Annotated in this window: 101 protein-coding genes (1 of these 101 running past the window's edge); 29 read left to right on the forward strand and 72 right to left on the reverse strand. The window is 68.4% G+C overall.

All coding sequences use genetic code 11. From position 1 onward, the window contains the following. Window positions 1-788, reverse strand: the start of a protein-coding gene (locus tag ACX9GQ_RS19445; RefSeq protein ID WP_459631243.1) for a type I secretion system permease/ATPase. The gene continues 1012 nt to the left of window position 1, outside the view; 788 of the gene's 1800 nt are visible here — the first part of the coding sequence; its start codon is at window positions 786-788; its stop codon lies beyond the left edge, outside the window. Between the two features lie 195 nt (window positions 789-983). Further along, window positions 984-2318: a hypothetical protein gene (locus tag ACX9GQ_RS19450; protein ID WP_459631244.1), complete on the reverse strand. Its 1335-nt coding sequence runs from the start codon at window positions 2316-2318 to the stop codon at window positions 984-986. Window positions 2319-2622: 304 nt separating this feature from the next. Between ACX9GQ_RS19450 and ACX9GQ_RS19455 the strand changes: the two genes are divergently transcribed. Both ACX9GQ_RS19455 and ACX9GQ_RS19460 read left to right on the forward strand, forming a co-directional pair. Further along, complete coding sequence (locus ACX9GQ_RS19455) at window positions 2623-3327, forward strand: hypothetical protein (protein ID WP_459631245.1); 705 nt, start codon at window positions 2623-2625, stop codon at window positions 3325-3327. A 76-nt stretch (window positions 3328-3403) separates the two neighbouring features. After that, a complete protein-coding gene (locus ACX9GQ_RS19460; RefSeq protein WP_459631246.1) occupies window positions 3404-4027 on the forward strand; it encodes a FecR family protein in 624 nt (207 codons plus the stop codon). Here ACX9GQ_RS19460 and ACX9GQ_RS19465 read toward each other — a convergent pair. Continuing rightward, a complete protein-coding gene (locus tag ACX9GQ_RS19465; RefSeq protein WP_459631247.1) occupies window positions 4017-4886 on the reverse strand; it encodes a sterol desaturase family protein in 870 nt (289 codons plus the stop codon). The two genes, ACX9GQ_RS19460 and ACX9GQ_RS19465, sit on opposite strands and share 11 nt — an antisense overlap. 9 nt (window positions 4887-4895) lie before the next feature. Beyond that, window positions 4896-5516 (reverse strand): methyltransferase family protein, encoded by a 621-nt coding sequence (locus tag ACX9GQ_RS19470; RefSeq protein ID WP_459631248.1) that lies wholly within the window; start codon window positions 5514-5516, stop codon window positions 4896-4898. 222 nt (window positions 5517-5738) lie between these two features. Between ACX9GQ_RS19470 and ACX9GQ_RS19475 the strand changes: the two genes are divergently transcribed. Further along, the gene (locus tag ACX9GQ_RS19475) at window positions 5739-7148 is read left to right on the forward strand and encodes a hypothetical protein (RefSeq protein ID WP_459631249.1); all 1410 of its coding nucleotides are present in this window, start codon (window positions 5739-5741) and stop codon (window positions 7146-7148) included. Window positions 7149-7186: 38 nt separating this feature from the next. On the opposite strand, the gene ACX9GQ_RS19480 is transcribed toward ACX9GQ_RS19475, so the two are convergent. Beyond that, on the reverse strand, window positions 7187-7849 hold the full coding sequence (locus tag ACX9GQ_RS19480; protein ID WP_459631250.1) for a hypothetical protein: 663 nt from the start codon (window positions 7847-7849) through the stop codon (window positions 7187-7189). Window positions 7850-8027: 178 nt separating this feature from the next. Here ACX9GQ_RS19480 and ACX9GQ_RS19485 point away from each other — a divergent pair, with 178 nt between their 5' ends. Beyond that, window positions 8028-8639 carry a retropepsin-like aspartic protease family protein gene (locus ACX9GQ_RS19485; RefSeq protein ID WP_459631251.1) on the forward strand — a complete coding sequence of 204 codons (612 nt, stop codon included), beginning with the start codon at window positions 8028-8030 and terminating at the stop codon, window positions 8637-8639. A 3-nt stretch (window positions 8640-8642) separates the two neighbouring features. Here ACX9GQ_RS19485 and ACX9GQ_RS19490 read toward each other — a convergent pair whose 3' ends face one another. From ACX9GQ_RS19490 to ACX9GQ_RS19535, 10 genes are all read right to left on the reverse strand, one after another. Continuing rightward, a complete protein-coding gene (locus tag ACX9GQ_RS19490; protein WP_459631252.1) occupies window positions 8643-9143 on the reverse strand; it encodes a tetratricopeptide repeat protein in 501 nt (166 codons plus the stop codon). 14 nt (window positions 9144-9157) lie between these two features. Further along, window positions 9158-10072, reverse strand: a complete 915-nt coding sequence (locus ACX9GQ_RS19495; RefSeq protein WP_459631253.1) for a type II secretion system F family protein — start codon at window positions 10070-10072, stop codon at window positions 9158-9160. Window position 10073: 1 nt separating this feature from the next. Beyond that, entirely contained in the window at window positions 10074-11012 is a 939-nt protein-coding gene (locus ACX9GQ_RS19500; RefSeq protein ID WP_459631254.1) for a type II secretion system F family protein, read from the reverse strand. Beyond that, on the reverse strand, window positions 11012-12409 hold the full coding sequence (locus tag ACX9GQ_RS19505) for a CpaF family protein (protein ID WP_459631255.1): 1398 nt from the start codon (window positions 12407-12409) through the stop codon (window positions 11012-11014). Before ACX9GQ_RS19505 ends, ACX9GQ_RS19500 begins: the two co-directional genes overlap by 1 nt. A gap of 10 nt (window positions 12410-12419) precedes the next feature. Beyond that, window positions 12420-13592 (reverse strand): AAA family ATPase, encoded by a 1173-nt coding sequence (locus ACX9GQ_RS19510; RefSeq protein WP_459631256.1) that lies wholly within the window; start codon window positions 13590-13592, stop codon window positions 12420-12422. Window positions 13593-13618: 26 nt separating this feature from the next. Further along, window positions 13619-13972: a hypothetical protein gene (locus tag ACX9GQ_RS19515; protein WP_459631257.1), complete on the reverse strand. Its 354-nt coding sequence runs from the start codon at window positions 13970-13972 to the stop codon at window positions 13619-13621. Continuing rightward, window positions 13972-15450, reverse strand: a complete 1479-nt coding sequence (locus ACX9GQ_RS19520; RefSeq protein ID WP_459631258.1) for a type II and III secretion system protein family protein — start codon at window positions 15448-15450, stop codon at window positions 13972-13974. Before ACX9GQ_RS19520 ends, ACX9GQ_RS19515 begins: the two co-directional genes overlap by 1 nt. Window positions 15451-15540: 90 nt before the next feature. Further along, window positions 15541-16374 (reverse strand): Flp pilus assembly protein CpaB, encoded by an 834-nt coding sequence (cpaB, locus tag ACX9GQ_RS19525; protein ID WP_459631259.1) that lies wholly within the window; start codon window positions 16372-16374, stop codon window positions 15541-15543. 65 nt (window positions 16375-16439) lie between these two features. Then, window positions 16440-16607 (reverse strand): Flp family type IVb pilin, encoded by a 168-nt coding sequence (locus ACX9GQ_RS19530; protein WP_459631260.1) that lies wholly within the window; start codon window positions 16605-16607, stop codon window positions 16440-16442. 33 nt (window positions 16608-16640) lie between these two features. After that, on the reverse strand, window positions 16641-16808 hold the full coding sequence (locus ACX9GQ_RS19535; protein ID WP_459631261.1) for a Flp family type IVb pilin: 168 nt from the start codon (window positions 16806-16808) through the stop codon (window positions 16641-16643). 217 nt (window positions 16809-17025) lie between these two features. Between ACX9GQ_RS19535 and ACX9GQ_RS19540 the strand changes: the two genes are divergently transcribed. Next, window positions 17026-17496, forward strand: coding sequence for a hypothetical protein (locus ACX9GQ_RS19540; RefSeq protein ID WP_459631262.1), 471 nt, complete (start codon window positions 17026-17028; stop codon window positions 17494-17496). On the opposite strand, the gene ACX9GQ_RS19545 is transcribed toward ACX9GQ_RS19540, so the two are convergent. From ACX9GQ_RS19545 to ACX9GQ_RS19565, 5 genes are all read right to left on the reverse strand, one after another. After that, window positions 17480-18190, reverse strand: coding sequence for a TadE/TadG family type IV pilus assembly protein (locus ACX9GQ_RS19545; protein WP_459631263.1), 711 nt, complete (start codon window positions 18188-18190; stop codon window positions 17480-17482). The genes ACX9GQ_RS19540 and ACX9GQ_RS19545 overlap by 17 nt on opposite strands. Next, window positions 18165-18638, reverse strand: coding sequence for a TadE/TadG family type IV pilus assembly protein (locus ACX9GQ_RS19550; RefSeq protein ID WP_459631264.1), 474 nt, complete (start codon window positions 18636-18638; stop codon window positions 18165-18167). The genes ACX9GQ_RS19545 and ACX9GQ_RS19550 overlap by 26 nt, the downstream gene beginning before the upstream one ends. 1 nt (window position 18639) lies before the next feature. After that, window positions 18640-20115 (reverse strand): pilus assembly protein TadG-related protein, encoded by a 1476-nt coding sequence (locus ACX9GQ_RS19555; RefSeq protein ID WP_459631265.1) that lies wholly within the window; start codon window positions 20113-20115, stop codon window positions 18640-18642. Between the two features lie 355 nt (window positions 20116-20470). Further along, window positions 20471-20983 (reverse strand): A24 family peptidase, encoded by a 513-nt coding sequence (locus tag ACX9GQ_RS19560; RefSeq protein WP_459631266.1) that lies wholly within the window; start codon window positions 20981-20983, stop codon window positions 20471-20473. Between the two features lie 190 nt (window positions 20984-21173). Next, window positions 21174-21737: a 2'-5' RNA ligase family protein gene (locus ACX9GQ_RS19565; protein ID WP_459631267.1), complete on the reverse strand. Its 564-nt coding sequence runs from the start codon at window positions 21735-21737 to the stop codon at window positions 21174-21176. Between the two features lie 239 nt (window positions 21738-21976). Here ACX9GQ_RS19565 and ACX9GQ_RS19570 point away from each other — a divergent pair, with 239 nt between their 5' ends. Continuing rightward, entirely contained in the window at window positions 21977-23512 is a 1536-nt protein-coding gene (locus ACX9GQ_RS19570; protein WP_459631268.1) for a hypothetical protein, read from the forward strand. A 61-nt stretch (window positions 23513-23573) separates the two neighbouring features. Here the strand turns inward: ACX9GQ_RS19570 and ACX9GQ_RS19575 are convergent, their stop codons facing one another. Continuing rightward, the gene (locus tag ACX9GQ_RS19575) at window positions 23574-24020 is read right to left on the reverse strand and encodes a response regulator (protein ID WP_459631269.1); all 447 of its coding nucleotides are present in this window, start codon (window positions 24018-24020) and stop codon (window positions 23574-23576) included. A gap of 481 nt (window positions 24021-24501) precedes the next feature. Between ACX9GQ_RS19575 and ACX9GQ_RS19580 the strand changes: the two genes are divergently transcribed. The 6 genes from ACX9GQ_RS19580 to ACX9GQ_RS19605 all read left to right on the forward strand — a co-directional run bounded on the left by ACX9GQ_RS19580 (window position 24502) and on the right by ACX9GQ_RS19605 (window position 32188). Beyond that, complete coding sequence (locus tag ACX9GQ_RS19580) at window positions 24502-24861, forward strand: hypothetical protein (RefSeq protein WP_459631270.1); 360 nt, start codon at window positions 24502-24504, stop codon at window positions 24859-24861. Window positions 24862-25045: 184 nt separating this feature from the next. Continuing rightward, window positions 25046-26491: a TolC family outer membrane protein gene (locus ACX9GQ_RS19585; protein ID WP_459631271.1), complete on the forward strand. Its 1446-nt coding sequence runs from the start codon at window positions 25046-25048 to the stop codon at window positions 26489-26491. A gap of 7 nt (window positions 26492-26498) precedes the next feature. After that, window positions 26499-28676 carry a type I secretion system permease/ATPase gene (locus tag ACX9GQ_RS19590; protein ID WP_459631272.1) on the forward strand — a complete coding sequence of 726 codons (2178 nt, stop codon included), beginning with the start codon at window positions 26499-26501 and terminating at the stop codon, window positions 28674-28676. Window positions 28677-28762: 86 nt separating this feature from the next. Beyond that, window positions 28763-30151, forward strand: coding sequence for a hypothetical protein (locus ACX9GQ_RS19595; RefSeq protein ID WP_459631273.1), 1389 nt, complete (start codon window positions 28763-28765; stop codon window positions 30149-30151). After that, window positions 30148-31548 (forward strand): HlyD family type I secretion periplasmic adaptor subunit, encoded by a 1401-nt coding sequence (locus ACX9GQ_RS19600; RefSeq protein ID WP_459631274.1) that lies wholly within the window; start codon window positions 30148-30150, stop codon window positions 31546-31548. The genes ACX9GQ_RS19595 and ACX9GQ_RS19600 overlap by 4 nt, the downstream gene beginning before the upstream one ends. Window position 31549: 1 nt before the next feature. After that, window positions 31550-32188, forward strand: a complete 639-nt coding sequence (locus tag ACX9GQ_RS19605; RefSeq protein ID WP_459631275.1) for a ribbon-helix-helix domain-containing protein — start codon at window positions 31550-31552, stop codon at window positions 32186-32188. 3 nt (window positions 32189-32191) lie between these two features. Here the strand turns inward: ACX9GQ_RS19605 and ACX9GQ_RS19610 are convergent, their stop codons facing one another. Then, entirely contained in the window at window positions 32192-33022 is an 831-nt protein-coding gene (locus ACX9GQ_RS19610) for a transglutaminase-like cysteine peptidase (RefSeq protein WP_459631276.1), read from the reverse strand. Window positions 33023-33377: 355 nt separating this feature from the next. On the opposite strand from ACX9GQ_RS19610, the gene ACX9GQ_RS19615 reads away from it, so the two are divergent. From ACX9GQ_RS19615 to ACX9GQ_RS19625, 3 genes are all read left to right on the forward strand, one after another. Beyond that, window positions 33378-39698, forward strand: coding sequence for a DUF5801 repeats-in-toxin domain-containing protein (locus ACX9GQ_RS19615; protein ID WP_459631277.1), 6321 nt, complete (start codon window positions 33378-33380; stop codon window positions 39696-39698). A 54-nt stretch (window positions 39699-39752) separates the two neighbouring features. Continuing rightward, entirely contained in the window at window positions 39753-40067 is a 315-nt protein-coding gene (gene sugE, locus ACX9GQ_RS19620; RefSeq protein WP_459631278.1) for a quaternary ammonium compound efflux SMR transporter SugE, read from the forward strand. Window positions 40068-40218: 151 nt separating this feature from the next. After that, window positions 40219-40947 (forward strand): PRC-barrel domain-containing protein, encoded by a 729-nt coding sequence (locus tag ACX9GQ_RS19625; RefSeq protein ID WP_459631279.1) that lies wholly within the window; start codon window positions 40219-40221, stop codon window positions 40945-40947. Window positions 40948-41109: 162 nt separating this feature from the next. On the opposite strand, the gene ACX9GQ_RS19630 is transcribed toward ACX9GQ_RS19625, so the two are convergent. After that, entirely contained in the window at window positions 41110-41451 is a 342-nt protein-coding gene (locus ACX9GQ_RS19630) for a hypothetical protein (protein WP_459631280.1), read from the reverse strand. Between the two features lie 152 nt (window positions 41452-41603). On the opposite strand from ACX9GQ_RS19630, the gene ACX9GQ_RS19635 reads away from it, so the two are divergent. Both ACX9GQ_RS19635 and mazG read left to right on the forward strand, forming a co-directional pair. Then, on the forward strand, window positions 41604-42008 hold the full coding sequence (locus ACX9GQ_RS19635) for a DUF3775 domain-containing protein (protein WP_459631281.1): 405 nt from the start codon (window positions 41604-41606) through the stop codon (window positions 42006-42008). Window positions 42009-42077: 69 nt separating this feature from the next. Continuing rightward, window positions 42078-42899 (forward strand): nucleoside triphosphate pyrophosphohydrolase, encoded by an 822-nt coding sequence (gene mazG / locus ACX9GQ_RS19640; RefSeq protein WP_459631342.1) that lies wholly within the window; start codon window positions 42078-42080, stop codon window positions 42897-42899. A gap of 6 nt (window positions 42900-42905) precedes the next feature. On the opposite strand, the gene hflX is transcribed toward mazG, so the two are convergent. The 6 genes from hflX to ACX9GQ_RS19670 form a co-directional block, all read right to left on the reverse strand. Beyond that, window positions 42906-44303 (reverse strand): GTPase HflX, encoded by a 1398-nt coding sequence (gene hflX / locus ACX9GQ_RS19645; protein ID WP_459631282.1) that lies wholly within the window; start codon window positions 44301-44303, stop codon window positions 42906-42908. Window positions 44304-44327: 24 nt separating this feature from the next. Further along, window positions 44328-44588, reverse strand: coding sequence for an RNA chaperone Hfq (gene hfq / locus ACX9GQ_RS19650; protein WP_459631283.1), 261 nt, complete (start codon window positions 44586-44588; stop codon window positions 44328-44330). Between the two features lie 169 nt (window positions 44589-44757). Beyond that, on the reverse strand, window positions 44758-45636 hold the full coding sequence (locus ACX9GQ_RS19655; protein ID WP_459631284.1) for a D-amino-acid transaminase: 879 nt from the start codon (window positions 45634-45636) through the stop codon (window positions 44758-44760). Between the two features lie 50 nt (window positions 45637-45686). Then, a complete protein-coding gene (ntrX, locus tag ACX9GQ_RS19660; protein ID WP_459631285.1) occupies window positions 45687-47054 on the reverse strand; it encodes a nitrogen assimilation response regulator NtrX in 1368 nt (455 codons plus the stop codon). Between the two features lie 43 nt (window positions 47055-47097). Beyond that, complete coding sequence (locus ACX9GQ_RS19665) at window positions 47098-49368, reverse strand: sensor histidine kinase NtrY-like (RefSeq protein WP_459631286.1); 2271 nt, start codon at window positions 49366-49368, stop codon at window positions 47098-47100. A 128-nt stretch (window positions 49369-49496) separates the two neighbouring features. Then, the gene (locus tag ACX9GQ_RS19670) at window positions 49497-51836 is read right to left on the reverse strand and encodes a ComEC/Rec2 family competence protein (protein WP_459631287.1); all 2340 of its coding nucleotides are present in this window, start codon (window positions 51834-51836) and stop codon (window positions 49497-49499) included. 109 nt (window positions 51837-51945) lie between these two features. Between ACX9GQ_RS19670 and gltX the strand changes: the two genes are divergently transcribed. Together gltX and gltA are read left to right on the forward strand one after the other, a co-directional pair. Further along, on the forward strand, window positions 51946-53373 hold the full coding sequence (gltX, locus tag ACX9GQ_RS19675; protein ID WP_459631288.1) for a glutamate--tRNA ligase: 1428 nt from the start codon (window positions 51946-51948) through the stop codon (window positions 53371-53373). Between the two features lie 246 nt (window positions 53374-53619). Continuing rightward, window positions 53620-54906 (forward strand): citrate synthase, encoded by a 1287-nt coding sequence (gltA, locus tag ACX9GQ_RS19680; protein WP_459631289.1) that lies wholly within the window; start codon window positions 53620-53622, stop codon window positions 54904-54906. A gap of 54 nt (window positions 54907-54960) precedes the next feature. On the opposite strand, the gene ACX9GQ_RS19685 is transcribed toward gltA, so the two are convergent. The 19 genes from ACX9GQ_RS19685 to proS form a co-directional block, all read right to left on the reverse strand. Next, window positions 54961-55893, reverse strand: a complete 933-nt coding sequence (locus tag ACX9GQ_RS19685) for a DMT family transporter (protein WP_459631290.1) — start codon at window positions 55891-55893, stop codon at window positions 54961-54963. A gap of 72 nt (window positions 55894-55965) precedes the next feature. After that, window positions 55966-57135 (reverse strand): lipid-A-disaccharide synthase, encoded by a 1170-nt coding sequence (gene lpxB / locus ACX9GQ_RS19690; RefSeq protein ID WP_459631291.1) that lies wholly within the window; start codon window positions 57133-57135, stop codon window positions 55966-55968. Continuing rightward, the gene (locus ACX9GQ_RS19695; protein ID WP_459631292.1) at window positions 57132-57992 is read right to left on the reverse strand and encodes an LpxI family protein; all 861 of its coding nucleotides are present in this window, start codon (window positions 57990-57992) and stop codon (window positions 57132-57134) included. Before ACX9GQ_RS19695 ends, lpxB begins: the two co-directional genes overlap by 4 nt. A gap of 3 nt (window positions 57993-57995) precedes the next feature. Beyond that, complete coding sequence (lpxA, locus tag ACX9GQ_RS19700; protein WP_459631293.1) at window positions 57996-58802, reverse strand: acyl-ACP--UDP-N-acetylglucosamine O-acyltransferase; 807 nt, start codon at window positions 58800-58802, stop codon at window positions 57996-57998. Then, window positions 58799-59263 carry a 3-hydroxyacyl-ACP dehydratase FabZ gene (gene fabZ, locus ACX9GQ_RS19705; protein WP_459631294.1) on the reverse strand — a complete coding sequence of 155 codons (465 nt, stop codon included), beginning with the start codon at window positions 59261-59263 and terminating at the stop codon, window positions 58799-58801. Before fabZ ends, lpxA begins: the two co-directional genes overlap by 4 nt. A gap of 71 nt (window positions 59264-59334) precedes the next feature. Further along, window positions 59335-60399 (reverse strand): UDP-3-O-(3-hydroxymyristoyl)glucosamine N-acyltransferase, encoded by a 1065-nt coding sequence (lpxD, locus tag ACX9GQ_RS19710; protein WP_459631295.1) that lies wholly within the window; start codon window positions 60397-60399, stop codon window positions 59335-59337. A 53-nt stretch (window positions 60400-60452) separates the two neighbouring features. Next, window positions 60453-62849: an outer membrane protein assembly factor BamA gene (bamA, locus tag ACX9GQ_RS19715; RefSeq protein WP_459631343.1), complete on the reverse strand. Its 2397-nt coding sequence runs from the start codon at window positions 62847-62849 to the stop codon at window positions 60453-60455. A 161-nt stretch (window positions 62850-63010) separates the two neighbouring features. After that, window positions 63011-64153, reverse strand: coding sequence for an RIP metalloprotease RseP (gene rseP / locus ACX9GQ_RS19720; protein WP_459631296.1), 1143 nt, complete (start codon window positions 64151-64153; stop codon window positions 63011-63013). A gap of 158 nt (window positions 64154-64311) precedes the next feature. After that, window positions 64312-65475 (reverse strand): 1-deoxy-D-xylulose-5-phosphate reductoisomerase, encoded by a 1164-nt coding sequence (dxr, locus tag ACX9GQ_RS19725; protein WP_459631297.1) that lies wholly within the window; start codon window positions 65473-65475, stop codon window positions 64312-64314. A 2-nt stretch (window positions 65476-65477) separates the two neighbouring features. Continuing rightward, window positions 65478-66326, reverse strand: a complete 849-nt coding sequence (locus ACX9GQ_RS19730) for a phosphatidate cytidylyltransferase (RefSeq protein ID WP_459631298.1) — start codon at window positions 66324-66326, stop codon at window positions 65478-65480. After that, on the reverse strand, window positions 66323-67081 hold the full coding sequence (locus tag ACX9GQ_RS19735) for an isoprenyl transferase (RefSeq protein WP_459631299.1): 759 nt from the start codon (window positions 67079-67081) through the stop codon (window positions 66323-66325). Before ACX9GQ_RS19735 ends, ACX9GQ_RS19730 begins: the two co-directional genes overlap by 4 nt. 21 nt (window positions 67082-67102) lie before the next feature. Further along, window positions 67103-67663, reverse strand: coding sequence for a ribosome recycling factor (gene frr / locus ACX9GQ_RS19740; protein ID WP_459631300.1), 561 nt, complete (start codon window positions 67661-67663; stop codon window positions 67103-67105). Window positions 67664-67740: 77 nt separating this feature from the next. Beyond that, window positions 67741-68454, reverse strand: a complete 714-nt coding sequence (gene pyrH, locus ACX9GQ_RS19745; RefSeq protein ID WP_459631301.1) for a UMP kinase — start codon at window positions 68452-68454, stop codon at window positions 67741-67743. A 218-nt stretch (window positions 68455-68672) separates the two neighbouring features. After that, entirely contained in the window at window positions 68673-69596 is a 924-nt protein-coding gene (tsf, locus tag ACX9GQ_RS19750; protein WP_459631302.1) for a translation elongation factor Ts, read from the reverse strand. Between the two features lie 163 nt (window positions 69597-69759). Beyond that, complete coding sequence (locus tag ACX9GQ_RS19755) at window positions 69760-70770, reverse strand: 30S ribosomal protein S2 (RefSeq protein WP_459631303.1); 1011 nt, start codon at window positions 70768-70770, stop codon at window positions 69760-69762. Window positions 70771-70949: 179 nt separating this feature from the next. Further along, window positions 70950-74423 carry a DNA polymerase III subunit alpha gene (dnaE, locus tag ACX9GQ_RS19760; RefSeq protein ID WP_459631304.1) on the reverse strand — a complete coding sequence of 1158 codons (3474 nt, stop codon included), beginning with the start codon at window positions 74421-74423 and terminating at the stop codon, window positions 70950-70952. 320 nt (window positions 74424-74743) lie between these two features. Continuing rightward, window positions 74744-75439, reverse strand: a complete 696-nt coding sequence (locus ACX9GQ_RS19765) for an ABC transporter ATP-binding protein (protein ID WP_459631305.1) — start codon at window positions 75437-75439, stop codon at window positions 74744-74746. Between the two features lie 5 nt (window positions 75440-75444). Next, entirely contained in the window at window positions 75445-76734 is a 1290-nt protein-coding gene (locus tag ACX9GQ_RS19770; protein ID WP_459631306.1) for a lipoprotein-releasing ABC transporter permease subunit, read from the reverse strand. A gap of 6 nt (window positions 76735-76740) precedes the next feature. Next, a complete protein-coding gene (gene proS, locus ACX9GQ_RS19775; RefSeq protein ID WP_459631307.1) occupies window positions 76741-78063 on the reverse strand; it encodes a proline--tRNA ligase in 1323 nt (440 codons plus the stop codon). A gap of 580 nt (window positions 78064-78643) precedes the next feature. Between proS and ACX9GQ_RS19780 the strand changes: the two genes are divergently transcribed. Then, window positions 78644-79162: a hypothetical protein gene (locus ACX9GQ_RS19780; RefSeq protein WP_459631308.1), complete on the forward strand. Its 519-nt coding sequence runs from the start codon at window positions 78644-78646 to the stop codon at window positions 79160-79162. On the opposite strand, the gene ACX9GQ_RS19785 is transcribed toward ACX9GQ_RS19780, so the two are convergent. The 19 genes from ACX9GQ_RS19785 to ACX9GQ_RS19875 form a co-directional block, all read right to left on the reverse strand. Beyond that, window positions 79135-79362, reverse strand: a complete 228-nt coding sequence (locus ACX9GQ_RS19785; RefSeq protein ID WP_459631309.1) for a DUF1467 family protein — start codon at window positions 79360-79362, stop codon at window positions 79135-79137. The two genes, ACX9GQ_RS19780 and ACX9GQ_RS19785, sit on opposite strands and share 28 nt — an antisense overlap. Window positions 79363-79380: 18 nt before the next feature. After that, a complete protein-coding gene (mce, locus tag ACX9GQ_RS19790; protein WP_459631310.1) occupies window positions 79381-79785 on the reverse strand; it encodes a methylmalonyl-CoA epimerase in 405 nt (134 codons plus the stop codon). Between the two features lie 76 nt (window positions 79786-79861). After that, window positions 79862-81532 carry a ribonuclease J gene (locus tag ACX9GQ_RS19795; protein ID WP_459631311.1) on the reverse strand — a complete coding sequence of 557 codons (1671 nt, stop codon included), beginning with the start codon at window positions 81530-81532 and terminating at the stop codon, window positions 79862-79864. 84 nt (window positions 81533-81616) lie between these two features. After that, window positions 81617-82387, reverse strand: a complete 771-nt coding sequence (locus ACX9GQ_RS19800) for a biotin--[acetyl-CoA-carboxylase] ligase (protein WP_459631312.1) — start codon at window positions 82385-82387, stop codon at window positions 81617-81619. 21 nt (window positions 82388-82408) lie between these two features. Beyond that, complete coding sequence (nuoN, locus tag ACX9GQ_RS19805) at window positions 82409-83851, reverse strand: NADH-quinone oxidoreductase subunit NuoN (protein ID WP_459631313.1); 1443 nt, start codon at window positions 83849-83851, stop codon at window positions 82409-82411. 10 nt (window positions 83852-83861) lie between these two features. Next, window positions 83862-85382, reverse strand: a complete 1521-nt coding sequence (locus ACX9GQ_RS19810) for an NADH-quinone oxidoreductase subunit M (protein ID WP_459631314.1) — start codon at window positions 85380-85382, stop codon at window positions 83862-83864. Between the two features lies 1 nt (window position 85383). Then, on the reverse strand, window positions 85384-87405 hold the full coding sequence (gene nuoL / locus ACX9GQ_RS19815) for an NADH-quinone oxidoreductase subunit L (protein WP_459631315.1): 2022 nt from the start codon (window positions 87403-87405) through the stop codon (window positions 85384-85386). Window positions 87406-87455: 50 nt separating this feature from the next. Then, complete coding sequence (gene nuoK, locus ACX9GQ_RS19820) at window positions 87456-87764, reverse strand: NADH-quinone oxidoreductase subunit NuoK (protein WP_459631316.1); 309 nt, start codon at window positions 87762-87764, stop codon at window positions 87456-87458. A gap of 11 nt (window positions 87765-87775) precedes the next feature. After that, window positions 87776-88393 carry an NADH-quinone oxidoreductase subunit J gene (locus ACX9GQ_RS19825; RefSeq protein ID WP_459631317.1) on the reverse strand — a complete coding sequence of 206 codons (618 nt, stop codon included), beginning with the start codon at window positions 88391-88393 and terminating at the stop codon, window positions 87776-87778. Between the two features lie 218 nt (window positions 88394-88611). After that, entirely contained in the window at window positions 88612-89100 is a 489-nt protein-coding gene (nuoI, locus tag ACX9GQ_RS19830) for an NADH-quinone oxidoreductase subunit NuoI (RefSeq protein ID WP_459631318.1), read from the reverse strand. A gap of 33 nt (window positions 89101-89133) precedes the next feature. Next, window positions 89134-89382, reverse strand: coding sequence for a hypothetical protein (locus ACX9GQ_RS19835; RefSeq protein WP_459631319.1), 249 nt, complete (start codon window positions 89380-89382; stop codon window positions 89134-89136). Window positions 89383-89386: 4 nt separating this feature from the next. Continuing rightward, window positions 89387-90415 (reverse strand): NADH-quinone oxidoreductase subunit NuoH, encoded by a 1029-nt coding sequence (nuoH, locus tag ACX9GQ_RS19840; RefSeq protein ID WP_459631320.1) that lies wholly within the window; start codon window positions 90413-90415, stop codon window positions 89387-89389. 13 nt (window positions 90416-90428) lie between these two features. Beyond that, window positions 90429-92507: an NADH-quinone oxidoreductase subunit NuoG gene (gene nuoG / locus ACX9GQ_RS19845; protein WP_459631321.1), complete on the reverse strand. Its 2079-nt coding sequence runs from the start codon at window positions 92505-92507 to the stop codon at window positions 90429-90431. Window positions 92508-92520: 13 nt separating this feature from the next. Next, window positions 92521-93822 (reverse strand): NADH-quinone oxidoreductase subunit NuoF, encoded by a 1302-nt coding sequence (nuoF, locus tag ACX9GQ_RS19850; RefSeq protein ID WP_459631322.1) that lies wholly within the window; start codon window positions 93820-93822, stop codon window positions 92521-92523. Window positions 93823-93828: 6 nt separating this feature from the next. Beyond that, window positions 93829-95037: an NADH-quinone oxidoreductase subunit NuoE gene (nuoE, locus tag ACX9GQ_RS19855; protein ID WP_459631323.1), complete on the reverse strand. Its 1209-nt coding sequence runs from the start codon at window positions 95035-95037 to the stop codon at window positions 93829-93831. Window positions 95038-95068: 31 nt separating this feature from the next. Beyond that, window positions 95069-96259: an NADH-quinone oxidoreductase subunit D gene (locus tag ACX9GQ_RS19860; RefSeq protein WP_459631324.1), complete on the reverse strand. Its 1191-nt coding sequence runs from the start codon at window positions 96257-96259 to the stop codon at window positions 95069-95071. A gap of 14 nt (window positions 96260-96273) precedes the next feature. Next, window positions 96274-96876: an NADH-quinone oxidoreductase subunit C gene (locus ACX9GQ_RS19865; protein ID WP_459631325.1), complete on the reverse strand. Its 603-nt coding sequence runs from the start codon at window positions 96874-96876 to the stop codon at window positions 96274-96276. 132 nt (window positions 96877-97008) lie between these two features. Further along, window positions 97009-97593, reverse strand: a complete 585-nt coding sequence (locus ACX9GQ_RS19870) for a NuoB/complex I 20 kDa subunit family protein (protein ID WP_459631326.1) — start codon at window positions 97591-97593, stop codon at window positions 97009-97011. Further along, the gene (locus tag ACX9GQ_RS19875) at window positions 97584-97949 is read right to left on the reverse strand and encodes an NADH-quinone oxidoreductase subunit A (RefSeq protein WP_459631327.1); all 366 of its coding nucleotides are present in this window, start codon (window positions 97947-97949) and stop codon (window positions 97584-97586) included. The genes ACX9GQ_RS19870 and ACX9GQ_RS19875 overlap by 10 nt, the downstream gene beginning before the upstream one ends. 351 nt (window positions 97950-98300) lie before the next feature. On the opposite strand from ACX9GQ_RS19875, the gene ACX9GQ_RS19880 reads away from it, so the two are divergent. Continuing rightward, window positions 98301-99056 carry an SDR family NAD(P)-dependent oxidoreductase gene (locus tag ACX9GQ_RS19880; protein ID WP_459631328.1) on the forward strand — a complete coding sequence of 252 codons (756 nt, stop codon included), beginning with the start codon at window positions 98301-98303 and terminating at the stop codon, window positions 99054-99056. A gap of 59 nt (window positions 99057-99115) precedes the next feature. Here the strand turns inward: ACX9GQ_RS19880 and ACX9GQ_RS19885 are convergent, their stop codons facing one another. After that, complete coding sequence (locus ACX9GQ_RS19885) at window positions 99116-99613, reverse strand: response regulator (RefSeq protein ID WP_459631329.1); 498 nt, start codon at window positions 99611-99613, stop codon at window positions 99116-99118. 378 nt (window positions 99614-99991) lie between these two features. Between ACX9GQ_RS19885 and ACX9GQ_RS19890 the strand changes: the two genes are divergently transcribed. The 6 genes from ACX9GQ_RS19890 (at window position 99992) to ACX9GQ_RS19915 (ending at window position 107078) form a co-directional block, all read left to right on the forward strand. Next, complete coding sequence (locus tag ACX9GQ_RS19890) at window positions 99992-101470, forward strand: replicative DNA helicase (RefSeq protein ID WP_459631330.1); 1479 nt, start codon at window positions 99992-99994, stop codon at window positions 101468-101470. Beyond that, window positions 101467-102588, forward strand: coding sequence for an alanine racemase (alr, locus tag ACX9GQ_RS19895; RefSeq protein WP_459631331.1), 1122 nt, complete (start codon window positions 101467-101469; stop codon window positions 102586-102588). Before ACX9GQ_RS19890 ends, alr begins: the two co-directional genes overlap by 4 nt. After that, window positions 102588-103988, forward strand: coding sequence for a DNA repair protein RadA (radA, locus tag ACX9GQ_RS19900; protein ID WP_459631332.1), 1401 nt, complete (start codon window positions 102588-102590; stop codon window positions 103986-103988). Before alr ends, radA begins: the two co-directional genes overlap by 1 nt. Before the next feature lie 84 nt (window positions 103989-104072). Then, window positions 104073-104765 carry a CvpA family protein gene (locus ACX9GQ_RS19905; RefSeq protein ID WP_459631344.1) on the forward strand — a complete coding sequence of 231 codons (693 nt, stop codon included), beginning with the start codon at window positions 104073-104075 and terminating at the stop codon, window positions 104763-104765. A gap of 98 nt (window positions 104766-104863) precedes the next feature. Then, the gene (gene purF / locus ACX9GQ_RS19910) at window positions 104864-106324 is read left to right on the forward strand and encodes an amidophosphoribosyltransferase (RefSeq protein WP_459631345.1); all 1461 of its coding nucleotides are present in this window, start codon (window positions 104864-104866) and stop codon (window positions 106322-106324) included. A 10-nt stretch (window positions 106325-106334) separates the two neighbouring features. After that, window positions 106335-107078, forward strand: a complete 744-nt coding sequence (locus tag ACX9GQ_RS19915; protein WP_459631333.1) for an SDR family NAD(P)-dependent oxidoreductase — start codon at window positions 106335-106337, stop codon at window positions 107076-107078. 15 nt (window positions 107079-107093) lie between these two features. On the opposite strand, the gene der is transcribed toward ACX9GQ_RS19915, so the two are convergent. The 3 genes from der to ACX9GQ_RS19930 all read right to left on the reverse strand — a co-directional run bounded on the left by der (window position 107094) and on the right by ACX9GQ_RS19930 (window position 109888). Beyond that, window positions 107094-108461: a ribosome biogenesis GTPase Der gene (der, locus tag ACX9GQ_RS19920; RefSeq protein ID WP_459631334.1), complete on the reverse strand. Its 1368-nt coding sequence runs from the start codon at window positions 108459-108461 to the stop codon at window positions 107094-107096. A 31-nt stretch (window positions 108462-108492) separates the two neighbouring features. Beyond that, window positions 108493-109155 (reverse strand): tetratricopeptide repeat protein, encoded by a 663-nt coding sequence (locus ACX9GQ_RS19925; RefSeq protein ID WP_459631335.1) that lies wholly within the window; start codon window positions 109153-109155, stop codon window positions 108493-108495. A 154-nt stretch (window positions 109156-109309) separates the two neighbouring features. Further along, window positions 109310-109888 (reverse strand): NnrU family protein, encoded by a 579-nt coding sequence (locus tag ACX9GQ_RS19930; protein WP_459631336.1) that lies wholly within the window; start codon window positions 109886-109888, stop codon window positions 109310-109312. Window positions 109889-110023: 135 nt separating this feature from the next. On the opposite strand from ACX9GQ_RS19930, the gene ACX9GQ_RS19935 reads away from it, so the two are divergent. Further along, window positions 110024-110773: a hypothetical protein gene (locus ACX9GQ_RS19935; protein WP_459631337.1), complete on the forward strand. Its 750-nt coding sequence runs from the start codon at window positions 110024-110026 to the stop codon at window positions 110771-110773. Window positions 110774-110781: 8 nt separating this feature from the next. On the opposite strand, the gene guaA is transcribed toward ACX9GQ_RS19935, so the two are convergent. Further along, entirely contained in the window at window positions 110782-112341 is a 1560-nt protein-coding gene (gene guaA, locus ACX9GQ_RS19940; RefSeq protein ID WP_459631338.1) for a glutamine-hydrolyzing GMP synthase, read from the reverse strand. A gap of 144 nt (window positions 112342-112485) precedes the next feature. On the opposite strand from guaA, the gene ACX9GQ_RS19945 reads away from it, so the two are divergent. Beyond that, on the forward strand, window positions 112486-112758 hold the full coding sequence (locus tag ACX9GQ_RS19945; RefSeq protein WP_459631339.1) for a hypothetical protein: 273 nt from the start codon (window positions 112486-112488) through the stop codon (window positions 112756-112758). Window positions 112759-112831 lie beyond the last annotated feature (73 nt).

Raw genomic sequence — 112831 nt, forward strand, 5'->3', positions numbered from 1 at the left:
CCGAACAGGACGGACGCCGACGCCATGTTCTCGATGACCAGAAGCAGGGTCACCGCGGAGACCAAGGATGCGCCGGCGAAGGACACGAAGGTCAGTGCGACCCCGGCCGTCGCACCGGCATCGGCCGATGTTGCCGACCAGCCGAGGCCGGCATCCCGCAGCCGCTTCCAGCGGGCCTGTAACGCGCCCGTCATGCCGAGCGCCTGCACCGCCTCGGCGTTGCGCAGCATCGTCCCGGCGAAGTCCGTGGCGCTGAGGCTCGCCGCTGTCGCCCGCATCGTCCACGCCGCAGACGGTGCGTTCATCAGGAAGCCGAACAGGGCGACAAGCGCCATGACGACCAGCGTCGCCGCCCCGATGAAGGGATGCAGCAGCACGCAGCCGAGCAGGAACAGCGGCGCGAAGAGCAGGTCGACCGCCGCCACGACGAGACGCCCCGAAACGTTGTCGCGGATCGTGTCGAGGTCGCGCATTGCCTGCACCGGGCTCACGGGGCTCTGCCCCGTGCCGCGCGACAGCATGGCCCCCTGCACCGCCCTGAAGAGCCGGTCGCTCAACTCGTGGTCGAATGCGATGCCGACCCTTACGAGAGCCCGCGTCCGCAGGTTGGTGAGAACGGCGTAGGCCAGCGCCATGATCGCCAGGAGAAGCGTCAGGAACGCCCAGGTTACGGCGTTGCGCGAGGCGAGCACGCGGTCGAACGCGCTCATCAGGTAGAGCGCCGGGGCGAAGGCCAGAAGGTTGAGGAAAAGGCTGAACCCAGCGATGGCGCGCAGTGCGGGCCGCATGTTGCGGAACGCCGTGCGAAGCGGGTGTTCCGGCTGATGACCGTCCTCTGACTGCACGGCGCGCCCCGATGTCATGACAACGAGGCGGGGAACGCTTGGTGGTGCGGTCCGTTCCGAAGCTTTGCTGCGGAGGGGAAAGGAAAAGGGCGCCGGGGATGCCCGGCGCCCTTATTGGATTTCTGGCGCTTGAGCGGATCAGTTGCCCGTGCGCAGGTCCTCGGCACCCGTCGCGATCTCGGACGTCAGATCGGCATCCGCCTCAAGCCCCAGGTTGGCGTTGACCTGGGCGACGACGCCTTCGGTGATCGTCTTGTTGGCGGCTGCCGCGAGGGACTCGGTCGCCGTCATCTTGCTGTCGGCCAGTTGCTCCGTTGCCGTGTCGATCGCCTTCTCGGCGGAGGCGACCTGGTCCGTCGCCTTCTGCTCGGTGGCGACGGCCTTGTCGTAGTCGGAGAGCGCGGTCTGGTAGGCGGTCGCCCCGTCGATCTTGGCCTGCGCTGTGGCGGCCGACTTCTCGGCCGTCGAGATCTCCGTGTTGAGCGCGTCGATCTGCTTGTTCAGGTCCGCGATCTTGGCCGCGTCCGTCGTCGGATTAAGGCTCGCGATCTGCCCCTCCAGCTCCGCGATCTTGGCGTTCGCTGTAGCGATGTCCTGCTGGGCCTTCTCGATGGCAGCGAAATCGGCCGCGAGCTTGGCCTTCTCGGCATCGAGGGTCGCCTTGGCCTTGTCGAGGTCGGCCTTTGCCTTGGCGAGATCCTCGGTGGCCTTGGCCAGCGTTTCCTGCGCCGCGGCGAGCGTGGCACCGGCCGTGGCCGCGGCGAGCATCGCCTCGCGATAGGCGCCGAGCTTGCCGACGACCGAGTTGGGCGACGCCCGCTCCATCGCCCGAAGCGAGGCGTGAGACGCGTTGAGGCGGCCGAGCTGCGAGGGCGACGCGAACATCGCGGTCGCCTTGCTGGCCCGCCGCTCCTGCGTGCTCAGCGACTTTGAGCCCCCCGTGAGGGCCGAGGACCGCGTGGTGGTCTCGCGTGTCGAACCGGCGCGGGCCGTCTCGCGCGACGCGCTCCGCGTACCGTGCTCGCGCTGGCCACCGGAGGCGCGGGCATGACCCTTCGCCTTGTCGTTGCCGTTCAGGAAGTCGCCGATGGCGCCGAAGAGCCCGCCGGATGACGATGCGCCGCCGCGGTTGCCGCCGCCGCTGCCCGCGACGTCCGATCCAACCCCGCGGCCGAAGCCGTTGCCCATGCCGTTGCCGCCGGAATGGCCGCCGCCGTTCCCCATGCCGCCGGCCGAAGCGGCGCCGCCGCCGACGCCATTGCCACCAGCGTTGCCGTTCCCGCCGCCGTTGCCGTTTCCTCCGCCGTTGCCGTTTCCACCACCGTTGCCGTTTCCACCACCGTTGCCGTTTCCGCCACCGTTGCCGGCAGCGAAGGCGTGATCGCCGAGCGACAGGCGCCCGGCCTGCCAGGAGGTGGAGAGCAGGGCTGCCGACCCCAGCAGCAGCACAGCGATCTTGAGCGTCTTCTTCATTCCCGAGCGCCCTCTTCCTCGCGGCCTCCGGCGGACCCGTTCCGGCCGGCCAGCCGCGGTTGCACGCATCTGCATCCTATCCGGCCCAAACGAACAGAACGCTGACAGGTTGCCGACGGCTTTAAGTGACTCTGGCCATCGGATAAGGCAAAACGTTAAGCATGATCGCCCGAAATCGCATCGTCTTTCAACACCCGGCGCAGGTTCCTGCAGGAATGAGACCTCCGGCCCCTTAAAGCGCGGTTCACCTTCGCGCGCTAGACTTCCTCCCTGTTCGGACGGGTGCGCAGAGGTGAGGCGGCCCATGTTGGGCGAGACGAACGTCATCGTCGTCAGCATTCCGCCGGGACGTCTTTCGTCGTTCCGCGGCCGCGGCTGGGTCGGCGTCGAAACCTTCCCCGCCGAGCGGACGGCGCGTGTCCGCTTCCATGCGCTCGCCCCGGCGTTGAACGGGCTCGGAGCCGGCGCTGTCCTCGTGCGGGCCGTCCTGGGCAGCGACCTGTCGCTCACCGATCCGCGGCCCCTCGTGAGCAAGGATGCCGAGTTCTGGCGCTTGCGTGGTGCCGACTTGCGCATGGCGGACCGCGAACAGATCGAAGAATGGCTCAAGAGCGCCGCCGCGCTGATCGCCCAGGACGAGGCCAAGGCCCTTTCGCGGCGCCCTGGCAAGAAGGTCGTCCAGGGACGTGGCATCCCGTGGCCTGCCCTGGCCACCGCCGGGCTCGCCGCGGTCGCCACCCTTTTCATCGGATTCGTCGTGCTTCTGCCGGGCAAGCGGACCGTCGAGACCGCAGTGCCGCGTTCGAACACCATCTTCCTCAGCGACCCGCGCGATCCTTCGGTCGTCATCGAGTACGAACTGTCGCCTGACGGCAGTCGCCGTCCGCTGCGGCGGATCACGCGGGAGGAACACGAGGCCGGCCCGGCCCGCCGAGCCGAGGCCGGTGGCGAGCCCCGGAACAAGACGCTGGCGGACGGGATCAACGTGTTCCTTCGGGTTCGGCAGTAACGCGTTTCGCGCCGCCGCCCTTGAAGAGCCGTGCCTGCGGACGCAAGCTTGGCCGGCTCACCGGGAGTGAACGGCGATGAAGCTCAGCTTCGGTTTCATGATCGCAGCCCTCCTCGCGGTGTCGGAACCGACGCACGCACAGACGGTGGCGATCGGGGCCGTCACCGCCGTGCAGGCGGATGCCACCGCCTCGCGCCAGGGCGGCCGCACGCGGCCATTGGAGCCGGGTGGCCAGGTCTTCTTCAGGGATACGCTGCGGACAGGGCAAGGCGCGCGGCTCGCCACGGAACTGGACGACGGCACGACGCTCACCCTCGGGGAGAACGCGGCGCTCTCCGTGGATGCCTTCGTCTACGATCCGGCGCGGCCGCGCGGGCGCCTCGTGGCACGCTCGCTGCGTGGCGCGTTCCTCTTCGTGGGCGGTCTGGTCGAGAAGACCCCCTCCCCCCGCGTCGAGGTGCGCACGCCGCTGGCCACGCTCGGGGTTCGCGGAACGACCGTCTGGGGCGGCCCCATCGACGGAGCCTATGGTGTCCTTGTCCTCGAAGGTCGCGTCGAGGTTCGCACGCGGCAGGGAGCCGTGACGCTCGAACGCGGCCAGGGAACGACGCTTCGCCCTCGTCGGAGCCCGGAGGCGCCCGTCGTGTGGGGACAGGACAAGGTCAGGCGGGCGATCGCGAGCGTGACCGTCACTCGGTGACCGAGTCCGCGCGCTGCTCGGCCGGCGGACCCGACGGCGCCGCCGTCCCATGGCTCGTGTTGGAATCCGGCTTTCGAGTGGAGAGCGCGGCGAAGAGCTTGCGGAACGGATAGGCGATCTGGCTCGCATAGCCGAGCGGGATCGGATCATCGACGCCGTAGCGGGTCGGCATCCCACCGGGCATGTGCGCCGTTCCGAAGACGATGTCCCAGAGCGGCAGTTGGCCCGAGAAGTTCTTGTCGTAGGCTTCTGGATGATTGGCGTGGTGCCAGTGATGGAACTCCGGCGTCGCGATGATCCACCGCAAAGGGCCGACCGGCAGGCGGACATTCGCGTGGACGACCACCGACTGCCAGAAGTAGATCACGCCCGTGATCGCGAGCGCCGTGTCGGAGAAGCCAAGAACGAACACGGGGCCCAATGACAGCCCTTTCGTGAAGACCTGGTCGACCGGATGGACGCGCGAGGCAGCGAGCCAGTCGAGTTGCTCGCTGCTGTGGTGCACGGCATGGAAGTGCCAGAGCGCAGGAACCGCGTGCATGATGCGGTGCGCGACGTAGAAGCCCAGATCTGCGATGACCGTCGCCACGACGACCTGCACCAAGAGTGGCCAGGACGCTATGCCGTCCCGGACGGCCCCCGGGACCGCCAACGTGCCCGCCTGAACGGCAATCACGATCAGGCCCATCAGGCCAACCCTGATGAAGAAGCCCGATATGACGACGTGCGCCAGGTCGGTGACGGTGCCGGCACGAGGCAGTTTCCGACCTCCATGGGCAGGAAGGAGATGCTCGAGCGGAATGAAGATCAACGCGACCAGGAGCAGCGACCGGAAGCCGAACAGATCCTCGATGCTCATGACGCACCCTCAGTAGAGCCCGGGGATCAGGCGGTAGCGCGTCCGGCCCATCAGTGCGGCATAGGCAGGATCGTCCTTGAGCATGGCCTCCTCGGCCTCGATGCGGAAGACCATCACGATCCAGGCGGCAGCCACGACGACAACGTTGTTGAGGGTGGGCCCCGCCAGCAGGAACCCGATGTGGGTCAACACGTATCCGGCGTACATCGGATGGCGAACGATCCTGTACGGCCCTTCGACCTTCACCCCTCGGTTGGCAGCCACGAGCCCGAAGCTGCGCCGAAGCGACAGCTTCGCCCACAGATGGAACGACAGACCCGTCAACATGAAGCCCAGCACCACCGGGCCGGGCGCCAGCGGATGTGGACCGGCCGGCCCCATGAGAAGCGGCAGGAAGGTGCCCGCGGCCCCGGCAAGCCAGTCGCGAGGGCGCACGCTGATCGCATCCGTCGAGCGACGGATCGCGACGAAGACGAGGACCAGGAGCTGGTCGGCAAGGTAGATGAGGTTAAAGGCCGATCCGTCCTCGAGGTAGGAAGAGAGCATCCTGTAGGCCAACAGGCCGAACAACAGGACCGTCACCCACTTTTCCGCCGCATCGAGCCGTCGCCTGTCGCTCTGGGCCGCCATCCGTCTCTTCAACTCCTTGCCACGATCCCGCTGACCAATAAGTCGGCAGTAGAAAATTTCTGATAACCAGCAGTTTTGGAGGCCATACGCGACTAACGGTTCGTTGATGGCGGCGACGCAGTGTGTTGCCGCGCAGGGCGTACCACAGGATCGATCTTCGAGGTGACGTTGCTAAGCCTGGCAAAAACTCTGATCGACGCACCGGTACGAGAACTGGACGCAATGACGCGCCGCTGGCTCGTGCTGGGCTGCTTCGTTGTGGTTCAGTTGTCGCTGTGGACCGGCCCCTCCCGCCTGCTGCTGGACCCGGACACGTTCTGGCACCTTGCGACGGGGCGATCGATCCTCGCGACGCTCTCCATGCCGACGGTCGACACGGCATCGCACACCTTCGCCGGCCAGAGATGGATCGCCAAGGAGTGGCTGGCTCAGACGCTGATGTGGCTGTCCTACGCGATGGCCGGGTGGACGGGTGTGGTGGTGCTGACCTCGACGCTCATCGCTTCGGCCCTGGCCCTCCTCTATGCCTGGCTTCTGCGCCAACTCAAGTTCGTCACGTCGACCACGATCGTCATCGCTGCCTACACGCTCGCCAGCGGGCACTACCTGGCACGCCCGCTTGTCTTCTACTTTCCGTTGATCGTCGCGTGGATGGTGATCCTCCTGACCGCCCGCCGAGACGACCGGCCGCCCCCGCTTTGGGCCGCCGGGCTGATCGCCCTCTGGGCGAACCTTCATGCTAGCTTCCCGATCGCGTTCCCCATCGCCGGACTGCTGGGCCTCGAGGCCCTCGTGCGAGCGCCGGCCGGCCGACGGCGCGACGTCATGGTCGGGTGGGGACGTTTCGGTGTCGTGAGTCTCCTCGCGACCGGCCTCACGCCCTACGGTTTCGAGTCCCTGCTCGTCGCGACAGTCCTCGCACAGCAGAACGAAGCCATGCAGTACATCGACGAATGGCGGCGGCTCGATGTGTTCTCGGAGTTCGGCCTCGTCGCCACCGCATCCTTTGCCGCCGCCGTGACCTTCCTGCTCATGCGTCCCCGGGACAACGTGTTCCGGCTCGCGATCGTGCTGATGGTCGCGGCCATGATGGCGATGCATGTCCGCTTCGGGGCGCTCTTTTCGTTCGTCACGGGAACGATCATGGGGCCCGCCATCGCCCAGGCCGCCCCCGGGCTGGCGTCACGGGGCGGACGAGTCGTCGAATCCCTTGCGCGGAAGCTACCGGCGCTGGTCACGGCACTGTCGCTCGCCGTGCTGTCGCTGATCGCCATCCGTTTGCCGGAACCACAGGGCATCAACGCTCCGTCGGCCGCCCTCGCGGCCATCCGCCGCGTCACCGACGGCCCGCTCTACAACGACTATGGCGTCGGCGGCTTCCTGATCTTCGTGGGAGAGAAGACGTTCATTGACGGGCGCAGCGACCAACTGTTCCTCGGCGGCTTCATCTCCGAGTACTACAAGACCCGGGTTCCCGGCTCACCTGCCGTGCTGCTCGAATTCCTCGATCGCCATGGTGCGAAGGCAGCCCTCCTGACCGCGGGATCGGATGCCATTCCCGCTTTCGAGGCCTTGCCGGGCTGGCGCAAGCTCTATGCCGATGACCGGGGCGTAGCGTTCGTCAGATCCTGATCGACCAGACCCAACGGGCCGTGGGCCGGCACGCTTTGCTAGCCCTGCCGGTAGCGCTGGAGCAGAATGCAACTCTGCTGGAACTGAAGCAGGCTTTCCTCATCGGACTCGGCCGCCACCACCCTCAGGCGAATGGTGCGGGGAGGCTCGAAACGCCGCGGATCACGGGGGGCATGCAGTTCGATCGTCATGAGCTTCGCTCCGCTTGCGATCTCGCGGACGATTCCAAGAAGCGCGCCGCCTTGTTCGACGACGACGTCGGACAGTTCGAAGCCACCGTTCTCGAGCACGTCGGCCGCGGCCATGATCCGCCGCATGGACGACGCGGCGACCCCGATCCGGATGCTCGCGGTGCCACGGGCCACGACCGCCCTGCTCTGCAAACCCGAAGCCCCTCTCATGGAGGCCACGGCCCTGATCTTCTGGCGTTCGCACGAGACAATGAAGGCACCGATGACCTGGCCTCGGTTCGTTTCGCGGAGATCCGTCCTGAGGAAGACCCCGTCCGGCTGTACCACCTCAACGCTCCATCCACCCTCCCCAAGGTCGATCGCCTGGGCATGGGCCGAGGAGGGGGCAACGAGGCCGAAGAGCAAGAGCAGACAGACGAAGATCACGCTGCTCCGTCGTGGAAGCGCCGCCTGATCAATCGTTGAATGTGATCTGCCGCTCATATCGACGACGGTGGCGAGCTTTTCCATGCGTCCACAATTTGCACAGGCGCGGTTTACTTTTTGCAAACGTTGAGTTGTACTGGCAGAAGCTTTCATGGCTTCGAGGCCACCGATTACCATGGCTGCCGGCAGATCACTCGCCCCTCTCGCACTTGCGGCGTTCGTCGTGTTCTCCTTGACTCCCGCGGAAGCGCAGCCGGCTTTGATGCCCTATGCGGGAGAGAAGGCAGCGGATTTCCAGGCAAGGGTGAAGAAAGCCTGCGCTGCTACGCCCACCTGTGCTCGCGCCGAGGGGACACTGTCGATCGCCGTCCAGCCTGACGCCGTCCTCCAAGGTGCTCCCGCGGCGCCCTTCGTCGGGGAGCGCCCCGCAGAGTTCGAGCAGCGCACGCTGAAGGCCTCTCGCGGGCTCACTCCCTCCCGCGCCCCCATCGTGACGGGACCGTCCACCGTGGAGCATTCCCCGAATGCCCATGGCCAGTTTCACCTGGATACCACCGTCGACGGGGTCCCGGTGACGATGCTGCTCGACACCGGCGCCAGCCTTGTCGCCCTATCAAGCGAGGACGCCGCGCGGGCCGGGATCCGGCTGCAAGCAAGCGACTACCGGTCCTCCCTGGCCACCGCGAACGGCATGGTCGCGGCTGCGCCCGTTCGGCTGCGGGAGATGAAGATCGGATCCATCACGGCTCGGGACGTCGAGGCGGTCGTCCTTCCTCCCGGAAGCCTCGTCCAGAGCCTGCTCGGCATGAGCTTCCTGAGGCGGATCGACAGGGTAGAGATCGTCTACGGACGACTGAAGCTGAGCGGCTACTAGGTTTCAGCGGCGGTACTTCGCCCGAGCCTGCGACAGCAGGGCGAGGTTGTTCTGGACGACGAGGTTGTTCGGATCCAGTCGGAGGGCCTTCCGGAAGTCAGCATCCGCCTCGCGGAACTTGCCCCGCAGCATGTAGGAGTAGCCGCGGTTGTTGAGCAGTGCCACGGAGTCTCCACCGAGTTCGCGTGCACGCGCATAGGCACGGTCGGCGAGATCGAAGCGCTTCAGGTTGTCATAGCTGGCCCCCAGCGCGATCCACGAGGCCACGTCGCCCGGGGTCTTCTCGACGGCATCCCGGTAGTATCGCTCGGACAGACCGTAGTAGCCCCGCTGGAAGGCGATGTCCCCCATCTTGGCGGGTTCGTTTGACTCGACATACGTGTCCGGCGGGGTGGCCGTGGCGGACGCCCCGCCGACCGGCGTGCCGTCAGGATACGTCTGGCATCCGGCGAGCGCGGTCAGGAGTATGCCGGCCGCGGCACAACGAAGGAGCATGGGGGTCATGACAAACCGGGTCCTTACTTCATCACGCTGGCTAGCTTGATCAACGCCGGAGCCAGCACCATTAGCAGAATGACGGGAAAGATGAATGCCCCAAGGGGCATGACGATCTTGACGGGAAGAGCCATGGCCTTCTCTTCGGCCCGCGACATGCGCTTCTCGCGCATTTCTCCGCTATAGACGCGCAGCGCGGTGCCGATATCGGATCCCAACTCGATCGATTGCTTGAGAAGGACGGAGAAGCTCTTGGCCTCCTCGATCCCGAGGCGGTCGGCGAAGGCCTGCAGCGCATCGACCGTGCTTCGCCCCGCACGGGTCTCGCCCATCATGATGGCGAGGTTGCTTCCCAGTTCGTCATGAACCCGTCCGACATCGGAATTGATGCGCTCGAGCCCGGCTTCGATGCTCAATCCGGCGTCGACGGCCACGACCAGAAGGTCAAGCAACTCGGGAAAGGCGATGCGGTACTCCTCTTGGAGCAGGCGTTCCCGCCGCTTGATCCAGGCCTCCGGGATGAAATAGCCGAGCAGCAGCGATCCGGTGAGCAGCGCGAACTTGAAGAGTGGTTCGATCTGAAGCGCGCCGAGCGCGAGGAAGTAGACGAGGACGGGAAGCGCTACGACGCACCCGAGGCGGATCACGCTGTAGATGATCGGGGCATCCGGCCGGAAATACCCCGCACGGATCAGTTGGGCCCTCAGGGTCGAGCGTGTCTCGGCATCGCCCCAGAAGGCCTTGCCGAAACGCTTCTCGAGAATGGACGTCAGGTCCTCGGCCGTCGCCTGAGCCAATCCTGACCCCGAACCCGGACCGATGCGTCGCGCCACGGCTGTGCGCTGCGTCAGCGACCAACCCGCCCAAAGCGCCAGCAGCAGCACGGCGCCGAAGGCCGCCGCAGTCGCGATCCAGATGTCGAGGTTCGCGGCGCCCATGTCAGACCTTGAAGTTGATCATCCTGAAGATAATCACGTTGCCGATGATGAGCAGGACGGCCGAAACGTACATGCAGGCCTCGAAGAGCGGGTTCGTCCACACATCCCCGTAGTAGGCAGGCGAAATAAGGCTGATCGCGCCGAACAGAAGGAACGGGAAAGCGCTCAAGAAGTACGCTGACAATCGCCCTTCGGCCGACAGCGACCTGACCTTACGCTTCATCCGGAAGCGATCGCGTAGCAAAGCCGAGAGGCGGGTCAGGATTTCGCCGAGATTGCCGCCGGTCTGGCTCTGGATCGAGACGGCAGTGGTGAAGAAACGCAGTTCCTCGTAGCCCACGCGATCCAGCAGGTTCTCGAGCGCGCTGGGCAGATCACGGCCGTAGGCCACCTCGTCGGTGACAAGGCCGATCTCGCTGCCCATGGGGTCCTGCATCTCCCGCGCGACCAGCCCGAGTGCAACGGTGATCGGGTGGCCGGCGCGAAGGCTGCGCACGACGATGTCGAGCATGTCGGGAAACTGCTCCCCGAACGCTCCGATGCGGCGCGTCCGCATGATCGTGAGCGTGAGGAATGCCACGCCGAACGCCAGGCCGATGGCGAGGAATGGGGCCGCCACGCCGTGCCCCGACGTCATCAGCAGGATGAGCGTCAGAAGGAAAACGGCTGACGCCACGAACGCCACGGGAAGCAGGGCGTTCCGACCCCCGGCCTGTGCGTAGAGCCGCAGGAGACCGGTGAACGGCCCTATCATGCTCCCCGGGGTCGATCGCCGCAATGTCGGCGTCACCGGAGAGTAGCGGCCGGCATCGATGTCGGCGAGGCGCTGGTTGACGCGCCGTCGCGTACTGACGTCGCGGGAGACGAAAAGGAACCCGAACTGGATGATGAGGAAGACGGCGCCGAAGACGGCGAAGTAGACGAGCCAGGGTTCCGTCATCACGGCGCCCCCAGGCTCGACGTCGGGTCGAAGTAGGACGCCGGGAAGTCGAAGCCCATCGAGCGGAGCTCCGCCAGGAACTTCGGCCGGACTCCGGTCGCCTTCATCGTCCCCAGGACCTTCCCGTCGGGATCGATACCGGTCCGGACGAAGTGGTAGATCTCCTGCATCTGGACGATGTCGCCCTCCATGCCGGTGATCTCGCTGATGCTCGTGACGCAGCGGCGGCCGTCGGAAAGGCGCTGCAGTTGGACCACGACCTGGATGGCTGCCGCGATCTGCCCGCGGATCGCGCTCAAGGTCATCGGCATGCCTGACATGCCCACCATCTGCTCGAGGCGCTTGATGGCATCTCGGGGATTGTTGGCGTGGATGGTCGTCATCGACCCTTCGTGGCCCGTGTTCATGGCCTGAAGCATGTCGAATGCTTCCTCGCCGCGGCACTCGCCGACGATGATGCGGTCTGGCCGCATGCGCAGGGCGTTCTTGACGAGCTCGCGCTGCCGGATCTCGCCCCTGCCCTCGGCGTTCGGAGGCCGCGTCTCGAGACGCGCGACATGGGTCTGCTGCAATTGCAGTTCAGCCGCGTCCTCGATCGTCAGGAGGCGCTCCTTGTCCGAGATGAACGTCGAGAGCGCATTCAGCATCGTCGTCTTGCCGGAGCCGGTGCCACCCGAGACGATGATGGAGATGCGGCCCTGCACGGCAGCCTTCAGGACATCCGCCGCTGCCGGCTTGATGGCACCGATCTCCACGAGGCGGTCCAGAGAAAACGGCCGTTTCGAGAACTTGCGGATCGAGACCAGAGGTCCGTCGACGGCAATGGGGCGAACGGCGACGTTCACGCGCGAGCCGTCCGGCAGGCGCGCGTCCACCATCGGGGAGGACTCGTCGACACGCCGGCCGACGAACGCAACGATCTTGTTGACGATGCGCAGCAGGTGCGCCTCGTCCTTGAAGCGCACGGACGTCGGCTCGAGCACGCCCCTGCGCTCGACGAACACCATGTCCTGCGTGTTGATGAGGATGTCGTTGACGGTCGGGTCCTTGAGGAGCGGCTCGATGGGACCGAGACCGATCATCTCGTCGAGGACCTCATCGGCGAAGACGTCGAACTCCCGCTGGTTCAGGACGACGTGCTCGTTCTTGACGTACTCCGCAACGAACTCGCGGACCTGGTCACGCAGATCGTCGACCGACAGCTTGTCGATCAGGGCGAGGTTGAACTCGTCGATGATGCGATTGTGGAGGGCGACCTTGTGGGCGATGAGGTCGAGCTTCGTGCCCCGCTGCTGCTGCGGTTCAGGCGACTGCGGAACGACCACGGGAACGTTGGTGACGTCCTTGACGGGATCGGCCTTGTTGCGGCGCCAGCGGTCCGAGAAGGAGAAGCCCATGGTTCAGCCCTCACCGTTTCCAGAATGACGTCTTGGTCTGGGCCTTGGCCGCGTCGGGCTGGTCGATCCAGGTGGCCAGCGCGGTCAGGTCCTGCACGAGCTTGCGGGATTTCCCCGCCATCACCAGGGACTGCCCTGTGTTGATCGCCTCCGAAGCGCTGACAGCATCCGACGACACCGTGAAGATCGTGTTGCCGGAGAGCGCCGTGTCGATATCGGACCGCTTGATGAGGCTCCCGAACATCCGGTTCTCGAACCGGTTGACCACCGCTGCACGGCGCGTCTTGTCCACGCCGAGACCGTCGAGGTGCTTCATCGCGGCGGTGAGGCGCTTCAGCGAGGGGACATCGAAGGTGCCGATCACCACGACCGCATCCGATCCCGCGAGCAGATCGTCGGTCCAAGTCGCGCGCGCGACGGGAAGATCGATCGCCACGAGATCGTAACGCGTCGCCAGCTGGTCGAGCAGCGAGAAGACGAGCGCACTGTCGATGCGGGAGAGGTCGACGGACGTGGGCTTGCTGCAGATGACGTCGACGCCGCTCTCGTGCCGCGCCGTCAGCAGTTCGACGAGGTGCTCGTCGAGACGCGAAGGATCGTCGAGGACGCTCGGGACATCGAAACGCGGCTCAATGTCGTAGAAGTCGGCGATGGAGCTCGTCTGGATGTTGAGGTCGAGAACGCAGACGCGCCGCTTGGCGTCCCCCTTGCGCCGAACCAGATCGATGGCCGTTTCCATGGCCAGCGTCGTGGTGCCGACGCCACCCGCCACGGGCATAAACGTCACGATCCGCGCGTTGCCGGCGACTGGTTTGTCAAATGGCAAGACCATGCGAGCGAAGACTTCGCTCAGGTCCTCGCGGAGCTTGTTGGCACGCACCCAGTCGCCACGCCCCGTCCGGACCAACTCCCGGTAGACCTCCGCATCCAGTTGATCGGCCACATAGATGAAGTAGCCGACGGGAGACGGATTGGCGGCAAGACTGCGCACGATCCGGCCGACTGCGGCCTCGTTCCGCGTATCGAGGATCAGAACGATGTCCGGCAGCCCCGACTGCTGGAGCCTGGCCTTCAGGTTGTCGATGTCGTCGATTTCAACGGTGCTGCGCAGCCGCTCGAGTTCGGCCACCAGAGGTTTTGCGTGAGCCTGCTCACCGGGATATGTGACGACGAGGGCGAGCATGACCGGGGCGGCACGCGGAGCGCGGCTCAGCAGCCCGGCGCGCCGGGTGCCGTCGTGGCCTGCGTGGCGCCCCCGCTCTGTCCGTCGGCCCCGCCGGTCGACGCACCCGCGACCGCATAGGACTGCCCCTTGAGCGCGCCACCCGCCGGCCGGCAACGGTAGGCCTGGACCGCAGCCCGGGCGCGGCTGCCATCCATGCCGATCTGTGTGTTCTTCGATGCCGGCGACCACGGGTCGATGATGTGCTGAGCCATGTTGGCCCGCACGGCGTTGCCGTCGCTGAAGTCGACCGTGTCGATCCGGTCGATGTACTGGTTGCAGCCGACGAGCGACAATCCCGCGGCCACGGCGACCACAAGGCGATACATGCGGGGTACCATCAGTTGGATCCGGTGCGCGCGGGGCTGATATGGCCATAGGCTCCGATCGCCGCCCCGGTGGAGGTGAGGTACTGTTGCAGGGGCGTCGGGCGCGGCGAGTTCACGTCGGCCTTTCCGCCGATGAAGGCGTCCATGTCGTTGGCCCGCATCTTCGTATCGAGCGGCGATTCCAGCGGCTGGCCGGGCTTCGCCGGCTTGACGAGGTAGGGCGTCACGATGACGACCAGTTCGGTATCCTTCTGCTGGAAGGCTTGGCTGCGGAACAGCGCTCCCAGCACCGGCACGCTGCCGAGCCACGGAAGCTGGTCGACGTTGCGCGCCGACTGTGCCTGCAGGAGCCCGGCAATGGCGAAGCTTTGCCCATCGCGCAATTCGACGGTGGTGTTGGCCTTGCGCTTGATGAGGCCAGGAACGGCAACACCGCCGGAAACCACCGAGAGGCTCGGATCGATGTCGCTGACTTCGGGACGGACCCGGAGGTTGATGATCCCGCCCTGAAGAACGGTCGGGGTGAAAGCCAGCTGGACGCCGAACTCCTTGTACTCGATCGTTGTCGTCGGGAACCCGTTCGTCGTGTTGGACGAGACGGGAACCGGGAACTCGCCGCCGGCGAGGAAGTCGGCGGTCTCCCCCGACATCGCGATGAGGTTTGGCTCGGCCAGACGCCGCACCAGCCCCTGCTCCTCCAGGGCGCTGATCATGACGTCGACACTATATCCCGCGCCGGTGATCGTCTTGATCGCGTTGGCGACAGGCGCGACGCCGGAGATCGGGGTTACCGCGGCCAGTGTCAGGTTCTGGACGCTGATGCCCTGGCCTACGTTGACCAACTGTCCATAGCTTCCGACGCTCGCGCGGTTCGTGTTGCCCGTGTAGCCCCAGCGGATGCCGAGATCCCTGCCTGCCTGGCGCGCGACCTCGAGGATCCTCACCTGCAGCATGACCTGCTGGGGCGACCCCACCCGTGCCATGTTGATCACGCCACCCGGCGCCACCGCGTTTGCCACGCTGTAGGCCCGATCGACCGCCGGAGCGTCAGGCGCAACGCCTCCGAGCACAGCCCGGTCGTTGGCACTTTGAACTGAAATACCCCGCGCACCGCCGATTCCGGAGACCTGCCCGGCGACGGCGCGGGCATCGAGCGTCACGGTGACGTCGACGATGCCGACGAGGCGCTTCGAGGAATCCAGCACGGAGATGTTGGTCGTCCCCACCTTCTTGCCGAGCACGTACAGGCTACGGTCGCTGAGTGGAATGACTTCCGCGATCTCCGACGACCCGACGAGGACGTCACTGAAAGCATTTTCGAGGCGGACCGTCTGGGACTTGTTGGCTGGCACCTGAACCCGCGTCGTCGATGCGACTGCGGTGGACTGGGCGAAGACGGCTGGCGACCAAGGTAGCGTCGTCGCGATCAGGCCCACGGCCAGCAGCGACGCCCTCGCGGCACGACACCCAAAGCCGAAGATCGGACCCATTACGCCACTCCCCCGCATACCCAACCCTGCCACCTTGCGGCTGCAGGAATTACATAAGCCCTTAAGCTGCAGGCCCGGAAGGGTTTATGCTTAACGAGCTTCGCTGTTCACGCTGTATTGCTCCCGCCTGTTGCCGTCGCGCACCACGTTGACCACCTTGCTGGTGTCCCGGACGATCGGGACGACCGTCGTCGCGGCCGGAGCTGAGGGCGCCGCGGCAGGGGCCGGTGCGAGATCGCCGACCGTGACGCGGGTGGTCGGGGCGGCGGCCGCGGTGCCGCCCGCACGGTTCAGGATCAGGGAGAGACGTCCAACACCCTGCGCGAGGATGACCTTCTGCGCGTCCTGGGCGTTGAGCTCCAGCGTGACGGCGCGCGCCACCGTCGGCTTGTCCGACTGATCGGACGCCAACTGGTCGACGGCCAGCACCTTGACGTTCTGAAGCAGGATGTCGGCGACCTCGTCACGGCTTTCGCCACGGGTCAGTACAACATCCACGCGGTCATTCGGCAGGACGAACCCGGCTACGCCCTTGACGTCGTCGACGCGGATCGCCACCGCCCGCATGCCGTGCTCGATGAGCGTCGAGAGCGTCGCGCGCTGGCCGGGGCCGGTCACTTTGGTGTCGAGGATGGGCTCGTTGGCCGTGATCGAGGAAAGGGCTAGCCGACGCCCGTCCTTGAAGAGCTGCTCCTTGGTCTGGAACGTGCCCTTCAGTGCCGCATCGGCAGGCCAGGAGATGACGCGCGTGTTTTCCGCGGTCAGTTCCGCTCCGAAAGCCAGCGGCTGCGCAGCCACGACGATCGTCCGGGCCTCTGGCACCGGCGCCGCCGTCTGGCTGAGCAGGAAGTTCCGGGCAAAGAAGGCCGCCACACCACCCAGCAGGATGGCGATCAGGAGGACGAGTGCCGACTGGAACCTCATGGCTCACTCCAAACGCATCGTACTGAGGAAAGCTCGGCCCGGTCGCTAGACCGGGCCGCAACCGCTTACGGATTGAGCTGGTTGTTGAGTGCGGACCACTGAGTGTTCACCCACCCGCCGACAGCGACGATCGTCGCGATGACAGCAACCACGAGGACGCCGAGAAGGACGGTGTACTCGATCAACGCAGCCCCCGAGCTATCGGTAGCGAAGTCTGCGAGCAACTTCTTCATGGGATTGATCCAACTCTAATGGTGCGAGTTCAATTACGGGTTGAGCTGGTTGTTCAGAGCAGACCAACGCGTATTGACCCACCCGCCGACGGCGACGATCGTCGCGATGACAGCCACGACGAGAACGCCAAGAAGAACCGTGTACTCGATGAGGGCAGCACCGCTCTCATCCTTCGCGAACGACTTGAGAAGCTTCGACATGATACTCTCCTGATGCCTCACACAACTTTACCGGGGTCCCAAGGCATGACAGCCAGCTGTCACCCAAGCCCGGGATTAATAAACACTTAACGAAGCAATCTGTCAAATGCTGGAAATGATTCGGTAACAAAGGCCGGAAGTAAAGTTAACTCACTACCATGACGTGCTTTCCCGCGGCGGTTGTGAGCCGTTAACCAGCAAGCATTACTGTGCGCTCATGAGCAGGATCATTCAGATTGCGGCCCTGGCCGTGGCGCTGGGCTTCTTCATCGCAGCCGAAGTGGCGGCCGAACTTCTCGCCATCCATCCTGCGAGCGCCGCCCTCTGGTGGCTGAACTTGGAGGTCTTCGGTCTCGTCCGCTTTCTCAGCAGCCCGGTCTCACCCGTGCGCTTCCTGTTCACGCCGGCGTGGCCGCTTTTCGCGCTCTCCGCGTTCCTGATCCTCGCCGTCGCGAGCCGGCCGAACTGTCGCTTCGTTCTTGCGGCAGCGACCAACGTATGCTTCGCCGTGGCCGCGTCACTCGCGCTTCTCGGGTTTGCCGGCGATGAGGGCAGATCGACAGCCGCCATCGTGCCTGTGCCACTGGAGTGGGACACGTTGACGGGCACCCTCCTGACGCTGGCGCTCGCGGCAGCTTGCCTGGCAAGCCACATCTCTTACTGGGGCTACCTCAGCCGCCGCCGTTGACGGTCGGCGGGCCGAGAGCACCCACCGCGAAGGTCGAACCAAGGGACTCGCTTGGCAGCGAGGCCGGGAACGCCGGAATGGGCACTCCCGCTGCGGCCGGGCACCCCTGGGCGGCGCCAGGCAGGGTCCACTGCAACAATCGGTCGATAAAGAAGTAGCTCTGCGTCAGGCAACGCAGGCTGACGGTCACCGTCATCGGCACGCCGTCAGGCCGGCCGACGAAGCCCAATCCGGTCGACACGTAGCTGACCTGGATGTTGGCACTCTGGATTGCCGGCAGGACCTCGCGCATGCGATCCCGAATGGTGTCGAGCGCCGCCGACGAGTACGCGATCGTCGTCGAGCAGCTATTGGCCGTCGCGCAGATACTGCCGGTGCAGCCCGAGCTGGTGCACGTGACGTCGACCGTTGGGCAAAGACCGGTCGAACCGGTCGAGTTGGAGCAATTGGCTCCGAGATTGTTGGCGTCCCAGGTGAGGTTCATCACGCCGCTGGCCACCGGCGGGCTGACGACGGCCCGGCGGACACCCGCGTGTGTGGCTTTTGCGGCCGCGTTCCAAGTGTACATGAAGAGGCCGAAGTCCACCGTCCCCAGCGCGACGACGGCGAGAACCGGAAAGATGATCGTGAACTCCACGATGCTCGAGCCTGACACGGCCCGGCGAAACCTATTCGCCAATCCAGCGCTCTTCATGGCTCACTCTCAGGGTGATCGCATTCGACAGCCCGGGGACTGCAGTCAGCATGATCCCCGTGTAAGGGGCGGTGACATTGATGCGGACGATCACTGGCTCCGTCATGGTTGCACAGGATGTCGGGCTCGCGAGGGTCACGTTGGCAACGGTCAGGCCGGGAACAAGTGCCGCAGGCGGGCTCTGGCGGTTGACGCCTGTCCTGCCGTACACGACGAGATCCTGCGCGTTGGTGAGGCCCCAGCCCGAACAAAGCGCCGAGGCGGGGACGCGAGCCAGATACCTCGTGGCGCCTCGGACGGATTTCTCCAGCGTGTCGTAGCTCATGTAGAGCCGCCCGAACTCGGCGACACCGCCCGCGAGGCCGATGGCGAGCGGCATCACGACCGCGGCCTCCACAAGCGCGCCGCCGCGAACGTCTCTGCAGAAGCGTCGGATGAGCCCGCGCATGTCAGTAAAGATCTTCAGGGGCTACGCTGCGTCGATAGAGCTGGACGACGTGATGCACCTTGCTGTCATCATCGCCGACGTTCACCACTTTCACGAACTCCGCATAGATTTCGTTCCCTGAGGCCGGTTCGGTCAGAAAAAACTGCCCGTACTGCTGGGGAACGATCCCGAGGGGCGAGTTACCGCGCACGGCGTACTGCGAGCAGTTGACGATCGCCACGTAGATGAGACGGCGGTCTAGGCCTCCGGTGCGGTTGGCCATGCACCGTGGCGCGGGATTCTCGTCCTGGTTGGAGTTGCCGAAGCGAAGCGGCGAGTTTGGAACCGTGGTCGGACAAACGCCGGTGGTCGCGTTGCAACCGGACTCGGCCAGATAGATGTCGAAGCGTGTCTGGTAATTCGTTGCCAGCGCGCGATCCTGGAAATGCTGATTGTTGAAGTATCGCGTACGTCCCGTCGTGAAGACGCCGCTCCCCACGTTGGAGTCCGTCCCACCTGCGCCGCACGTATTGGACGTGGTGTTGGATCCACGAACCGGCATGCAGTCGTCGCGCGGCAGAGGTTCCTCGTTGGGGTTCGCATTCAGATTGAAATTGCAGTTGTTCTGCCGGTAGCCCTTGATCACGACGTTCGGCACCGGCATCGCATTGATCGTCTGGGCGAGGGCACTGTTGCCGTTCACAGGCACATCAAATCTTGGATTGATGCCGTCGGCGACCGAACTCGCGACCTGTCCCGTCGAGACAGTCACGTTCGAGATGTAGCAGAAATTGGGAGAACTCGACGCCAGGTTCAGGGAAAGGGCGTTGGCGCCGTTCTGCACGTTTGGCGGGTCGAGCCAGCCAAAATCGCCCGGGAAATAGGCATTCTGCCCCCCTTTCGGCTTCAAGCGGAACATGCGCCCGCGGTCCCCTGCCGGCGCGAGGGCGTTCGACAGGGTGCGTCCCTGAGCCTCGTAGGGGTTGCAGATCATCAGCGGCTGGACGTTGCACGCTACATAGTGCGACCCCGCCGTCGCGGATGCCGTCCAACCCAGATCTCGCGTGATGCCCAGGGCCCGAACGAAGCTGGCCGTAACGGAACGGGTCGAGGTGGGAACGCGGATGAACCTCGCCGTCGCGTCACTGGCCGCTTCGCTCGTGTCATTCAGGTTCGTGTAAAACGTGATGTTGGCGCGAACGATGTCCACGCCCGGCGCCAGGTCGGCGAACTTCGGGCTGTTGCTCAGGAGACCGACCGCGCGATCACGCGCTCGATCCCGAGCGCCAACGGTGCCGTCCAGTTCCTTTGCGCCAGCAAGCGCCGCGGCATCGGCCAAGTTCTGGAGCTCGGTCGTCAGCGTGTAGTAGCGGCTGTTGTCGACGGCGAGGCCAACCAGCCCAAAGGTGACAGCGGCCATCGTGGTGTAGAAGATGAGAGCCGCACCGCTCTCGTTTCCGGCAAACCGCTTCAGCAATCCGCGTGTGCTCGTTTCCATGGCCATCCGGTCGGTAGGCTGCCACGCCGCGCGGGCGCACTAGATTTAGCTTAATTATCTCCTAAGGACGCTGGAAGCTCAAGCTTTCCGCGCTGCAGCAGCGGGCCCTACCGAAAGTTGAGTTAATTCGTGCGTTACACAGCGTTGGCGCGGACCTTGGCTGGACAAGCACAGATCAAGCTCAGGGGCATCCGCCAGACCTGCCAGCCTGAAGGCTGCCCCGTGGCTCCGGCATGGTCTCAACAAGGATCGAATGGCGCCGATCGTTTGCCGTCACCCTCTGAGCCCTCAGGTCGGGGGTTCAACCGACGCCCTGTCCGCGGTCGGCGCGTCGCGCGGCCGTCCCCTGCTGGTCTCATTGACCAAGGTGCGCCATCCAGATCGGGCTCTCGGTGTAGAAGGCCAACGCGCCTGCCGCGAGCGCGATGCCATAGGGGACGCCGGTGGATTTCTCGTGCAGGCGGGCAAGCCAGCCCCACCCCAGCGCGAAAGCCGGGAGCGGCCAGCGCCGGAACGTCAGGAGAGCCAGTCCAAGGCCACCGCCGACGATCGCGAAGCAGACGAAGTAGTTCACGAGCGCCATGGTCGGTCCGAACCAGAGCGCCGTGGCCGCCATGAGCTTGGCGTCGCCGCCGCCCATCCATCCGAATGCGAAGACGGCAATGCCGATCACGAGGGCCCCTGCCCCGACCGCAGCGTGCCAGCCGATCTGCTCCCAACCGAGCCCGGCGATTGGGGCCAGCAGAAAAAACAGCACGGCCAGCGCGATGGTGATCCGGTTGGGGATCGTCATCGTCAGGAGATCGCTGGCGGCCGCGTAGGCCATCAGGGCCGGAAAGGCCATCAACACCACGTCGAGAAGGCTCATTGCGTCCGGTCGCTGGATTGCCCGCGCCTTGCAGTGCGGCGCCTCTTCACCCTCCGATTGAACCACCGAAACCCTTAATGGCGCGCTTCGCCTCGGCGCCGGGCTGCATCCGCTTCATGCAGTTGCGTGCCGCGACGCTGTCGCCGCCCGATGATCCTCGCCTGTGGAGGCGCGCCCGCCCTCGCCTCGCTCACCGCTGGGACGGCCCGCCTCCGAACGGATAGCTTGCGACGGGCTCCCACGGACCGCCCCGGTAGCGCCACAGGGCGAGGCCCTCGATGCCGCAGGCGAAGGGTTCGAAGACGGCCTCCAGTCCCTGGAGAGTCCGTCGGGCCTTGGCAGGCGTCACCTTGTTCTGGATCGTGACATGAGGGACGAAACGCTGGCGGTCCTGCGGGCTGAGGACCGAGCGCCACGCCATGCCCAGTTCCGCTCGCAACCTGACAAGGGCCGGCGCGTCGACGTCGACGGCCACGCCGTGGCCCGTAAAGCGCAAGCCGATCGCGCGGCCGGCAAGCGGATCGAGGCTCCAGCAACGCTCCTCGAGGTGTTCGTCGACCCGCTCCAGCCAATCCGCCGGCAGCTTGTGGAACAGCGTGAGGTGGGCCGGAACCCGGTTGCGATCCGCGGGGTAGTGAGCGCGCCGCAGCGCATCGAGGCGGCGCTGCGCATGGTCCTCGATCAACGCCGTCAGGATGAGGGGTGCACCCTCCGTCGCGTCAGCGGGCGAATGATAGAAAGGATCGGCAGTCATTGGGCCGTTCTGCGGGGATTCTGCCGCTTCCTGCAACCCGGGCACGGCGCCTCCGCACGTTAGCCGAGCCCCGGCAGGCACAGTGGAGGCGCTTCCTTTACCGGCTCATGGTATCCGAGGCACCAGGGGCCCTGGCAGTTGCAGGCGACGCGTGGCGGGATTTCTCGAACCCTCATCGGTGCTGGACCGTGCCGGCCAGCGGGAACTCTGCGGCACGATGGAAGGCAGGGGTTCGGCCCTTGGCAACTGACCGGCCTGGCCGTGCCGGCCTCTTTCTCGCATGCCTTCCCCTGCTGGCGCTGCTGCCGTCGGCGACCGTCGAGATCCCGGCGATGGTCGACTATCCCAATCACCTCGCCCGGATGAAACTCATCGTAGCGCTCTCGCACGGCGAGACGTCGCCCTTCTATGTCCTGAGGTGGGCATTCTACCCCAATCTGGCTCTCGACCTGCTCGTTCCGCTCCTCGCCCGCCTCGTCGACGTCGAGACGGCCATGCGCATCTTTCTCGCAGCAAGCCAGATCGCGGTCGGCACCGGGATCATGGCGCTCGAGTACGCCGTCAAAGGGAGAATCGTCCTTGGCGGCCCAGTCGCGGCGATCGTGTTGTGGTCCGGACCGTTCGCGTTCGGTTTCCTCAACTTCCAGCTCGCGTTCGGCATCGCCCTGTGGGGGATGGCCGCCTGGATCGCGATGCAGGACGGGCCCATTGTCCCGCGGTTCTTGATCCATTCGATCGTCGTCTCGGCGCTGTTCGCGTCACACATGATGGCGCTTGGGCTTTACGGCTTCACGCTGGGTGTGCACGAAGTGTGGCGAGCCGCCAGCGATCGAAACGGGCGGATCGCGCTCGCCCTGCGGCTCGTTCAGTTATCGGTCCCCGTCGTCGTCCTTTACATCCTGCTGAAGACGATGGGCGGAGCAGTCGGAACCGGGGGAACCGAGTGGTCAGCAGCCGCCAAGATCCGCAACTTCTTTGTTGCGTTCAACGGCTACTCCTCGAACATGGGCGCTGCGTACTGGGTGATCGCCGTCGGAGTGATCCAGTATCTGGCTCGCAGGAGCCATCTGCAGTTCACCCAGTCGGGCCGACTGCTCGCGGCGGGCTTTGCCGGCCTCTATCTTCTGATGCCGTTCATGCTCGTCGGCACAGCCTACGTGGACACGCGCGTCCTCGTGGGCGCGATGGCGATCCTGCCGGCGTTCACCAACGTCAGCCTTCCGGAAGATCGCGCGGGCCGTGTGATCCCCTCGGTTGGGATCGCGATGGCCGTGCTCAGTTGCTTGTGGTCCCAGTCCGTCTCCCTCAGTTACCAGCCGATCTATCGAGCCTTCGTCGACGCGGCCAGGGCTCTCCCGCCACATTCCCGGATCATCGCAGCCACTGAACTGCCGCTGGGCGATCCGCCCGTGGACCGGATGAGGGACTACCCGCTCTTCCATGCCCCGACATTGGCCGTGGGATATGGAGGAGCTTTCGTTCCACAACTCTTCACGACGGTCGGAAAGCAACCAATCGGCCTCACCGACACCGTGCGCCGCCTCGATGCGACCGACAGCGGGCTCGTGCCTATGGCCCTCCTGCGGGCCATCGCGATCGGAACCCCGCCTGTGGGAACGCCCGAAAACATCGGCACGTGGACGGACGATTTCGATTTCGCGTTCGTCGTCGGGGAGCCAGCCATCGCGCCCCTGATCCCGCAACTCTCACTTGTTCGCCAGACCCCTTGGTTCTCGGTGTATCGCGTCGTGTCCAGCACAAGGGCGCCGCGCTGACCGAAGCCGGCGGCGCCAAGGCAGGCTGCCGTTGCACCTCGACGTCGCGGCCGCGGGGTCCTCAGCGACCGGCGGCGCTTCCCAACGCCTCGTCCAGCCGTTGCAGCGCCTCCACCACCTCCGACAGGACGTAGGGCTTCCGCAGGACAACGCTGCCCGACACCATCGGGGGGAGGTCATCGGCGTAGGCGGTGGCGTAGAGCACCGGGCGCAGGGGGTGGAGGAAGCGGAACTCGAAGGCGACGTGCCAGCCGCCGAGCGTTCCGGGCAGCCGGATGTCGGTGAAGAGCCAGTCGATGTCCTTGCCGTACTGGCGCATGAGGCCCAGCGCCGCCTCGCCGTCGGGCGCCGCGATCACCGCGAAGCCCTCCTCCTCGAGCCCCTCCTGGGTCGTCTCGCGCAGCAGCGCCTCGTCCTCCACCAGCAGGACCTGAGGGCGGCGCGAGGGCGCGGGAGCGGTTCGTGCCTCGGCTGATCCGTCCGGATGCGAACCGGAGAGTTGCGCCATGTCACCGTCGCGGCTGCCGCGGATCGGCGGGAGGGCCGCCTCGGATGGTCGAAGGACCGCACGCGGCCCCGCCACGCCTTTCGTCCGTTGATAAGGCGTCCCGGGAACCCGGGGTCTTGCCCCCTCCACGAACGGTGCAGGCTCGTGCAGGCCTGCGGCGGCCTGGCCCGAACCGATCATCACGAGCGTCTGCATGTTTTCGCCCCGCTTCGTCACGATAAACATGCCGGATACGTAGTATATTTTCAATATCGCATCGACACGCGGCGTAATCGACGGTCATGCCCAAGCTTCGAAACATTCCGTTGACCAAGCGCTTGCTGCGGCGCAGCGCGGGGTGAGGCTTCGATGACACACACGGAGGGAAACAGTCATCGGGATCGCCCGTTCTACCGCCGGGGACCCGTCGAAGTGTCACCCTGCGGTTGACGTCGCCGATCAATTGAAGGACCAGTAGCGCTTCTGTTTGGAGGCGCTTGAGATGGTTGTGCGTTCATCCGTCCTCGCTCTGGCCCTGCTGGCGACCGCGCCGGCGCTGGCGGCCGACGTGGGAGAGGTCCGGCGGGCCTGCGGGATCATGCCTCGCTCGCCCCTTCTGAGCCTGTCGTCGGGGGACATGCAGCAGCAGGTCAACGACCGCTTCTCCCGGTCCATCCAGATCGCCAACGCTCCGCAAACCGTCACGTCCACGTCGCCCCGCTTCGTGTGGGCCACGGAGACCAAGGCCGCCTGCGGCATCGCCATCGGCTATTTCGGCGGCGGCGAAGTCAACGAGGAATGGGTCAACAAGTGCGACTGCTTCTACGGTCGCATGATGGCCTACACCAACGCGGTTCGCTGAGGCGGGCGGACGGCAGGCTTTCTTTACCGTCCGGCCGAAAGAGCGGGCCGCACGGGTTGGATTGAAGGACTTCTTGGTGGTGGCCGATGCAGGGTTCCTGCGGGGACGTCGGCCATTGGGTTGTGGTGTGGTGTCGCGAGGGAGCGGTCCTGGCGCAGAAGGCGCAGGGGCCGAGTGGGTTGTGATGACGAAGGACCATCGACGGGCGGCAGTGCGGCAGAGGGCATGGCGGCGGGCGTCCCTGGGCGCCTCGGCACGCGCGCTGCTTCTGGCCTCCGCCGCGGTGCTGGGGACGGCGGGTGCCGCCAGCGCCATGGGTCTGCGGGAGGCCGTCTCGATCGCGCTGGATTCAAACCCGACGATCGGCCAGGCGATCATGAACCGCGAGGCGATCGAGTTCGAGCTGCGCCAGGCCCGCGGACTCTATCTGCCCCGGCTCGATGTCGAGTCGTCCTACGGGGTGCAGCGCTACTCCAACGCAAACCGCCGCCTCGTCGGCACGCAGGACAAGCTGCTCCAGCCGGCCGACGTCGGTGCGACGGTGACGCAGAAGCTGTTCGACGGATTCGGTCGTGAGGCCGAGGTAGAGCGGCAGGCCTCGCGCGTCGACGGCGCGTCGTTCCGGGTGCTCGAGCGCGCCGAGTACATCGCGCTGGCCATCGCGCGGGAGTACATCGAGGTGCTGCTGCAGCAGCGGATCCTCGGCCTCGCCAACGAGAACGTGTCCTTCCACCGCCGGGTCCTCGGCGACATCGACGCAGGCGTCCGCTCCGGCACGCTGACCGACGCCGACAAGTACCAGGCCTCCGAGCGCGTCACCGCCGCCATCGCCAAGCAGAAGCAGGCGGAGGAGGACCTCGCGAGCGCGAAAATCCGCTTCTACACGCTGGTCGGCCAGCAGATCGGCGTCGCCGCCGCCGTGCCGTCCATTGCCAACACCCTTCCCCGGTCGCTGGCGGACGCCATCGGCAAGGCGCGCCTGAACAACCCGCAGATCGCCGGAGCCGGAGCGGACGTCGATGCCGGCGAGGCGCAGGTGAAGGCGGCCCGGTCGCGCTACTATCCGGAACTGTTCCTCGAGGGCCGCGCCCGCACCGGCAACGACATCGAGACGATCCAGGGCAACACCAACGACCTTCAGGGCCGGGCCGTGCTGCGCTGGAACCTCTATGACGGCGGCATCAAGAGCGCCAACGAGCAGGAGCAGATTCGCCGGGCGAGCGAACTGCGGCTCAAGCTTCACCAGACGCACCGCGAGGTCGAGGAGGTCATCCGGATCTCGTGGGAGCGGCGGGGCAAGCAGAACGAGCTGTCCGGCATTCTTGCACGTCAGGCGAGCGAGGCGACCCGGGTCGTCAACGCCTACCAGGACCAGTTCAAGGTGGGCCGGCGCTCGCTGCTCGACGTGCTCGACGCCCAGAATGCGCGCTTCAATGCGTCGGTGCTGACCGAGACGGCGCGCTATGCGTCGGTCCTGTCCGAGTATCGGCTTTCCGCCGCGACGGGCCAGCTCGTTGCGACGCTCGGCCTGACGCCTCCCTCGCAGGCGGACGCCTATGCCCGGGCCAAGGCCGGCGTGCCGCCGACGCCGGAGGCGGAGACCTATCCGCGCTACTCGCCCACGCGCTGAGGCCGGGGTGAGCGCGACCCTCGACACGGCGGCGACGGCCTCCCCGGCCTCCGCCGCCACGGGTCGCGGTCCGGAGCCGGCGGACGGCCTGCTCGTCTGCCTGCAGTTTGTCGCGCGTCATTTCGAGCGCCCCTCGTCCGACGTCGTGCTCACGGCGGGTCTTCCGCTCGTCGAGGGCCGTCTCACGGTCGATCTTGTGCCGCGCGCCGCCGCCCGTATCGGGCTGGTGGCGGCGGTGTCATCGCGCCGGATCGCCGATCTCCACGCCCTCGACGTTCCGGCCATCCTGATCACGGCCTCGGGACGCGCCCTCGTGCTCGTCGACGCTCCGGCGGGCGAAACCTGCCGCGTGTTCGTTCCCGAGACGGGCGGTACGCGGGAGGTGGCGGTCGCCGACCTCGAACGGCTTCACACGGGGCCCAGCATCACGCTGCTGCCGCACTACGACGGCGCGAGCCACGACGGTCGGCCGGCAACGGCCATCGACCGGGAGCACTGGTTCTGGGGGCCGGTGAAGGCCTATCGCACGAGCTTCGGCGTGGTGGCGCTGGCAGCGCTGATGATCAACCTCATCGGCCTCGCCGCGCCGCTCTACACGATGAACATCTACGACCGGGTGCTGCCGAACAAGGCGACGACCACGTTGTGGGTGCTCGCGCTGGGTTTCGCCGTCGTGCTCCTGTTCGATTACGTGCTGAAGCTCGCGCGGTCCGCCCTCCTCGACGCCATCGGCAAGAAGCTCGACATCCGCCTCTCGGAGGCGATCTTCGAGAAGGTCCTGAACACGCCCCTGGCGAGCCGCCCGGCTTCGACCGGCGAGTTCGTCAACCGCGTGACGCAGTACGAATTCATCCGCGAGTTCTTCACCGCCAACACGCTCACGGTCTTCATCGACTGCGCCTTCCTGTTCGTATTCCTCATCGTCATCCACCAGCTCGCCGGCTGGATCGTGCTGATCCCGATGGCGGCGATGGTGCTGGTCGTGGGGGCTGGCCTCGTCGCGCAGCGCCTGATCGGGCGCAAGATGGCGGCCGCGCAGGCGGAGAGCTCGCTGCGGCACGCCATGCTGGTGGAGGCGGTCGGCGCGCTGGAGACGATCAAGGGCATCCGGGCCGAGGGCGCGTTCCTGCGCCGCTGGGACAACGTGGTGCGCACGGGGTCCGTGACGCAGGAGGAGATCAAGTCGATCAGCTCCGGCGCCATCTATTTCTCGCTTCTGGTCCAGCAGATGGTCACGGTCTGGATCGTCGTGGCGGGCGCCTACCGCTTCTCGGCGGGAGAGATGTCGACGGGCGCCATCATCGCCACCGTCATGCTCGCGTCGCGTGCCGTTTCCCCGCTCACCTCGGTCGCCACGACGCTCACGCGGGCGCGCCACGCCTTCTCGGCAATGACGACGCTCGACGGGCTGATGGCGATGCCGGACGAGCGGGTGGGCCAGAAGAACTTCGTGAACCGGCCCATCGAGGCCGGCGCCATCGAGATTCGCAACGGCGGCTTCGCATATCCGCGGGTGGACCGCCGGATCCTCGACGGCGTAAACCTGCGCATCGCACCGGGTGAGAAGATCGGCGTCATCGGGCGCGTGGGCTCGGGCAAGACGACGCTCGGCCGGCTGATCGCCGGGCTCTACACGCTGAGCGATGGGGAACTCCTCGTCGACGGCGTCGACGTGCGCCAGTACCACCCGCACGAGGTGCGCCGGTCGGTGGTCATCGTCTCGCAGGACACGGACCTGTTCCTCGGCTCCGTACGCGAGAACGTCCTCATCGCTCGGCCTGCGGCGAGCGATGCCGAACTTGTGCAGGCGTGCAAGCTGGCCGGCGTTGACGATTTCGTCTCGCAGCACCCGATGGGCTACGACATGCCCGCCGGGGAACGCGGGCGAAACCTCTCGACCGGGCAGAGGCAGGCCGTGGCCATCGCCCGGGCTTTCCTGATCCGGCCGAAGATCCTCTTCCTCGACGAGCCGTCCAGCGCGATGGACCTCGCCACCGAGCGGCTGTTCCTGCAGCGCCTGCAGGACGCGATGCCGCGCGAGCAGACGCTGATCATCGCCACCCATCGCTTCAGCATGCTGCAGCTGGTCGACCGGCTGATCGTGGTCGACAACGGCCGGATCGTCGCCGACGGGCCCAAGGAGACGGTGCTTGCATCGCTCCGGCAGTCGGCGGGCGGATCATGACGCCGCGCGGCGCAGCATCCTCCACCCTCCGCTCCGCACCGCGGCGGGGTTGCACTGGGCTGCCCGAGGCGCCACCTCTGCGGACGATGCCCAAACCGTTGCGGTTTCCCCACGGGACGCTGCGGCGCCGTCTGCGCCCAGTACTGTTCGTCGTGGTCGGCCTTGCGGCCGTGCCGGCACTCGACGGCTGGGCGCAGTCGGGCCCCCTTGTCCTGCCGAAACTGGACGAACCCGCTCCGGCTGCACCGGCCCGGCCCCCGGCCACCGCACGCCCTGCGCCGGGGCTCGATCCGTCGCGGATCGAGGGCCTGAACCCAGCCGCAAAGCCTGCCCCGGTGCGTCGAGAGGCGGCGCCGAAGCCGAAATCGCCTCCCTCACGCGGCGTGGCACCTGCCCCGGCGGCTCCACCGCGCCAGGCGCCGGGCGCGCAGCCCCTTCCCGCCGCTGCCCTTCCCGCGCCGGCCCTGCCGGCCGACACTGCGGCTCCCGCTGCGGCGACGCCCGCCGCGCCACGTCCCTCCGCGAAGCCGCCCGTTCGTCCCGCTCCCTCGACGAGGGCGGCGCCTGCCGCGACGGCGGCACCCGCGGCGACGGCCCCGAAGGCGACAGCCGCGATCCCCCCGCCGCCTCCACCGGCCGCGAAGGAGCCGCCGCCGCCGCTGACGCCGCCCGACACGTCGGACGTGGCGGCGATCCTCGACGGGCGGAAGGTCTCGACACGCTCGCCCAACCTGATGCCGGCGCAGGCGGCGGCGCGGCCGGGACAACCGGTCCCGATCAGGCTGCAGAAGGCGCCGCGCCCGCTCTACGCGGCGGATCTCCTGTCGCCGCCCCGGATCTCCGTCCATGACACCACGCTCCAGGCCCCGGATCCGGGTGAAGCGGCTCCGGTCGCGCTGAACTCGTTCGAGGCTGTCAAGGCCGGGCTGCCGGCCGGCCCCTACCGCGCCGGGCTGATCGAGGAGATCGAGGCCGATCCGGATCGCCCGCGCATCGAGGGCGGAACGGTCCTCTGGACGTCGGTGCCCGGCGACGATCCTTCGCCGGAAGCTCCGCCGGCGGCCCTCGTGGCGGAGGTGAGCCTCGATGGTCCCGGTTCTCGCGCCCGGGTCACGCTGCGGCCGCTGCGCGAGCCTGGCACCCCGCCGACCGTTGCCATGGAGGTGGTGTTCACGGGCCCGCTTGCCGCCGTGACGCGGGTGGGTCTTCCCGAGTTGCGCAACGCGGGGGTGGACCGTGGCATCCCGCTCTTCGGGGTGGTCACGACGCAGGACGGCGTCTTTCGCGTGACTTTGGCGCGCGAGCAGACGGACGGCGAGCAGAACGTCCGCCTGCTGATGACCCGCCCCTGGATCGATCTGCCGATGCGCCTGCAGGACGGCCGACGCGTCATCGTCGCGTTCGAGAAGGGCACGGCCGTGCGCGAGATGATGCGAAACGCCCTGCGCCTTTGGCGGATGCCGTGGCTGCCATGACGAAGCACGTTCCCCCCTCCTCCCCGCCCCCTGCCCCGCCGGCGCGGCCGGAAGTCGCCGCGCGCGATGCGGGCGCCGCCGGTTCGCGGCGTCGCGCGGTCCGTCCCGGACGGTTCACCGGCGACAGGGAGTTGCGCTCCTCGACCATCATCATCCTCGGCGGCGCGCTGCTGTTCGCCTTCCTGGTGGTGTGGGCCGCCTTCGCGGAGGTGGACGAGGTGACTCGTGGAGAAGGGAAGGTCATCCCGTCGAAGAAGACGCAGACCATCCAGAGCGCCGAGCCGGGCGTGGTCGAGGAAATCCTCGTGCGCCTCGGGCAGCACGTGAAGCAGGGCGACATCCTGGTGCGCCTCGACAACACCATCAACACCTCGAACCTCGGCGAGGTGGAAGCGAAGGCGCGCGTGCTCGCGGCGCAGGTGGCGCGTCTGGAGATCGAGGCCGATGGACGGGCGGAGGCCGGCTACGTCTGCCCGGAGGATATCCGCGCCGTGGCGCCGGCCGTGTGCGCGAACGAGGCGAACCTGCTCTCGACGCGCTGGGACGCACACCGCAAGAAGGTGTCGTCCCTCGCCGAACGGGTGGAGCAGCGCCAGCGCGAGCTCAACGAGGCGCAGCAGAACGCCACCCGGATCGCCGAGAGCCTCGACCTCGCGGACAAGGAACTCGAGCTCATCACGCCGCTCGCCAACCGCAACATCGCCCCGAAGACCGAGCTGCTGCGCGCCCAGCGCGCGGTGGTCGAGTTGAAGGGCCAGCAGGCGACGAACCGTGAGACGATCGCGCGCGTGCAGGCGGCGCTTCGCGAGGCCCAGAACAATGTGCAGGAGGCGGGGCTGCAGTTCCGGCAGGACGCGCTGGCCGAACTCGCCAAGCTGTCGGCCGAGTATTCGGTCATCCGGCAGACCGCCAAGGGTGCGCAGGAGCGGCTGCGGCGCACGGACATCCGCTCGCCCGTCGACGGGATCGTCAACACGCTGACGACGAACACCGTCGGTGGCTTCGTCAACGCCGGCGGCCACGTCATGGACATCGTGCCGCTGGAGGACGCGCTGCTCATCGAGACGAAGGTGAAGCCGGCGGACATCGCGTTCCTGCGGCCCGGCCAGCCCGCGCAGGTGAAGATCACCGCCTACGACTTCTCGATCTATGGCGGGCTCGCCGGCGTGGTGGAGCACGTCTCGGCCGACAGCGTCTACGACGAGCAGGCCCGGGAGACCTTCTACATCGTCACCGTGAAGACCGACCAGTCCTCGCTCCACTACAGGGGCAAGGACCACCCGATCATGCCCGGCATGATCGCGCAGGTGGACATCCTCACGGGCAAGAAGACCGTGCTCGACTACCTGCTGAAGCCGATCATCAAGGCACGCCAGGACTCCCTGAGGGAGCGCTGACGTGACCTCCGACGGTGCGATGCAGCCGCCGGACGGCAGCGAGACCGCGGCGGCGAACGTGCCGGGGTCCCTGCGTTTCCGCGTGCTGCGGCGGGGAGACTGGCGCCGGGCCTTCCGGCTCGAGCAGGCCTTCTGGACCACGCTCGAGGAGGAGGCGCGGCTGCAGGGCCGCAAGCTCGCCGATCACGTCAGGCACATCCTCGAGAACGCACCGGCGATCGAGGGGGGAAACGACTCGTCGTTGTTGCGCGTGCACGCTGTCCGCTGGCTCGACGAGAAGCTGCGCCGGCTCGAGCAGCGACAGGAGCGGCGGGAGGTCCTTCATGCGGCGCTGGCGGCGCCCCTGCCCTGCTTCGTGATTTCCGCCAACCGCGCGCTCGTCACCTACAACGCCGAGTTCTCGGCCTACGTCACCGGACGGGCCCAGGCGGCGAGCGACGAGGACGTCTCGAAGGCGCGCCTCACGCTCGACGTCCCGGTGGACCGGCTGATCGACGTGCTTCGCGATCCTCCCGGCCGCGTCGTGATGTGCGGGTTCAGCATCCGCACGTCGGCCGCCATCGCCTCAGGCCGGGCGCGCGTGACGCTTGCACAGCCGTCCCGGACCGATCTCGTCGTCGGCTACATCGTACCCGGCTGAGGATCAGTTGAGGCTGCCGCGCAACCCCGGCGAGGGAGCGGTGCGGCGGGCGTCGAGCGAGGCCACGGGCACCGGGCGGCGGACGCCGTGCACGAAGGCACCCGCGGATCCGATGGAGAACAGCGGTCGATAGCCGACAACCTCCGTGTCGGGCTTCACCGCGTCCGTCAGGTTGTCGAGGATCTCCTCCACGCCATCCGTGCGGACCGCCAGGACGGCGTGACCGATGCCACGCCGCAGGTCCTGGAGGACCACGATGGTCATCGATGCGGCGTCCATCCCGAAGGCCTGCAGCGCCGCCATCTTCAGCAAGGCGAAGTCCTCGCAATCGCCCACGCCCCGTGTCGCCGTCTCCTGCGGAGTGGCCCAGTAGTCATCCTGCCCCCACGCGACCGGGTCAGTCTGATAGCGGATCGTGGTGTTCACCGTCCGGTTGACCTCGCGAAGCATGCGGATCGAGACGCGCCCGTCGGCATCACGAAGCGGCGCGAGGAGCCGCAGCCGGCGCTGGACGTCCGTCGCACAGCGGCTCTCTTCGGCGAGGCAACCCGCGACGAAGCCGGCCGGGTCCGCATCGACGATGGCGCGGAAGCGTCGGGACACGGCGATCTCGCGAACGGGGAAGGCGACGCTGCCGAACACGGCATCGCGCGCGGTCGAGGCCGCCCCTCCCGCCGGCAGGCCGGCACGCAGCACTCGGCCCGTGTCCTGGGCACCTACCCGGCCGGCGCCGCAGATCGCCAGGACCATCGCCAGGACCATCCCAAGGACGAGAAGGACGAGCGCCCGCAGGGCGGCGGCGGTTCCCGGGTGCGCGTACGCGGCGGACGACATGACGACAGGCCCTGCTCTTTCGGCAGAACCTTCGCCCGCGGCGTCTTTCAGCCGGCTGAAGCAACGCGGTAACCGAAGCCCTTCCAGGACCGGCGGAATTCGATGCGATCCGGCGACCGACCACCACTGGTGGCCATCGTGCCTCCCGGATCAGGACGCGCCGGCGAAAAGATGAAATATCCAGTTATTCTCTTAAGTTAACTATCTGCTCATTTTTAGCCATTGATGCATATCCCAATATTCCAATTGGGTTGCTCAACCATTGCGGGCGGCACCGCCGCGGTTAGGTTGCATTTGAAACAACTTTACCGCGTGTTCGCGCGATCCGCGCAGCACCCTGGAAGGATTGACCGACATGCGTCTCGATGGAACCGAAGCTGCCGGCCACGTCACCGCCGCCGCCCCGCGCCTCGTCCTCGCGCAGGCGCAGCTCCCCGGACAGACCCCGGCTCCCGCGACGGCGCCCAAGACGATCCCGCTCCCGTCGGCGGACATGGTGACGCTGCTGAAGCCCGTTCCGTTCGGCGCCGGCCTCGGCCTCGCGGCCTATGAACTGCCCGCCGGCGCGGCCTTCGACGCCATCCGCGTCGTCGAGATCGACGGTCGCCTCGTCCTTGCGCTCCTCCAGCCCGACGGCAAGGTCCTCGTGCTCGAGGGCACGGGCCCGGTCCCCGGCTCCGCCACCGAGTTCGACGTTCCCAACCTGATCGTCGGCGACGTGGAAGTGCCGCGCGAGGCGCTGCAGGCCGCCTTCCTCGACAACGGCATCCAGCCGGCCGCAGGCGACCAGCCGGTCGACAGCTCGGGCCTGAACAACGACGAGCCCTTCCCCGGCATCGGCCCCGGCCTCGGCATCGGCGACCTTCTGCCGCCCACCGAGCTCGGCTTCGACCGCCTGACGCCGCGTGAAGGCGCCCTTGCCCTCGACGACGACATCGTGGGTCTCTTCGCGCTGCCGCCCCTCGTTCCGCCGTCCTTCGGCGGCGGCGGGATCGGGTCGGGCGCAGCGGTCCTCGACCAGTCGGCCGTTCCCGGCGGCACCGGCATCAATGGCGGGGTGGCCGTCCGCTCGATCGAAATTCCGGTCCAGGCCGGGTCGGAGACCGCCAATGCGATCTTCGGCTCCATCGCGGGCCTCGTCGGCAACACCAACGGCATCCCCGGGACCGACATCACCTGGACCCGCGTCAGCGACACCCTGATCGAGGGGCGCATCGGCGAAACCCTCGCCGTGACGATCACGCTCGAGGGCGCTCCGGTGCCTCCCGGCCAGACGGGGACGTTCACGGCGACGATCACCGTCCTCGTCGGCCTGCCCGATCCCAACCCCGTCGGCGGCCCGTCCGACACCACCGGCTTCAACCTCGGCCAGATCGAGATCGTGCTGACGGGAGGCGAGGAGCCCGTCACGGGGACGATCGACGTCCAGGTGCTCGACGACGTTCCCGTGCTCGTCGGCGAGGGGCGCGTCTCCGGAACGGTGGACGAGGACGCCCTGCCCACGGGCAACGTCGATTCCGGCCGCCCGGGCGAGAACGATGTCACCGGCGTCGGCGCCACGGCCACGGGCAGCCTGTTCGCCCTCGTGAACGTGGGCGCGGACAAGACCGACACGGGCGGTGCCGCCTTCGCGCTGGCGACGATCCCGGCGGGATCGCCCGTCGCACTGCCGGGCATCACCTCCGGAGGATCGCAGGTCTTCGTCGTGTCGGACGGGACCGTGCTGAAGGGTGTCGTCGTGGACGGGGAAACCACCCGCGACGTCTTCACGCTGACGCTTTCGAAGGCCGGAACCTACACCTTCACCCTGCTCGGTCCGCTCGACCACCCCTCCCTCGACGGCCTCACGGGCGACAACTCCGAGAACGCCACGCCCCTGTCGCTCGACCTGTCCGGCTTCGTCCTGGCCAGCGACTCCGACAACGACACCGTGACCCTGGGCGAGGGTTCCTTCCTCATCCGCGTGCTGGACGACATCCCCGTCCAGGTCGGCGAAGGCGCCATCACCATCAACGTCGACGAGAGCGGCCTCGTGGGTCCCCTCTCGGTCGGCAACCCTGACGGCACGCCCCTGCGCCCCGGCGAGACCGCCGGATCCGGCGCCGTCGAGGTCACGGGCTCGCTCTCCGGACTCGTGGCGATCGGCGCCGACCAGGTTGCGTCGGGCGCTTCCTTCGCACTGATCGCCGGTGCCACGCAGACGCTCGCCCTCACCTCCAAGGGGGAGACGATCGTCGCCTCCACCGACGGGAACGCCATCGTCGGCACGGCCGGCGGCCGCGAGGTCTTCCGCTTCACCCTCGAAGCAGACGGCGACTTCACCTTCCGCCTCAGCGACCAGATCGATCATGCGTCGCCGGCCTCGGGCGCATTCGAGAACGCCCTGACGACGCCGATCGATCTCTCCGCCTTCATCACCTTCAGCGACTTCGACCGGGACGCCGCGACCTTTGCCGACGGCACCGTGGTCGTGGCCGTGCAGGACGACATCCCCGTCGCCGTGCCCGTCGCCGCCTACCAGGCGACGCTCACCTCCGTGTACGAGGAGTCGGGCTACTTCAACACCCTCGGCGTGACGGGCAACGGCGGCGCGTCCGGCACCGTGCCCGAGACGGTCGGATCCACGGCGAGCGTGTCCATCGATCCCACCGACACGACCGGCGGCCGCTTCGTCCTGGACACGGGCGTGGCCGGGTCGGCGACGCGGGTGCAGATCTTCGTCGACAACGGCGACGGCGTCTTCGACCGCAACACGGACACGGTCGTCGGCACCGACATCCCCGTCTCCGACCTCACCTGGCAGGCCGTCGCCGCCGCGTCGGGCTACGGCGCCTCGAAGGTGTTCCTCGCCTTCGACGACGGCGGCGCCGGCGAGGACCGCGACTTCAACGACCTGATCGTCGGCGTCGACGTGGCCCCGACGGCCGCTCCGCTCGTCAGCGCCATGGTGGAGGAAGACGGCATGTCGGGTCCCGCCGGCCAGCCCGGCTTCCCCGACGGCTCGATCGGCAACAAGGATGCCGGCGACAGCGTCACCCAGGACGAGGCGTCCGGACCCGCCGGCAGCCTCAGGGCCCTCTTCTCGGTCGGCGCCGACGACGACCTCACCATCGCGCTCGCGAGCTCGACGGCCGGTGCCGGCCTGCCCCGGCTGCTCTCGCAGGGCGCCGAGGTGCAGTACTCCGTCAGCGGAAACACGCTCACCGGCTATGTCCCGCTCGGCGACGGGGGCATCCGCGAGGTCTTCACGCTGACGGTGTCGCCGAACGGCGCCTGGACCTTCGACCTGAAGGACCAGCTCGACCACGTCCCCGGGTCGGGCGAGAACACCGCCCTCCAGACGGTCGGCGGCGGTTCTGTCGCGGGCATCGACTTCTCCGGGATGATCACCGGCACCGACTACGACGGCGACAGCGTTCGCGGCGCTCGGGGGGCCTTCGTGATCACCGTGCAGGACGACGTTCCCGTCGCGCTGCCCGCGGCGCTCTCCACGCTCGCGACCTTCACCTCGGTCTACGAGGAATCGGGCTTCTTCAACTCCGTCGGCATCACCGGTGCGCTGGCCAGCGCGACAGTGGCCGAGACCATCGGTTCCACCGCCACTCTCGCCTACAACCCGGCCGACACGTCACAGAGCCTCTTCGTCCTGAACAACGGCAACCCGGGCTTGCAGACGAACGTCCGCATCTACGTCGACGACGGCGACGGGGTCTTCGAGCCGGACGCCGACGTCCCCGTCGGGCCGGATCGCCCGGTGAACGAACTCACCTGGCAGGCGCTCGCCTCCGCGTCGGAGAACGGCACGAAGACGCTCTTCCTCGCCTTCGACGACGGCGGCAACGCGGATGACCGCGACTTCAACGACCAGATCGTCCGCGTCAACTTCACCACCCAGGCCCAGTCGATCGTCACGGCTCGCGTGGAGGAAGACGGCATGTCGGGTCTCGCCGGCCAGCCGGGCTTCCCCGACAACTCGACCGGCAACAAGGACGCCGGCGACGACAACACGCAGGACGAGGCATCGGGCGCCGCGGGCAGCCTGACGGCGCTGTTCTCGGTGGGCGCCGACGAGTCTCTCGCGATCAGCCTCGGCTCCGACACCTCCGGCCTGCCCCGGCTGCTCTCGCAGGGTGCCGAGGTCCAGTATGCGGTCAGCGGCAACACGCTGACGGCCTTCGTCCCCCTCGGCGGAGACGCGACGCGCGTCGTCTTCACCCTCACGGTGGCGGCCGACGGCTCCTGGACCTTCGATCTCCGCGACCAGCTCGACCACGTGCCCGGCGGCGGCGAGAACGCGATGCTGCAGACGGTGGGCGGCGGGACTGTCGCCGGCATCGACCTCTCGAGCCTCATTCGCGGCGCGGACGCCGATGGCGATCCCGTGACGGCCCTCCCCGGCGCCTTTGTCATCACCGTCGAAGACGACGTTCCCGCCGTGTCCCTGGCGCTTGTCGGGGGAGCACTGCTGACCATCGACGAGACCGACGACGCCGTCGTTCCCGGCGAGGTCGATCCGGTCGGCGGGGCGCTCGGCGCCCGGACGGTTTCGCTGTCGAGCCTCATGACCGCGGGCGGCGCCATCGGTGCCGACGAGACGGCCGGCGCGCCGGCCCGCTCCTACGCCTTCGCGGCGGCGGGCGGCTCCTCGGGATACAAGGACTCCCTGACCGACCAGGACATCGTGCTGGTCAAGGTCAGCGACAGCCTCGTCCAGGGGCGCGTCGGGACGCTCTCCGGAGCCCTCGCCTTCTCGATCGCGGTCGATGCGGCAGCCGGCACTCTGACTCTCACCCAGTTCCGCGCCGTCGAGCAGCCGGATCCGTCCCAGCAGAACGAACCCACCGCTGGCGGCCTCGCCGCCGGTGCGCTCACGCTCACGGTGACCGCGACGGACGCGGATGGAGACACGGGTTCGGCGTCGGTGGACGTGGGCTCGATCATCCGCCTGCTCGACGACGCGCCCTCGTCCTTCTCGATCATGGACGCGGTCGTCGCGAACTCCACCGGCACCGTCACCGGCCTCTACGACGGACAGTTCGGGGCCGATGGCCTCGCAGGCTTCACCATTGCGGCGAAGACGGCGATCAACGGCGTCAGCTATGCCTACAGCGACACGGACGGCGACGGCTTCGCCAACCGGGTCGTGGCGACGACGGCCGGCAGCCAGCCCTTCTTCAGCATCACCGTGAACAAGGACGGCACCTACACGCTGCAGCTCGACCGGACCCGTCCCGTCGTCGAGACCTCGGTGACGGTGCCGGCGACGGGCAACAACCAGCCGGTGAACACCCTCACGTCGCCGGACGGGAGCGTCACGTGGGACGGACTGAAGTACAACAAGGATCCTGACGACGACGAGCAGATCTTCACGAACCCGAACTCCAGCAACGGCGGCGACCGCCTGAACGGCACCAGCAACGGGTTCGGCGTCGGCAGCGCCGTCGTCCAGGACGAAGACGGATTCAAGCTGTCGTCCAACACCGGCCCCATCGGCGCCGTTCGGTTCGAGCTCGGAGCCTACGTCGGTAACGCGAGCAAGGTGTCGCTGTACTGGGAGGCGACGGGTCCGTCCGGCACGCAGACGGGGACGGTCAACAACCTGACGCTCACCCCCGGCACGACCTCGGTCTTCATCGATCCCCCCGCGGACTTCACGGCGATTTCGATCGGGTTCGACTTCGACCGTGGCGGTGCCCGGGTGCAGAACTTCAGCATCGTGAAGTCGCTGGTGCCGGCCGACCTCGTCGCGGCGTTCGACGTGACGGCGCATGACCACGATGGCGACACGATCACCGCGACGCTCGACGTGACCTTCGGCGGCAGCGCCCCGAATGCGGGCGACTCCCTTGTCGCCGGCGCGGGTGACCACGTGCTCTTCGGCGGCTCCGGCAACGACTCGATGAATGGCGGCACCGGCGCGCTGGATATCGTCGACTACTCGGCGGACGGCAGCGCGGGCATGACGATCAACCTGGGCTCGCCGGGCTCCTCGGTGAGCGTGGGCGGCGCAGGCATGTCGGCCGGGGATCGTCTCACCGACATCGAGGGCGTCATCGGCGGCAGCGGCGGCGATACCCTCACGGGCAACAGCGGCAGTTCCGGGAAGGCCAACTACTTCGACGGGCGAGGCGGCAACGACTCGATCTCGGGCCTCGACGGCCACGACACGCTGCTCGGCGGCGGCGGCAACGACACCCTCCTCGGCGGAACGGGCAACGACAGCCTCTCCGGCGGCGACGGCAACGACTCGCTCGTCGGCGACTTCGGAAACGACCGACTGCTTGGCGGGGCTGGTACCGACTGGCTGACGGGCGGCGACGGCGACGACATCCTGATCGGCGACCTCGGAGCCGACACGATGACCGGCGGGGCGGGCAACGACGTGTTCGTGCTCAACACGCTCGACGCCAAGGACCTGATTGCCGACTACGGCGCCGGGGACCGGATCGACCTGTCGGCGCTCTTCGAAGGCCCCGGCAACGAGGCGGACATCGGACAGTACGTGAAGATGACCGGCGGGGTGCTCGCCGTGGACGTCGACGGCGCTGCAGGCGGGGCGACCTTCGTGGACGTCGCGACGGTGCAGGCTTCGGGCGGCGGGGTGCCCCCGGCGATCCAGATCGTCTACGAGGATCATGACCACGTCGTCCACGCGGCGACGATCAACAACGGCTGATCGACCGTCGCCATCCCGGCCGCGGGCCGTGGCCGGGATGGAGGACAAAGCGACATGGCCTGGGGGATGCTGCTGCTGGCGGGCCTCTTCGAGGTGGGCTGGGCCATCGGCCTCAAGTACACGCACGGGTTCACGCGGCTGGTGCCGACCCTGCTCACGGTGGCGAGCATGGTCGCCAGCCTTGGATTGCTTGGCCTCGCGCTCAAGACTTTGCCTGTCGGCACGGCCTACGCGGTGTGGACGGGCGTTGGCGCCGTGGGCACCGCGATCCTCGGCATCCTCCTGCTCGGCGAGACGGCGTCTGTCGCGCGGATCGCCTGCATCGGCCTCATCGTCGCGGGGATCCTCGGGCTGAAGTTCGCCGGCTGAGCGCACCACGCGACGCGAAACGCGGCCCGACTTCGCGCAAGCCGGAGGCCCACATCCGCCCAAAATCGCGACCAGAGCCGAACCAAAGGCCTGCCTGCCCGTTGTCCGGGCCCGCGCCCAGCGCGCGCCCTTCAGCATCGGGAGAGAGACCATGCGCAAGTCCACCCTGACGGCCAGCGCGGTGGCGGCGGCGCTCCTCGCCACGCCCGCCTTCGCCCAGTCCGGAAACACCAACCCGCCGTCATCGGCCCCCTCGTCACCCTCCACGGTCCAGCAGCCCGCAACCGGTGCTGCGCCCGCGACGGGAGCCGGCGTGACGAACATGCAGTCGACCCAGGGCAACGCCCGTTTCTTCACGGCCATGGAGCAGGATCAGTGGCGTGCCTCGAAGTTCGAGGGCGTCGACGTCTACGGCGCCAACAACGAGAAGATCGGTGACGTCGACGACGTGATCCTCGACCGCAACGGCAAGGTCGAGGCGGTGGTCATCGGCGTCGGAGGCTTCCTCGGCATCGGCGAGAAGCTCGTTGCCCTGCCCTTCGAGCAGGTCGAGTGGATGACCGGCGACCGCAGCGACGCCAGCGTTTCCAGCGCGCGCCCGGCGACCGGTTCCAGCACGATGGCCACCAACAACACGACCGCCGGCGCACCCGCCAACCCGAATGCGACGGCGAACACGGCGGCGAATCCGGCCCCGAACACGGCGGCCAACACGGCCAACCGCAGCAACACCGAGATCACGGGCTCTACCGTGAGGGCCGGCGCGTCGCGCTACGACTACCCGAGCTACGGCGTGCTGCGCATGACGAAGCAGGACCTGCAGAACGCGCCGTCCTACCGGTACGGCGAGCAGATGAACTCGGCTGGCTCGAAGCAGTAAGCCATCACGGTCGCCGACCAGTCCTGACGACACCGCATGGAAGCCCCGTCCTGCGCAGGACGGGGCTTCTTCGTGCGTTCCGACCATGGTTCGCACAGCAAGAAGGGCGGGGTTCGACCCCGCCCTTCCGTGGAATTTCATCCGGGTGAGGCCCGGGTCAGTTCATCGAGTGACTTCCTGGCAGGTGGTGTTGCCAACGCTGTCGCGGACGCAGGTGCGTTGCGACACCGTCGGCGCCGGTTCCGTGACGACGACGCCGGGACGCTCCACCACGACCGGCTGGTTCTCGATCACGCGGGTATGGGGCCGTGACGCGGCATCCGCCGCCGCGCCTGCCGTGGCGCCGACGACGCCGCCAACCGCCGCGCCGACCGGCCCGCCGACGATGGCGCCGGTGGCGGCACCGCCGACGGCGCCCGTGACCGTGCTCTGCTGGGCCTGCGCCGCAAGCGGCGCGGCCATGATCGCGCCGGCAACAGCCAACGCCTTGATGATGTTCGACATTTTTCGCTCTCCGTGTTGTCCACGAGTGGGCTTCAACGCGGCGTGGCGCCAATGGTTCGGCATGACCCGCGGCAACGGGGACGATGCTCATGGGCACGGGAACGGCGCCCCTCCCGCCCACGTTGGATGGGCATCCCGCCTCGGAGACGCCCATGGACATCGCCCTCGACAAGGTCTGCGCCCTCATCCGGCAGGCACGGCGCTTTGACGTGAAGGAGGCGGCGAGCGATCCCGAAAGCGGGTCGAACCCGTCGGACGACGGCTACGCCGACGTGCTGGAGACGTCGCCGGACGACGCGATCGAGGACGAGTTGCGCGCGTTCCTGAGCGGGCTCAACGAGGACGAGCAAGTCAATCTCGTCGCCCTCGTCTGGATCGGCCGCGGCGACTTCGACCGGCAGGAGTGGGGCGCGGCGCTGCGTCAGGCGCGCGAGCGCATCGGGCCGCCCGTGCCGGACTACCTCATCGGCATCCCGAACCTGCCCGACCTGCTCGACGAGGGGCTTGCCGCCTTCGATCTCTCCTGTGTGGACGAGGACGGTGGCGCGGGAGTGTGAGCCGCGCGGGCGTGCTAGGGTCGCGCCGCCATGCCCGACAACACCTCGCCCCCTCCCTCTCCCGCCACCCTGCGCGCGTCGGACGACATCCGCGACCTCATCGCGATCATGGCGGCCCTCCGCACGCCGGGGACCGGCTGCCCCTGGGATCTCGAGCAGGATTTCGCGTCGATCGCCCCCTACACCATCGAGGAGGCCTACGAGGTTGCCGACGCCATCGAGCGCGGTGATTTCGTCGACCTGCGGGACGAGCTCGGCGACCTGCTGCTGCAGGTGGTGTTTCATGCGCGTCTCGCGGAAGAGGACGGGCGCTTCGCGTTCCCCGACGTTGTCCGGGCCATCACCGAAAAGCTCATCCGCCGCCATCCGCACGTCTTCGGCGAGGCGCGGAACCTCTCGCCGGAGGCGGTGAAGGGTCTCTGGGGGGAGATCAAGGCGCGCGAGAAGGCCGAACGGCGCGCGGCCCGGGCCGCTGCCGGCCTGCCCGACGATGCCGCCGGCGGCGTGCTGTCGGGCGTTCCGGACGGCATGCCTGCCCTCACCCGGGCGGTGAAGCTGCAGGAGAAGGCCTCGAAGGTGGGATTCGACTGGAACGACGCACGCCTGGTGGTCGCGAAGCTTCACGAGGAGACGGCCGAGATCGAAGAGGCGCTTGCGGCTGGGGACCGGGAGGCCGTTGCCGGCGAAGTCGGCGACCTCCTCTTCGTGGTCGCGAACCTTGCCCGGCACCTCGGCGTGGATCCCGAGGCGGCGCTCCGCGGCACCAACGCGAAGTTCCAGCGCCGCTTTGCCTTCATCGAGCGTGAGCTCGAAAAAGAGGGCCGCTCACCGGCGGGGGCGACGCTCGCCGAAATGGACGCGCTCTGGACGAGGGCGAAGACCGAGACCTGAAGAACCTCAGCGCATCCGGCGGGCGGACGGGAACCGGCGCAGGAGGCGAGGCTCCTTCTCGGGGGCTACCCGGACCGCGACCTGCACCCGGCCCTCGTCATCATCCCGCCGGTCGAGGACCTCGGCCTCGCTGTAGAGCCAGTGCAGTCCCGCACCGTCTCCCGTCTCGACGGAGATGTGGAACACCGGCCGTTCGGCGGCGAGCCTGTCCTCGATGGCGGCCTTGAGGACGTCGATCCCCTCCCCGGTCAGCGCCGACACCAGCACCGGCCGTTCGGCGGCGTGGCGGTGCGCGAGCAGCCCCGTGAGCCGTTCCCGCTCGCCGTCCGCGAGCGCATCCAGCTTGTTCCAGACCTCGACGATGCGCCGGTGATCGTCGGGATCGACGCCGAGGTCGCGCAGGATCGAGACGACGTCGGCCGACTGGGCCTCGGTGTCGCCGTGCGACACGTCGCGCACGTGCAGGATCACGTCCGCGGCGATGACGTCCTCCAGCGTGGCCCGGAAGGCCGCGACCAGCATCGTCGGCAGGTCGGAGATGAAGCCCACGGTGTCGGAGAGGATCACCGGCGCGCCGTGCGGCAGCTTCACCACGCGCGCCGTGGGATCGAGCGTCGCGAAGAGCAGGTTCTCGGCGAAGACGCCGGCCCGCGTCAGGCGATTGAACAGCGTCGACTTGCCGGCGTTCGTGTAGCCGACCAGCGCGACGACCGGGTATGGCACCTTGCGCCGACTCTCACGATGCAACGAGCGCGTGCGCTTGACGCTCTCGAGCTCCCGTTCGATGCGCACCATCCGTTCCTGGATGAGCCGGCGATCGGCCTCGATCTGCGTCTCGCCGGGGCCGCCGAGGAAGCCGAAGCCGCCGCGCTGGCGTTCGAGATGGGTCCAGGACCGCACGAGCCGGCTCTTCTGGTAGGCGAGATGCGCCAGCTCGACCTGCAGCGTGCCTTCGCGGGTCCGGGCGCGGCGCCCGAAGATCTCGAGGATCAACCCGGTCCGGTCGATGACCTTGCAGCCCCACGCCTTCTCGAGGTTGCGCTGCTGTACCGGCGACAGGGCGCAGTCCATCATCACGAGGTTGATCTCGTCAGCCTTGATGCGGCCGGCGATCTCCTCGACCTTGCCCTTGCCGAGATAGGTCGCCGGACGCGGCGACGCGACGGTCACGGGCAGCGCGGCCTCGACGGCGAGGTCGATGGCGGCGGCGAGGCCGACAGCCTCCTCCAGCCGGGCATCCGCCGCCCGCAGGTTCACGGGGCCGGCTGCCTCGGCATCTCCCGGGCGACGGCGCGCCGACGGATAGGGACCGACGACGAGCGTCCGCGTCCCGGAGGCAATGGCCTTCTCGACGTCGACGACCCGCTTTTCCGGCGGGTCACGGGGGACGCGGGGTCCTGTCAATGCTGTCCTTCAGAGCCGAAAGGCTCAGTCCTTGGCGACGGGTCCGCCCTCTTCGCCCGGCTCGAAGAGCGAGACCGGGTGGCCCGGCATGATGGTGGAAATCGCGTGCTTGTAGACCAGCTGGGAATGTCCGTCGCGGCGCAGCAGCACGCAGAAGTTGTCGAACCAGGTCACGACACCCTGCAGCTTCACGCCGTTCACCAGAAAGATCGTGAGCGGGATCTTGTTCTTGCGGACATGGTTCAGAAACGTGTCCTGCAAGTTCTGGTTTCGCTCCGCCGCCATGGTCTTGCCCCTCAGCCCAAGTTGACCAGCCGTCCGATTCTACGGCTCGTTGAACGTGTTCCGAAACGCCTGCCTTGCCCCGCAGGTCACGCCGAAGCGCCCTCGACCTGCGCTACGGCCCGCCTGCCGACGAAAGCAGGTCATTCCGGCGGCGGGTCGGACCCGCCTCTTATCCGACATGATTAAACGGACGGGAGACTTCTGTCACCTCGTGGAACGCGGCCCGCAGCGCCATGGCGACGGGGCCGGGGGAACCGTCGCCCACGGGCAGTCCGTCGATCCTGACGACCGGCGTCACGGGGTTGGACGCGGATGTGATGAAGGCCTCCGCCGCGTCCTGCGCCTCCGCCACGGAGAAGGGCCTCTGCTCCACCGTGAGGTTCCGGCGCTTCACGAGGTCCAGCACACCCGCCCGCGTCACGCCATGCAGGATGCTGTGATCGGCCTGCCGCGTGACGAGGCGGCCGTCCCTCGTGACGATCCACGCGTTGGTGGAACCGCCCTCGGTCACGTTGCCGTCGCGGTCGACGAACCAGACCTCCTTCGCGCCGGCCTCGCGCGCCTTTTGCTTGGCGAGCGTGTTCGGCAGGAGCTGGACGGTCTTGATGTCCGGACGTCCCCAGCGAATGTCAGGCGTCGTCACCACGGCGATGCCGGCCCGCGCGCTCGCCTCCGCCGCCTCCCGGTTGACGGAGCGCGCCGTCACCACCACCGCGGGAGCTGGCGGCGGCATCGGCAGGAAGTGGTCGCGGCGGGCGACCCCGCGGGAGACCTGCAGGTAGATGAAGCCCTCCCGCACGCGGTTGCGGCTGACCGTCTCGTGCAGCACCGTCGACAGTGCGCGACGGCTCATGGGCGACGGGATCATGAGTTCGCGGAGGGACCGGTCGAGCCGGTCGAGATGGCGGGTCTCGTCGACCAACCGGCCGCCCGTGACCTCGCAGACCTCGTACACCGCGTCGGCAAACTGGTAGCCGCGATCCTCGATGTGCACCATCGCGTCCCGATGGGGAACGTAGCGTCCGTTGACGTAGGCGATCCTGCTCATGCGTGCCTGCTCATTCCACCCCCCGCGGCGCGCGGCTGCGCGCCGACGTCTCAGCCGATCCCGAGCGACTTCAGCTTGCGATGGAGCGCCGAGCGCTCCATGCCGATGAACTCGGCCGTCCGCGAGATATTGCCGCCGAAGCGGTTGATCTGCGCCGTGAGGTACTCCCGCTCGAAGATCTCGCGGGCCTCGCGCAGCGCGAGCGACATCAGCTTCTCGCCGCCCGCTCCGTTCGGCGTCGAGGGCACCAGCGACCCCACCTCCGACGGGAGGAGGTCGGCCGTGACCTCGGTCGAAGGGTCCCCTTCGGCCAGGATCAGCAGGCGCTCGATGTTGTTGCGCAACTGGCGGATGTTGCCCGGCCAGTCATGCGACTGCAGGACGGCCAGCGCGTCATCGGCGATGACGCGCTTCGGCAGCCCCGTCGAGGCCGATATCTGGTCCATGAAGTAGCCGATCAGTTCCGGAATATCCTCGCGCCGCTCGGCGAGGCTCGGCACGCGGATCGGCACGACGCTGAGGCGGTGCAGCAGGTCCTCGCGGAACCGACCCGCCCCGATCTCCGCCGCGAGGTCGCGCGCCGTCGACGAGATGACGCGCACGTCCACATGCACGCGCATGGTTCCGCCCACGCGCTGGAAGTTCTGCTCGACGAGAACGCGCAGGATCTTGCCCTGCGTCTCCCGGGGCATGTCCGCCACCTCGTCGAGATACAGCGTTCCCCCGTGCGCCTCCTCGAGCGCGCCGACCTTGCGCGTGCGGCCGTCCCCGCCCTCCACGCCGAAGAGTTCGATCTCCATGTTCTCGGGGGTGATGGTCGCCGCGTTGATGGCGACGAAGGGCCCCGAGGATCGGTTCGACAGGCCGTGGATCGTGCGCGCCGCGAGTTCCTTGCCGGAGCCCGGGGCGCCCGAGATCATGACGCGGGCGTTGGTGGCCGCGACACGCTCCAGCGTCTGGCGCAGCTGGTTCGACGCCTGCGAATGCCCGACGATCCGGCTGCCCTGCTGGGCCTTGACCCTGAGTTCCTTCACCTCGCGCTTCAGCCGCGAGGCCTCCAGTGCCCGCTCGGCGACGAGCACCAGCCGGTCGGCCTTGAACGGCTTCTCGATGAAGTCGTAGGCGCCCCGCTTGATGGCGGAGACGGCCGTCTCGATGTTGCCGTGGCCGGAGATCATCACGACAGGCAGGTCCGGGTGCTGCTCCTTGATGATGTCGAGGAGCTGCAGGCCGTCGAGACGGCTGCCCTGGATCCAGATGTCCAGAAAGACGAGCTGCGGGCGGCGGGCCTCGATCGCTCCGAGCGCCTCGTCCGAGTTGGCCGCGGTGCGGCAGCGGTAGCCCTCGTCGTCGAGGATGCCTGCGACCAGCTCGCGGATGTCGGCTTCGTCGTCGACGATCAGGATGTCGGCGCTCATTCCGGGCGTCTCCGTTCGTGTCGTGCGCTCAACGGGTTTGTCCTCATGATCCGGTCACCGCGGCGGGGGTCTTGGTCGTCCGCTGCGCAGGGGTGGTCTCGCCTTCGGCCGAAGCCCCACCCTCCGGCATCCACAGGCGCACGAGGGCGCCGCGGGGAACCTCGGGATTGTCGAGGAGCTCGATGCCGCCGCCGTGCTCCTCCATGATCTTGCCGACGATGGCGAGGCCGAGGCCGGTGCCACCCTCGCGGGTCGTCATGTAGGGCTCCAGCAACCGCTGGCGGTGCTCGGCCGGGAAGCCCTTGCCGTTGTCGGACACGTCGATGACGAGGCGCCCGTCGATCCGCTTGATCGACACGACGATGCGCCCCTGCCCCCGTTCGTCCTCCGGCACGGCTCCGACGGACTCCGCGGCGTTCTTGACGATGTTCGTGACGGCCTGGCTGACCAGCCGGCGATCGAAGCGCGCCACCATGCGGGCCTCGGGGATGTCCTCGTCGAAGACGATGTCGGGGTGGCCGACCCGCATGAGGAACAGGACCTGCCGGACGACCGCAGCAAGGTCGTCGTCGTCGGGCTGGGGCTTCGGCATCCTTGCGAAGGACGAGAACTCGTCGACCATGCGCTTGATGTCGTCGACCTGCCGCACGATCGTGTCGGTGCACTGGTCGAAGACCTCGCGGTCGGTGGTGATCACCTTGCCGTACTTGCGGCGGATGCGCTCGGCCGACAGCTGGATCGGCGTCAGCGGGTTCTTGATCTCGTGGGCGATGCGGCGCGCGACGTCGGCCCAGGCGGCGGTGCGCTGCGCGGAGACGAGATCCGTGATGTCGTCGAGCGTGATGATGAGGCCGCGCTCGTCCTCGGCCGCCTGCTCGGCCGTGACCCGGACCGTGAGCATGCGGTCCTGCCCCCCGCGGTTGACCGAGACATGGCCCTGTGCGCCGCGCAGGCGGTCCGTCTGCCTGTCCGCCAGCACCTCGGCGAGTTCCGGGAACGCCTCCTGCAGCGGCTTGCCGAGCCATTTCTCGCGGGAGATGTGGAGGAGCCGCTCGGCCGACGGGTTGATCACGGTCATGCGGCCGCGAGAATCGACGGAGATGACCCCGGCGGACACGCCGGAGAGCACCGCCTCCGTGAACCGCCGGCGGCGGTCGATCAGGTCGCGCGCGGCGGTGAGGCGGTCCGTCTGCTGGCGCAGCTCGGACGTCATCTTGTTGAACGTCTCGGCGAGGTGCCCGAGGTCGCCCTCGTCCTTGCGCGAAGGCACCTGCACGTAAAAGTTGCCGGACGCGACCTGGTCGGTCGCGTGGATGAGCCGCCGGATGGGCGCGACGAAGCGGTTGGCGAAGCCCAGCCCGAGCCAGATGGCCGACAGCAGCAGGATGAGCGAGATCAGCGCGTACATGCTGGCGAAGGCGACCTGCACCTCGAACTTGCGCTCGGCCAGGGTGCGGAAGTAGAGCGCCGCGCCCTCGGCCTGCGTGGGGAACTCCAGGGCCTTGGGGTCGATGGTGCGGGCCACCATCAGGTAGGTGTCGTCGAACCCGGGAACCTTGATGACGCCGCGGATGGTCCGCCCCTGCGGCGGAACGAGGCAGGCTCCCGTCTCGCCGGCCTCGGTCAGGTCCTCGGCGGTGGGAAGGATCAGGCCCTCCATGGGCTGGATCTCGATCCGCTCCACCACGCTCAGGTCGCTCTTGATCAGGAGCGCCACCGGGAAACCGAGGAACATCGCGCGCGAGCGCATGAAGTCGCGGAAGAAGTCGCGGTTCTGCTGCAGGGCGAAGCGGGCGCGGCCGACATCGGCCGCCATGAGGCTCGTCTCGCGGCCGACCGTGCGGCACTGCAACTCGCGGTAGGCCTGGGCCACCTCCACGGACGTCGTCAGCAGTTCGCTGACCCGGCGGTTCGACTGGGCATCCAGCGAGCGCTCCAGCGTCATCCACCCGAGGCCGGCCACGAGGACCGCGGGCAGCACGGCAACGAAGGCGAACCGGCCGACGATGCCGACATGCAGGCGCGCAGCCGCCATCCCCGCACGCCGTGCGCGCACGAGCGCCCACCCCTCCCGGGCCACCAGCCCGATCAGGATCAGGATGAGGGCCGCGTTGGCAACGAAAAGCCCGAGCACGAGCTGATGCGTGGGCGGAACCGGCAACATGCCGGCGAGCACCAGGAACGTTCCCAGCGCCGACAGCAGCGCCAGGGCCACCACGACGCCGCCGACATAGCCCCACAGGCGCGACGCGCCGCGCGGGATCGCGCCGCTATCGCTTACGGGGGTCGGGACGGACGGCTGGACCGCTGTCATGAATCCTTCTGGCCTGCGTTGCCACGAGGGCTGCGGCAGCGAAGCAACAGTGTTGCAACAACCCTACGCAAACAAGGCTGAATTGAGGCGCGGATGCAACACCTCTGTCGATGGAGATCCGATCCGGATCACGGATCCTCGTCCTCGGGATCCCCCGGATCGTCCGGGCCGGGCGCCGCCGCCTCCCGGGGAGGAACCGCAGCGGGTCGGAGGGCCGGCGGCGGGGGATGCCAGCCGCGCGAGGCCAAAGGCGAGCGCGCCGTGACGAACCGCCACGTGCCTCCCGGCTCCTCCAGCAGGACCACCGCGCCCGTGTGGGCCAGCCGTTGCCGGTCCAGCACCGTGGGACCGGCGCACCAGGAAGGCGCGGTGAGCGCCGTCACGACGACTGCCGCGTTCCGGCAGTCCTCGACGAACGCACCGGCCCCCAGCACGACCGACAGCGCACGGCCATCCCGGAGCCGCCCGACGCAGCCGAGGACATCGCAGCGGGCTCGGCTGCCGAGGCCCGGATCCGCGGCAGTCCGCGCGTCGCCGTCCGCACGAAGCCATTGCTCGATGACGAACGCCCCCGGTGACTTGCCGACCAGCGCGAGGCTCCCCTCCTTCGTCCGGACCATGGCCGAACGGCCGTCGGGGGCCACGAGGACCAAGGGGCGCTGCGGTGTCGCCGCGAGCACGATCCCGGCCGTGAAGGGCAAGAGGCCCAGCCAGCGAAGGGGGGATGTCCACAGGACGACCAGCAGCCCCCCGCAGCACAGAAGCAGCAGCGTGCCCGGACCGAAGGCCGGCACGACGCCCGTCGCGCCGGGCCATGACGCCACCCAAGCCGACAGCGAGAGCATGGCATCCACGCCCCAGCCCATGGCGATCCAGAACGGAGCGTCGAGCCCCAGCGGGTAGGTGATCGCACCCAGAACTGCCATCGGCATGACGACGAAGGAGACGAGGGGCAGCGTCAGCGCGTTGCCGAACAGTCCGAAGGCGGAATAGCGCTGGAAATGATAGAGCCCGAACGGGGCCGTGGCCGCCTCGGCCACGAGCGTCGCGCCGACCGTACCGACCAGGATCCGGCGCAGCCACCGAAGCCCGCGAGCCGGGAGGGACATCGGCGGACCGTCTCGGGGGCCGGAGTTGACCGGTCGACCCGGGACAGGGGCTCCTTCCGCGAGGGGATCGCCGGCCTGCGTCTTCTCGTACAGGGCGATGAGCGCGGCGACGGCGGCGAAGGACATCTGGAAGCTCGGGCCCAGGACGCTCTCCGGCTCGAGGGCCATCACCACCAGTGCCGCGATCGCGAGGCTGCGCATCGAGAAGGGCGTGCGATCGACGAGCATCGCCCCGAACAAGGCCGCCGTCATGACCAGCGCGCGCTGCGTGGCGATCTCGGCGCCGGCAAAGACGTTGTAGCCGGCCCCCGCGACGATGGCCGCGGCGGCGGCGATCTTGCGCAGAGGCCACGTCAGCGCCACTGCCGGGATGGCGGCTCCCAGGGCGCGGACGAACCAGAAGACCATGCCCGCCGCCAGGACCATGTGGAGTCCGGAGATCGAAACCACGTGGTAGATGCCGGCGGCCCTCAGGACGTCGTTGACGGGTTCGGGGATCAGCCCGCGCTTGCCGGTCACCAGCGAGGCCGCGACCGCGCCGGCCGGCCCGCCGATGACGGCGACGATCCTCTCCGTCAGGGCGTTCCGCGCCCGGTCGACGGCCGCCGTGAACCTCAGTTCCAACGGGAGGAGCGCCGGGGCCGGCGCCAGCAACACCGGACCACTGGCCGACCCCACCGCGCCGAGCCGCTGGAACCAGGCCTCGCGGGCAAAGTCGTAGCCGCCGGGCCGGGAGGCGGGGGGCGGCGGGATGAGCCGGGCCTGCGTCGACACGAAATCCCCCGCATGGAGCCCACCAAGGGACGGAAGCGTGATCCGCACGCGGTAGGGCGTCGCCTCCGGCGGGAGGTCGGCGAAGCGGTGGACGCGCAGGACAAGTCGCGCCGTGCCGACGCGCGCCTCCGCCGTCTCGATGGTGCCCGAGAGCGTGCCGTAGCTCGCACGAACGAGGACGGGCGCCGCCACGCCGGCGGTGCGCCAGCCCCCCGCCGTCATTCCGGCAAACACGGCGGCGGCGCCTGCCGCGAGGCCCATGGCCACCGGCCGGGACCGCAGCACCAGCGACAGGCCTCCAGCCCCGGCGGCAAGCCCCGATGACAGCGCGAGAGAAGGTTCGGAATCCGCTGAGAAGTAGAGCAGGATGCCGAGGATCACCGCGACGGGGAGCCAGAGGAACGGCCGGCGTCCCTCGACCTCCCTCCGCACGCAGGCGGAGACGAACTCGCGCCCGGCGGACAGACGATCGTTCGGAGATCCGGCGGCGGCACGAAGATGGGGCCATGGCAAAGCGCGCGCGGCCGCCGGCGAGCGACCTGTCGCGGGGCTGCCGGTGTCCGGTGGCGGGTCGGCAGCAGTCATCGGGCGCCCTTAACCTCGCCCGCCAATGATGCTACACGACCGGCGCCACGAACCAGCGCCGGTCGGTTGTGGTTATTCCGATTCCTCAGCCGGACCGTGCAACACGCTGATGAGCCGTCCCGTCGTCACCCGTTTCGCGCCCTCGCCCACGGGCTTCCTGCACATCGGCGGCGGGCGCACCGCGCTGTTCAACTGGCTCTACGCCAAGCGGCACGGCGGAAAGATGCTGCTGCGCATCGAGGACACCGACCGGGAGCGCTCCACGGAGGCCGCCATCCAGGCGATCCTCGATGGCCTCAAGTGGCTCGGCATCGATTGGGACGGCGACGTCGTCTACCAGTTCTCCCGCGCCGCACGGCATCGCGAGGTCGCTGAGCGGTTGCTGGCCGAGGGCAAGGCGTACCACTGCTACGCCACCCCGCAGGAACTGGAGGAGATGAGGGAGAAGGCGCGAGCCGAGGGACGGCCCATGCGATACGACGGCCGCTGGCGCGACCGCGACCCGTCCGAGGCGCCTCCCGGCGTGAAGCCTGTCATCCGGCTGCGTGCTCCGCAGGACGGCGAGACCGTCGTCGAGGACCGGGTGCAGGGCCGCGTGGTCTGGCAGAACAAGGACCTCGACGACCTCGTCCTGCTGCGCTCGGACGGAACGCCGACCTACATGCTCGCCGTTGTCGTGGACGACCATGACATGGACGTCACCCACATCATCCGTGGCGACGACCACCTCACCAACGCCGCCCGCCAGACGCAGATCTACCAGGCCTGCGGCTGGGACGTGCCGGAGATGGCGCACATCCCGCTCATTCACGGACCGGACGGCGCCAAGCTCTCGAAGCGCCACGGCGCGCTCGGCGTCGACGCCTACCGTGCGATGGGCTACCTGCCGGCGGCGTTGCGCAACTACCTCGTGCGCCTCGGCTGGAGCCACGGCGACCAGGAGTTCTTCACGACGCAGGAGATGATCGACGCCTTCGGGTTCGAGGGCATCGGCCGCTCCCCCGCCCGCTTCGACTTCGCCAAGCTCGAGCACCTGAACGGCCACTACATGCGGGCTTCGTCGGACGCCGACCTCGTGGCGGCGATCGAGCCGATCCTTCCGGACATCGGTCCCCCGCGTGGCGCCCCCGCGACGTTGTCGCCGCGCCTGCGCGAGCAGCTCCTGGCTGCCATGCCGGGGCTGAAGGAGCGCGCCAAGACGCTCGTCGAACTCGTCGACAGCGCCTACTACCTCTACGCGTCGCGTCCCGTTACCGTCGAGGCGAAGGCCGAGGCCCTTCTCGCCGACGGCGGACGGGCTCGCATCGCCGCGCTCCTGCCGGCCCTCGAGGCCCTGGATGCATGGAGCGCGGCGACCACGGAGGCCGCGGTCAGGCAGTTCGCCGAGACCACGGGAGCGAAGCTGGGACAGGTCGCCCAGCCGCTTCGCGCTGCCCTCACCGGACGATCAACCTCCCCCGGACTGTTCGACGTCATGGACGTGCTGGGGCGCGAGGAATGCCTCGCGCGTCTGCGCGATCAGGCGGAAAAGTCCTGAGGTCCGCCGAACCGCGCCAGCGACGCCGTGCTGCGACCGCCTGACACCCCACCTTTCGGTGTGGTTGAACGGTGGGGGGAATTGGGCTAGCACACCGAAGGCAACAGCGAAAAAGTCCGGAACGTCCGGTTTTGCCGCAGGTTTTGGCAAGTCGGCGCGTTTCGGTGCGAAATCGTGGCCTTTCGTGCTGACGGCGCAAGGTCCTGCGCCGGGCACCCTACCGACTACGGCCGAAGGATAGCGCCCATGAGCGACCCCGCCACCCTCAACGTCAACGGCAAGAACCTTGCTCTTCCGACCAAGGAAGGCTCGATCGGCCCGGCTGTCGTCGACATCGGGAAGCTCTACGCCCAGACGGGGATGTTCACCTACGACCCCGGCTTCACGTCTACGGCGAGCTGCGAGTCGCAGATCACCTACATCGACGGCGACGAGGGCGTCCTGCTCTATCGCGGCTACCCCATCGAGCAGCTGGCCGAGCACGGCGACTTCCTCGAGACCTGCTACCTGCTGCTGTACGGGGAGCTCCCGACCGCCGCGCAGAAGGTCGACTTCGACTACCGCGTCACGCGCCACACGATGGTGCATGAGCAGATGATGCGGTTCTTCCAGGGCTTCCGCCGCGACGCGCACCCGATGGCGGTGCTCGTGGCCTCCGTCGGTGCGCTCTCGGCCTTCTATCACGACTCGACCGACATCTCCGACCCGCACCAGCGGATGGTCGCGTCGATGCGCATGATCGCCAAGATCCCGACGCTGTCGGCGATGGCGTACAAGTATTCGGTCGGACAGCCGTTCGTGTACCCGCAGAACAACCTCGACTACACGTCGAATTTTCTGCGCATGTGCTTCGCCGTGCCCTGTGAGGACTACAAGGTAAACCCGGTCCTGTCGCGCGCGCTGGACCGCATCTTCATCCTTCATGCGGATCACGAGCAGAACGCTTCGACCTCGACCGTCCGCCTCGCCGGTTCGTCGGGCGCCAACCCGTTCGCCTGCATCGCGGCCGGCGTCGCGTGCCTCTGGGGTCCGGCCCACGGCGGTGCCAACGAGGCCGCGCTCAAGATGCTGCAGGAGATCGGCACGCCCGAGCGCATCCCGCACTATGTCGCGCGCGCCAAGGACAAGAACGATCCGTTCCGCCTCATGGGCTTCGGCCACCGGGTCTACAAGAACTACGACCCGCGCGCGAAGATCATGCAGAAGACCACGCACGAGGTGCTGGCCGAGCTCGGCATCAAGGACGACCCGCTCCTCGACGTCGCCATCGAGCTGGAGCGCATCGCGCTGCACGACGAGTACTTCATCGAGAAGAAGCTCTACCCGAACATCGACTTCTATTCGGGCATCACGCTGAAGGCGATGGGCTTCCCGACCACCATGTTCACCGTGCTGTTCGCGCTGGCCCGCACGGTCGGCTGGATCGCGCAGTGGAAGGAGATGATCGAGGACCCGTCCCAGAAGATCGGCCGCCCGCGCCAGCTCTACACGGGCGCCCCGAAGCGCGAGTACGTGTCGATCAACCAGCGCTGACGCGCCGGGCCATCGCTGAACCTCCCTCCCCGCCCGCGCCTCGCGCGGGCGGTTTCATGTCAGGCGTCCCCTCAGCCAGCGGACCGGGCGCCCGTCGATCGCAGCGAGGCCCAATGCGATGAGCGCCATCCCCGCGAGGTGGCGCAGCGCCAGCGTCTCGCCGAGGACGAGCACGCCGAGCAGGACGGCCGTGACGGGGATCAGGAATGTCACGAGCCCGAGGTTCGTGGCCCCGGCCGACGCCAGGATCCGGAAGAAGAGAACATAGGCGAACGCGGTGGAGGGCAGCGCCAGCGCAGCGACGCAGGCCCAGGCGAGCGGAGAAGCCGGCGCCAGCGTCCAGGGCTGCACCACGACGAGCGCGACCGGCAGCATGATCAGGAACGACATCGTCGTCTGCCCTGCGGCGATGGCGAGCGGCGCGATGCCCATGGCGTGGAACCGCCGCCCGTAGACGTTGGAGAGGGCGTAGCACGCCGCCGCGCCGAGGCAGGCCGCCTCCGCCAGGATCTCCGTGCCCGACCCCAGCGACGGCGCTGCTCCCAGCATGACCGCCACGCCGACGAGGCCGGACAGCACGCCGAACAAGCGATTGCCTGTCATCCGCTCGTCCCGCGTCGCCCAGTGAGCGACGACGACGAGAAACAGCGGGGTCGTGGCGTTGAGGATCGAGGCGACGCCGCTCGGGATGTGAGCCTGCGCCCACGCAAAGAGCGAGAACGGCACGACGTTGTTGAGCAGGGCCATTCCGACGAGGGTCCGCCATGTCGCGGCTCCCCGCGGGCGCGGGACCCGCATGAGCCACACGACGAGCCACAGCGCCGACGCGGCGAGGCCCACCCGAACCGTCACGATGAGCAGCGGGGGGATCTCGCGGACGGCGACGCCGATGAAGAGGAACGACCCGCCCCACAGGACGGACAGCAGCAGCAACTGCGCCCAGTCGCGGGCATCCATCGGTCGGTTGACGGGCGAAGAGGCGGTCATGCGCGGGCTCCGGACGGCGCCTTGTGGCACGCTCGGCGACGCCGCGCATCCCGCATTCGATCCTCGTATCCCTCAGTCCCGGCCCGCGACCTCCAGAACGATCCGCGCCGCGCGCCCGCTGGGCGTGTCGCCCTCCGGGAGGACCATCAGCGAATCCAGCCGCGCAAGCGCCGCCTCCTGCGCCTCCCGCGCTGGGGAGGTTCCGAGGAGCGGTTCGAGGGCGTCGGCGAGAGAAGCGGGATTCGCTGATTCCTGAAGGAGTTCCGGAATTGCGTTCTCACCCAGAATCAGGTTCGGGAGCACGATCGAGGGCACTTTGATCAGGTACTTGAGCTGTTCCTCCAGCTTCGACACACGGTAGGCGACCACCATCGGAACGCCGGAGAGCGCCAGTTCGAGGGTCACCGTTCCCGACGCCGCCAGTGCCGCTCTCGCCTGCCGGAAGGCGGCATACTTGGCAGCGACTCCCTCGACGATGCGGGGACGGACGGGCCATGCACGGGTCCCCTCCTCGATCGTCCGCAGCAGGTGCGGCACGGCCGGGAGCACGGCCTCGAACGCGACGCCCTTCGCTGTGAGGATCGCCAGCGCTTCGCCGAACGGTTGCAGGAGCCTCGCGATCTCCGAGCGCCGCGAGCCGGGCAGCACGAGCAGGAGGGGCGGATCGCCCGCCCGCCGGGCGGCATCCTCCGGCCCGGGCCGCAGTTCATCGAGTCGCTCGATCAACGGATGGCCGACATAGGTGCAGGCCGGGCCGCCGAGCCGGCGGTGGGCCTCCGGCTCGAAGGGCAGCAGGGCGAGGACGTGGTCGACATAGGCGCGCATGGCCTTTGCGCGCCCGGGACGCCATGCCCACACGCTCGGGCTGACATAGTCGACGACGGGCAGGTCCGGGCGCGCGGCGCGGACGGCCTTCGCCACCCGGTGGGTGAAGTCGGGACTGTCGATGATGACGAGGATGTCGGGCGGATCCGCGAGCAGCGCGGCCACCGTCTGCCGGATGCGGGCAAGCACCGTCGGGAGGCGCTTCAGCACAGGCAGGATGCCCATGACGGCGATGTCGGCGAGCGGGAAGAGGCTCGTCATCCCTTCCGCCTCCATCGCCTCCCCCGCGACGCCCGAGAAGCGGACCGCGCCCGCGCCCAGCCGCTGCTTCAGCGCCTGCATCAGCTTGAAGCCGAGCTGGTCACCCGAGTGTTCGCCGACCACGATGCCGACATGCAGGGGACGAGCGCCGCTCACGAGCCTGCATCCTCGACGCCGATCCCCTCGATCGCGATCCCGGCGCGGTCTGCCGCCGCGACCATGGCGGCGCGGTCGACCGTGAAGACGCCTCCGGCGGCGACGGCGAGCGCGTCGAGGCCGGCCGCCTTCATGCGGCGGATCGTCCGGGGGCCGACGGCCGGAAGGTCGATGCGCCAGTCCTGCCCCGGCTTGGGGGCCTTCACCAGCACGCCGCCGCGGCCGTCGAGCCTGACCCGGCGCCAGCGCTGGAGAGAGGCGACCCGGTCCAGCATGCCGTCGGTTCCCTCCGGCCCCTCGACCGCAAGCACACGTCCGCCGGAGACGACGACCGCCTGACCGACGTCGAACGGACCGATGGCAGCCAGCAGATCCAGACCCTTCTGCGCGTCCGCGCGAGCCTGCGGCGACAGCCCGAGCCGGCCGAGCGGCCCCTCCCCGGCCAGCAGACCCGGAGCCACCGCCTGCGGCCCCACCACGGGAAACCCGGCCTCCTCGATCAGATCCACCACTCCGCGCAGGATGCGGTCGTCGCCGGCGGCGAGAATGCGACCGAGATCCTCGCGGTTGCGGTAGGCGGCAAAGACAGAGGTGATGGCAAACGGGCCGGGCCGGGTCACGGCGCCGGCCAGCACCACGCAGGCCGGCTGCAACTGCCGCAGGAGATCGAGCACCCTCACCGGATCCAGCATGTCCGCCCAGCGCACGTCATGCCGGCCGAGGGAACGTGCGGCGAAGCCCCGCAGCGCGACGATCGCGACCTTGCGGCCCGAGGCCGCGGCGGCATCGGCAACTTCGAGCGGAAAGGCGCCGCCACCGGCGACGATGGCGACGGGGCCGGGCGGAGCCGCGGCCACGCCTCAGCCCTCTTGCGCGTCGCGGGGCGTGCAGATGGAGCGGTTGCCACCCTCGCGGATGAAGTCGAGGATCTCGTGCACGACCGGATGGGTCGCAAACTCACCAGCTACGTCTTCCACCCGCTCCTGCAGCGTGCCCTCATCGGCGAACAGCAACCGGTAGGCGCGGCGGATGTCGTGGATGACCTCGCGGCTGAAACCTCGCCGCTTCAGGCCCACGATGTTGAGGCCGGCGAGGTGGGCGCGGTTTCCGATGGCGATGCCGTACGGGATGACGTCGTTCTCCACGCCCGACAGGCCGCCGATAAAGGCGTGCGCGCCGATGCGGCAGAACTGATGGACGGCCGCGCCCCCGCCGAGAATGGCGAAATCCTGCACGGTGCAGTGGCCCGCCAGCATGACGTTGTTGGAGAAGATGACGCTGTTGCCCACGCGGCAGTCGTGCGCGACGTGCGCATTCGCCAGGAAGGTGCAGCGGTCGCCGACCGTCGTCACCGATCCGCCGCCCTCCGTGCCGGGGTTCATCGTGACCCCCTCGCGGATGGTGCAGTCGGATCCGATGGTCAGGGTCGAGGGCTCGCCCTTGTACTTGAGGTCCTGCGGCTGGTGGCCGATGGACGCGAACGGGAAGATCCGGGCCCGGGGGCCGATGGTGGTGCGACCCGCCACGACCGCGTGGCTGACGAGTTCGCAACCGTCACCCAGTTCGACGTCGGGCCCGACCATGCAGAACGGGCCGATGCGGACGCCCTCGCCGAGACGGGCACCCGGGTCGACGACGGCGGAAGGATGGATCGCGACGCCGCTCATTCGGTCACCAGCATGGCCGAGACCTCGGCCTCGCAGGCGATCTTGCCGTCGACCTTCGCCTCGCCGCGAAACCACCACATGTTGGCGCGCTGCTTCATCTTCTTCATGTGGTACTCGACCACGTCGCCAGGGCCGACCGGCCGCCGGAACTTCGCGTTGTCGATGGTCATGAAGTAGACGATCTTCGGCCTGCCCTTGCTGAGATTGGAGTGGACGCAGAGCGCGCCCGCCGTCTGGGCCATCCCCTCGATCAGCATGACGCCCGGCATCACCGGGTGGCCCGGGAAGTGCCCGTTGAACTGCGGCTCGTTGAACGTGACGTTCTTGATGCCGATGCAGCTCTCGTCGCCCTTCATCTCGATGATCTTGTCGACGAGGAGGAACGGATAGCGGTGCGGCAGGAGTTCGAGGATCTGCCGGATATCGGCCGATCCCAGGGTGTCCGGCGCGGTCTCGTTCATGTCGGCCCTCTCGGCTCTGCCCTGCCGGGCGGAGTCAGCGCGAAATCGATCCTAGCGGCGCGGTGTCCGGGTCAGGTGTCGCCCGAGGAGGCGCCGCCTCCGCTTTTCCGCTTCGCAAGATTGGCGACGAGCGTCAACTCCCGGAACCACTCCTTCACCGGTTTGGCAGGGGTCCCGCCCCAGCGGGCACCGGGCGGAACGTCGTCGGCGACGTTGGACGACCCGGCGATCTGCGCACCCATGCCGATCCGGACGTGGCCGACGACGCCGACCTGGCCCCCGAGCGCAACGAAGTCCTCGATGGTGACCGAGCCCGAGACACCCACCTGCGAGACGATGATGCAGTGACGCCCGACGACGACGTTGTGGGCGATCTGCACCAGGTTGTCGATCTTCGTGCCCTCGCCGATCACCGTGTCGCGGTTCGCGCCACGGTCGATCGTGGTGTTCGCGCCGATCTCGACGTCGTTCTGGATGATCACGCGGCCGACCTGGGGCACCTTCAGGTGTCCCTGCGGCCCGAGGGCAAAGCCGAACCCGTCCTGCCCGACCCTGACGCCCGGGTGCAGGATGACCCTGTCACCGACGAGCGCGTGGATGACCGTCACGTTCGGCCCGATGGAGCATTGTCGGCCGATGCGGACGCCCGGACCGACGACGGCATTGGCACCGATCACCGTCCCCGTGCCGATCTCCGCCCCCGGGCCGATGACGGCACCCGGGTCGACGATGACACCCGCCTCGAGCCTTGCGGCCGGGTGGACGAACGAGCCCGGCGCCTGCCCTGCCGAGCCGAACACGGACCCTGGCCGCATGGCATCCGGGAAAAGCTTGCCGGATACGGTGGCGAAGGCCCGGTAAGGCTGGCCGGTCACGAGCGCCACCGTTCCCTCGGGCACGCGCGACGCGAACTTCGGCGACACCAGACACGCGGCCGCGCCGGTCGTGTCGAGTTCCGGAGCGTAGCGAGGGTTGTCAAGGAACACGAGATCGTCGGGGCCGGCGCGGTCGAGCGGCGCGACACCGCTGATCGTCCGCGTGAGGTCGGCCCCATCGGCCGGCTTTGCGCCGGTCGCAGAGACGATATCGGCCAGCGTCAGGGGAGACGCCAGCCGAAAGAAGACAGGATCGGTCATTGGCTTATCCGCGGTCTCGCCGGCGGCGCCGTGGGACGCCGCCGGCGAACCGGTCAGAACGAGGTGCCGCCGGAGAAGCGGAAAATCTGCGTCCGATCGTACTGGTTCTTGGTGATCGGATAGGCAAGGTCGAAGCGGATCGGGCCGAGCGGCGACTGCCACAGGAGGCTGCCGCCGATCGACGAGCGGATCATGCTGGAGTCAACCACCGTCAGCGTGCTCGGATAACCCGCCGCCACCGGCGTCGGCGCGATGCCGGCGAAGTTCGTGCGGCCGTCGTAGCCGAAGAGCGTGCCCGCATCGGCGAAGACCGCACCCTTCATGCCGAGTTCGCGCGGCAGGCCGAAGATCGGGAACTGCACCTCCGCCGACGCACCGAAGTAGGTGGTGCCGCCGAGCGCGTTGTTGTTCGGATCCGACAGGTCGCGCGGGCCGATGCCGGCGGGGGCGAAGCCGCGCACGAGGCTCGGACCCATGAAGAACTGGTCGGTGATGCGCAGGTCGTTGCCGTAGAGGTAGCCGCCCTGGGCCTTGAGCATGCCGACGAAGTCGTCGGTCAGCTCGTGGTAGTAGCGGGCCTCCGCGGTCGTGCGGATGAACTGGCTGTCGCCGCCGAGGCCGGCGAAGTCCTGCTTCAGCTCGGCGTAGTAGCCGGCGCGCGGGTTCTTGTTGTTGTCCAGCGTGTTGTAGGCAAGCGTGTAGCCGACGAGCGAAGTCCAGTAGGTGCCCGTGAGCTCCTTCAGGGCCAGCGAGGCTTCACCGTTGTAGATACAGGCCGGCGACGTGAAGGGGTACGTCGGTGCCAGCGAGTACCAGCAGTCGTTGTAAGGCTTCTGGACCGTGTTCGGGATCGTCACGTCAGACTGAAACAGCGAGTAGCGCAGCAGCAGCGAGGCCTCGTCGGTCAGGGGCAGACCGAGGCGCAGCGTGCCGCCCGTCACCTTGTTCTCGTAGTAGGAGTAGCGGGTGTTGTCCGACTGCTTCGAGAACAGGTCGAAGCCCGCCGCCATCCGCCTCTCGAGGAAGAACGGTTCGGTGAACGAGAACTCGATGCCCTGCGTGTACTGGCCGTAGGACGCCGCGATGCGGACGTACTGGCCGCGGCCGAGGAAGTTCGACTCCGACAGCGAGACCTCGCCGATGAAGCCGTCCGACGTCGAGTAGCCGCCGGCGACCGAGAACTGGCCCGTGGGCTGGTCCTCGACGTCCACGTTGATGATGACGCGGTCCGGGGTCGAGCCAGGCTCGTTCGTGATGCGGACGCGCTTGAAGTAGCCGAGGTTGTTCAGCCGCTTCTCCGCGCGGTCGATCAGGATCTTGTTGTACGCATCGCCCTCGCCCACGTCGAACTCGCGGCGGATGACGTAGTCGCGGGTGCGGGTGTTGCCGCGCACGTTGATGCGCTCGATGTAGACGCGCGGGCCTTCCTCGACGATGTAGGCGATGTCGATCGTGGCGCTCGAGGCGTTCTTGTTGCCTTGCGGGCGAACCTGCGAGAACGCGTAGCCCTTGCTGGCCACCTCGGTGGTCATGCCGAGCAGCGTCTTCTCGACCTCCTCCGCATTGTAGACGGAGCCCTCGCTCGTCTTCACCAGCCGCTTGAGCTGGTCGGGGTTCACGTCGTTGATGCGCGAGTCGACGGTGGTCTGGCCGACCTTGTACTGCTGGCCTTCCTCCACCGTGATCGTGATGTTGTACCCGTTTGCCGACGGATCGAACTGCACGTCGGTGTTGACGATGCGGAAGTCGGCGTAGCCGTGCTTCAGGTAGAAGCGGCGGATGAGCTCGAGGTCGGCCGAGATGCGGTCGGGATCGTAGACGTCGCTCGACTTGAGCCAGGAGAGGAAGTTGCTCTCCGTCGTCGTCATCTGGTCGCGCAGGCGACCGGCCGAATAGGCCTGGTTGCCGACGAAGTTGATCGACTTGACGCCGGTCTTGTCACCCTCGTTGATGTTGAAGACCACGTCGACGCGGCCGTTCTCCAGCGGCACGACCTGCGCGGTGACGGCGGCCATGCCGCGGCCGTTGCGCTGGTAGATCTCGCGGATGCGGGCGGCGTCCGAATCGACCACCGCCTGGTTGAAGGGGCCGCGGGCCTTGGACTGGACCTCGCCCTCGAGCTGCTCGGACTTGAGCTTCTTGTTGCCCTGGAAGACGACGCGGTTGATGACCTCGTTTTCCTTGACGCTGACGACCAGCTGGCTGCCGCGCTGCGTCACCGTGACCGATGAAAACAGGCCGGTGTTCATCAGGTCTTGGCGGGCCTGGGCGGCGGACTGCCCCTGCGCGTAGGAGCGGATCGTCTCGGCATCGACGCGCCGGTTGCCCTCCACCACCACGCTCTGCGCCTGGACCGGGACGGACAGGGTCATCAGCATGGCAAGGCCGGCGGCACAGCCCCGGAGGGCCTTGATCGAAACCCGATACGCCGAACTCGGACCAGTCATCAGTATCCGCCCTTTATTGACGTTCCGACCGTGCGCGGAGCCGCGGTCGGAATCCCGGATGTACCGGGAGGTTCTACAAATTTTCCGCAGGCCTGCAAACGCTGAATCCGCCGGGTCCCGGCGAATCCGACCGTAGCGTGGCCACGGAGACACTTAGCACATGGTTAAAGGGAGACGAGGTGCAGGACGTCGTTGAACGTCGTGAAAAGCATCAGCATGACGACCAGGGCGAGGCCGATCTTGAAGCCAAACTCTTGAGTTCTCTCGCTGAGCGGACGACCGCGAACGGCCTCCACGGCGTAGAAAGCGAGGTGTCCGCCATCGAGCAGCGGAACGGGAACAAGGTTAATCAATCCGATAGAAACCGACAGGATCGCAACTAGGTTGAAGAGCGCCAGCATCCCCGCGTTGGCGACGTGGCCGGACACCTGGGCAATGCGGATCGGTCCGGAGAGCTGGTCCGTGCTCTCGGTGCCGGCGAAGAGGCCGCCGACGTAGGAGCCCGTGCGCTCGACGATGAACCAGGTCTCGTTCAGCGCGTAGCGCACCGCCTCGCCTGCCCCCATGGGGACCGTCTTGATGTCCTCGGGGTTCCGGGATCCCTGGACCCCCAGCATGCCGAGGCGCTGCTTGCCGAACGGCGTGCTGATGACCTTCAGCTCCGGCACAACGGAGAGGTCGAGCTCCTTGCCGCCCCGCTCGAGGGTCAACACGAGGGATTCGCCGGGCGCCGTCGAAACGATGCGCTGCATGTCCGAGAAGCTGTCGAGCGCCTTGCCGTTGATGGCGACGACGAGGTCGCCCGCCTTGATGCCGGCCTTGTCGGCGGCGCTGCCCGCCATCACGGCGTCGACGCGGGGCACGATCACCTGCCGGCCGGTGCCGAACCCGATGAGGGCAAAGACCAGGATGGCGAGCAGAAAGTTCGCGGCCGGCCCCGCGACCACCGTCGCGGCCCGCTTCCAGACGGGCTGGTAGTAGAAGCTCACGGCCTTGTCCGCGTCGGACATGGTCTGCAACTGATCGTTGTCCGGGACGCTGGCGCCGTTGCTGTCGCCGAAGAACTTCACGTAGCCGCCGAGCGGGATCGCGGCGAGGCGCCAGCGGGTCCCGTGGCGATCCGTGAACCCGGCGAGCTCGGGGCCGAAGCCGATCGAAAAGGCCGTCACCTTGATGCCGCACCAGCGGCCGACGAGGAAGTGGCCCATCTCGTGGACGAAGATGACCACGACGAGCACGAAGAGGAACGGGAGCAGGTACCCACCCGCGAGGGACGCGAGGTTTCCGACTGCGGAAAGGATATCCATCTCTGCTCCTGTGCGGCGCCGTGGCGCCTCGGCACGCCATCTCTCTCGGCAGGATGATAGCGCGATCGTGACACTTCGATAGGTCACGGTGAATAGTCGGTTAATGGAGCAATTTCGCGGCGAGCGCCAGAGAGGCCGCCGCGAAAAGCGCAGTGAATTCAGGATGGGAGGGCTTCGCGGGCCAACGCCCTCGCCTGCGCGTCGAGCGCCAGCGCGTCGTCGACCGTGGGCGGGGCATCCATGTCGTTGCGCCGCGAGAGCGACTCGATGACGCGCTCGACGAGGGCGGGGATGCCGAAAAGGCCGATCCGCCCATCGAGGAAGGCCTGCACGGCGACCTCGTTGGCGGCGTTGAGGATCGTCGGCGCGCCGCCCCCGACGGCGAGGGCGTCGAGGGCGATCCGAAGCGCCGGGAAACGGTCGAGATCCGGAGCCTCGAAGTCGAGCCGGCCTATCGACGCGAGGTCGAGCCTCTTCACGGACGTCGCGATGCGGTCCGGGAAGCCGAGGCAGTGCGCGATCGGCACCCGCATGTCCGGGTTCGCCATGCCGGCGACCACCGATCCGTCGCGGAAGGAAACGAAGCCGTGGACGATGGACTGGGCGTGAACCACGACGCCCAGGACCTCCGCGGGGACGCCGAACAGGTGCTGGGCCTCGATCAGCTCCAGCCCCTTGTTCATCAGGGTCGCGGAATCGATCGTGACCTTGGCGCCCATGCTCCAGTTGGGATGGGCCAGCGCCTCCGCCCGCGTGGCGGCGGCGATGCGCTCGCGGTCCCACGTGCGGAACGGCCCGCCCGACGCGGTGAGGATCATGCTCTCCACCTCGTCGGCGCTGTGGCGTCCGAGAGCCTGGTGGATGGCGTTGTGCTCGCTGTCGACCGGCAGGATGGTGGCTCCGGCCGCCCTGGCGTCGCGCATGAAGGCGTGCCCCGCGCAGACGAGGCACTCCTTGTTGGCGAGCGCGACCACCCGGCCGAGGCGTGCAGCCTCGTGCGTGGGGCGTACGCCGGCGGTTCCCGCGATGCCGGCGACGACGATGTCGGAGGGTCGCTCCACGGCCTCGAGAACGGCCTGCGGGCCTGCCCCGGCACCGATGCCCGACCCTGCGAGCGCATCGCGAAGGGCCGGCAGGCCTTCGGGATCGGCCACGGCCGCGAAGCGGGCGCCGAGCGCGCGCGCCGTGGCCGCCAGGGCCTGCGCATCGCGACCGCCCACGACGGCCTCGACCCTGAACCGGTCCGGATGGGAGGCGATGACGTCGGCAGCCGAGCGGCCGATCGACCCGGTGGCGCCGAGGACGGTGACAGACGCCGGCATGCTCAGCCCGGGCCTCCGGTGACGTAGACGATGACGGCGAGCAGCATGCAGACGGCCCAGAAGCTGTCCAGCCTGTCCATGACCCCGCCGTGTCCCGGGATCAGGTGGCTGGAGTCCTTCACGTCGAAATGCCGCTTCATGGCGGATTCGGCGAGATCGCCGCCCATGGAGACGACGGAGGCGAAGGCGGAGAGGGCGACGAGCTGCCAGCCGTCGAACCAGCCGATCCCGAAGCGCGAGCGGGCGACGAGGACGATCGCCACGGCGCTGGCGGTGCCGACGAGCAGGCCCCCGACGGCGCCGGACCACGTCTTCTTCGGGCTGACCCGCGGCCAGAGCTTGGGCCCGCCGATGGCGCGCCCTGCGAAGAATGCGCCGATGTCGCTCAGCCAGACGACCGCATAGAGCCACAGGATCGCGACCAGGCTGTGCGCCGGATGGCCCCGCACGTCGACCGGGACGACGACCACGACGGCCGCCACCAGGGTTCCGAGGGCGGCCCAGCCGCGGCGACCGCCCGGCGACGCCAGCCCCGCCACCAACGCTCCCCCAAGCGCCGCGACCAGCGCTTCGGGCGCCACCAGCGGCATGGCCTCGGCCAGTGCTCCCGCGATGACGACAGCCACCGCGCCGAGCGCCCATACGACGGTAAGACGGTGTCCGGCGATCCCGACGAGCGAGAGCCACTCGCGCAGCAGCAGGACGGCCGCGACGCTCCAGAGCGTCCCGAAGGCCCAGCCGCCCGACCACGCGGTACCGAGCGCCAGCGCCGCCATCACGAGGCCGGAAGCGACCCGCAGGGCGAGTTCGGAACGGGGCCGGCCGACCGGCTGCGTGGAGCCTTCGCTCAAGAAGCGGCCCCTGCCCGGCTCGAGAGCCCTCCGAAGCGCCGGTCGCGGCCGCGGAAGGCCGAAATGGCGGATTCGAGCGCCGCGCGGTCGAAGTCGGGCCACAGGACGGGCGTGAACACCAGTTCGGCGTAGGCCGACTGCCACATCAGGAAGTTGGACAGCCGCATCTCGCCCGATGTGCGGATCAGCAGGTCCGGGTCGGGAATGTCCGCCGTCCACAACCGTCCGGCCAGCCGTTCCTCGGTCACGTCCTCAGGTCGCAGGCGGCCGGCGGCGACGTCCTCGGCGAGGCTGCGGGCGGCCTGGGTGATCTCCTGCCGCGAGCCGTAGTTGAACGCCACCACAAGGGTCAGTCCGGTATTGTCGCGCGTCAGGTTCTCGGCCTCGCTGAGGAGGCTGGCAATGTCGTCGGAGAGGCGCTCCCGTGAGCCGACGACCCGCACGCGAACGCCGTTGGCGTGGAGATCGGCGAGATCGTTACGGATGAAGCGCTTCAGCAGCCCCATCAGGTCGGCGATCTCTTCCGGCGGGCGCCGCCAGTTCTCCGAGGAGAAGCTGAACACGGTGAGATAGTCGATGCCCAGTTCGATGGCCGCCCGGATCGTGCGCCTCAGCGCCTCGACGCCACGCCGGTGGCCCTCGAAGCGCGGCAGGCCGCGCGCAGCCGCCCAGCGCCCGTTGCCGTCCATGATGATGGCAACGTGGCGCGGCGGCGCTTCCTTGGCCGTGGCATCGTTCTCGCCGGCGGGCGACATGGCGCTCTCCTCCCCGGCGGGTCAGACGTGCATGATTTCCTTTTCCTTCGCCGCGAGCCCGGTGTCGATCTCGGCGATCGTCTGGTCCGTCGCCTTCTGCACCTGGTCGGAATGGCGGTCGAGGTCGTCCTTGCCGACGTGGCCGTCCTTCTCGAGCTTCTTCAGCAGGTCGAGGCCATCGCGGCGCACGTGCCGGACGGCGACGCGCGCCTCCTCGGCATACTTGTGGGCCACCTTCACGAGTTCCTTGCGGCGCTGCTCGTTGAGCTCGGGGATGCGGATGCGCATCACCTGCCCCTCGGTCGCAGGGTTGAAGCCGAGGTTGGAATCACGGATCGCCTTCTCGACCGCCTGCACCATCGAGCGGTCCCACACCTGCACGGTGATCATGCGCGGCTCGGGCACGTTCACGGTCGCCACCTGGTTCAGGGGCATCGTCGCGCCGTAGGCCTCGACCACGATCGGGTCGAGCAGGTTGGCCGAGGCTCGTCCGGTGCGGAGGCTGGCGAGGTCCTTGTGGAAAGCCTGCACCGCGCCGGCCATGCGGCGCTTGATGTCGGCGAGATCGAACTGGGCGGTCATCGTCACATCCGAAAGCTGGGAAACCGTCAGAGGACGGGCTTACGCTCCCGCGCCCGCGGGTTCAAGAGGAATGCCCGTCAGGGGAGCACGCGCGTGGCGTTCGCCCGGCCCGTCAGGATGGCCGTGATCGGCGCCTCGCCGTGAGCGGAGCCGACGATGATCGGGAGCCGGTTCTCGCGCGCCAGCGCGAAGGCCGCCGTGTCCATGACCTTCAGGTCGCGCGTGATGGCCTCGTCGTGGGTGAGCGTGTCATAGCGCCGGGCGCCCGGATCTTTCTTGGGATCGGCCGTGTAGACGCCGTCCACCTGCGTCGCCTTGAGCACCGCGTCGCACTTGAGCTCGATCGCGCGCAGCACGGCGGCCGTATCCGTGGTGAAGAACGGGTTGCCGGTACCGCCGCCGAGAACAACCACCCGGCCCTTGCTGAGATGGTGCAGCGCCGGCTGCCGCGCGAAGGTCTCGCAGATCGACGGCATGGCGACCGCGGAGAGGGTTCGGGCCGGCGCGCCCGCCGCCTCCAGCGCGCTCTCCAGCGCGATCGAGTTCATGACCGTGGCCAGCATGCCCATGGCATCGGCCGTGGCCCTGTCGATCCAGCCTGCCGCGCCCACCTTGGCGCCCCGGATCACGTTGCCGCCGCCGATGACGACTGCGATCTCGAAGCCGCTGGCGACGGCCGTCGCCAGGTCGGCGGCGAGGGCGGAGAGGGTCTGCGGGTTGAGCCAGTAGCCGTCAGGGGCGATGAGCGCCTCGCCCGAGAGCTTCACGAGGATCCGCTGTCGTCCCGCCATCACGTTCTCCCGCATCGGTCGCCATGCCCATAGCCGGGTTCGCCATGCGGGGGAAGTCGCCTTGCGTCGGGACCGGGCCGAGTGCCGAGCGGGCCTCGCAGGATGGAGCAGAGCTGCCGCCGGGGCGAGGCTCCGCGTTGCCGCGCCGCCGGGGCCGCCAAATGCAGAACGGCGGCCGATGAGGGCCGCCGTTCGAAAACTCCTGGGTGCAGGACGACTCAGGCCTGGCCGCCGGCCGCCGCGGCGACCTCGGCAGCGAAGTCGCTCTCCTGCTTCTCGATTCCCTCGCCGAGCGCGTAGCGGAAGAAGCCCTTGATCGCGATGGCGCCGCCGACGCGGCCCTCGGCCTCCTTCACGGCCTGGGCGACGCTCTTGGAGCCGTCGTGGACGAAGACCTGGTCGAGGAGGCAGACCTCCTTGTAGTAGGTCTTCAGGCCGCTCTCGATGATCTTCTCGAGGACGTGCGGGGGCTTGCCGGCGTTCTTGTCGGCCAGCACGGCCTTCTCACGGGCCACGACCGCCTGGTCGAGGCCGGAGGCGTCCAGTGCCAGCGGGTTCGCCGCGGCGATGTGCATGGCGACCTGGCGGCCCAGCGCGGCGAGTTCGTCCGCATTGCCGGACGACTCCAGCGCCACGATCACGCCGATCTTGCCGAGCCCCGGCGCGATGACGTTGTGGATGTACTGGCCGACGACGCCCTGCGGGACGTGCAGCTCGGCGGCGCGGCGCAGTGTCATGTTCTCGCCGATGGTGGCGATGGCGTTACTGATCGCCTCCTGGACGGTGCCGCCGCCCGGATAGTGCGTGCCGAGCAGCGCCTCGACGTCCGCCTTCTTCTCCAGGGCGACATCGGCGATGGTGCGCACCAGCGCCTGGAACTCCTCGTTGCGGGCGACGAAGTCGGTCTCGGAGTTCACCTCGACGACGACGCCGCGGTTGCCCTTCACCGTCACGGCGACAAGGCCTTCGGCGGCGACGCGGCCGGACTTCTTGGCGGCCTTGGCAAGGCCCTTCTTGCGCAGCCAGTCGACAGCGGCCTCGACGTCGCCGTTGTTGGCCTCCAGCGCGGCCTTGCAGTCCATCATGCCCGCGCCGGTCTTCTCGCGCAGGTCCTTCACCAGGGCGGCAGTGATCGTGGCCATGGGTTCGTCCTCTCGGGGAGCGTTGTCTCTTGAAGCGAAAGGGCGGCGGGTCTCCCCGCCGCCTGTCGAAACCGGCAAGGGCGGCACAGGCCGCCCATCAGGACCGACGGGGCGGCGCAAGCCGCCCGTCAGGACCGGTGGGGCGGCGGACGCCGCCGGGCGATCAAGCGTTCTCGATCAGGGCGCGGGCCTGCTCGACCCAGCCCTCGCGCTCGATGCGACCGCCGAGCTTGGCGGCGGCGTCGATCTTGGCGACGTCGGCCGGCGTGGCGGCGGCGAGCTGCCAGTAGTGGAAGATGCCTGCGTCGGCGAGCTTCTTCTCGAGCTGCGGGCTCATCGCCGACAGCTTGCCGAGGTCGTCGGGCGCGCCGCGCGGAGCGGTGAGGAACTCGAACGTCTCGCCGGTCGGCGAGCCGGTGCTCTCGGCCGGGAGCTCCTCCGCGGCCGGCGCATCGGCGGCGCCGAGGTCGACGCCGAGCGAGCCCTGGCCGCGCGAGATGCCGTCGATGGCGGCGCGGGACACGAGATCGCAGTAGAGCGCGATGGCGCGGCCGGCATCGTCATTGGCCGGGACGGGGAAGGTGATGCCGTCCGGATCGCAGTTGGAGTCGACGATGGCCGCGACCGGGATCCCGAGGCGCTGTGCCTCCTTGATCGCCAGCTGCTCCTTGTTGGTGTCGATGACGAAGATCAGGTCGGGCGTACCGCCCATGTCCTTGATCCCGCCCAGGGCGCGCTCGAGCTTCTCCTTCTCGCGGGAGAGCATCAGGCGCTCCTTCTTGGTCAGGCCCTGCGCGCCGCCCGAGAGGATCTCGTCGACCTTGCGCAGGCGCTGGATCGAGCCGGAGATCGTCTTCCAGTTGGTCAGCATGCCGCCGAGCCAGCGGGAGTTGACGTAGTACTGGGCCGAGCGCTTGGCCGCGTCGGCCACCGCCTCGGACGCCTGGCGCTTCGTGCCGACGAACAGCACGCGGCCACCGGCCGCGACGGTGTCAGAGATCGCCTGCAGCGCGCGGTGCAGCATCGGCACCGTCTGGGCGAGGTCGAGGATGTGAATGTTGTTGCGGGTGCCGAAGATGAACGGCGCCATCTTCGGGTTCCAGCGGTGAGCCTGATGGCCGAAGTGGGCGCCGGCCTCGAGGAGCTGGCGCATCGAGAAATCGGGCAGAGCCATATCTGTTCTTCTCCGGTTCGAACCTCCGCGGAGCGTGAACCGGAGAGGATCCCCGGCCACCGGAACGGCCGAAGCCAGATCTCCGCGTGTGGAATGCGGCGTCCCTTACACGCGGCCGGCCGGAATGGCAAGGCCCGGGGGCGCGCCGGCCGGGTCCAAGCCCGCATCGAGGCGGTCGCTCAGGCGTACTCGACCGTGACGACGCCCGGCACGGCCTTGATCGCCCCCGCGACCTGCGGCGTCGCCTTGAAGCGGCCGGGGAGCTTGATCTCCACCTCCCGCTGGCCGCCGTCGACCATCAGGACGAGCGCCACCTCGCCGTCGCCCTTCTCCCGGAGCCGTTCGGTGATCGAGGGCAGCGGGCGCTCGTCGCGCAGGAAGATGCGCAACGACGAGGGCAGCTTGGAGGCGGCTGCGTCGAGAGGCTCGGCGGCGACGATGCGGGCACGCACCTCCTCCCCCTCCGCCGATGCCTGGACGGTCAGGACCACCGCGCGGCCCGGCTCCAGCAGGTCGCGCAACTGGTTCAGGCCCTCCTGGAACAGGATGGCCTCGAAATGCCCGCTCTGGTCCGACAAAGCCAGGATGCCCATCTTGGAGCCGGACTTGGTGCGCCGCTCCTGCCGGTCGAGGACGGTCGCCGCCACGCGCCCCATCGAGGCGCCAGCCTTCACGGCTCGGGCGAAGTCCGCCCAGCGCTGCACGCGAAGGCGTTGCAGCACCGGCTCGTAGTCGTCCAGCGGATGCCCGGTCAGGAAGAAGCCGATGGCGTCGTACTCACGCTGAAGGCGCTCGGCCCCCGTCCAGGGCTCGTAGGGCTGCACCCGCAGCGGCTCGGGCGCGCCGCTGCCGCCGAAGATGTCGGCCTGTCCGGCGACCGCCTCCTCCTGCGCGCGATTGGCGGCGGCGAGGATGGCGTCGAGCGCCGCCGTGGCGCGGGCCCGGTCGGGCTCGATCTCGTCAAGCGCGCCGGCGGCGATGAGGCTCTCGAGCGTCCGCTTGTTGACCTGGCGCGGGTTCATGCGACGGGCGAAGTCGCCGAGGTCTCGGAACGGCCCGTCCTGGCGCGCCGCCACGATGCTCTCCACCGCGTGGGCGCCGACGCCCTTCACCGCGGCCAGCGCATAGCGGATGGCCAGCGTCCCGTCCTTGTCGGCATGGACCTCGAAGGCGACACCGGAGCGGTTGACCGAGGGCGGCTCGACGCGGATGCCGAGTCGCTGCGCCTCGCGCCTGAATTCCGAGAGCTTGTCCGTGTTCGAGAGGTCGAGCGTCATCGACGCGGCGAGGAATTCGACCGGGTAGTTCGCCTTGAGGTAGGCGGTCTGGTAGGCGACGAGCGCGTAGGCGGCGGCGTGCGACTTGTTGAAGCCGTAGTCGGCAAACTTGGCGAGCAGGTCGAAAATCGTGTCCGCCTGCTCCTTCGGCACCCCGCGCTCCACGGCGCCCGAGACGAAGCGCACGCGCTGGGCGTCCATCTCCGCCTTGATCTTCTTGCCCATGGCGCGGCGCAGCAGGTCGGCCTCGCCCAGCGAATAGCCGGAGAGGATCTGGGCGGCCTGCATCACCTGCTCCTGGTAGATGATGACGCCCTGCGTCTCCTTCAGCACCGGCTCCAACTTGGGGTGGATGTAGTCCGGCTGTTCCTCGCCGTGCTTGCGGGCGCAGTAGACCGGAATGTTGGCCATCGGGCCGGGCCGGTACAGGGCGACGAGGGCGATGATGTCCTCGAAGCGGTCGGCCCGCATCTCGACGAGCGCCTTGCGCATGCCCGCCGATTCGACCTGGAACACCGCCACCGTCTCGCCGCGCCCGAGCATCTCGTAGGTCCGCCGGTCGTCCAGCGGGATGGCGCTGAGGTCGATCTCGATGCCGCGCTGGCGCAGGAGGTTCACGGCGGTCTTGAGCACCGTGAGCGTCTTCAGGCCGAGGAAATCGAATTTCACCAGTCCCGCCGGCTCAACCCATTTCATGTTGAACTGGGTGACCGGCATGTCCGACTTGGGGTCGCGGTAGAGCGGCACCACCTCGTCGAGCGGCCGGTCTCCGATGACGATGCCTGCGGCGTGGGTGGAGGCGTGACGGTAGAGGCCCTCGAGCTTCTGCGCGATTTCCAGCATGCGGCCGACGACCGGTTCCTCGTCGGCGGCGGCCCGCAGCCGCGGCTCTCCCTCGATCGCCTGCGCCAGCGTCACGGGGTTGGCCGGGTTCTGCGGCACGAGCTTGGTCAGCTTGTCGACCTGGCCGTAGGACATGGACAGCACGCGCCCCACGTCGCGCATCACCCCGCGGGCGAGCAGCGTGCCGAACGTGATGATCTGGGCGACCCGGTCCTGGCCGTAGCGCTGCTGGACGTAGCGGATGACCTCGTCGCGCCGCTCCTGGCAGAAGTCGACGTCGAAGTCCGGCATCGACACGCGCTCTGGGTTGAGGAAGCGCTCGAAGAGCAGGCCGAACCGGAGGGGATCGAGGTCCGTGATCGTGGTGGCATAGGCGACCAACGAGCCGGCACCGGAGCCACGGCCCGGGCCCACCGGGATGTCGTGCGCCTTGGCCCACTTGATGAAGTCGGCGACGATGAGGAAGTAGCCCGGGTACTTCATGCGCTCGATCACGCCGAGCTCAAAGTCGAGGCGCTGCTCGTAGTCCTCCACCGTGAGGCCCGGCGCCGGGCCATGGGCGGCGAGGCGGGCGGCCAGCCCCTCCTTCGCCTGCCGGCGCAGTTCGGCCGCCTCGGCGGCGACCACGTCGGCCCCCTCCCCGTCCGCGCCGGTTGTGAAGCGCGGCAGGATCGGCTTGCCGGTGCGTGGCCTGTAGGCGCAGCGCATGGCGATCTCGACCGTGTTGATGCAGGCCTCCGGCAGGTCCGCGAAGAGCTTCACCATCTCCTCGCGGGTCAGGAAGGCGTGGCGCGGCGTGAGCTTGCGGCGCTCCGTATCCGAGACGAGGCGCCCCTCCGCGATGGCGAGCAGCGCGTCGTGAGCCTCGTAGTCGTCCGCCTTGCCGAAGAAGGGCTCGTTGGTGCCCACGATGGGAACGCCCTTGCGATAGGCGAGGTCGAGCAGCTCGGGCTCGACCCTTCGCTCGCCATCGAGGCCGTGTCGCTGGACCTCGACGTAGAGCCTGTCGCCGAACGCGGTCTTCAGCGCCTCCAGCCGCGCCGTGGCGAGATCGGGCCGGCCGGCCGCCAGCGCGCGGTCGATGGGGCCGTCGGGGCCCCCCGTCAGGACGATCAGGCCCTCGCCGTGCGACAGCACCATGTCGAGGGGAACGTGCGGCGGCTCACCGGGCGCAGGGCCCAGATAGGCGCGCGACGCGAGCTTCATGAGGTTGGCGTAGCCGGTCGCCGAGGCGCACAGCAGGACCAGCCCGGGGCGGTCCGGAACCGGTCCGCCTCCCCGGCGCGGCGGCTCGTCGCCGGTCTCGACAGAGAGCTCGATCCCCACGATGGGCTGGATGCCCGCTCCCGCGAGCTTCTCCGAGAACTCCAGCGCACCGAACAGGTTGTTCGTGTCAGTCAGCGCCAGCGCCGGCATCTTGTCCTTCAGCGCCAGCTTCTTCAGGTCGTCGATGCGCAGCGCGCCTTCGAGCAGGGAGAAGGACGAGTGGACGTGCAGGTGCACGAATCCGACGTCACGAAGGATGCGACTCACGAGCGGTCTCCCAGGAAGGCCGCGATGATCGCCGCGCCGGCGCGGGGGGTCCAGCGGGGACCGTCGCCCTTGATGGGGACAATGCGCGAGACCTGCGTCGCGATGCGTTTACGCTACATCGCGAATCCCTTCGCCCAGAACAGGACCGCGCCGACGAAGGCGGCGAGCGAGGCGAGTTCGGCAACGTCCTCGATGAGCATGCGGATCATGGACCCCTCCATGTTTCTGGTCTGGCCGCATCATGTTCTATTTTTGTTCCTTCTGCAACATCCAGCGATCGTCCTCTGTGCGCGAACGCACACGAGCGGCAGGATTGGCTGTCAGGCGAGTTCGACGACCTTTCCCTCGCGGAGGGTGACGCGCCGGTCCATGCGCGCGGCGAGGTCGAGGTTGTGGGTGGCGACGACGGCGGCGAGGCCGGTCTGCCGAACGAGCGCGGTGAGCGTGTCGAAGACGTGCGACGAGGTCTGGGGATCGAGGTTCCCCGTGGGCTCGTCCGCCAGGAGGACGCGCGGCGCGTTGGCGACCGCGCGGGCGATGGCGACGCGCTGCTGCTCGCCACCGGAGAGTTCGGACGGCCGATGGCGCAGGCGTTCGCCGAGGCCGAGATACGACAGGAGCCCCTGCGCCCGCTCGGCTGCCTCGCCCTTGGGCAGGCCGCGCAGGAGTTGCGGAAGCATGACGTTCTCCAGGGCCGAAAACTCCGGGAGCAGATGGTGGAACTGGTAGACGAAGCCGATGTCGAGCCGCCGGATCTGCGTTCGCTCGGCGTCGGCGAGGCCGACTGTCGCGCGGGAGCCGACATAGACCTCGCCCGCGTCCGGCTTCTCGAGCAGGCCCGCGATCTGGAGCAGCGTTGACTTGCCCGTACCGGAGGGGGCGATGAGGGCGACGGACTGCCCGGCCCACACCGCCAGCGAAGCGCCGCGCAGGATCTCGAGCGTCCCCTGCCCCTCCCGGAAGCGGCGCTGCACTTCGTAGACGTAGAGGCTGGGGTCCGGATAGCGCTGCGCCATGGCCGTCACTCGTAGCGCAGCGCCTCGACCGGATCGAGCCGGGCGGCGCGCCAGGAGGGGTAGAGGGTGGCGAGCAGCGACAGCACCATCGCCATGATGACGATCGTCACCACCTCGCGCGGGTTCACCTCGGCCGGCAGGCGGCTGAGGAAGTAGAACTCCGCCGGGAAAAGGTTGGTGTTGGTCACCCGGGAGAAGAAGGCGCGAAGGCTCTCGACGTTGAGGCTGATGACGAGGCCCAGCATGAAGCCCGCCAGCGTGCCGACGATGCCGATCGAGGCCCCCGTGATGAGGAAGATGCGCATCACCGAGCCGCGCGTCGCGCCCATGGTCCGCAGGATCGCGATGTCACGGCTCTTGTCCTTCACCAGCATGATCAGGCCGGAGACGATGTTCAGCGCCGCGACGAGGACGATCATGAGAAGGATCAGGAACATGACGTTCCGTTCCACCTCGAGCACGCCGAAGAACGTCCGGTTCCGCTGGCGCCAGTCGGAGATCACCATCGGCCGCTCGATGGTGCCCTCGATGTTGGTGCGCGCCTCGTCGATGGCGTCCGGCTTGTCGAGAAACACCTCGATCGCGGTGACGTCGCCGTCGCGGTTGAAGAACGCCTGGGCCTCGGCGAGCGGCAGGTAGACGAAGCTCGAATCGAACTCCGACATGCCGACCTCGAAGATCGCCGTGACGGGATAGCTCTTGATGCGCGGGGTGATCCCGAACGGCGTCTCGGCACCCTTTGGCGCGGTCAACGTCAGCGTGTCACCCGGGCGGATGAACAGCTGCTCCGCGAGCCGGCGCCCCACGGCGACGCCGCCTGCGGCGTCGAAGCCCTCCAGGGAGCCGGCGCGGATGGTGTCGCCGATGGCCGGGATGCGCTTGATGTCCGCTTCGCGGACCCCGCGCACGAGAACGCCGCCGGCCTGGGCCTGCGAAGACGCGAGGGCCTGTCCCTCCACGAGCGGGAACGCAAAGCGGACGCCCTGAATCTTGTTCAGCTGCGCGGCGACCTCGCCGTAGTCCGTGAGCGGCTTGTCGACGGCGCCGATGAAGAGGTGGCCGTTGAGGCCGACGATCTTGTTGAGGAGTTCGCTGCGGAACCCGTTCATCACCGACATCACGACGATGAGGGTGGCGACGCCCAGCATGATGCCGGCGAAGGAGAACCCGGCGATCACGGAGATGAAGCCTTCCCTGCGCCGCGCCCGCAGGTAGCGCAGCGCCACCATCCACTCGAAGCGGGCGAAGGGCCCGGTGCCGGTGGGTCCGCGTTCGGCCGTCGCTGGGTCGGTCATCGCTCGTCAGGCGGCCAGATGGTGGACGGCATCTTCGATGGACAGCAGCGTGCGCTCGCCCGTGGCGCGGCGCTTGAGCTCGACCTTGCCCTCGGCCAGGCCCTTGGGACCGACGAGCACCTGCCAGGGCATGCCCACAAGGTCCGCCGTGGCAAACTTGGCGCCGGGCCGCTCCTCGCGGTCGTCGTAGAGCACGTCGATGCCGCGGGCGCCGAGCGCGCGGTAGAGCGTTTCGCACGCGGCGTCGACGCTGCTGTCGCCGACCTTGAGGTTGATCAGCGCGACCCGGAACGGGGCCACAGCGTCCGGCCAGATGATCCCCTGCTCGTCGTGCGACGCCTCGATCAGAGCGGCGGCCAGCCGCGAGGGGCCGATGCCGTAGGACCCCATGTGGACGGGGCGCTCCTGGCCGTCAGGCCCGGCCACGACGGCCTTCATCGGGGCCGAGTACTTCGTGCCGAAGTAGAAGATGTGGCCGACCTCGATGCCGCGCGCTGAGACCTGCCGCTCGCCGGGCACTGCAGCAAAGGCCGCGGCGTCGTGCATCTCGCTGGTGGCTGCGTAGGGCGTGGTCCACGCGTCGACGATCGACTGCAGGCGTGCCACGTCGTCGAAGTTCGTGTCGGCGGCGGGGACCGGCAGATCGAGCACCGCCTTGTCGCAGAACACCTCGCTCTCGCCGGTGGTCGCGAGGATGATGAACTCGTGGCTCAGGTCGCCGCCGATGGGGCCCGTGTCCGCGCGCATCGGAATCGAGGTGAGGCCCAGCCGCTGGAACGTGCGCAGGTAGGCCACGAACATCTTGTTGTAGGAATGGCGGGCGCCGGCCTGGTCGATGTCGAAGGAATAGGCATCCTTCATCAGGAACTCGCGCGAGCGCATGGTGCCGAAGCGCGGGCGGATCTCGTCCCGGAACTTCCACTGGATGTGGTAGAGGTTGAGCGGCAGGTCCTTGTACGAACGGACGTAGGCTCGGAAGATCTCCGTGACCATCTCTTCGTTGGTGGGGCCGAAGAGCATGTCGCGCTCGTGCCGGTCCTTGATGCGCAGCATTTCCTTGCCATACGCCTCGTAGCGCCCGGATTCACGCCACAGGTCCGCCGACTGGATGGTCGGCATCAGCAATTCGATCGCGCCGGAGCGGTCCTGCTCCTCGCGGATCACCGTGTTGATCTTGTTGAGTACCCGAAGGCCCGCCGGGAGCCACGCGTAGATTCCTGCCGATTCCTGACGCACCAGCCCCGCACGGAGCATCAGACGGTGGGAGACGATTTCCGCTTCCTTCGGCGTTTCGCGCAGGATCGGCAGGAAATAACGGGACAGGCGCATGAGAACTCTCGTGGTGGTCGACGCAGGGCCGCATCGGTTCGTGCGCCCATGAAATCGATTGAGGCGCAAAAGACAAGGCTCGGCGTCGTGAGCACCCGGCGCGCAGCTTCTTCGGCGGGCCGCCCGCCTGCGTCAGAACGCCCGCCGTGAGCCCTGCTTTTTTTGGCGCCGTGCCCTGCACAAATTGGTGACAGCGCGAAAACAGTCGGCTATGAGTCTCGACCAGAACAACAGGATCGACGCTGGTCAACCGGCGCAGGATCCGGGTCCAAGTCTTGGGAGGAAGACGACCGCACTGTCCGGGAAGGGCATTTCGACACATCGCCGGTGATGGCGCCGTTTATGGCTGACGCGCCGGCTACAGTCGATACCATCCAAACTTCATGGCAGGCAGGGTGAAAGCCCTGCCTGTTTTGTTTCCGGTATACGTCGGGCGTCCGTGCCCGGATTTTTCAGGTTCCCACTTTTTTCAATCATCGAGTTTTTTCCGATGCCAGAGCCCCTGCCGCCGCCCAAGCGGCGACGCGCAGCGCCGCCGGCCAGCCCGGAAGACAAGCGGCTCCGGATCGATGCCAGCCGCTTGAGCCTCGAGAGGAACCGCCTTCGCCTCGAGCAGGAGAAGGCCGGTCTCGAGCGCGCCAGGCTTGAACTCGAACGGTCGAAGGTTCAGCTCGAGACACTCAAGGTCGACCACGAGCAGGCTCGGGCCGCGTCGACCATCACCAATCAGTACGCGCTCCAGGCACTGCGCTCCGTGCTGCTCATCAACGGCGCGGCCTGCATCGCGGTCCTGTCGTTCCTCGGGAGCCGTTCTCCGGGAATGACCGCGGCAAAGATCGCAGACGCCGTGGACGGAGCGACCTTCTTTGCCGGCGGCGTCGCGACGGCGGCGGCCGGAAGCGTCCTAGCCTACTATTCAAGAGTGACGCACAGCCGGGATCCCAAGCGGTGGTGGACCTACGGGCTCGAGGCGTTTGCCGGCTTGCTCGGAATAGCCGCGCTGGTCGCGTTCCCGCTCGGCGCCCGCAGCATCGCGGGAGCCTTCACGATGGTCGTGTCCCAGCCGTCACCTCAGTCGAACGTGACGATCCACCAGTAGATCACGGCCGTGACCGGCAGCGCGGCGAGCGACGTCCAGAGCACCTTCTTGCGCATCATCGGGGCGAGCGGGGCGCCCGGTTCGGTGCCGGCCGCGACCTCGCCGGCCTCGTGCTGGCTGCGCACGCCGATGGGCAGGATGGCGAAGAGCGTCACCCACCAGACGATGAAATAGAGCGCAATCGCGCCGCTGATGCTCATGCGGATCTCCGGCGGCGCTCAGGCCTGCTCGAGTTCCACCAGCGTCCCGTTGAAGTCCTTCGGGTGCAGGAACAGAACCGGCTTGCCGTGGGCGCCGATCTTGGGATTGCCGTCGCCCAGGACCCGGGCGCCGGTGGCCTTCAGATGGTCACGCGCCGCCAGAATGTCATCCACCTCGTAGCAGACGTGATGGATGCCGCCGTCGGCATTCTTCTCGAGGAAGCGGGCGATCGGAGAGGCCTCGCCGAGCGGCTCGAGCAACTCGATCTTGGTGTTGGGCAGCTCGATGAACACGACCGTCACGCCGTGCTCCGGCTGCGGCAGCGGCGCCGAGACGCTGGCGCCGAGCGTGTCCCGGTACAGCCGGGAGGCCGCCGCGAGATCCTTCACCGCGATGGCGACGTGGTTGAGCCTGCCGATCATGTCCGTTCTCCGTGCCCGCGACGCCCCGACATAGCCGGTTTCGGGCCGCCCTGCCCTCCCGCCTTTGGGCGCAGGGTCATACCACCAGCACGTGGACGTGGCAGGTGGGCTTCTTGCCCCAGGCCTCGTTGACAGCGGCGCGAACGGCACGGTCGATGGCGTTCTCGACGAGGTCGGTGTCTCGCCGGCGCTGGCGCGACAGGCCCTCCAGGACGTTCATGATGGCGTCCTCGATGAGGTCCTCGAAGGGCTTGCCGTCGCGGCTCACCTGCGGCAGGCCGGAGATCTCGAAGGCCGGATCGCCGATGATCTCGCCGCGCCCGTCGAGCGCGACGGCGACTGAGACGGCCCCGGCGAAGGACAGGCGACGGCGCTCGCCCACGGTCGACTCGGTGGCCGGCACGAAGAGGTTGCCGTCCTTGAACACCCGGCCGAAGGGGACCTGGTCGACGACGCCAGGGCGCCCTGGACCGAGGAGAATCATGTCGCCGTCCCCCGCCTCCACCACGCTCGGCACGCCGAGCGAGCGGGCGAGCTGGGCATGCTCGTGCAGGTGGAGGGCCTCGCCGTGGACCGGCAGGGCGACCTTCGGCTTGATCCAGCCATACATGGTCGCGAGTTCGCCGCGCCGGGGATGCCCCGACACGTGGACGAGGTGCGTGCGGTCGGTGATGACCTCGATCCCCTGCCGGACGAGGTTGTTGACGATGCGGCCGACGGCCTTCTCGTTGCCGGGGATGGTCCGCGAGGAGAGGATTACACGGTCGCCGGGCGCCAGAGCGACATCGGGGTGCTGGTCCTCGGCGACCCGCGCCAGCGCGGCGCGCGGCTCGCCCTGGCTGCCGGTCAGAAGCGCCACGACCTTGTCGCGCGGCAGGTAGCCATAGGCCTCGGAGCCCCGCACGCCGGGCAGGCCGTCGAGATAGCCGAGTTCGCCGGCGACCTGGATCACCCGGTCCATCGCACGGCCGATGGCGACGACCTCGCGACCCGCGGCCGCGGCGGCCTCGCAGACGGCGCGGATGCGGGCGACGTTGGACGCGAAGGTGGTGACGGCGACGCGACCCGGCGCAGAGGCGACGAGGTCCTTCAGTGTCGCCGCGACGTCCTTCTCGCTCGGCGACACGCCGTCGCGCACGACGTTGGTCGAGTCGCAGACGAGCGCGAGCACGCCCTCCTCGCCGATCTGGGCGAGGCGTTCCCCATCCGTCGTCCAGCTGACGCCTGGGTTCGGATCGATCTTCCAGTCGCCGCTGTGCAGGACCGTTCCCACCGGCGTGCGGATGGCGAGCGCCGTCGATTCCGGGATCGAGTGGGCCACGGCGACGAACTCGACGCCGAACGGGCCGAGATCGAGGCGGGTGCCACGGTCGACCACGGTGATCGGCACCTTCACGGCGCCGGGCTCCTGCATGCGGCGAACGTCGAGCAGGTCGGCGGCGAACTGGGTGGCGTAGACGGGCACCCTCAGCTTCGGCCACAACTCTATCAGCGCGCCGATGTGGTCCTCGTGGGCGTGGGTGATGATGATCGCCTCGAGGTCCTTGCGCCGCTCCTCGAGGAAGCGGATGTCCGGGAGGATGAGATCCACGCCCGGCAGGTCGTCGCCGGCGAAGCTCACCCCGCAGTCGACCAGCAGCCAGCGCCGCTTGTGCTTCGGGCCGAAGCCGTAGAGGGAGGCATTCATGCCGATCTCGCCCACTCCACCGAGTGGGACGAAGACGAGTTCGTCGGCGCCGTTGGCCATCCGTCGTCAATCCTTCATCGTCGCGCCGAGGCCACGGGGCCGGCGCCGGTCACGAAAAGAGGGCCGTCCGGACCCCGTCGCGCCTCACGCGCGATCGGCCGGCGGCCTGTTGAAGAAAACGTCTCCCGCCTCGATTGGCACCGTTCGCCCCTCCGCGTCCAGCAGCAATCGCCCCTGCGGGTCCAGATCCCGGAACATTCCGGTGAGGTCGCCGCCGGGACGGCGCACGGTTACCGGGCCGCCGAGCCCCCCTGCCCTGTCGAGCCACGCCCGGCGAATGGCGGGGAAGCCCGCGCCCGCCTGCCAGAGCGCCAGGCGGCTCGCCATCGCTTCGGCCAGTGCGGCGAACAGGGTCTCCGGCTGCAGAGCCGGCACGACACTGGCCAGCGCGGCCGCCGGATACGGCGTACCCGTCGGCGCCTCGCGGACGTTGACGCCTATTCCCACCACCACGACCAGACCGCCGCCGGCGACCGTCGCTCCCTCGACGAGAATGCCGGAAACCTTGGCACCACCAAGCAGGAGATCGTTGGGCCACTTCAGGGCCAGCGGAGCACCCGGGCAAGCCGCCCTGGCGGCGTCGCACAGGGCCACGCCGGCGACGAAACCGAGCTGCGGCGAGACCGCAACCGGGCACGGGTCGACGAGAAGGAGGCTGGCGTAGAGATTGCCGCGCGGCGAGGTCCACGCCCGCCCCTGGCGTCCCCGGCCGCCGACCTGCTCGCGGGCCACGATCCACAGGCGCCCGGGGTCGCCAGAGCGGGCGCGCGCCAGAGCCTCGTCGTTGGTCGACCCGAGGCTGTCGAAGACCTCGAAGCGGTAGCCGGCGGGCAGCGCGTCCTCAGCCGTCCCCACGACCCTGCACGTCTCCCCGGCTCAGAAGAGCGACTTCGCCGCAGCTGCGGCGGCGGCCACGAGCGGCGCGGGCCACAGCCAGAACAGCACGTTGAACACGCCCGAGACGCCGATGACGCCGGTCAGCACCGGGTTCAGCGGGGCGAAGGCCTCCGCCGGCTCGTCGAAGTACATGATCTTGACGATGCGCAGGTAATAATAGGCGCCGACCGCGCTCGCCAGCATGCCGATGACGGCCAGCGCGTAGAGCTTCGCGTCGACGGCGGCGGCAAAGACATACCATTTGGCAAAGAAGCCCGCGAGCGGCGGAACGCCAGCCAGCGAGAACATCAGCATGGCCATCACGAAGGCCATGAACGGGTTGGTCCGCCCGAGGCCGGCGAGGTCGTCGATCTCCTCGACATGCGTGTCGCCGCGCTTCATCGCGAGGATGCAGGCGAAGGTGCCGAGCGTCATCACGAGGTAGATCGCCATGTAGGTGACCACGCCCTGCACGCCCGCCGCCGTGCCGGCGGAGAGACCGACGAGCGCGAAGCCCATGTGGCCGATCGAGGAATAGGCCATCAGCCGCTTGATGTTGCGCTGGCCGATGGCGGCGAAGGCGCCAAGCACCATCGAGGCGATCGAGACGAAGACGACGATCTGCTGCCACTGGGCGGTGATGCCGGGGAATGCGGTGATGACGACGCGCACCATCAGCGCCATGGCGGCCATCTTCGGTGCCGAGGCGAAGAAGGCCGTGACCGGCGTGGGGGCGCCCTCGTAGACGTCCGGCGTCCACATGTGGAACGGCACGGCCGAGATCTTGAAGGCCATGCCCGCCATGATGAAGACGAGGCCGAAGATGACGCCCACGGACCCGTGGTCCTTCAGCGCCTCGGCGATGCCGGCGAACGTCACCGTGCCGCTCATGCCGTACACGATCGACGAGCCGTAGAGCAGCATGCCGGACGACAGGGCGCCGAGCACGAAGTACTTCAGGCCCGCCTCGGAGGAGCGGACGTCGTCGCGGTGGATGGCGGCCACGACGTAGAGCGACAGGCTCATCAGTTCGAGGCCGAGATAGAGCGCGATCAGGTCGGCCGCCGACACCAGCATCATCATGCCGAGCGTCGAGAGGATGATGAGGATCGGGTACTCGAAGCGCTCGACCTTCTGCGCCTTGAGGAAGTCCATCGACATCGCCAGCGCGACGCCGGAGCCGATCAGCGTCGCCACCTTCATGAAGCGCGAGAAGGCGTCGTTGACGAAGGAGCCGTTGAAGGTCGTCACCTTCTGCCCGCTCTGCGCCATCACGAGGACGGCCGCGAAGAGGATGACCAGCAGCGACGCGATAGTGATGCCGCGCGTCGCGGCCTCGCCCTTGAAGGCGCCCCACAGGATGAAGGCCAGCGCGGCGACCGCGAGGAGGATCTCCGGCGTCGCGGGGCCGAAGACCGGGAGGGCGGCTTGCATACCAGGCATCGGGCGGTCCTCAGTGCGTCACGAGCGAGGCCGTGTGGCCGGCGGCCTTGGCGGCGTCGAAGGCGGCCTGCGTGCTCTTCAGCAGCGCGTCCGTGGACGCGGCGAAGGCGTCGAGGACGGGGGCCGGGTGGACCCCGTACCAGATCGTCAGCACGACCAGCGGCGCGAGCAGCGCCACCTCGCGCGGCGACAGGTCGAGGATGGTCTTGAGGCTGGGCTTCTCCAGCGGTCCGAACATCACGCGGGCGAACAACCACAGCGCGTAGCAGGCCGACAGGATCACGCCGCTCGTCGCGATGAAGGCGACCCAGGTGTTTGCCCGGAAGGCGCCCATCAGCGTGAGGAACTCGCCGACGAAACCCGAGGTCCCCGGAAGGCCGACATTGGCCATGGTGAAGACCATGAAGGCCGTCGCGTAGAGCGGCATGCGCTGCGTCAGGCCGCCATAGGCCGCGATCTCGCGTGTATGCATCCGGTCGTAGACGACGCCCACGCACAGGAAGAGCGCGCCCGACACGATGCCGTGGCTCACCATCTGGAACATCGCGCCCTGGATGCCCTGCGGCGTCAGGGTGAACAGGCCCATCGTCACGAAGCCCATGTGCGCCACGGACGAGTAGGCGATGAGCTTCTTGATGTCCTCCTGCATCATCGCCACCAGCGAGGTGTAGACGATGGCGATGACCGACAGCGCGAAGACGAAGGGCGCGAAGTAGGCCGAGGCGTCCGGGAACATCGGGATCGAGAACCGGATGAAGCCGTAGCCGCCCATCTTCAGCAGGATCGCCGCCAGGATGACTGAGCCCGCCGTCGGCGCCTCGACGTGCGCGTCGGGGAGCCAGGTGTGGACCGGCCACATGGGCATCTTCACCGCGAACGAGGCGAAGAAGGCGAGCCACAGCCAGGTCTGCATGCCCTGCGGGAACTTGTGCGCGAGCAGCGTCGGGATGTCCGTCGTGCCGGCGTTCCAGTACATCGCCATCACGGCGACCAGCATGAGCAGCGAGCCGAGCAGCGTGTACAGGAAGAACTTGAAGCTGGCGTAGATGCGCCGCTTGCCGCCCCAGATGCCGATGATGAGGAACATCGGGATGAGGCCGGCCTCGAAGAAGAGGTAGAACAGCACGAGATCCAGCGCGGCGAACACGCCGATCATCAGCGACTCGAGCACGAGGAAGGCGATGAAGTACTCCTTCACGCGCTTCTCGACCGAGACCCACGACGCCACGATGCAGAACGGCATCAGGAACGTCGTCAGCATGATGAAGGGCATCGAGAAGCCGTCGACGCCGAGCTTGAACTTGATCGTGTCGGAGAGCCACGCGCTCTCTTCGACCAGCTGGAAGGCCGGGTTCGCGGGGTCGAACCGGCCCCAGGCAACCAGCGACACCAGGAAGGTGATCACCGTCGTCGCCAGCGAAATCCAGCGGATGTTGGAGAGGCCGGCCGGCGTGTCGGAGCGCGTGACGAGGACGGCAAGCGCGCCGGCGAGCGGGAGGACGAGCAGCCCGGTGAGGAGGTGGCTCAGCATCTCAGTGGGCTCCGCCGAACATGTACCAGGTGACCAGCGCCGCCACGCCGATCAGCATCGCGAAGGCGTAGTGGTAGACGTAGCCGGTCTGCAGCCGCACCACCGCCTGCGTGACGTCGACCACACGGGCCGAGACGCCATCGGGGCCGAGCCCGTCGATGATGGCGCCGTCGCCCTTCTTCCACAGCACGCGGCCGAGCCACTTGGCGGGGCGCACGAAGATCGCGTCGTAGAGTTCGTCGAAGTACCACTTGTTGAGCAGGAAGCGGTACAGGATGGGCTGGCTCTCGGCGAGCTTCACCGGCAGGTCGGGCCGGCGGACGTAGAACAGCCACGAGACGACGAAGCCCAGCACCATCACGATGAAGGGCGAGGCCTTCACCCAGAACGGTGCGTGGTGGATCTCCTCGAGGATGTTGTTCTTCTCGTTGGTGAAGAGCGCCGTCTTCCAGAAGTGCTCGTAGCCCGAGCCGATGAACGAGCCGGAGAAGGCCAGGCCCGCGAACACCGCGCCGATGGCGAGCACGAACAGCGGCACCAGCATGACGAGCGGTGACTCGTGCGGCTCGTGCGCCCCGTGGGCATGGCCATGGTCGCCATGCGCGTGGTCGTCATGGGCGCCGTGCCCGTGAGCGCCATGTCCGTGCGCGTCGTGGCCATGGGCGTCATGCCCGCCCCAGCGCGGCGCGCCGGTGAAGGTCATGAAGAACAGGCGCCACGAGTAGAACGACGTCAGCCCGGCCGTCACCACCAGGAGGACGAAGGCGAAGGGCCCGCCGACCGTGTGGGTCATGAAGGCCGACTCGATGATCGCGTCCTTGGAGAAGAAGCCTGCCGTCAGCGGGAAGCCGGTCAGCGCCAGCGTCCCGACCGCCATCATCGCGGCGGTGATGGGGATCTTCTTCATCAGGCCGCCCATGCGGCGCATGTCCTGCTCGTGGTGCATCGCGTGGATGACCGAGCCGGCGCCCAGGAACAGCAGCGCCTTGAAGAAGGCGTGCGTGAACAGGTGGAACATGCCCGCGCCGTAGGCGCCCGCGCCGAGCGCGACGAACATGTAGCCCAGCTGCGAGCAGGTGGAGTAGGCGATCACCCGCTTGATGTCGTTCTGCACGAGGCCGACCGTGCCGGCGAAGAACGCCGTCGTGGCGCCGACGATGAGCACCACCGACAGCGCCACCGGCGCGAGGTCGAACAGCGGCGAGAGGCGCGACACCATCACGACGCCGGCGGTCACCATGGTGGCGGCGTGGATGAGCGCGGAGACGGGCGTGGGGCCCTCCATCGCGTCCGGCAGCCAGGTGTGCAGCAGGAACTGCGCCGACTTCCCCATCGCGCCCATGAAGAGCAGCAGGCAGGCCAGCGTCAGGGCGTCGAACTCGCCGCCGAGGAAGTGGAAATTCTGGCCCACGAGCTCCGGCGCCTTGGCGAAGATCGCGTCGAACGCGACCGAGCCCGTGAGCACGAAGACGAGGAAGATGCCGAGCGCGAAGCCGAAGTCGCCGACACGGTTGACGATGAAGGCCTTCATCGCGGCGTTCACGGCGGAGGGCTTCGTGTACCAGAAGCCGATCAGCAGGTAGGACGCGAGGCCGACGCCCTCCCAGCCGAAGAACATCTGCACGAGGTTGTCGGCCGTCACCAGCATCAGCATGGCGAAGGTGAACAGCGACAGGTAGGCGAAGAACCGCGGCCGGTGCGGATCCTCGTGCATGTAGCCGATCGAATAGAGGTGGACGAGGGCCGAGACGGTGTTGACGACGATCAGCATCACCGCCGTCAGCGTGTCGACGCGGAAGGCCCAGTCGACCACGAGGTCGCCCGAGACCATCCACTGCGCCACCTGAACGCGCGTGGCGCCGTGTCCGTAACCCACGGTGAAGAACGCGATCCAAGACAGCAGCGCCGCCGCCATCAGCAGCGCGGTGGTGACCACCTCGCTGGCCCGGTCGCCGATGACCCGGCCGAAGAGGCCGGCGATGAGGAAGCCGACGAGCGGCAGGAAGACAATCGCCTGATACATCTCAGATCCCGGTCGGAGCCCCCGACAAACCGAAGGAGCGGTGCGCCAACTCAGCCCTTCATCATGTTGATGTCTTCCACGGCGATGGTGCCGCGGTTGCGGAAGTAGACGACGAGGATCGCCAGCCCGATCGCGGCCTCCGCCGCAGCCACCGTGAGGATCAGCAGCGCGAAGATCTGGCCGACGAGGTCGCCGCCGAAGCTCGAGAACGCCACGAGGTTGATGTTGACGGAGAGCAGGATGAGCTCGACCGACATCAGGATGACGATGACGTTCTTGCGGTTGATGAAGATGCCGAACACGCCGATCGTGAAGATGATCGCCGCGACGGTGAGGTAGTGGGACAGGCCGATGATCATCGCGTCGCTCCTCACACGCCCTGCCGGAACGGCACTTTCTTGACTTCCATGGCGGTCGCCTTGGTGCGCGCGACCTGCTGGGCGATGTCCTGCCGCTTCACGCCGGGCTTGTGGCGGAGCGTCAGCACGATGGCGCCGATCATGGCGACCAGCAGCACGAGGCCGGCGGCCTGGAAGTAGTAGACGTACTGCGTGTAGAGCACGCGCCCGATCGCCTCGGTGTTGCTGACCAGCGTGCTGCTGGCCGGCGCCGCCACCGTCGCGTGCTTCACCGCGCCCGGCTCCACCACGTAGAACGCCACGACCGCGATCAACTCGACGGCAAGGACGCCGGCAAGGACAGCGCCGAGCGGCAGGTAGCTCTGGAAGCCCTGGCGCAGTTCCGCGAAATCGACGTCGAGCATCATGACGACGAACAGGAAGAGCACCATCACCGCGCCGACGTAGACGACGACGAGGAGCATCGCCAGGAACTCCGCCCCCAGCAGCAGGAACAGGCCGGCGGCGTTCACGAAGGTCAGGATGAGGAACAGCACCGAGTGCACGGGGTTGCGCGCGGCGACGACCATGAAGGCCGAGCCGATCGCAATCGCCGAGAAGAGGTAGAAGAAGGCCGCAGCCACGTTCATCGAGGATGCCCCCGGGCCGCTCCCGCGGCCTCTCGTCCCAGACCGTTCGGGCCCTGCGGCCCTCCCCGTCCATGCCTTGGCCTTCCTTGCGGAAAACCGGTTCAAGTCCCGGGGCCGGCGGCGCCCCCGCGCCGTCGGCCGTCTATAGACCCCGTCACCGGGGCCGACAACCCGACCCGGACCATCCCTTCGTCAGGGCCGTCCGGGCTCCGTCCGCCTCAGCGGTAGGGCGCATCGCGGCCGATGTTGGCCGCGATCTCCCGCTCCCACCGCGCCCCGTTCTCGAGCAGCTTGTCCTTGTCGTAGAACAGCTCCTCGCGGGTCTCGGTGGCGAACTCCATGTTCGGTCCCTCGACGATCGCGTCCACCGGGCAGGCCTCCTGGCAGAAGCCGCAGTAGATGCACTTTGTCATGTCGATGTCGTAGCGCGTCGTCCGGCGCGTGCCGTCGTTGCGACGGGGGCCCGCCTCGATGGTGATCGCCTGCGCCGGGCACACGGCCTCGCACAGCTTGCACGCGATGCAGCGCTCTTCGCCGTTGGGATAGCGCCGCAGGGCGTGCTCGCCCCGGAAGCGCGGCGACGTCTGGCCGCGCTCATAGGGGTAGTTCAGCGTGGCCTTCGGCTTGAAGAAATAGCGCATCGACAGCACGAAGGCCTCGACGAACTCCTTCAGCAGCAGCGATTTCGCGGCCTGTTCGAGCCTCATCGTTCCATTCCCCGTGGCGTCATGCGCCCCACCTCATCCCCCTGCGACCGTTACCCCGAGGAGGTAGCCGATCACCGGAAACGCTCCGATCGTGAGCACGAACAGCACGCCCCGGAGGATCCGGATGCGGCGCTCGAACTCGTCCTTCTCCTGCGGCGTCTGCGAGCGGTCGAGCTTGCGCAGGCGCCCGACCACCACGCCGCTGACGACGCGGTAGTCGATCCAGCCGAGGCCCAGTCCCACCGCGGCTCCGACGAGCCCCGCGATCGAGACGCCGGCCACGGCGTCAGAACCTTCCGCCCCAGCCGGTCAGCTGGAGCACCGACGCCACGATCACGACCATGGCGAGCGACAGGGGCAGGAACACCTTCCAGCCCAGCCGCATCAGCTGGTCGTAGCGGTAGCGGGGCACGAAGGCCTTCACCATGGCGAACATGAAGAAGACCAGGCACATCTTGAGGACGAACCAGACGATCCCCGGCACCCAGTTGAAGGGCGGGATGTCGAACGGCGGCAGCCATCCCCCGAGGAACAGTATCGTCATCAGCGCGCACATGGTCATGATCGCCACGTACTCGCCGAGCATGAAAAGCAGGTAGGGGGTCGAGGAGTACTCGACCATGAAGCCCGCCACGAGTTCGGATTCGGCCTCAGGCAGGTCGAAGGGCGGGCGGTTCGTCTCGGCCAGGGCCGAGATGAAGAACACGACGAACATCGGGAACAGCGGCAGCCAGTACCACCCGAACATCCCGAAGCGACCGTCCTGTGCCTTGACGATGTCGGTCAGGTTCAGGGAACCGACGCACAGCAGCACGGTGATGATCACGAAGCCGATGGAGACCTCGTAGGACACCATCTGCGCCGCCGAGCGAAGCGACCCGAGGAACGGGTACTTCGAGTTCGAGGCCCAGCCGCCCATGATGATGCCGTACACGCCAAGCGACGAGATGGCGAAGATGTAGAGGATGCCGACGTTGATGTCGGCGATCGCCCAGCCCTCGTTCACGGGGATCACCGCCCAGGCGGCGAGCGCCAGCACCGTCGTGACCAGCGGGGCGAGCAGGAAGACGCCCTTGTTGGCGCCGGCCGGGATCACCGGCTCCTTGATCACGAACTTCAGCAGGTCGGCGAAGGACTGCAGCAGGCCCCACGGGCCGACGACGTTCGGGCCGCGGCGCAGCTGCACGGCCGCCCAGATCTTGCGGTCGGCAAGCAGGATGTAGGCGATGAAGACCAGCAGCGCGGCGATGAGCAGCAGGCTCTTCGCCACGGTGATCAGCAGGATCCACGCCCAGCTGGCGGTTGCGGCTTCCATCATCGCTCTCCCGTCACTCGGCGGCCTGGGCCACGCGGCCCTTCGCCAGCGCCGAGCACTCGGCCATGATCGCCGAGGCACGGGCGATCGGGTTCGTCAGGTAAAGGTCGTCCACCGCCGGTGCGAACGCCGCCCGGTCGGGCGTGCCGCCCGCCGCCGCCAGCGCCTCCAGCGCGGCCGCGTCCGCCGGCTCGACACGGTCGAGCGCCGCGGTCGAGGGATGGGCGGCATAGAGCGCGGCGCGCAGCTGCTGCAGCGAATCGAAGGGAAGGCGCTTGCCGAGCCCGTCCGACAGCGCCCGCAGGATGGCCCAGTCCTCGCGCGCATCGCCCGGCGGGAAGCCGGCGCGGTTGGCGAGCTGCGCCCGGCCCTCGGTGTTGACGTAGGTGCCCGACTTCTCGGTATAGGCGGCGCCGGGCAGGATCACGTCGGCGCGGTGCGCGCCGCGGTCGCCGTGGGTGCCCTGGTAGACGACGAAGGCGCCCGGCGCGACGTCGATCTCGTCGGCCCCGAGCAGGTAGACGACGTCAAGCGCACCCGCCTTCGCCATCGCTGCGGCGTCGAGACCACCCTCCCCAGGCACCACGCCGAGGTCGAGCGCACCGACGCGCGAGGCGGCGGTGTGCAGCACCGCGAAACCGTTCCAGCCGTCCTTCACGGCGCCGACCGCCAGCGCAGCGCGCGCCGCGAGCGACAGCGCCGCCTCGCCGTCCGGCCGCGTCAGGGCGCCCTGGCCGACGATGACGAGCGGGCGCTTGGCGTTCTTCAGGGTGGCTGCAAAAGGGTGCGAGCCGTCGGCGATCGCCGCCAGCGTCTCGGGCCCCGCGCCGAGCATCTCGACGTCGTAGGTCAGGTCCGCCGGGACGCCGATGGAGCCGACCGGCAGCGGGCCCATGCGCCAGCGCTTGCGGATGCGGGCGTTGAGAACCGGGGCCTCGCGGCGCGGGTTGGTCCCGACAAGGAGAACCGCGTCCGCGTCCTCGATCCCGAGAATCGTCGGGTTGAAGAGGTAAGTGGCCCGGCCGAACTTCGGATGGAGCTTGGTGCCGTCCTGGCGCGCGTCGATGTTCTTCACTCCGAGCGCCTTCGCGAGTTCGCGCAGGGCGTAGAGCTCCTCGACCGAGGCGAGGTCGCCAGCGATGAAGCCGGTGCGCGCCGGTCCGGCTGCCTTCACCTTCGCCGCGACGGCGGCGAAGGCCTCGCCCCAGGAGGCGGGCCGCAGCTTGCCGTCGACGCGGACATAGGGCCGATCGAGGCGCTGGGTCTTGAGGCCGTCCCACACGAAGCGGGTCTTGTCGGAGATCCACTCCTCGTTCACCGCCTCGTTGAGGCGGGGCAGGATGCGCATCACCTCGCGACCACGGGCGTCGACGCGGATCGCGCAGCCGACGGCGTCCATCACGTCGACCGACTCGGTCTTGGAGAGCTCCCAAGGCCGGGCGCGGAAGGCGTAGGGCTTCGACGTCAGGGCGCCCACCGGGCACAGGTCGATGACGTTGCCCTGCAACTCGGAAGTCATCGCGTTCTCGAGGTAGGAGGTGATCTCCATGTCCTCGCCGCGGCCGATGGCGCCGAGGTCCGGCACGCCGGCCACCTCGGTGGTGAAGCGGACGCAGCGCGTGCACTGGATGCAGCGGTTCATCTGCGTCTTGACCAGCGGGCCGATGTACTTGTCCTCGACGGCGCGCTTGTTCTCGGCAAAGCGCGACGTGTCGACGCCGTAGGCCATCGCCTGGTCCTGCAGGTCGCACTCGCCGCCCTGGTCGCAGATCGGGCAGTCCAGCGGGTGGTTGATGAGGAGAAACTCCATCACCCCTTCCCGCGCCTTCTTCACCATCGGCGAGTTGGTGGCGACGACCGGCGGCTCCCCGTTGGGGCCGGGACGGCAGTCACGGACGGCCCATGCACAGGACGCGACGGGCTTCGGGCCGCCCTTCACCTCGACGAGGCACATCCGGCAGTTGCCGGCGATCGAGAGGCGCTCGTGGAAGCAGAAGCGCGGGATCTCGGCGCCCGCCTCCTCGCACGCCTGGAGCAGCGTGTACTCCGGCGGGACGTCAACCTCGATGCCGTCGACGATGATCCTGGCCATCGGTCTCTCTCGTTCACTCGGCCGCGACGCGGACCGGTTCGGAATGCGGGTTCGCGGCGTAGTCGTCGATCCGCTTCTCGATCTCGTGGCGGAAATGCCGGATCAGGCCCTGCACCGGCCACGCAGCCGCGTCGCCGAGCGCGCAGATGGTGTGGCCCTCGACCTGCGTCGTGACCTCCAGCAGCATGTCGATCTCGCGCTTCTGGGCGCGGCCCTCGGCCATGCGGCTCAGCACGCGCCACATCCAGCCGGTGCCCTCGCGGCACGGCGTGCACTGGCCGCAGCTCTCGTGCTTGTAGAAGTACGAGATGCGGGCGATGGCGCGGACGATGTCCGTCGACTTGTCCATCACGATCACCGCCGCCGTGCCGAGGCCCGACCGCAGGTTGCGCAATGTGTCGAAGTCCATGTGGGCGTCGATGATCTGCTCGGCGGGGACGCAGGGCACCGACGAGCCGCCCGGGATCACCGCCAGCAGGTTGTCCCAGCCGCCGCGGATGCCGCCGCAGTGGGTGTCGATCAGCTCGCGGAAGGTCAGGCCCATCGCCTCTTCCACGTTGCACGGCTTGTTCACGTGGCCGGAGACGCAGAAGAGCTTGGTGCCCACGTTGTTGGGACGGCCGATGCCGGCGAACCACGCCGCGCCGCGGCGCAGGATAGTGCCTGCGACGGCGATCGACTCGACGTTGTTCACGGTCGTCGGACAGCCGTAGAGGCCCATGTTGGCCGGGAACGGCGGCTTCAGCCGCGGCATGCCCTTCTTGCCCTCGAGGCTCTCGAGCAGCGCCGTCTCCTCGCCGCAGATGTAGGCGCCGGCGCCGTGGGCGACGTAGATGTCGAAGGGCCAGCCGTGGACGTTGTCCTTGCCGACGAGCCTGGCGTCATACGCCTCGTCGACGGCGCGCTGCAGGGCCTCGCGCTCCGCGATGTATTCGCCGCGGATGTAGATGTAGCAGGCGTGCGCACCCATCGCGAAGGACGCGATCAGGCACCCCTCGATCAGGAGATGCGGATCGTGCCGCATGATCTCCCGGTCCTTGCAGGTGCCGGGCTCGGACTCGTCGGCGTTGACGACGAGGTAATGAGGCCGCCCGTCCGACTGCTTCGGCATGAAGGACCACTTCAGGCCCGTCGGGAAGCCGGCGCCGCCGCGGCCGCGCAGCCCCGACTTCTTCATCTCGTCGACGATCCAGTCGCGGCCCTTGTCGATGAGGATCTTCGTGCCGTCCCACGCGCCGCGCATCTGCGCGGCCTTCAGCCCCGGCGAGTGGAAGCCGTAGAGGTTGGTGAAGATGCGGTCCCTGTCGTGCAGCATGTCCGCTCAGTCCTTCGCCGTGGGCTTGTCGCCGATCTTGCTGTCCGGCCGCCAGCCGGAGGCGAGCTTGCCCGCCTGCTCGATCCACTTGTCGCGCACCGCCCGGCCGCGGAAGGCGCCGAGGTTCTGGTCGACCCAGCGCAGGTTCATCTCGTTCCACGCCGCGATCTGGGAGAAGTGAAACACGCCCATCTTGTGCAGCATCTCGGCGAGCTTGGGCCCGACACCCCAGATGAGCTCAAGGTCGTCCGCCTTGCCGCCTTCCGGAGCGGCGAGAAGCACCGGCTTGTGCTCGTCGGAAACCGGCGCGGGAGCCGCGTCGGCGGCGGGCTTCGACACCGTGCTCTTGGTCGGGTCGGCTGCCGCCGCCGCGGCAGACGGAGCGACGGGCGGCTTGCCGTCGGCCACCCGGGCCGCCGGGGTGTCGGCGGCCTTGAGCCCGGCCGTGTCGTCGGACGGCTTGCCTGGCTTAGGCGTTTCCGCCGCCGCAGCGGCGGCCGCGCGGTCGGCGGCCTCCTTCTCGGCCGCTGCCTTGGCCGCCGCCTCTTTCGCCTTCGCCTCTTCCTCGGCGAAGCGCTTCTTCCACGCCCCGACGACCGAGCCGTCGTAGAGGGCGGGATCCTGCAGCGTCTTCACCGCGTCATGGGGCTCGGACGCGTGGCGGCCGTTCTGCGGGCCCTTCTTCACGGGCCGGCCGGCGGCGAGGTCGTCGAGGAGCTTGTTGAAGCTCTCCGGCGTCAGGTCCTCGTAATAGTCGTTATTGATCTGCACCATCGGCGCGTTGCAGCACGAGCCGAGGCATTCCACCTCCAGCCACGAGAAGTTGCCGTCGGCGGAAACGTGGCGCTGCGGGCCGATGCGGCTCTCGCACACCTTGATGATGTCCTCGGCGCCGCGCAGGCGGCACGGCGTCGTGCCGCAGAGCTGGACGAAGAACTTCCCGACCGGCTCGAGGTTGAACATCGTGTAGAAGGTGGCGACCTCCAGCACGCGGATGTAGGGCATCGACAGCATGCGCGCGACGTACTCGATGGCCGCCTTCGGCACCCAGTAGTCGTGCTGCTCCTGCGCCCGCCACAGCAGCGGGATCACGGCCGAGGCCTGCCGGCCCTCCGGATAGCGGGCGATCACCATCCGCGCCCAGGCGAGGTTCTCGGGCGTGAATTCGAAGCTCGGGGGCTGGATGGCCTCGGCGGCCAGGCGTCTCACTGACATGTCGTCCTCATTCCGTCCCGGCGGCGCGCGCTCACCGGTCCACCTCGCCGAACACGATGTCGAGCGAGCCCAGCACGGCGGAGACGTCCGCCAGCATGTGCCCGCGGCACAGGTGGTCCATCGCCTGCAGGTGCGCGAAGCCCGGGGCGCGGATCTTGGCGCGGTAGGGCTTGTTCGTCCCGTCGGCGACGAGATAGACGCCGAACTCGCCCTTGGGCGCCTCGACCGCGGCGTAGACCTCGCCCTGCGGGACGTGGAAGCCTTCAGTGTACAGCTTGAAGTGGTGGATGAGCGCCTCCATCGAGCGCTTCATCTCGCCGCGCTTGGGCGGCACGATCTTGCCGTCCGTGGCGTTGACCGGCCCCTGCCCTTCCGGCGAGCGCAGCTTCTCGAGGCACTGCTTCATGATGCGGATGGACTGCCGCATCTCCTCCATGCGGATGCAGTAGCGGTCGTAGCAGTCGCCGTTCTTGCCGATCGGGATGTCGAAATCGAACTCCTCGTAGCACTCGTAGGGCTGCGACTTGCGCAGGTCCCACGCCGCGCCGGAACCGCGCACCATGACGCCCGAGAAGCCCCAGGCCCACGCCTCGTCCAGCGGCACCACGCCGATATCGACGTTGCGCTGCTTGAAGATGCGGTTGTCGGTCAGCAGGCCCTCGAGGTCGTCGCAGACCTTCAGGAACGGGTCGCAGAAGTTCCAGATGTCGTCGACGAGCTTGGGCGCGAGGTCCTGGTGGACGCCGCCCGGCCTGAAGTAGGCCGCGTGCATGCGCGAGCCCGAGGCGTGCTCGTAGAAGATCATCAGCTTCTCGCGCTCCTCGAACCCCCACAGCGGCGGGGTGAGAGCGCCGACGTCCATCGCCTGCGTCGTGACGTTGAGCAGGTGCGAAAGCAGCCGCCCGATCTCCGAATAGAGCACGCGGATGAGCTGCGCCCTTTTCGGCACCGTGATGCCGACGAGCTTCTCGACCGCGAGGCACCAGGCATGCTCCTGGTTCATCGGCGCGACGTAGTCGAGCCGATCGAAATAAGGCAGCGCCTGCAGGTAGGTCTTGGCCTCGATCAGCTTCTCGGTGCCCCGGTGGAGGAGCCCGATGTGCGGGTCGACGCGCTCGACCACCTCGCCGTCGAGTTCCAGCACGAGCCGGAGAACGCCATGCGCCGCGGGATGCTGCGGCCCGAAGTTGATGGAGAAGTTGCGGATCTGCTGCTCGGTCATGGTCGCCTCCGCCCTCAGGCCTTCGCCTTCTCGTCGCCGGGCAGCACGTAGTCCGTGCCCTCCCACGGCGAGAGGAAGTCGAACTGGCGGAACTCCTGGGTGAGGCGCACGGGCTCGTAGACCACGCGCTTCTGCTCGTCGTCGTAGCGGACCTCGACGAAGCCGGTCAGCGGGAAGTCCTTGCGCAGCGGATGCCCCTCGAAGCCGTAGTCGGTGAGGATGCGGCGCAGGTCCGGATGGCCGGAGAAGAGGATGCCGTAGAGGTCGTAGGCCTCGCGCTCGAACCAGTTCGAGGCCGGGAAGACCGGGATCGTCGAGGGAACAGCGGTGACTTCGTCGGTCTGCACCGTGACCCGCACGCGCCGGTTGTACTTCGGCGACAGCAGGTGCCAGACGACGTCGAATCGCTTCTCGCGACCGGGATAGTCCACGCCGCACTGGTCGATGAAGTTGACGAACAGGAAGCGCGGGTCGTCGCGCAGGATCGTCAGCGCCTCGACGATCCGGTCGGAGACGACCTCGACCGTGAGTTCACCGAAGGCGACCTTGTGGCCGACGAACGCGCTGCCGAGCGCGGTCCCGATGGTGTTGCCGAGCGCTTCGAGCGTCTCGTCCATGGCCGGCCTTCTCCATTCCGGGGCGCCGCGGCGGATCCGCGGGCGGTGGGCTTCGCGGCGCGAGCCGCGGGGAACGTTCCAAGCAGGCCCGAGGGCCCGCGCGGGGTGCCGGGCGGCCGCGGAGGCGGTCGCTCAGCGCTCGATGGTGCCGGTCCGGCGGATCTTCTTCTGCAGAAGCAGCACGCCGTAGAGCAGCGCCTCCGCGGTCGGGGGGCAGCCGGGCACGTAGACGTCGATCGGCACGATGCGGTCGCAGCCGCGCACCACCGAGTACGAGTAGTGGTAGTAGCCGCCGCCGTTGGCGCACGAGCCCATGGAGATGACGTAGCGCGGCTCCGGCATCTGGTCGTAGACCTTGCGCAGGGCCGGGGCCATCTTGTTGGTCAGCGTGCCGGCGACGATCATCACGTCGGACTGGCGCGGCGAGGCGCGCGGCGCGAAGCCGAAGCGCTCGGCGTCGTAGCGCGGCATCGACATCTGCATCATCTCGACCGCGCAGCAGGCGAGGCCGAACGTCATCCACATCAGCGAGCCGGTGCGCGCCCACTGGATGAGGTCGTCGGTCGAGGTGACGAGGAAGCCCTTGTCCGCCAGCTCGGCGTTGACGTCGGAGAAGAACGGATCGTTCGCGCCGACGGGCTTGCCCGTGGCGGGATCGATGATGCCGCGCGGGGCCGGGGCCACCAGCGTTCCGGGCTGACCGGCGCTCAGTCCCATTCCAGCGCTCCCTTCTTCCACTCGTACACGAACCCGATCGTCAGGACGCCGAGGAACGTCATCATCGACCAGAAGCCGAAGGCGCCCGCCTCGTGGAACGCCACGGCCCACGGGAACAGGAAGGCGACCTCGAGGTCGAAGATGATGAAGAGGATCGACACCAGGTAGAACCGGATGTCGAACTTCATGCGGGCGTCGTCGAAGGCGTTGAAGCCGCACTCGTAGGCGGACACCTTCTCGGTGTCGGGCCGCGAGTAGGCGACGACGAAGGGCGCCACCAGGAGGGCGATGCCGATCAGTCCCGACACGCCGATGAAGATGACCAGCGGCAGGTAGTCGCTCAAGAGTTGGGGCATGATGCCTTCCCCCACGTCGACGGGTCCCCACCCGCCGTGACCGATTTCTCGGTCCTAGTCCCCCGAAGTGCGCCTGCCGGGATCGTCCGAGCCGGAAAAACGTGAAAATCCGCGCGGTTTTGCCCGTTCAAGCAAGTCGCGGGAGGCTTATCCCAGCGCCACGGCGAGCGCAAGACGGTAGGCCGTCGCACGACCTTTGGATGAGGAACGGACCATCGCCGTCCCCCGGCGATCTGCCCTTGCGTTCGCACACCGTCCCGTGGCCCTCTCGGGGCATCGGGAACCGTCCAGCAAACCGTGACCGGGCAAGGCACGGCGGGCGGGCACGCCATCAGGGAGCGAGGCGCAGACATGGGCAACAGGATCGACGTTCAAGGGCGGGTGGCCGCCGTCACGGGCGCGGCGCAGGGTATCGGCCATGCGGTTGCCGCGCGGCTGCTCGAATCAGGCGCGACGGTCGCGCTCTGGGACCGGGACGCAGCGTTGCTGGAGGAAGCCGCCGTCGAACTGGGCCGCATCGGCCCCGTCACGACGGTCGTCTACGAGCAGGACGACGCCGAAAGCGTCGCGGCTGCCGCCGCAGCGACGCTCAAGGCCCACGGCCGGATCGAGATCCTGGTCAACAACGCCGGAATCTCCGGCCCCACAATGCCGGTGGTCGACTATCCGGTCGCCGAATGGCGGCGGATCGTCGACATCGATCTCAACGGCGTCTTCTACTGCTGCCGCGCCGTCGTGCCGGCCATGATCGCCCAGAAGTACGGGCGCATCGTCAACGTCGCCTCCATCGCCGGCAAGGAGGGCAATCCCAATGCCGCCGCCTACTCGGCCGCGAAGGCCGGCGTGATCGCGCTGACGAAGTCGCTCGGGAAGGAACTCGCGGCGCACGACATCGCCGTCAACTGCGTGACCCCCGCGGCCGCCAAGACCAAGATCTTCGACCAGATCAGCCAGCAGCACATCGACTACATGCTGTCGCGCATCCCTCGCGGGCGCTTCCTGAAGGTCGACGAGGCCGCCGCCATGATCGCGTGGCTCTGCTCGGCCGACAATTCCTTCACGACCGGCGCGGTGTTTGACCTGTCGGGCGGCCGCGCGACGTACTGACGCCCGAACGGCGAAGGGGCGGCCGTTCGACCGCCCCCTCCCCTTTGGATTGCCCGGGCTCAGTTGCCGCGCGTCACGCGCGCATCCGCCCCGCCCAGGAAGCCGGACAGCATCCGGCCGAGCGACGGCGCCTCGCGCGCCGGGCCGGGTGCAGTTCCAGGGCTGGCGACGTTGACGTCGACGTCGACGACCGCGGCAATCGCTGCGCGCAGGGCCGACGGCGAGAACGGCTTCGGAAGGAAGCTGCTGGCGCCCAGCCCGCGGGCCCGGTCCATCACGGAAGCCGAGGCGTGGGCGGAGACCACCACGACCGGCACCCGAGGGTGCGTCACCCGCGCGGACTGGAGGAACGCCTCGCCGCTCATGGGCTCCATGCACCAGTCGCAGAGGACGAGATCGTAGGACTTGCCGGCCATCAGCCGCAGCGCCTCCTCGCCGTCGCGGGCGTGGTCGACGGCCGTGACGCCGAGCTGCTGCAGGATGTTGGTGATGATGCGCCGCATGGTGGCGTAATCGTCCACCACGAGCACCTGAAGTGTATCGATGACCTTGCTCATGCCATCCCTCGTCGAAGCGCTGGCTTCGCAGTTCCGCCTGCTGTCGGTTCTAGACGGCGATAGGATAATTACCAGTATACTTGACCGGCAGCTTGGCAACGGCATTAACCGGCAGTAAAGAACGATTGTTTCCTGCCGTTCTGACAAACATCAACGTCAACGCCGCTTCGAGGCAATGCTTCCGGGTCGCTGGCTGGCGGTTTCCCGGAAGCCCCGGTCAAGCGCCGAATGAAGCGGCGGGAGCGTTCCGCCGGCGCGCTGTGGACACCGGGCACAAGCGCCCCGCGCCATCGACCGCCGCCCCTACGCGTGGCACATGTCGCGCCCCTTCCGGTGCTATCCTGACCGACCAACCGCCGAGCGATTCGACCGCCGACCATGGCCTATTCCTTCGCGACCGTTCAGCAGCCCGAGCCGCAGTACCGCACGGCACCGCACAACATCGAGGCGGAGCAGGCGCTGCTCGGCGCCATCCTCGTCAACAATGACGCGTTCTACCGGGTTTCCGACTTCCTGGAGCCGGAGCATTTCTCGGAGGACGTGCACCGGCGCATTTACGAGGTGAGCCAGTCGCTGATCCGCAGCGGCAAGATCGCCACCCCGATCACGCTCAAGACCTTCCTCGGCGACCAGGATCTCGGCGGCGTCACCGTCTCCCAGTACCTCGCGCGCCTTGCGGCCGAGGCGACGACCGTCATCAACGCCGAGGACTACGGCCGGACGATCTACGACCTCGCGATGCGCCGCCAGCTCATCGTCATCGGCGAGGACATGGTGAACCTCGCCTATGACGCACCGGTGGACGAGCCGCCACGCAAGCAGATCGAGGACGCGGAGCGGCGGCTCTACGAACTTGCCGAGCGCGGTCGCTACGAGGGCGGCTTCCAGACCTTCTCGACCGCGCTGCGCGGCGCCATCGACATGGCGGCGGAGGCCTTCAAGCGCGACCGGAAGCTCTCCGGCATCTCGACCGGCCTCAGCGACCTCGACCGCATGATGGGCGGCCTGCAGCCCTCCGACCTCGTGATCCTCGCGGCCCGCCCGGCCATGGGCAAGACGTCGCTCGTCACGAACATCGCCTTCAACGTGGCCAAGGCCTATGTGGGCGAGCGGCAGCCCGACGGCTCCATCAAGCGCCTCGACGGCGGAATCGTCGGCTTCTTCTCGCTGGAAATGTCGTCCGAGCAGCTCGCCACCCGCATCGTGGCCGAGCAGTCGGGCGTCGCGTCCTACAAGATCCGCCGCGGCGAGATCTCCGACCAGGACTTCACCCGCGTGGCGGATGCCGCGCGCGAGATGGAGCGCATCCCGTTCTACATCGACCAGACCGGCGGCATCTCGATCGCCCAGCTGACGGCCCGCGCCCGTCGCCTCAAGCGGCAGAAGGGCCTCGACCTGCTGGTCGTCGACTACCTCCAGCTCCTCTCCGGTTCGTCGAAGAAGAGCGACAATCGCGTGCAGGAGCTCACCGAGATCACCACCGGGCTGAAGGCGCTGGCCAAGGAGCTCTCCGTCCCGATCATCGCCCTCTCGCAGCTGTCGCGCCAGGTCGAGAACCGCGACGACAAGCGCCCCCAGCTCTCCGACCTGCGTGAATCGGGCTCGATCGAGCAGGACGCCGACGTGGTGCTCTTCATCTACCGCGAGGAGTACTACCTGAAGAACAAGGAGCCAAAGCCCGGCACCGAGGAGCATTTCAAGTGGCAGGCCGAGATGGAGCAGGTCCACGGCCGCGCCGAGGTAATCATCGGCAAGCAGCGCCACGGGCCGACCGGCACGGTGCCGCTGCACTTCGACGCAGACATCACGCGCTTCTCCAATCTCGCCCGCGAGGACGGGCTGCCGGAGCGGATGTGACGGCCGGCCCCCATCCGGGCGAGGCGCCGGCAACCGTCACGATCGACGCCGGGGCACTGGCAGGCAATTGGCGGTTGCTCGCGCGCCGGGCCGGGACCGCCGAGACGGCCGCGGTGGTGAAGGCCGATGCCTACGGAACGGGGATCGGCGTTGCGGTGCCTGCCCTGCGGTCTGCCGGATGCCGGACATTCTTCGTCGCCCATGCCGGCGAGGGACGCGCCGTCCGGGCCGCCGCTCCGGATGCGGTCGTCTACGTCCTGAACGGGCTGCTGCCCGGCATGGCGCCGGAACTCGCGGCCCACGGCCTGCGGCCGGTGCTTGGCTCGCTGGCCGAGATCGAGGAGTGGAACGCCCATGCCGTTGCCGGCCGCGTTGCTCCGGAGGCCGCCATCCATGTCGATACCGGCATGAACCGGCTGGGCCTCTCGGTAGACGAAACGGCCGAGATCGCGCGGCGGCTGCCTTCGCTCGCCGTCCGCCCAAGCCTGCTGATGAGCCATTTCGTCGAGAGCGAGGTGCCGGGCTCCGCCGTCACGGCGCGGCAGGTGCGGGACTTCGCGGCGCTCCGCCCGCTTTTCCCCGGCGTCCCCGGAAGCCTGTCCAACTCCTCCGGACTGTTCTGCAATCCGGCCGCCTTCCACGACCTCGTCCGCCCCGGCTACGCGCTCTATGGCGGGAATCCGACGCCGGGGCGCCCAAACCCGATGCGTCCGGTCGTGTCCCTGACGGCCCGCATCGTTCAGGTGCGCGACGTCCAGGCCGGCGACACCGTCGGCTACAACGGCCAGTGGACGGCGCCCGGCCCTCGCCGGCTCGCGACGATTTCGGTGGGCTATGCCGACGGCTACCCCCGCGCGGCCTCGGCCCGGGACGGTCAGCCGGGCGGCGAGGCCGTGGTCGGCGGGGTGCGCTGCCCCCTTGCCGGGAGAGTCTCGATGGATCTCATCGTGCTCGACGTGAGCGAAGCGCCCTCGGACGCCGTCCGCCGCGGGGCGCCCGTGCAACTCATTGGCGAAACGCTGACGGTGGACGAGGTGGGCGCCCGGGCCGGGACCATCGGCTACGAGATTCTCACGGGCCTTGGCCGGCGCTACGCGCGGACGGTGGCGGGGGCCTGATGGCGAAGAGGACGCTCAGCTTCGTCTGCCAGAACTGCGGTGCGGTCTACAATCGCTGGCAGGGGCGTTGCGACGCCTGCGGCGAGTGGAACAGCATGGTGGAGGAGGCCTCCGGTCCTCCCCCGCCGGGTGGCGGACCGGCGCCGCGCGCCGGGGCAAGGGGCCGCGGGCGCGTGTTCCGCCTCGAAGGCCTCGTCGGCGAGCAGAACGACGCGCCGCGCATCCCCTCCGGCATCGCCGAACTCGATCGCGTCACGGGCGGGGGCTTCGTGCGCGGGTCGGTGATCCTGCTCGGGGGCGACCCCGGCATCGGCAAGTCCACGCTGCTGACGCAGGCCTGCGCCGCGCTCGGCCGGCAGGGCCACCGAGTCGTCTATATCTCTGGCGAGGAAGCGACCGGCCAGGTCCGCCTGAGGGCCGAGCGGCTCGGTCTGAGCCAGGCCAACGTCGAGCTCGCCGCCGAGACGAGCGTGGAGGACATCGTCGCGACGCTTTCGCAGGGCGAGCCTCCGCGCCTGCTGGTGATCGACTCGATCCAGACGATGTGGACCGACACGGTCGAGGCCGCGCCGGGGACGGTGACGCAGGTGCGGGCCTCGGCGCAGATCCTCATCCGCTACGCCAAGACGACCGGGGCGGCCGTCATTCTCGTCGGCCATGTCACCAAGGACGGGCAGATCGCCGGGCCACGGGTCGTCGAACACATGGTCGACGCGGTGGTGTCGTTCGAGGGCGACGGTGCGCACCAGTTCCGCATCCTGCGTGCGGTGAAGAACCGTTTCGGCCCCACCGACGAGATCGGCGTGTTCGAAATGACCGGGCTCGGCCTCTCGGAGGTCGCCAACCCCTCGGCCCTCTTCCTGGCCGGCCGCGACACCGGCTCGGCCGGCACCGCCGTCTTCGCTGCCATGGAGGGCACGCGGCCGCTGCTGGTCGAGTTCCAGGCGCTGGTGGCGCCGACGGCGCTCGGCACGCCGCGGCGGGCCGTCGTGGGGTGGGATCCGAGCCGTTTGTCGATGGTCATCGCCGTGCTCGAGGCCCATGCGGGGCTCAAGCTCGGCCAGCACGACGTCTACCTGAACGTCGCGGGCGGCCTGCGAATCAGCGAGCCCGCCGGCGACGTGGCCGCCGCGGCGGCGCTCGTCTCGTCGCTGGCCGGGGCGCCGCTGCCGGCGGACAGGGTCTACATGGGCGAACTCGCGCTCACCGGGGCGCTTCGCCCCGTCAGCCAGGGCGCGGCGCGCCTCAAGGAGGCGGCGAAGCTCGGTTTCCGCGCGGCCACGGTGCCGCGCGCCGGGCTCGAAGGTATCGGCAAGCCGCCCATAGCCATCGACCCCGCCGGCGACGTCACCGAACTCGTCGCCGCCGTCGCGGCACGCGGGAGTGGACGAAAGGGCTAGGAACGGCTCAAAGCGGGTGACGCCACACGTCCGCGTGGCTATAAGTCTCGCGAAACGGACCTGAGCCGGGATCTCATGAATCAGCTGCCGGTTACTGCACTCGATCTCGTCGTCCTGGGCGTGATCCTGATCTCCGCCCTGCTCGCCGCGGTCCGTGGCTTCACGCGCGAAGTGCTCGCCATCGCATCCTGGGTGATCGCCGCCGCCGCCGCCTACACGCTGCACCCGGCCGTCCTGCCCTACGCGAAGGAGTACATCCCGAACGCACAGCTGGCGCTGGCCGCTGCCATCGCCGCCGTGTTCCTCGGAACGCTCGTGATCGTCTCGTTCATCACGGTGAAGCTCTCCGACCTGATCCTGGACTCCAAGATCGGCGCGCTCGACCGCACGCTCGGGTTCCTCTTCGGTGCCGCCCGCGGCCTGCTGATCGCGGTCATCGCGTTCGTCTTCTTCGACAAGCTCGTCGGCGAGAAGCAGCAGCCGGAATGGGTGCGGCAGGCGAAGCTGCGCCCCGTGCTGCAGGAGACCGGCAACCAGATCATCGCGCTGCTGCCCGACGATCCCGAGGGCTTCATCGCCAAGTGGAAGAACCGGAACCGGAACCAGGGCGACCCGGGCGAGCCCTCGACGGCCCCGGCCGCGCCTGCGGCTCCGGGCACGCCGGCGCCGCCGGCCGGACAGAAAAGAACGGACAACGGCCCAGTTTCGCCCTACAAGGCGGCGGACCAGCAGGCGCTGCGCCAGCTCGCCGGCGCCAATCCGGCCCGGAGCCAGTGACCCGCGCCGGTCCGCCGGCGTTGATGATCCGCCCCGCGGGGCCATATGAGGCTGCGATGACAGAGCGCGACGGCTCGGCCGGCACCCTTGCGCGTGGGATGGACCCGATGGACCTCGACCTGACCCTCGACGGCGACCGCCTCCGAGAGGAGTGCGGTGTCTTCGGCGTTTACGGCCATCCGGAGGCCGCGGCCGTCACCGCCCTCGGGCTTCACGCTCTCCAGCACCGCGGTCAGGAGGCGGCGGGCATCGTCAGCTTCGACGGGCGGCGGTTCCAGTCGGAGCGGGCGCTCGGGCTTGTTGGCGACACCTTCTCGGATCCGCAGACGATCGCGCGGCTCAAGGGTGAAAACGCCATCGGCCACGTCCGCTACTCGACCACGGGCGAGACGATCCTGCGCAACGTGCAGCCGCTTTTCGCAGAGCTCGAAGGCGGCGGCTTCGCGGTGGCGCACAACGGCAACCTGACGAACGGCCTCACGCTGCGCCGCCAGCTGGTGCGCGACGGCGCCATCTTCCAGGCCACCTCCGACACGGAGGTGATCCTCCACCTCGTCGCGCGCAGCCGGAAGAACCGCTTCATCGACCGCTTCATCGACGCGCTGCGCCAGGTCGAGGGCGCCTATGCCTTCGTCGGCCTGACCAACAAGAAGCTCGTCGGCGCCCGCGATCCCCTCGGCATCCGGCCGCTGGTGCTGGGCGACCTCGACGGCCACCCGATCCTCGCCTCCGAGACCTGCGCGCTCGACATCATCGGTGCCCGCTTCGTGCGCGACGTCGAGAACGGCGAGATCGTGATCTGCTCGGAAGACGGGATCGAGTCGATCAAGCCGTTCGGCAACCAGCCGATGCGGCCCTGCATCTTCGAGTACATCTACTTTGCCCGGCCGGATTCCATCGTCCACGGCCGGCCCGTCTACGACCTGCGCAAGCGCATGGGCGCCGAGCTCGCCGCCGAGTCCCCCGTCGACGCCGACGTGGTGATCCCGGTGCCGGATTCCGGCGTGCCGGCGGCTCTCGGCTTCGCGCAGGCGGCGGGGCTACCCTACGAGCTGGGCATCATCCGCAACCACTATGTCGGGCGCACCTTCATCCAGCCGACGCAGTCCCATCGCGAATCCGGCGTGCGGATGAAGCACAGCGCCAACCGCTCGGTCGTCGCCGGCAAGCGGATCGTCCTGATCGACGATTCCATCGTGCGCGGCACGACCTCGGTGAAGATCGTGCAGATGATGCGCGACGCGGGGGCCAGCGAGGTGCATTTCCGCATCTCCAGCCCGCCGATCACCCACCCGGACTACTACGGCATCGACACGCCCGAGCGCGACAAGCTGCTGGCCGCGACGCACACGCTCGAAGAGATGCGTGCCTACATCGGCTGCGACAGCCTCGCATTCCTCTCCGTGGACGGCATCTACCGCGCCATGGGCGAGAAGGGACGCAACCCGCTGCGCCCGCAGTTCACCGACCACTGCTTCACGGGGGACTATCCCACGCCCGTGGCCGACCTGATCGGCGAGGGTCCGAAGCAGCTCTCCATCCTCGCCGAAGTGGGATGATCCTGCCGTCATGACCGACAAGACCCTCGCCGGCCGCCTCGCGGTCGTCACCGGTGCCTCGCGCGGTATCGGCCGCGCCGCCGCTCTCGCCTATGCCGCGGCCGGCGCCCACGTGATCGCCGTCGCCCGCACGCAGGGTGCGCTGGAGGAACTCGACGACGAGATCCGTGCGCTGGGCGGCACGGCGACGCTCGTTCCGGTGGACCTCAAGGACGTCCCGGCCATCGACCGGCTGGGCGCCGCGATCCATGAGCGCTGGGGCAAGCTCGACATCCTGCTGGCGAATGGCGCCATCCTGGGTCCGATCTCGCCGCTGGGCCACGTCGAGCCGAAGGCGTGGGACGACATCATGGCCGTGAACGTCACGGCCAACTGGCGGCTGATCCGCTCTCTCGACCCGCTGCTGCGGCGGTCCGACGCCGGCCGCGCGATCTTCGTGACCTCGGCCGCCTCGTGGAAGAACGCAGCCTACTGGGGCCCCTACGCCACCTCGAAGGCGGCGCTGAACACGCTGGCGATGACCTACGCCGCCGAGACGGCGACGACCGGCGTCAAGGTGATGCTGGTCAACCCGGGCCCGCTGCGCACGCGCATGCGCGAGATGGCGATGCCGGGCGAGGACCCGATGACCCTCCAGCCGCCGGAGGCGTTGGCGCCGCATCTCGTGAAGCTGGCCGAGGCCCACTGGGGCGAGACCGGCCGGATCTTCGACTTCCCGTCGCTCAGCGTGACGAGCCTTCGCACGCCGGAGTGAGGCCGGACGCCCGGCTCAGTCCTTGTCGTAGGGATTGTCGCTCGTCTTGAGGCTCAGCCGGATCGGCGTGCCGGGCAGCGAGAACGTCTCGCGCAGGCCGTTGATCAGGTATCGCTGGTAGCTGTCGGGCAGCGCATCGAGCTGGTTCCCGAAAAGCGCGAAGTGTGGTGGCCGCGCCTTCACCTGCGTCATGTAGCGAATCTTGATCCGACGGCCGGCCACGGCGGGCGGCGGGTGGGTCTCGAGCACCCGGGACAGCCACTTGTTGAGCCGCGCCGTCGAGATCCGGGTCGACCAGACCTCGGCCGCGTCGAAGCAGGCCTGCATCAGGCGGTCGACGCCGTCGCCGGTGAGGCCCGAGACGGGGACGAGCTTCGCGCCCTTCACGTTCGACAGCAGCCGCTCCGAGTCCTCGGTCAGCCGCTTCAGGCGGCCGGCGTCGCCCGCAACGAGGTCCCACTTGTTGACGGCGACGACGAGTGCCCTGCCCTCGCGCTCGACGATGCTCAGGATCGCGAGATCCTGCTTCTCGAACGGGACCGTCGCGTCGAGCAGGAGCACGACCACTTCGGCGAAGCGGACTGCCCGCAGCCCGTCGGCGATGGAGAGCTTCTCGAGCTTGTCCTCCACCTTGGCGCGCTTGCGCATGCCGGCGGTGTCGAAGAGCTTCACCGGCCGGCCGCGCCACGCCCAGTCGAGCCCGATGGAATCGCGCGTGATGCCGGCCTCCGGCCCCGTGAGAAGCCGCTCCTCACCGAGCATCCGGTTGATCAGCGTCGATTTCCCCGCGTTCGGGCGCCCCACGATGGCGATGCGCAACGGGCGCTCCGCCGCCTCGGCTTCGCTCGCGGCGTCTTCGTCCTCGGCCTCCTCAACCGGGGCCGTCGCCTCCGGAAGCGCTTCTCGCAGCGCGTCGTAGAGGTCGGACAGGCCCTCGCCGTGCTCCGCCGAGAAGGGAATGGGATCGCCGAGGCCCAGCGAAAAGGCGTCATAGGTCTCCAGCTGACCGGCGCGGCTCTCGGCCTTGTTGGCAAGCAGGATCACGGGCTTGCCGGCGCGGCGGACGAGCTGGGCGAAATGCCTGTCGGAGGGCGTGATGCCGGTGCGCGCGTCGATGACGAAGAGGATAGCGTCGGCGTCCTCCAGCGCCTCTTCCGTCTGCATCCGCATGCGGCCGGCGAGCGAGGCGTCATCCGCCTCCTCGAGGCCGGCCGTGTCGATGATCGTGAACTCGAGGTCGCCGAGGCGCGCCTCGCCGCTGCGGCGGTCGCGGGTGACGCCGGGCTGGTCGTCGACGAGCGCGAGCTTCTTGCCGACGAGCCGGTTGAACAGCGTCGACTTGCCCACGTTCGGCCGGCCGATGATGGCCACCGTGAAGCCCATGACGGCTCTCCAGGCGTCGGCCCCGAGGGGCTCAGGACGCGGGTTTGACGGGTCCTGCCCGAACGATGGCCAGCAGCAGGTCGGCCCGCTGGCGCAGCGAGGCTGGCGCTTCGCGGTCGGTGACGATCGCGTCGAACCACTTGCCGGCGCCCTCGTAGTCACCGGCCTTCAGCGCGGCGAGGCCGAGCAGCTCTCGGGCATTCCCCGCGAACGCGTTGCCCTGGACCAAAAGCGGATCGAGCCGCGTCTTCAGGTCCGCCGGAGACGCCGTATCCGCCAGCAGGAGCGCAGCACGCAGGCGGGCGATATCGCGCAGGAGTTGCGGAAGCCCACCATCCGCCACCAGGGCGTCATAGGCCTTCACCCCGGCCTCGGGGTCCGACTTGCCCTGCTCCGCAGCCAGGACAAGGCGCGAGAGCTGCTCGTAGCCCTTGGGGCCGGAGGACGCGAGGCTCTTGAGGTCCGCCTCCGCTTCGGCCGCGTTGCCGGCCTTCACCCGCTCGATCGCCGCCTCGTAGCGCGCGCCCGCCGCCTCGGACTGCTTTGTCTGCCAGTAGACCCAGCCGCGCCAGCCGGCCGTGCCGGCGACCGCCAGCAGGGCGAGCGCGATGACCACGTTGCCGTACTTCTTCCAGAACTCCACCGCCCTGTCGCGGCGGACGTCCTCGTCGATCTCGCGGAAAATGTCGGCCATGGCCGTGGTCGATGCTCCTTCGTGGCCCGCATGCCCCGCCGGAAAAGGCGGTCATGGCGCGCGTTTCGGGCGCAGCACGTAGCATGCGCGCCCGCCTTTGTCATGCCGGGCGGCCCCCTCGGATGCCCGCGAGCACCCGCGGACGGGCCGCAGGTCAGAACTGGAAGACCGGGACGCCGATGAACCAGGGATGCAGCTTGATGAGCGCGCCCCATGCCACCGTGCCGGCGACGATGGCGATGACGTCGTTGCGGCCGAAGCCCGGCGGGATGTCCTTGCCCGCGTCCGGCTGGCGCCGCTTCACCGAGATGCGGTCATAGACGGCCCAAGCGAGGAGCGAACCGAAGAGGATCAGGGAGCCCAGATCACCATTGGCGAGGAGATGAGCGAAGGCCCAGATCTTCACCCCGACGAGCATCGGGTGCTTGAGCCGCCGCTTGATTTCCCCCGGTCGCTGCGCGAACAGGGCGACCAGTGCGGGCCACATGAGCAGCACCGTCAGGTGCGAGAGGCCGCGCGGCGGCGTCCACAACTGGACGTACCCCCCCTGCCGGTACAGGCCGAACCCCCAGGCGATGAGGACGATCCCCACGATCGAGGCCAGCGTGAACGCGCCCTTGTAGCCTCCCTCGCCCAGGCGTCCCACGAGAGACTGGCGCGTCGTCACCAGGGTCGGGACCGAGTGCGCGCCCAGAAACAGCGCCAGTCCCACGATCATCACCAGAAGTCCCATGCGTCCGTCCCTTGAACATGCTGCCGCGGCCGCCCTCCCGGGCGCACGGTTCAGCAGAGCTTAACCTCAGGCTGCCAGTGTGCCAGCATTGCCTGCATTGATTTTTCGTACCTGTTTCAGAATCGGATTGCTTCCGTGGCCTTTGCCGCCAGCCGGGCCGACGCCCTGTCGCGCCTCACGCAGCTTCTGCCCGACCGCGACAGGATGGTGGTCGAAACAGACGGCGCCGTCCGGGACGTCGCGCTGCAGCTCGTCACACGCTTTTCCATCGGGGATACGTGGATCGACGTCGACGCCCTCCCGGGCGAGGAGGAGGAAGGCTGGCGCAGTGTCGACGAGGCGTCCCTGTCCGCCCTCGCCGGCACCTGGATCCAGCTCGGCGCTCCCGTCCGCCGGATGAGCGACTACATCGCCGTGGCCCTCCTGCGCGTGACGGCGGCACGGATCGTGGCGAGCCTCGCGAGAGAGCGGCGTCGGCTCAGGATGGCCCGCATCGCATTGCACGCTAGCTGCGGTGTCCTGACCGTCCTGCTCATCGGATCCGGAGCCGTTCTGCGTGCTTTCGGGCATCACGACTCACAGGTCTTCGTCGGAGGACTGGCCGGAACCATCGGCGTCTGGCTCGCCTGCTCCGCGGTGTTCGCCGGTCGCCAGCGCATGCACGACGGACGAAGCGCCGCGGTGATGGGCCTCTTCGTCCGCCGCGTGCAACAGGCTGCGACGGAAATCGAGGAGCAGCGCGCGGACAGGGCCGTGGTCATGCGCCGGCTCAGGGGGTTGGACTCGGAGGGACGGCTGCCGGAGCAGCTGTGGCCCCTGCTGGGAGCTCCTGTCGCTCCAGGGTTGTGGGAGGGCGCGGCCCGCACGACGCAGCGGCGAGGCTGAGCCCCCGGTCACTCCCACTCGATCGTGCCGGGCGGCTTCGAGGTGATGTCGTAGACGACCCGGTTGATGCCGCGGACCTCATTAATGATCCGGGTCGCAACACGGCCGATGAAGCCCATGTCGAAGGGGTAGAAGTCTGCCGTCATCCCGTCGACGGAGGTGACGGCGCGCAGGGCACAGACGTGGTCGTAGGTGCGCCCGTCGCCCATCACGCCCACGGTCCGCACCGGGAGCAGCACCGCGAAGGCCTGCCAGATGTCGTCGTAGAGGCCCGCGCGACGAATCTCCTCGAGGTAGATCTCGTCGGCAAGGCGCAGGATGTCGAGTTTCTCGCGCGTGATCTCGCCGGGGATGCGGATGGCGAGGCCGGGGCCCGGGAACGGATGGCGCCCGACGAAGGCCTCGGGCAGTCCGAGTTCGCGGCCGAGCGCCCGGACCTCGTCCTTGAACAGCTCGCGCAGCGGCTCGACGAGCTTCATGTTCATGCGCTCGGGAAGGCCGCCGACATTGTGGTGCGACTTGATCGTGACAGAGGGCCCGCCGGTGAACGACACGCTCTCGATGACGTCGGGGTAGAGCGTCCCCTGCGCCAGGAAGTCCGCGCCGCCCACGGCGCGCGCTTCCTTCTCGAAGACCTCGATGAACAGGCGGCCGATGGTCTTGCGCTTGACCTCGGGGTCGGTGACGCCGGCGAGCTCGCCCAGGAACGTCTCCGACGCGTCCACGTGGACGAGCGGGATGTTGTAGCTGTCGCGGAAGAGGGCGACGACCTTCTTGCCCTCGCCGAGCCGCATCAGGCCGTGGTCGACGAAGACGCAGGTCAGCTGGTCGCCGATCGCCTCATGGATCAGCACCGCCGCGACGGCCGAGTCGACGCCGCCGGACAGGCCGCAGATCACGCGCCCCTTGCCCACCTGGGCACGGATGCGCTCGATCGCCTCGTCCTTGAAGGCCTTCATCGTCCAGTCGCCGGAGCAGCCGGCGATGCGCTTCACGAAGTTGCGCAGAAGCGCCGCGCCGTGCGGCGTGTGCACCACCTCGGGGTGGAACATCAGGCCGTAGTAGTGGCGCTTCTCGTCGGCGATGACCGCGAAGGGTGCGTTCTCCGACGTGCCGTAGCGCGTGAAGCCGGGAGGCAGCCGCGTGATGCGGTCCCCGTGGCTCATCCACACCGGATACTGCTCGCCCTTGCGCCAGACGCCGTCGAAGAGCTCGCAGGGTTCCAGCACCTCGACCCCTGCCCGGCCAAACTCGCGGTGGTGTCCGCCCTCGACCTCGCCGCCCAGTTGCGCGGCCATCGTCATCTGGCCGTAGCAGATGCCGAGCACCGGGACGCCGCTCTCGAAGATCGCCTGCGGCGCGCGAGGGCTGCCCGCCTCGTGCACCGATTCCGGGCCGCCCGAAAGGATCACGGCGCGCGGCTTCATCTCCGCGAACGCCTTCTCGGCCGACTGGAAGGGCACGATCTCGGAGTAGACGCCCTCTTCGCGCACCCGGCGCGCGATGAGCTGCGTCACCTGGCTGCCGAAATCGACGATGAGGATCTTGTCGTGGCGATGCTCGGTCATGCGCCCTGACTACGGCAATCGATCCCGCGCCGCAACACGGGCCGGGACGCTGCGGCGCGCTGGCCACAGGCTTGCGGCGTCAGCGAACGCCGGGGCGCCGGAAACGTTGACGGCGCATCGAAGCCACGAAGCCCGGAGCATTCCATGCACACCCCCATCGCCCCTCTCGTCGCGGCGGCCGTCGGCCTGATCGCGCTGGCAGCCTGCACCCAGACCCAGGAACGCGTCTCCGGCGCCGGCGTCGGCGCAGCGACCGGAGCCGCGGTCGGCGGGCCGGTGGGCGCGGTCGTCGGCGGCGTCGCGGGTGCGGCCACGGGCCCGACCGTCGCGTCCGCCGCGGGCGTCCCGAGGGCGGGCACGACGGCGACCGTGAAGCGCAAGAAGGTGCGCCGCACCCGCACGACGCAGCCTTACTAGGGTCTGTACTCAATAAGGTCTAGCGGCGCGGTGGCGATGCTGATTCAAGGCTTCTGGAAAGGAGCCTTGTCAT

This window comes from Alsobacter sp. R-9, assembly GCF_054612375.1.

Bases quoted from the DNA above. Each gene is read 5' to 3' on its own strand.
- nuoF (WP_459631322.1), bottom strand. From the start codon at position 93,822: ATGCTGCACGACAGGGACCGCATCTTCACCAACCTCTACGGCTTCCAC.
- ACX9GQ_RS19575 (WP_459631269.1), bottom strand. From the start codon at position 24,020: ATGGCGCAACTCTCCGGTTCGCATCCGGACGGATCAGCCGAGGCACGA.
- ACX9GQ_RS19785 (WP_459631309.1), bottom strand. From the start codon at position 79,362: ATGAGCATCAGCGGCGCGATTGCGCTCTATTTCATCGTCTGGTGGGTG.
- ACX9GQ_RS19630 (WP_459631280.1), bottom strand. From the start codon at position 41,451: ATGTCGAACATCATCAAGGCGTTGGCTGTTGCCGGCGCGATCATGGCC.
- ACX9GQ_RS19465 (WP_459631247.1), bottom strand. From the start codon at position 4,886: ATGAGCATCGAGGATCTGTTCGGCTTCCGGTCGCTGCTCCTGGTCGCG.
- ACX9GQ_RS19540 (WP_459631262.1), top strand. From the start codon at position 17,026: ATGAGCAGGATCATTCAGATTGCGGCCCTGGCCGTGGCGCTGGGCTTC.
- ACX9GQ_RS19880 (WP_459631328.1), top strand. From the start codon at position 98,301: ATGGGCAACAGGATCGACGTTCAAGGGCGGGTGGCCGCCGTCACGGGC.
- ACX9GQ_RS19755 (WP_459631303.1), bottom strand. From the start codon at position 70,770: ATGGCTCTGCCCGATTTCTCGATGCGCCAGCTCCTCGAGGCCGGCGCC.
- nuoI (WP_459631318.1), bottom strand. From the start codon at position 89,100: ATGAGGCTCGAACAGGCCGCGAAATCGCTGCTGCTGAAGGAGTTCGTC.
- ACX9GQ_RS19875 (WP_459631327.1), bottom strand. From the start codon at position 97,949: ATGCCCCAACTCTTGAGCGACTACCTGCCGCTGGTCATCTTCATCGGC.
- ACX9GQ_RS19475 (WP_459631249.1), top strand. From the start codon at position 5,739: ATGACGCGCCGCTGGCTCGTGCTGGGCTGCTTCGTTGTGGTTCAGTTG.
- dxr (WP_459631297.1), bottom strand. From the start codon at position 65,475: ATGCCGGCGTCTGTCACCGTCCTCGGCGCCACCGGGTCGATCGGCCGC.
- ACX9GQ_RS19765 (WP_459631305.1), bottom strand. From the start codon at position 75,439: ATGGCGCAGCGCTATCCGGACCCCAGCCTCTACGTCTACGAAGTGCAG.
- ACX9GQ_RS19500 (WP_459631254.1), bottom strand. From the start codon at position 11,012: ATGACGGAACCCTGGCTCGTCTACTTCGCCGTCTTCGGCGCCGTCTTC.
- ACX9GQ_RS19735 (WP_459631299.1), bottom strand. From the start codon at position 67,081: ATGTCGCCCGCCGGCGAGAACGATGCCACGGCCAAGGAAGCGCCGCCG.
- ACX9GQ_RS19625 (WP_459631279.1), top strand. From the start codon at position 40,219: ATGCGCAAGTCCACCCTGACGGCCAGCGCGGTGGCGGCGGCGCTCCTC.
- ACX9GQ_RS19600 (WP_459631274.1), top strand. From the start codon at position 30,148: ATGACGAAGCACGTTCCCCCCTCCTCCCCGCCCCCTGCCCCGCCGGCG.
- hfq (WP_459631283.1), bottom strand. From the start codon at position 44,588: ATGGCGGCGGAGCGAAACCAGAACTTGCAGGACACGTTTCTGAACCAT.
- ACX9GQ_RS19890 (WP_459631330.1), top strand. From the start codon at position 99,992: ATGGCCTATTCCTTCGCGACCGTTCAGCAGCCCGAGCCGCAGTACCGC.
- sugE (WP_459631278.1), top strand. From the start codon at position 39,753: ATGGCCTGGGGGATGCTGCTGCTGGCGGGCCTCTTCGAGGTGGGCTGG.
- ACX9GQ_RS19480 (WP_459631250.1), bottom strand. From the start codon at position 7,849: ATGGAAAAGCTCGCCACCGTCGTCGATATGAGCGGCAGATCACATTCA.
- lpxD (WP_459631295.1), bottom strand. From the start codon at position 60,399: ATGACCGATCCTGTCTTCTTTCGGCTGGCGTCTCCCCTGACGCTGGCC.
- lpxA (WP_459631293.1), bottom strand. From the start codon at position 58,802: ATGAGCGGCGTCGCGATCCATCCTTCCGCCGTCGTCGACCCGGGTGCC.
- guaA (WP_459631338.1), bottom strand. From the start codon at position 112,341: ATGACCGAGCATCGCCACGACAAGATCCTCATCGTCGATTTCGGCAGC.
- radA (WP_459631332.1), top strand. From the start codon at position 102,588: ATGGCGAAGAGGACGCTCAGCTTCGTCTGCCAGAACTGCGGTGCGGTC.
- ACX9GQ_RS19870 (WP_459631326.1), bottom strand. From the start codon at position 97,593: ATGGGACTGAGCGCCGGTCAGCCCGGAACGCTGGTGGCCCCGGCCCCG.
- ACX9GQ_RS19490 (WP_459631252.1), bottom strand. From the start codon at position 9,143: ATGACCCCCATGCTCCTTCGTTGTGCCGCGGCCGGCATACTCCTGACC.
- ACX9GQ_RS19515 (WP_459631257.1), bottom strand. From the start codon at position 13,972: ATGGTACCCCGCATGTATCGCCTTGTGGTCGCCGTGGCCGCGGGATTG.
- ACX9GQ_RS19610 (WP_459631276.1), bottom strand. From the start codon at position 33,022: ATGTCGTCCGCCGCGTACGCGCACCCGGGAACCGCCGCCGCCCTGCGG.
- ACX9GQ_RS19915 (WP_459631333.1), top strand. From the start codon at position 106,335: ATGACCGACAAGACCCTCGCCGGCCGCCTCGCGGTCGTCACCGGTGCC.
- ACX9GQ_RS19460 (WP_459631246.1), top strand. From the start codon at position 3,404: ATGAAGCTCAGCTTCGGTTTCATGATCGCAGCCCTCCTCGCGGTGTCG.
- pyrH (WP_459631301.1), bottom strand. From the start codon at position 68,454: ATGGCGGGACGACAGCGGATCCTCGTGAAGCTCTCGGGCGAGGCGCTC.
- ACX9GQ_RS19545 (WP_459631263.1), bottom strand. From the start codon at position 18,190: ATGAAGAGCGCTGGATTGGCGAATAGGTTTCGCCGGGCCGTGTCAGGC.
- ACX9GQ_RS19520 (WP_459631258.1), bottom strand. From the start codon at position 15,450: ATGGGTCCGATCTTCGGCTTTGGGTGTCGTGCCGCGAGGGCGTCGCTG.
- ACX9GQ_RS19450 (WP_459631244.1), bottom strand. From the start codon at position 2,318: ATGAAGAAGACGCTCAAGATCGCTGTGCTGCTGCTGGGGTCGGCAGCC.
- ACX9GQ_RS19865 (WP_459631325.1), bottom strand. From the start codon at position 96,876: ATGGACGAGACGCTCGAAGCGCTCGGCAACACCATCGGGACCGCGCTC.
- ACX9GQ_RS19945 (WP_459631339.1), top strand. From the start codon at position 112,486: ATGCACACCCCCATCGCCCCTCTCGTCGCGGCGGCCGTCGGCCTGATC.
- ACX9GQ_RS19925 (WP_459631335.1), bottom strand. From the start codon at position 109,155: ATGGCCGACATTTTCCGCGAGATCGACGAGGACGTCCGCCGCGACAGG.
- der (WP_459631334.1), bottom strand. From the start codon at position 108,461: ATGGGCTTCACGGTGGCCATCATCGGCCGGCCGAACGTGGGCAAGTCG.
- ACX9GQ_RS19795 (WP_459631311.1), bottom strand. From the start codon at position 81,532: ATGGCCAACGGCGCCGACGAACTCGTCTTCGTCCCACTCGGTGGAGTG.
- frr (WP_459631300.1), bottom strand. From the start codon at position 67,663: ATGACCGCCCAGTTCGATCTCGCCGACATCAAGCGCCGCATGGCCGGC.
- ACX9GQ_RS19670 (WP_459631287.1), bottom strand. From the start codon at position 51,836: ATGACTGCTGCCGACCCGCCACCGGACACCGGCAGCCCCGCGACAGGT.
- ACX9GQ_RS19495 (WP_459631253.1), bottom strand. From the start codon at position 10,072: ATGGGCGCCGCGAACCTCGACATCTGGATCGCGACTGCGGCGGCCTTC.
- ACX9GQ_RS19810 (WP_459631314.1), bottom strand. From the start codon at position 85,382: ATGCTGAGCCACCTCCTCACCGGGCTGCTCGTCCTCCCGCTCGCCGGC.
- nuoH (WP_459631320.1), bottom strand. From the start codon at position 90,415: ATGGAAGCCGCAACCGCCAGCTGGGCGTGGATCCTGCTGATCACCGTG.
- gltA (WP_459631289.1), top strand. From the start codon at position 53,620: ATGAGCGACCCCGCCACCCTCAACGTCAACGGCAAGAACCTTGCTCTT.
- nuoK (WP_459631316.1), bottom strand. From the start codon at position 87,764: ATGATCATCGGCCTGTCCCACTACCTCACCGTCGCGGCGATCATCTTC.
- ACX9GQ_RS19685 (WP_459631290.1), bottom strand. From the start codon at position 55,893: ATGACCGCCTCTTCGCCCGTCAACCGACCGATGGATGCCCGCGACTGG.
- ACX9GQ_RS19665 (WP_459631286.1), bottom strand. From the start codon at position 49,368: ATGACAGCGGTCCAGCCGTCCGTCCCGACCCCCGTAAGCGATAGCGGC.
- ACX9GQ_RS19550 (WP_459631264.1), bottom strand. From the start codon at position 18,638: ATGCGCGGGCTCATCCGACGCTTCTGCAGAGACGTTCGCGGCGGCGCG.
- ACX9GQ_RS19595 (WP_459631273.1), top strand. From the start codon at position 28,763: ATGCCCAAACCGTTGCGGTTTCCCCACGGGACGCTGCGGCGCCGTCTG.
- ACX9GQ_RS19555 (WP_459631265.1), bottom strand. From the start codon at position 20,115: ATGGAAACGAGCACACGCGGATTGCTGAAGCGGTTTGCCGGAAACGAG.
- ACX9GQ_RS19510 (WP_459631256.1), bottom strand. From the start codon at position 13,592: ATGCTCGCCCTCGTCGTCACATATCCCGGTGAGCAGGCTCACGCAAAA.
- ACX9GQ_RS19655 (WP_459631284.1), bottom strand. From the start codon at position 45,636: ATGAGCAGGATCGCCTACGTCAACGGACGCTACGTTCCCCATCGGGAC.
- ACX9GQ_RS19485 (WP_459631251.1), top strand. From the start codon at position 8,028: ATGCCCTATGCGGGAGAGAAGGCAGCGGATTTCCAGGCAAGGGTGAAG.
- cpaB (WP_459631259.1), bottom strand. From the start codon at position 16,374: ATGAGGTTCCAGTCGGCACTCGTCCTCCTGATCGCCATCCTGCTGGGT.
- ACX9GQ_RS19470 (WP_459631248.1), bottom strand. From the start codon at position 5,516: ATGGCGGCCCAGAGCGACAGGCGACGGCTCGATGCGGCGGAAAAGTGG.
- tsf (WP_459631302.1), bottom strand. From the start codon at position 69,596: ATGGCCACGATCACTGCCGCCCTGGTGAAGGACCTGCGCGAGAAGACC.
- nuoG (WP_459631321.1), bottom strand. From the start codon at position 92,507: ATGGCCAGGATCATCGTCGACGGCATCGAGGTTGACGTCCCGCCGGAG.
- fabZ (WP_459631294.1), bottom strand. From the start codon at position 59,263: ATGAACGAGACCGCGCCGGACACCCTGGGATCGGCCGATATCCGGCAG.
- ACX9GQ_RS19885 (WP_459631329.1), bottom strand. From the start codon at position 99,613: ATGAGCAAGGTCATCGATACACTTCAGGTGCTCGTGGTGGACGATTAC.
- ACX9GQ_RS19580 (WP_459631270.1), top strand. From the start codon at position 24,502: ATGGTTGTGCGTTCATCCGTCCTCGCTCTGGCCCTGCTGGCGACCGCG.
- mce (WP_459631310.1), bottom strand. From the start codon at position 79,785: ATGATCGGCAGGCTCAACCACGTCGCCATCGCGGTGAAGGATCTCGCG.
- ACX9GQ_RS19560 (WP_459631266.1), bottom strand. From the start codon at position 20,983: ATGAGCCTTCTCGACGTGGTGTTGATGGCCTTTCCGGCCCTGATGGCC.
- ACX9GQ_RS19535 (WP_459631261.1), bottom strand. From the start codon at position 16,808: ATGTCGAAGCTTCTCAAGTCGTTCGCGAAGGATGAGAGCGGTGCTGCC.
- ACX9GQ_RS19615 (WP_459631277.1), top strand. From the start codon at position 33,378: ATGCGTCTCGATGGAACCGAAGCTGCCGGCCACGTCACCGCCGCCGCC.
- nuoN (WP_459631313.1), bottom strand. From the start codon at position 83,851: ATGCCTGGTATGCAAGCCGCCCTCCCGGTCTTCGGCCCCGCGACGCCG.
- ACX9GQ_RS19770 (WP_459631306.1), bottom strand. From the start codon at position 76,734: ATGACCGACCCAGCGACGGCCGAACGCGGACCCACCGGCACCGGGCCC.
- purF (WP_459631345.1), top strand. From the start codon at position 104,864: ATGGACCCGATGGACCTCGACCTGACCCTCGACGGCGACCGCCTCCGA.
- ACX9GQ_RS19585 (WP_459631271.1), top strand. From the start codon at position 25,046: ATGACGAAGGACCATCGACGGGCGGCAGTGCGGCAGAGGGCATGGCGG.
- ACX9GQ_RS19455 (WP_459631245.1), top strand. From the start codon at position 2,623: ATGTTGGGCGAGACGAACGTCATCGTCGTCAGCATTCCGCCGGGACGT.
- ACX9GQ_RS19530 (WP_459631260.1), bottom strand. From the start codon at position 16,607: ATGAAGAAGTTGCTCGCAGACTTCGCTACCGATAGCTCGGGGGCTGCG.
- ACX9GQ_RS19565 (WP_459631267.1), bottom strand. From the start codon at position 21,737: ATGACTGCCGATCCTTTCTATCATTCGCCCGCTGACGCGACGGAGGGT.
- ACX9GQ_RS19635 (WP_459631281.1), top strand. From the start codon at position 41,604: ATGGACATCGCCCTCGACAAGGTCTGCGCCCTCATCCGGCAGGCACGG.
- ACX9GQ_RS19825 (WP_459631317.1), bottom strand. From the start codon at position 88,393: ATGAACGTGGCTGCGGCCTTCTTCTACCTCTTCTCGGCGATTGCGATC.
- nuoL (WP_459631315.1), bottom strand. From the start codon at position 87,405: ATGTATCAGGCGATTGTCTTCCTGCCGCTCGTCGGCTTCCTCATCGCC.
- gltX (WP_459631288.1), top strand. From the start codon at position 51,946: ATGAGCCGTCCCGTCGTCACCCGTTTCGCGCCCTCGCCCACGGGCTTC.
- rseP (WP_459631296.1), bottom strand. From the start codon at position 64,153: ATGGATATCCTTTCCGCAGTCGGAAACCTCGCGTCCCTCGCGGGTGGG.
- ntrX (WP_459631285.1), bottom strand. From the start codon at position 47,054: ATGAGCGCCGACATCCTGATCGTCGACGACGAAGCCGACATCCGCGAG.
- ACX9GQ_RS19860 (WP_459631324.1), bottom strand. From the start codon at position 96,259: ATGACCGAGCAGCAGATCCGCAACTTCTCCATCAACTTCGGGCCGCAG.
- ACX9GQ_RS19505 (WP_459631255.1), bottom strand. From the start codon at position 12,409: ATGGGCTTCTCCTTCTCGGACCGCTGGCGCCGCAACAAGGCCGATCCC.
- nuoE (WP_459631323.1), bottom strand. From the start codon at position 95,037: ATGTCAGTGAGACGCCTGGCCGCCGAGGCCATCCAGCCCCCGAGCTTC.
- proS (WP_459631307.1), bottom strand. From the start codon at position 78,063: ATGCGCCTGTCCCGTTATTTCCTGCCGATCCTGCGCGAAACGCCGAAG.
- ACX9GQ_RS19930 (WP_459631336.1), bottom strand. From the start codon at position 109,888: ATGGGACTTCTGGTGATGATCGTGGGACTGGCGCTGTTTCTGGGCGCG.